The 86965-nt window shown below is 49.3% G+C and carries 72 protein-coding genes and 2 rRNA genes; 27 read left to right on the top strand and 47 right to left on the bottom strand.

From position 1 onward, the window contains the following. Together DXT99_RS21010 and rrf are read left to right on the top strand one after the other, a co-directional pair. A 23S ribosomal RNA gene (locus DXT99_RS21010) occupies positions 1-119 on the top strand; the annotation flags it as partial. Positions 120-230: 111 nt separating this feature from the next. Further along, positions 231-342, top strand: a 5S ribosomal RNA gene (gene rrf, locus DXT99_RS21005). A 302-nt stretch (positions 343-644) separates the two neighbouring features. On the opposite strand, the gene DXT99_RS21000 is transcribed toward rrf, so the two are convergent. The 6 genes from DXT99_RS21000 to DXT99_RS20975 form a co-directional block, all read right to left on the bottom strand. Continuing rightward, the gene (locus DXT99_RS21000; RefSeq protein ID WP_115567552.1) at positions 645-1934 is read right to left on the bottom strand and encodes a M16 family metallopeptidase; all 1290 of its coding nucleotides are present in this window, start codon (positions 1932-1934) and stop codon (positions 645-647) included. Between the two features lie 17 nt (positions 1935-1951). Further along, positions 1952-3067: a type IX secretion system outer membrane channel protein PorV gene (gene porV, locus DXT99_RS20995; RefSeq protein WP_115567551.1), complete on the bottom strand. Its 1116-nt coding sequence runs from the start codon at positions 3065-3067 to the stop codon at positions 1952-1954. Between the two features lie 48 nt (positions 3068-3115). Continuing rightward, entirely contained in the window at positions 3116-7015 is a 3900-nt protein-coding gene (gene porU / locus DXT99_RS20990) for a type IX secretion system sortase PorU (RefSeq protein WP_246000900.1), read from the bottom strand. An 87-nt stretch (positions 7016-7102) separates the two neighbouring features. Beyond that, complete coding sequence (purS, locus tag DXT99_RS20985; RefSeq protein WP_115567550.1) at positions 7103-7354, bottom strand: phosphoribosylformylglycinamidine synthase subunit PurS; 252 nt, start codon at positions 7352-7354, stop codon at positions 7103-7105. Continuing rightward, positions 7351-8058 carry a CDP-diacylglycerol--serine O-phosphatidyltransferase gene (gene pssA, locus DXT99_RS20980; protein ID WP_115567549.1) on the bottom strand — a complete coding sequence of 236 codons (708 nt, stop codon included), beginning with the start codon at positions 8056-8058 and terminating at the stop codon, positions 7351-7353. The genes purS and pssA overlap by 4 nt, the downstream gene beginning before the upstream one ends. 27 nt (positions 8059-8085) lie before the next feature. Then, positions 8086-8721 (bottom strand): MBL fold metallo-hydrolase, encoded by a 636-nt coding sequence (locus DXT99_RS20975; RefSeq protein ID WP_115567548.1) that lies wholly within the window; start codon positions 8719-8721, stop codon positions 8086-8088. Between the two features lie 113 nt (positions 8722-8834). Here DXT99_RS20975 and DXT99_RS20970 point away from each other — a divergent pair, with 113 nt between their 5' ends. From DXT99_RS20970 to DXT99_RS20960, 3 genes are read left to right on the top strand one after another with little or no spacing between them, the layout of a single operon-like run. Continuing rightward, positions 8835-9908: an NAD(P)/FAD-dependent oxidoreductase gene (locus tag DXT99_RS20970; protein ID WP_115567547.1), complete on the top strand. Its 1074-nt coding sequence runs from the start codon at positions 8835-8837 to the stop codon at positions 9906-9908. A gap of 19 nt (positions 9909-9927) precedes the next feature. Continuing rightward, on the top strand, positions 9928-13137 hold the full coding sequence (locus DXT99_RS20965; RefSeq protein ID WP_115567546.1) for a hypothetical protein: 3210 nt from the start codon (positions 9928-9930) through the stop codon (positions 13135-13137). A gap of 10 nt (positions 13138-13147) precedes the next feature. Further along, positions 13148-14311, top strand: coding sequence for a serine hydrolase domain-containing protein (locus DXT99_RS20960; RefSeq protein WP_115567545.1), 1164 nt, complete (start codon positions 13148-13150; stop codon positions 14309-14311). Between the two features lie 110 nt (positions 14312-14421). Here the strand turns inward: DXT99_RS20960 and purQ are convergent, their stop codons facing one another. Continuing rightward, positions 14422-15114, bottom strand: coding sequence for a phosphoribosylformylglycinamidine synthase subunit PurQ (gene purQ / locus DXT99_RS20955; RefSeq protein ID WP_115567544.1), 693 nt, complete (start codon positions 15112-15114; stop codon positions 14422-14424). Between the two features lie 118 nt (positions 15115-15232). Between purQ and DXT99_RS20950 the strand changes: the two genes are divergently transcribed. Then, the gene (locus tag DXT99_RS20950; RefSeq protein ID WP_115567543.1) at positions 15233-16114 is read left to right on the top strand and encodes a YicC/YloC family endoribonuclease; all 882 of its coding nucleotides are present in this window, start codon (positions 15233-15235) and stop codon (positions 16112-16114) included. A gap of 215 nt (positions 16115-16329) precedes the next feature. On the opposite strand, the gene DXT99_RS20945 is transcribed toward DXT99_RS20950, so the two are convergent. The 18 genes from DXT99_RS20945 to DXT99_RS20860 form a co-directional block, all read right to left on the bottom strand. Further along, positions 16330-17601: a M28 family metallopeptidase gene (locus DXT99_RS20945; RefSeq protein WP_220273427.1), complete on the bottom strand. Its 1272-nt coding sequence runs from the start codon at positions 17599-17601 to the stop codon at positions 16330-16332. A 409-nt stretch (positions 17602-18010) separates the two neighbouring features. After that, complete coding sequence (locus tag DXT99_RS20940) at positions 18011-18346, bottom strand: VanZ family protein (protein ID WP_246000896.1); 336 nt, start codon at positions 18344-18346, stop codon at positions 18011-18013. A 61-nt stretch (positions 18347-18407) separates the two neighbouring features. Then, positions 18408-18788, bottom strand: coding sequence for a glycine cleavage system protein GcvH (gene gcvH / locus DXT99_RS20935; RefSeq protein ID WP_115567542.1), 381 nt, complete (start codon positions 18786-18788; stop codon positions 18408-18410). A gap of 58 nt (positions 18789-18846) precedes the next feature. Beyond that, positions 18847-26040, bottom strand: a complete 7194-nt coding sequence (sov, locus tag DXT99_RS20930; protein ID WP_246000894.1) for a T9SS outer membrane translocon Sov/SprA — start codon at positions 26038-26040, stop codon at positions 18847-18849. A gap of 16 nt (positions 26041-26056) precedes the next feature. Continuing rightward, positions 26057-26647 carry a Holliday junction branch migration protein RuvA gene (gene ruvA / locus DXT99_RS20925; protein ID WP_115567541.1) on the bottom strand — a complete coding sequence of 197 codons (591 nt, stop codon included), beginning with the start codon at positions 26645-26647 and terminating at the stop codon, positions 26057-26059. Then, on the bottom strand, positions 26648-28921 hold the full coding sequence (locus DXT99_RS20920) for an NADP-dependent malic enzyme (RefSeq protein WP_181885207.1): 2274 nt from the start codon (positions 28919-28921) through the stop codon (positions 26648-26650). 249 nt (positions 28922-29170) lie between these two features. Continuing rightward, the gene (locus DXT99_RS20915; protein ID WP_115567540.1) at positions 29171-30757 is read right to left on the bottom strand and encodes a lytic transglycosylase domain-containing protein; all 1587 of its coding nucleotides are present in this window, start codon (positions 30755-30757) and stop codon (positions 29171-29173) included. 10 nt (positions 30758-30767) lie between these two features. Continuing rightward, entirely contained in the window at positions 30768-32204 is a 1437-nt protein-coding gene (gene gatA, locus DXT99_RS20910) for an Asp-tRNA(Asn)/Glu-tRNA(Gln) amidotransferase subunit GatA (RefSeq protein ID WP_115567539.1), read from the bottom strand. Beyond that, complete coding sequence (locus DXT99_RS20905; RefSeq protein ID WP_115567538.1) at positions 32201-32419, bottom strand: Sec-independent protein translocase subunit TatA/TatB; 219 nt, start codon at positions 32417-32419, stop codon at positions 32201-32203. Before DXT99_RS20905 ends, gatA begins: the two co-directional genes overlap by 4 nt. Positions 32420-32445: 26 nt before the next feature. Then, positions 32446-32664: a Sec-independent protein translocase subunit TatA/TatB gene (locus DXT99_RS20900; RefSeq protein WP_115567537.1), complete on the bottom strand. Its 219-nt coding sequence runs from the start codon at positions 32662-32664 to the stop codon at positions 32446-32448. A 558-nt stretch (positions 32665-33222) separates the two neighbouring features. Further along, the gene (locus DXT99_RS20895; RefSeq protein WP_115567536.1) at positions 33223-33447 is read right to left on the bottom strand and encodes a hypothetical protein; all 225 of its coding nucleotides are present in this window, start codon (positions 33445-33447) and stop codon (positions 33223-33225) included. 117 nt (positions 33448-33564) lie between these two features. Further along, complete coding sequence (locus DXT99_RS20890) at positions 33565-34803, bottom strand: murein hydrolase activator EnvC family protein (protein ID WP_115567535.1); 1239 nt, start codon at positions 34801-34803, stop codon at positions 33565-33567. Positions 34804-34878: 75 nt separating this feature from the next. After that, positions 34879-35631 carry a DUF4292 domain-containing protein gene (locus tag DXT99_RS20885; RefSeq protein WP_115567534.1) on the bottom strand — a complete coding sequence of 251 codons (753 nt, stop codon included), beginning with the start codon at positions 35629-35631 and terminating at the stop codon, positions 34879-34881. Then, positions 35624-37381 carry a tetratricopeptide repeat protein gene (locus tag DXT99_RS20880; RefSeq protein WP_115567533.1) on the bottom strand — a complete coding sequence of 586 codons (1758 nt, stop codon included), beginning with the start codon at positions 37379-37381 and terminating at the stop codon, positions 35624-35626. Before DXT99_RS20880 ends, DXT99_RS20885 begins: the two co-directional genes overlap by 8 nt. A gap of 6 nt (positions 37382-37387) precedes the next feature. After that, a complete protein-coding gene (locus DXT99_RS20875; RefSeq protein WP_115567532.1) occupies positions 37388-38395 on the bottom strand; it encodes a sugar phosphate nucleotidyltransferase in 1008 nt (335 codons plus the stop codon). A gap of 146 nt (positions 38396-38541) precedes the next feature. Beyond that, on the bottom strand, positions 38542-38991 hold the full coding sequence (dut, locus tag DXT99_RS20870; RefSeq protein ID WP_115567531.1) for a dUTP diphosphatase: 450 nt from the start codon (positions 38989-38991) through the stop codon (positions 38542-38544). A 34-nt stretch (positions 38992-39025) separates the two neighbouring features. Beyond that, a complete protein-coding gene (locus DXT99_RS20865; protein WP_115567530.1) occupies positions 39026-40525 on the bottom strand; it encodes a lipopolysaccharide biosynthesis protein in 1500 nt (499 codons plus the stop codon). Between the two features lie 33 nt (positions 40526-40558). Beyond that, positions 40559-41341 (bottom strand): enoyl-CoA hydratase/isomerase family protein, encoded by a 783-nt coding sequence (locus tag DXT99_RS20860; RefSeq protein WP_115567529.1) that lies wholly within the window; start codon positions 41339-41341, stop codon positions 40559-40561. A 178-nt stretch (positions 41342-41519) separates the two neighbouring features. Between DXT99_RS20860 and mscL the strand changes: the two genes are divergently transcribed. Both mscL and DXT99_RS20850 read left to right on the top strand, forming a co-directional pair. Then, positions 41520-41969 carry a large-conductance mechanosensitive channel protein MscL gene (gene mscL / locus DXT99_RS20855; protein ID WP_115567528.1) on the top strand — a complete coding sequence of 150 codons (450 nt, stop codon included), beginning with the start codon at positions 41520-41522 and terminating at the stop codon, positions 41967-41969. Positions 41970-42095: 126 nt separating this feature from the next. Beyond that, a complete protein-coding gene (locus tag DXT99_RS20850) occupies positions 42096-42428 on the top strand; it encodes a hypothetical protein (protein WP_115567527.1) in 333 nt (110 codons plus the stop codon). 303 nt (positions 42429-42731) lie between these two features. On the opposite strand, the gene infB is transcribed toward DXT99_RS20850, so the two are convergent. The 3 genes from infB to DXT99_RS20835 all read right to left on the bottom strand — a co-directional run bounded on the left by infB (position 42732) and on the right by DXT99_RS20835 (position 47717). Beyond that, positions 42732-45860, bottom strand: coding sequence for a translation initiation factor IF-2 (gene infB / locus DXT99_RS20845; RefSeq protein WP_115567526.1), 3129 nt, complete (start codon positions 45858-45860; stop codon positions 42732-42734). Positions 45861-45979: 119 nt separating this feature from the next. Further along, positions 45980-47233: a transcription termination factor NusA gene (gene nusA, locus DXT99_RS20840; RefSeq protein WP_115567525.1), complete on the bottom strand. Its 1254-nt coding sequence runs from the start codon at positions 47231-47233 to the stop codon at positions 45980-45982. Between the two features lie 7 nt (positions 47234-47240). Then, complete coding sequence (locus tag DXT99_RS20835) at positions 47241-47717, bottom strand: ribosome maturation factor RimP (protein WP_246000892.1); 477 nt, start codon at positions 47715-47717, stop codon at positions 47241-47243. Between the two features lie 259 nt (positions 47718-47976). Between DXT99_RS20835 and DXT99_RS20830 the strand changes: the two genes are divergently transcribed. The 3 genes from DXT99_RS20830 (at position 47977) to DXT99_RS20820 (ending at position 51808) form a co-directional block, all read left to right on the top strand. Next, entirely contained in the window at positions 47977-49203 is a 1227-nt protein-coding gene (locus tag DXT99_RS20830) for an endonuclease/exonuclease/phosphatase family protein (protein WP_246000890.1), read from the top strand. A gap of 111 nt (positions 49204-49314) precedes the next feature. Then, positions 49315-50811, top strand: a complete 1497-nt coding sequence (gene cysS / locus DXT99_RS20825) for a cysteine--tRNA ligase (RefSeq protein ID WP_246000888.1) — start codon at positions 49315-49317, stop codon at positions 50809-50811. Beyond that, positions 50801-51808, top strand: a complete 1008-nt coding sequence (locus DXT99_RS20820; RefSeq protein WP_115567522.1) for a M28 family peptidase — start codon at positions 50801-50803, stop codon at positions 51806-51808. The genes cysS and DXT99_RS20820 overlap by 11 nt, the downstream gene beginning before the upstream one ends. A 134-nt stretch (positions 51809-51942) precedes the next feature. On the opposite strand, the gene DXT99_RS20815 is transcribed toward DXT99_RS20820, so the two are convergent. After that, positions 51943-52608: a hypothetical protein gene (locus DXT99_RS20815; RefSeq protein ID WP_115567521.1), complete on the bottom strand. Its 666-nt coding sequence runs from the start codon at positions 52606-52608 to the stop codon at positions 51943-51945. Positions 52609-52796: 188 nt separating this feature from the next. Between DXT99_RS20815 and DXT99_RS20810 the strand changes: the two genes are divergently transcribed. The 9 genes from DXT99_RS20810 (at position 52797) to DXT99_RS27765 (ending at position 61984) form a co-directional block, all read left to right on the top strand. After that, the gene (locus DXT99_RS20810) at positions 52797-54098 is read left to right on the top strand and encodes an amidohydrolase family protein (protein WP_115567520.1); all 1302 of its coding nucleotides are present in this window, start codon (positions 52797-52799) and stop codon (positions 54096-54098) included. Positions 54099-54232: 134 nt separating this feature from the next. Continuing rightward, entirely contained in the window at positions 54233-55456 is a 1224-nt protein-coding gene (locus tag DXT99_RS20805) for an amidohydrolase family protein (protein ID WP_220273426.1), read from the top strand. 261 nt (positions 55457-55717) lie between these two features. Next, positions 55718-56527, top strand: coding sequence for a helix-turn-helix domain-containing protein (locus DXT99_RS20800; RefSeq protein WP_115567519.1), 810 nt, complete (start codon positions 55718-55720; stop codon positions 56525-56527). An 88-nt stretch (positions 56528-56615) separates the two neighbouring features. Continuing rightward, positions 56616-57005, top strand: coding sequence for an ester cyclase (locus DXT99_RS20795; protein ID WP_115567518.1), 390 nt, complete (start codon positions 56616-56618; stop codon positions 57003-57005). A gap of 494 nt (positions 57006-57499) precedes the next feature. Beyond that, positions 57500-58558: a class I fructose-bisphosphate aldolase gene (locus tag DXT99_RS20790; protein ID WP_115567517.1), complete on the top strand. Its 1059-nt coding sequence runs from the start codon at positions 57500-57502 to the stop codon at positions 58556-58558. Between the two features lie 161 nt (positions 58559-58719). Continuing rightward, positions 58720-59619 carry an acetyl-CoA carboxylase, carboxyltransferase subunit beta gene (accD, locus tag DXT99_RS20785; RefSeq protein WP_115567556.1) on the top strand — a complete coding sequence of 300 codons (900 nt, stop codon included), beginning with the start codon at positions 58720-58722 and terminating at the stop codon, positions 59617-59619. Positions 59620-59858: 239 nt separating this feature from the next. Then, positions 59859-60608: an OmpA family protein gene (locus tag DXT99_RS20780; protein WP_115567516.1), complete on the top strand. Its 750-nt coding sequence runs from the start codon at positions 59859-59861 to the stop codon at positions 60606-60608. A 290-nt stretch (positions 60609-60898) separates the two neighbouring features. After that, positions 60899-61603: an OmpA family protein gene (locus tag DXT99_RS20775; RefSeq protein WP_394851337.1), complete on the top strand. Its 705-nt coding sequence runs from the start codon at positions 60899-60901 to the stop codon at positions 61601-61603. A 246-nt stretch (positions 61604-61849) separates the two neighbouring features. After that, a complete protein-coding gene (locus tag DXT99_RS27765) occupies positions 61850-61984 on the top strand; it encodes a hypothetical protein (RefSeq protein ID WP_262511374.1) in 135 nt (44 codons plus the stop codon). A gap of 59 nt (positions 61985-62043) precedes the next feature. Here the strand turns inward: DXT99_RS27765 and DXT99_RS20770 are convergent, their stop codons facing one another. Both DXT99_RS20770 and DXT99_RS20765 read right to left on the bottom strand, forming a co-directional pair. After that, positions 62044-62676: a DUF2238 domain-containing protein gene (locus tag DXT99_RS20770; RefSeq protein ID WP_115567514.1), complete on the bottom strand. Its 633-nt coding sequence runs from the start codon at positions 62674-62676 to the stop codon at positions 62044-62046. A gap of 219 nt (positions 62677-62895) precedes the next feature. Continuing rightward, on the bottom strand, positions 62896-63585 hold the full coding sequence (locus tag DXT99_RS20765) for an MBL fold metallo-hydrolase (RefSeq protein ID WP_115567513.1): 690 nt from the start codon (positions 63583-63585) through the stop codon (positions 62896-62898). Between the two features lie 247 nt (positions 63586-63832). Here DXT99_RS20765 and DXT99_RS20760 point away from each other — a divergent pair, with 247 nt between their 5' ends. Then, positions 63833-64540: an endonuclease III domain-containing protein gene (locus DXT99_RS20760; RefSeq protein WP_115567512.1), complete on the top strand. Its 708-nt coding sequence runs from the start codon at positions 63833-63835 to the stop codon at positions 64538-64540. A gap of 41 nt (positions 64541-64581) precedes the next feature. Here the strand turns inward: DXT99_RS20760 and DXT99_RS20755 are convergent, their stop codons facing one another. The 3 genes from DXT99_RS20755 to DXT99_RS20745 all read right to left on the bottom strand — a co-directional run bounded on the left by DXT99_RS20755 (position 64582) and on the right by DXT99_RS20745 (position 66127). Then, complete coding sequence (locus DXT99_RS20755; RefSeq protein WP_115567511.1) at positions 64582-64872, bottom strand: type II toxin-antitoxin system RelE/ParE family toxin; 291 nt, start codon at positions 64870-64872, stop codon at positions 64582-64584. Next, complete coding sequence (locus tag DXT99_RS20750; RefSeq protein ID WP_115567510.1) at positions 64862-65095, bottom strand: tRNA pseudouridine synthase A; 234 nt, start codon at positions 65093-65095, stop codon at positions 64862-64864. The genes DXT99_RS20755 and DXT99_RS20750 overlap by 11 nt, the downstream gene beginning before the upstream one ends. A 138-nt stretch (positions 65096-65233) precedes the next feature. Then, positions 65234-66127, bottom strand: a complete 894-nt coding sequence (locus tag DXT99_RS20745; RefSeq protein ID WP_115567509.1) for a S66 peptidase family protein — start codon at positions 66125-66127, stop codon at positions 65234-65236. A 148-nt stretch (positions 66128-66275) separates the two neighbouring features. Here DXT99_RS20745 and DXT99_RS20740 point away from each other — a divergent pair, with 148 nt between their 5' ends. Next, positions 66276-67802 (top strand): AbgT family transporter, encoded by a 1527-nt coding sequence (locus DXT99_RS20740; RefSeq protein ID WP_115567508.1) that lies wholly within the window; start codon positions 66276-66278, stop codon positions 67800-67802. A gap of 172 nt (positions 67803-67974) precedes the next feature. Here the strand turns inward: DXT99_RS20740 and DXT99_RS20735 are convergent, their stop codons facing one another. Continuing rightward, positions 67975-68574: an outer membrane beta-barrel protein gene (locus tag DXT99_RS20735; RefSeq protein WP_246000887.1), complete on the bottom strand. Its 600-nt coding sequence runs from the start codon at positions 68572-68574 to the stop codon at positions 67975-67977. Positions 68575-69024: 450 nt separating this feature from the next. Here DXT99_RS20735 and DXT99_RS20730 point away from each other — a divergent pair, with 450 nt between their 5' ends. Then, positions 69025-70353: an amidohydrolase gene (locus DXT99_RS20730; RefSeq protein WP_115567507.1), complete on the top strand. Its 1329-nt coding sequence runs from the start codon at positions 69025-69027 to the stop codon at positions 70351-70353. 43 nt (positions 70354-70396) lie between these two features. On the opposite strand, the gene DXT99_RS20725 is transcribed toward DXT99_RS20730, so the two are convergent. Further along, complete coding sequence (locus DXT99_RS20725) at positions 70397-71296, bottom strand: CPBP family intramembrane glutamic endopeptidase (RefSeq protein WP_220273425.1); 900 nt, start codon at positions 71294-71296, stop codon at positions 70397-70399. Between the two features lie 122 nt (positions 71297-71418). Beyond that, the gene (locus DXT99_RS20720) at positions 71419-72225 is read right to left on the bottom strand and encodes a hypothetical protein (RefSeq protein ID WP_115567506.1); all 807 of its coding nucleotides are present in this window, start codon (positions 72223-72225) and stop codon (positions 71419-71421) included. Between the two features lie 489 nt (positions 72226-72714). Here DXT99_RS20720 and DXT99_RS20715 point away from each other — a divergent pair, with 489 nt between their 5' ends. Together DXT99_RS20715 and DXT99_RS20710 are read left to right on the top strand one after the other, a co-directional pair. Next, complete coding sequence (locus DXT99_RS20715) at positions 72715-73704, top strand: radical SAM protein (protein ID WP_115567505.1); 990 nt, start codon at positions 72715-72717, stop codon at positions 73702-73704. Positions 73705-73809: 105 nt separating this feature from the next. Further along, on the top strand, positions 73810-74334 hold the full coding sequence (locus tag DXT99_RS20710) for a gamma carbonic anhydrase family protein (RefSeq protein ID WP_115567504.1): 525 nt from the start codon (positions 73810-73812) through the stop codon (positions 74332-74334). Here the strand turns inward: DXT99_RS20710 and DXT99_RS20705 are convergent. From DXT99_RS20705 to DXT99_RS20695, 3 genes are all read right to left on the bottom strand, one after another. Further along, positions 74331-74786 carry a hemerythrin domain-containing protein gene (locus DXT99_RS20705; protein WP_115567503.1) on the bottom strand — a complete coding sequence of 152 codons (456 nt, stop codon included), beginning with the start codon at positions 74784-74786 and terminating at the stop codon, positions 74331-74333. The genes DXT99_RS20710 and DXT99_RS20705 overlap by 4 nt on opposite strands. Before the next feature lie 4 nt (positions 74787-74790). Further along, positions 74791-76110: a hemolysin family protein gene (locus DXT99_RS20700; protein WP_115567502.1), complete on the bottom strand. Its 1320-nt coding sequence runs from the start codon at positions 76108-76110 to the stop codon at positions 74791-74793. 211 nt (positions 76111-76321) lie between these two features. Beyond that, entirely contained in the window at positions 76322-76633 is a 312-nt protein-coding gene (locus tag DXT99_RS20695; RefSeq protein WP_115567501.1) for a hypothetical protein, read from the bottom strand. Positions 76634-77210: 577 nt separating this feature from the next. On the opposite strand from DXT99_RS20695, the gene DXT99_RS20690 reads away from it, so the two are divergent. Beyond that, on the top strand, positions 77211-79430 hold the full coding sequence (locus tag DXT99_RS20690; protein WP_115567500.1) for a protein-disulfide reductase DsbD family protein: 2220 nt from the start codon (positions 77211-77213) through the stop codon (positions 79428-79430). Positions 79431-79497: 67 nt separating this feature from the next. On the opposite strand, the gene DXT99_RS20685 is transcribed toward DXT99_RS20690, so the two are convergent. The 7 genes from DXT99_RS20685 to DXT99_RS20655 form a co-directional block, all read right to left on the bottom strand. After that, positions 79498-80040: a hypothetical protein gene (locus DXT99_RS20685; RefSeq protein WP_115567499.1), complete on the bottom strand. Its 543-nt coding sequence runs from the start codon at positions 80038-80040 to the stop codon at positions 79498-79500. Beyond that, positions 80037-80750, bottom strand: a complete 714-nt coding sequence (locus DXT99_RS20680) for a hypothetical protein (protein ID WP_115567498.1) — start codon at positions 80748-80750, stop codon at positions 80037-80039. Before DXT99_RS20680 ends, DXT99_RS20685 begins: the two co-directional genes overlap by 4 nt. Beyond that, the gene (locus tag DXT99_RS20675; protein WP_115567497.1) at positions 80734-83187 is read right to left on the bottom strand and encodes a DUF2339 domain-containing protein; all 2454 of its coding nucleotides are present in this window, start codon (positions 83185-83187) and stop codon (positions 80734-80736) included. The genes DXT99_RS20680 and DXT99_RS20675 overlap by 17 nt, the downstream gene beginning before the upstream one ends. Positions 83188-83341: 154 nt before the next feature. Beyond that, the gene (locus DXT99_RS20670) at positions 83342-83947 is read right to left on the bottom strand and encodes a superoxide dismutase (protein ID WP_115567496.1); all 606 of its coding nucleotides are present in this window, start codon (positions 83945-83947) and stop codon (positions 83342-83344) included. A 76-nt stretch (positions 83948-84023) separates the two neighbouring features. After that, a complete protein-coding gene (locus DXT99_RS20665; protein WP_237144624.1) occupies positions 84024-84479 on the bottom strand; it encodes a nucleoside deaminase in 456 nt (151 codons plus the stop codon). 196 nt (positions 84480-84675) lie between these two features. Further along, positions 84676-85230: an energy transducer TonB gene (locus tag DXT99_RS20660; protein WP_181885206.1), complete on the bottom strand. Its 555-nt coding sequence runs from the start codon at positions 85228-85230 to the stop codon at positions 84676-84678. A gap of 155 nt (positions 85231-85385) precedes the next feature. Then, positions 85386-85940 (bottom strand): hypothetical protein, encoded by a 555-nt coding sequence (locus tag DXT99_RS20655; RefSeq protein ID WP_115567494.1) that lies wholly within the window; start codon positions 85938-85940, stop codon positions 85386-85388. Positions 85941-86209: 269 nt separating this feature from the next. Here DXT99_RS20655 and DXT99_RS20650 point away from each other — a divergent pair, with 269 nt between their 5' ends. Further along, the gene (locus tag DXT99_RS20650; protein ID WP_115567493.1) at positions 86210-86656 is read left to right on the top strand and encodes a hypothetical protein; all 447 of its coding nucleotides are present in this window, start codon (positions 86210-86212) and stop codon (positions 86654-86656) included. The last annotated feature ends 309 nt before the right edge of the window (positions 86657-86965 follow it).

The raw sequence follows: 86965 nt of genomic DNA, 5'->3' as shown, positions 1-86965 counted from the left end.
CCGCCCCAAGATGAGATCTCCCTTAAGGGCCGTGGGAGACTACCACGTCGATAGGCCGCAGGTGTAAAGTCAGAAATGGCACAGCCGAGCGGTACTAATTGCCCGAGCGCGTTCTCAAACGTGGAAACACAAGCCGTGAAAACCGGCCCGCTGCTTTCATGCTCTCCCTCTTTCCCAACTAGTCAAATAACTAATACAGCATCATTGCGGTCTGCAATCGCAAGAAAGGCAATGGTGGCTATGGCTCCGGTGAGCACCTCTTCCCATCCCGAACAGAGAAGTTAAGCCCGGACGCGCCGATGGTACTGGGGTCACACCCGGGAGAGTAGGTGGCCGCCAACACCACAACAAGACGCCTCACCCCGATAAAGGGTGGGGCGTTCTTGCTTTATACCCATGCCGGGCGCAGTTGTGAATCCATACCGGGGCAAGCTGTCAGAAGCAGGATTCTTAGCCTTCAAGGATAGGCAGGATGAAATTCATGACCAGTATATCAGCCCCGTTTCATACATGGGCCGATGCGGGGACAGTTCGCGACATTTCCGTAGAAGATGTCGGTAACGCATAGAAAAATTACAGGTATACAAACAGAGAAGCCCCGGCTATAAAGCCGGGGCTTCTCTGTTTTAGGTATTTTGAAATTCTTAACTCTTCCGGCCAGCAACAGCAGTATATAAATCTTCTTCCAGCAAGTATTGTTTCGCCAGGTTTAGAAGTTCGGCAGAGGTTGTTGTTCGGATAGTGGTTACGAAGTTGTTATAATGATTCTGTGGGAGGTCATACAATACGATGCGCTTATAGCGGTCGCACTGGTCGAATATCGTGTTGATGTCGTTAAGAAATTTCCCCAGCATGTAATTCTTAACTGTGCTTAATTCCTCTTCCGGTATCTCTTCCTGCTGTAAGGTTTTTATCTCTTTTACTATCTCTTCTATGGTATTATCTGTAACAGCATAGCCCACATCGGTTCCAATATAAAAGAGGCTGTTCTGTTCTTTGGGTGATATCACAGAGTAAATGCCATAGGTATACCCTTTATCCTCCCTGATGTTTCGCATTAATCTTGAACCAAAGTAGCCTCCAAATACCTCATTTAGCACTTTTAGCTGCAAATAATCTTTGTGGCTGATATGCGGGAAGAGCTTGCCCATGCGGATAGATGACTGCAAACTATCTTCCACAAATACCAGATTTGTCTTCTCAGTGGCTTTAGCCGTTTCTTCCTTTTGTGAAGAGGTATAAGAAGCTTTAGAAGGCTGAATGTTCAGGTGCTGAATTTCCCGCTCCAGGTACCGTTGCATCGTATCATCAATAGCGCCGCAGGCAAATACTTCCAGTTCCTGCGTAATGAACCGGCTCTTATAAAACTGCTGCAAGTCTTCCTTTGTCAGGTTTTCCAGGTCTCCTTCATCAAAACCAAATACATAAGGGTGTTGATCTCCGAACAGCTGTTTTGTGAAACTGTGAGTAGCCAGGTAACTGTTCTTCTGGCGCTGTACTTTTATGTTCTGTGTGGTTCGCTTTTTCAGCAGGTTGTACTCCTCTTCCGGAAATACTGGATTCTGTAGCACATCCAGTACAAGTGGCAATAACTCCTCTACATACTTCGCCAGACAATAAAGTGTGAACTCTGTGCGGTCGTAGCCGTGGTTGTTATCAAAAGATGCCCCGTAAAAAGCTACTTTGTCTGCTATCTGCTTGGCGGTGTGGTTCAGGGTACCCTCCAGCAGCATTTTAGCTGCCAGGTCAGAAGCGCCCGTTTTGTTTTCAAACCACTTACCGGCTTTAAAAACAAAATCCAGCCTGATAACAGGCTGGGTTTCGCTTTTAATTACATGCATGCGCGCTCCATTATTTAAGTTGGTAACTTCTGCTACCTGAAGCGTGATGGCATCTATTTCATATGTTTCTGGTGCTTTTGTTCTATCAAGCATTCTTTACTTTTTAAATTTTACTCAAGGTTAAGAACCAGCGTGAACCGCCAGGTATCTGCTAGCGGGTTGCTTTCGTCACCCGGTATTAAATATGCGCCATCTAAACCGAATTTCTGATAGCGTATCCCTATACCGGTAGAGAAGTACTGTCTTCCGCCTTTATCAGGGTTTTCATAAAAGTAACCGACGCGTGCAGCAAACAACTCGTTATACCAGTACTCCAAACCTGTTGAAATGTTTACTTCTTTCAACTCTTCACTTGCGCCTCCCTCGGCATCTGCGAAGGAAGAAAAGATGCCGCTTACTACACTTTGGTCTGTATTAGCCCCGGGTGAGGGAACTAAGAGTTTGTTTGCATCAACAGCCAATGTAAGCGTATTATAAGCATCCAGGTTATAGGTTAACGCTGTACCTACTTTCAGGTTAGTGGGCAGAAAGCTTTTATCTTCATTTTCAGAATAAGCTATTTTACCGCCTATGTTCGCAATGTTGGCAGCCAGTCCAAGGTTCAGGTTCTGGTTGAGATCTCTGTTATAGTATACTCCTACATCTACGGCAGCTGTATTGCCAGGTTGAGACTCCGTGTTGCTTCCGCTCACATTCACATCACCGGCAAGGTTAGAGTGAATGAAACGACCGGTTACACCAACGCTAAAGTATTCGCTCAGGGCCTGTCCGTAACTCACCGCCACAGCATACTCTTTCGGGTTATAATTCTGTAGCGGGTTCTGGTTTGCATCAATAAACTGTATTTCACCCAGGTCGAAGTACATCAGAGACACTGACAGGGCAGATGTTTCGTTCAGCCTCTTATAGCCAGACAGGTAGTTCAGCGACATGTCGTCCACGATGTTGCTTAACCAGGGAGAGTAGGAGAAAGCAACGCTGAGGTCATTCTGTACAAATCCGAGCTTGGCAGGATTCCAATAAGACGCGTTTGCGTCTGGTGACAAAGCTACACCGGCATCTCCTAAGGCTGCAGCCCGTGAATCGGGGCCTACAGTAAGAATAGGTACAGCAGTGGTTACTGCGCTCACATTTCCTCCGGTAGTAATCTGCGCAAAGGCAGCAGGAGCTGTAAACAAGGCAAGCGCAAATGCTGTAGCCTTAAAAATCTGACTTTTGTTATACATATGAAGGGTAAATAGCTACGTCAAATATAGATATTATAGGTTACTATACTAGTTTAAAATTACAAGTTTCTCAATTTTTGAGGCTTTTGAGCCATCCTGCTGTGATCGGACATTTATCCTATATACATAAACGCCGCGTGCCATCATATCATTGTATTCGTCTCTGCCATTCCATGTTAATTCTGACACATGTGCCTTGCTGGCATAGGCAGTGGTCTGTAACGTTTTGACCAATTTACCAGAGATGGTGTAAATCTCTATTTGAATGTCAAGGTTCTCACCGGCTCTGTTATGGTCAAATTGAAAGGTCGTGTTTGTGGAAAACGGGTTTGGGTAATTTAACACATGCTCTAACGCAACACCGGCATCATTAGATACAAAAAACTCTATATATTCTTCTGAAGAATTATTATGAGTGTCCCAGGCCTTGAGGCGAAGGGAATGAGGACCAGGCTCTAAATTCTTCAGGGTATACTTTACTTTCCCCTTCTGATAGCTGTTCTGCTCTGCCGTATAGTAATCATTCAGCACTATCACGTTATCACGGTTCTCATCCAGAACAGCTGTTATCTCGTGCCCAATGCCTATTCCTGCTGTATTAATGCCGTTGTCATCAAACAAGTCAGCCAGTAGCGTAGTAGTTTTGCCGGTAAGGCCACCGTATACAAATGACTCGTCATCCATGAAGAGCTTTACTGTAGGCGGAACATTATCTGTGGGGACATCCTTTGCCGTGCCGCCTATCACAATAGATTGATTTGCGCCCATGGCATCAGAAGAACTATTGCTGGCATACAGCATGATTTTTCCTGCGCCATAGTGATAGGCAATGTCTTTGGGCACCACAAAAGCTGTTTCAAAGGCTCCCTGCTGCACGCTCACTTTCCCGTCATAAATAATATTCTCACGCACCTGCACCGGTACCTTCTGCGAACGCTCATCACCGAGCGTATAGCGGGTGGTAGGCTTCTCATACACTGTTAACCGCAGGTCGCCGTTAAAGTCTGTTGCTATGGTGCCAGCGCTTGTGGTGATCTGTCCTTTCAGCGTGGTTTTGCTTAGCGCCTGGAGTGTATCTGTAGCAGCCTGGCTGCCATTTATGCTGGTGATCTGGGCCTGAAGCTGCGGGTACGCTAGCTGCAGGGACGGGTCGCTGAGAAGTGAGAAGTTGCGGTTATTTACTCCCGTGGAGCCGCTGATGTTATCCGTAATGCTGTTGTTTTTGGTGTGAAGCACCAGGTCTCCGAGGCGCGGCATACGATTGCCTAAGGGCGTGAAAGCATTCTTGAAGAAGTTTCGGTTCAGTACCCGGTTGCCATTGGAGTAAACAGGGCGGGTGGTTGTGACAAGCCCAATGGCGCCGCCCTCTTCATGGAGCAGAACTACTTCTGCTCCCGATGCCCTGGCCGGATCATCATAGCGGCCGAACTCGCAGGTAGCGGTCAGGAAAAAGGTAAGCTTGTTTTTATTCTTCCAACTACTTATCTGCTGCATCGTCAGGATTTGCTCTGCTGTCCAGCTAACTTCGTTTCCGTGGCCGGTATAGTTGATGATGAGGGAGCCTTGTTCTACTGCTTTATCTATGGCAGAAGAGGCTTCCGGCACCCGCTGGCCGTTCGCAACCGCCTGCTGCGGGTACAGGTCTACATATATTTTGTTGGGCTGATAAGCAGGAAATGTGCTCTCCACATAGTTGGCCAAATGCTCGGCATCATTCTGGTGCTCATTGAAGTCCCCGTCATCGGAAACAAACGTAACCTGGCTGCGCCATTTACCAAAGTGGCTAGGGCTGTCGTAAGAGATGATTTTATCTACCATGGTTGCCGCCTCAGCAACTGTTTTAACCGGTAAGCGCCCGATGCCAATGTCCAGCAGGTGGTCGCCTGATGCATTTTCCGCCCACTCGCCTTCCTCCTCATCTAAAAAGCCAAAGTAATCTTCTGAGGAGTAACTGGTGATAGGGTGCAGCGATTCCCGCGACTCATACACCGGCACAAAGTTGGTGTTGTTGCGCATCCTGTTTTTATAGTCGTAGGACGCGTCGCCAAAGAGCAGAAGGTAAAGTACATCGTCGCCGCTTTTGCTGCTGCGGCTGTGCACCATGCGCATAAAATCACGGATAGCTGTTACATCCTGTGCCCCGGAAGAGAACTCGTTGTATATCTGGGCAGGCGTAAACACCTGCACCTGCATATTGCTGTGCTGCGCCCGGTGAGCCGCCAGTCTGTTTGCTTCCTGCAGAAAGGCCGGGTGCGCCACAATCACAAAATCAAGCGCGCCGTCTGCATTTACGCTGTGCAGGTTCTGGTTAGCTACCTTGCCCACCGCTACTGGTTTGGAGCTGATGCCGCTCTCCTGGAACATCACAAACTCCCGCAGCACATCTGTGGGGGCGCTAAAGCTGCCGTTGCTGATTTCCTGCACCACGGGCTGCAACGGATTGGTAACATCCCAGACAGTGATACCAGCAGGTGCTTCGGCTATCGTAAAATTGCTGACAGGTGCCCCCATACTTGCCACAGACCGGAAACTGGTTTGCGCACCGTATAGTTTTAGCTGGCGCTCATAGTTCAGCTCCAGGTAATTGAGATAACCCAGCGAGGTAGAACTGCCACCAGTGCTGAAATTCAGGTTTACTTTATAATCAGTCGCATTGCCCAAGACCTGCTGATTCGTACTATAGGTTTTAATGCTGTTGGAGCCTTCCGGATGATAGTTATAGGTGCCCCGGCTAGCGATGGATTGCGTGCCCAGGTTATGGCCGTTTAACTGTAAGGAGAAGGAGGAACTGGCGGGGGAGTTGGCCATCAGGAAAGCGGTCAGCTTTACCATTGAGTTCGGCACTACATCAGAAACGGCAAAGGAAAACTCACGGGAGGCGTTAAAGCTACTGAACTCTTCGCCATACCATTCCCGGCCCGAGTACACCATATTCTTCAGGTCCTTTTCGTAAAACAGGCGCTCATTATAGGTGCTGATGCTCCGCGTGGCCCCTGTTGTTTGCCCACGGGAACCAACGCGTGCCCCGGCGGTATGATTTACCCGGAGAAAGTAAAAAGCCGTGTCGGAGTAGACGTTGTAGGTATGTTCAAATTGTTCTTCGGTGGCGTTATAGTTCCAGGTGTGAGGCCCCTGGGCATAGAAGAGTACATAATCGCCATCATCAAACTTTCCGTCAGCTTCACCGGCCACCAGAACAGCGTTCTCCTGCAGGTCATCGGGGCGGGCGGTGCTGTTAGGCTGTGGCAGCATACCTCCTCCGTTGCCATACACCTGAATTTTACCGGGGTCGATGCTTTGTGTGCTGATGCCGAGTTCCTGCAGTACACTTTTATCAATCTTATGTATGCCGGATGCCGTGACGGCCAGTCTATACCACTCTCCGGAGCTAAGCACAGAGGAAGCGGCAAAGCTGCCGGTACCGTGATTGCCTGTAGCACGGGCAAGAGGTGTGTTGGTTTCTTCCGGAGTGTAGGTGTAGCTAAAGCTGACCAGCTTCTCCAGTTGGTTGCTGCCGGGGTTGCGGCGGACAGGAAGTATGGAAGCGATGCTTACCGGCTGTTTATTCTGTGTAGCCCGGCTTATCGGCACCTGTGGCTCGGCAGGAAACAGGTAGTTCCCGAAGAGTCTTTGTTCGGCATCAGCAAAAGGCTGGTATGCTGTTTCTGTTAATGTGAGGCTGCGGGTATTGGGGCCCGGCAATTGCAGGCGGTAATAAGGAAGTCCTTTTACGGGGTCGAGGGAGGCCCCTGCAAAAGTAGGTACTTTGCCGGATGTGCTACGGGTGGGGAGTACTGTTGCCTGGCCCTGCCACTGCAGGGTAACCGTAATAGCAGGCGTTTGAGCCTGTGCCGCTACTGTCAGTAAGCTCAGCAATAGAAGCGTGCATACGTAAACCCATCGGGAAGGCCACATCCACATGATAATCTCCGGTATACTTACTTTCATAAAACTCATACAGCCGTACAAGTGTGCGGCTGTATGAGTTATTTTATCAACAAATATACGGCTAATTTATTGTACTTCAGCTATGTGCTACGCCTGCTTCAGCTCATAAGTGAAAGACTCCATGATCAGGTTAGCCAACAGCTTATTGCAAGCTTTCTCCACTTTTTCACGGGCTATCTCTTCTGTTTCCGCTTCTAACTGCAGTGTAATATGCTTGCCAATGCGCACGTCATCCACCTGATCCAAGCCTAAATGCTCCAGGCCCAGTAATACGGCTTTGCCTTGTGGGTCTAACAGTTCCGGACGAGGCATTATATCAATTTCAGCAACAAATTTCATGATGAGTGTGAGGTTTTTTTGATGAAAGACAAAAGTACATACAGCACTATAATTAGTGGTATGGCTGCGAATTTAAGAAGAGCCAGTAAGATAACCGACAAACCTATGAAAATAAACCGCAGGGAATTGTCCTGCCAGCTCAGGTTTGTGAACTTAAGGGCAAACAAAGGCAACTCCGCCACCAGCAGGAACGAGAGCAGCACGGTAAGCACCAGCAGTACCCAGGGGTTCAGGATAACTTCGGAATGCGTTAAGGTGCCGTGCTCCAGAATGAGCGGCAGTGATGCCACAAACAGGGTGCAGGCCGGTGTGGGTAACCCGATAAACGAGGTGGTCTGGCGGGTGTCGATATTAAACTTGGCCAGGCGCAGCGCCGAGAAAACCGTGATCAGAAAACCAAAGAAAGCCACCACGTCCGCCGATATACCAAACAAAGTAGCGTCGGATCTTTGCAACAGAATAAACATAATGGTGCCGGGCACTACACCAAAAGACACCATGTCGGCCAGCGAGTCCAGTTGCTTCCCGATCTCTGAATAAGCCTTCATAACGCGGGCCACCATGCCATCGAGGTAATCGAATACAGCGGCTAAACCTACCAGGTAGGCAGCGGTAACCAGTTCGCCATGAAAAGCAAAATACAGCGCCAGGCAGCCTGAAAACAGGTTAAGGCAGGTAATGGCGTTAGGGATGTGTTTCATCATATAAGGGTGCAAGGGCAGCCACCGGGGCTACCGCAGAAAGGGGTTGTTGTTGCGTTCGTGCCCGATGGTAGTTTCTGGTCCGTGGCCGGGGTAAACAGTTACCTCATCAGGCAGCGCAAAAAGTTTAGATTTTATACTGTTTATCAGTGTTTCATGATTGCCACCAGGCAAATCGGTGCGGCCAATGCTGTTCTGGAACAGCACATCGCCTCCGATGCAGATTTTTTCCGGGCCGTTGTAAAATACCACATGCCCCGGCGCATGACCAGGCGTAAACAGCACCTGCAGTTCTGTTTCGCCGAAGGTCACCACATCGCCTTCCTGCAGGAAGGCAGTTGGCAACACCTCCTCGTACATCTGAAAGCCATAAGAGGGGGCATAGGCCGGTATAGCACGCAGTGTCTGCTCATCGTCAGGGTGAATCTCCAGCCCCACCTTGTAAGTGTCAGCCACAAACTTATTGCCCAGCACGTGGTCTATATGGCAGTGGGTGTTTAAGAGGCGCACCACTTTCAGCCCGTTCTCTTCTATGTAGTTTTTTAGCTGCTCGCGCTCCTGCTTTTCATAGCAGCCCGGGTCAATTACCACGCATTCGTTTTTGTCGTCGTGCAGGATATAAGTGTTTTCCTGGAATGGATTAAAAGTAAGGCAGGTAACTTTCATAGTTTTTAGGTTTGAGAGCTTGTTTAAATTCTGTTTTTGCAAACGCTGACGGGCGAGCGCAAAATCAGCTTCTAAGTTACAAATTTCACCTGTACATCTCGTAACTTGGCCTGATGAAATACGATTTTATCCTTGTAGGGCATGGTTTGGCCGGAGCCATCCTAAGCTATACCTTACGCAAGCGCGGCCATCGGGTGTTGGTAATTGATGAGCCGAGGCCCAGCGGAGCCTCGCGGGTAGCCGCCGGTTTGCTGAACCCTATTGCCGGCAAGCGCTTCGCCAAGTCGTGGCTGGCAGATGAATTTATACCCGCCGCCGATGCTTTTTACGATGAACTGGAGGCGCATTTCGGTCGGGAGCTCTTTATACATAAGCCTATCTATAAAATCTTCTCTTCTATAGAGGAGCAAAACACCTGGATGGCCAAAAGCGCCAGCGAGGGATGGAATGATTTTATCCTGGCCACCCATACACAGAGTATTAATAATCCCTCCATACAGGACCCATACGGCGGCATCATGATTGGCAGGGGCGGCAACCTGCTGGTAGAGGACATGCTGGACCTGCTCACAGAAGAACTACTGGCCCAGGGGCTGCTACGGCCGGAGCGATTTGACATGGAGGAGCTGCAACTTACGGAGCATGGGGTGAGGTATAAGGAAGAAGAAGCTGACCACCTGGTTTTTTGTGAGGGATTTCAGGTCGTAAACAACCCATATTTCAAATGGTTGCCTATTCATCCTACTAAAGGAGAGGTGCTGGAGGTGGAGGCAGAGAATTTTAACCCGGAATGCATCTATAACAAAGGTGTTTACGTTGTTCCGATAGGGGGAAGCCGATTCAAGGTAGGCGCCACCTATAACTGGCGGCAGCCGGACGAGCAGCCAAGCCCGGAAGGGCAGCAGGAGCTTGCAGAGCGCTTTAGCCAGATTACCTCACAGCACTTTAGCATGATACACCACCAGGCGGGCATCAGGCCTGCTGTTCGCGACCGGAAACCGTTGGCTGGCAGGCACCCGCAGTACCCGCAGTTGAGTGTCTTTAACGGCATGGGATCTAAAGGTGTGCAGATGGCGCCTTACCTAGCGCAACAATTTGCGGCAGCGCTGGCCGGAGAGGGAGAGGTGATGCCGGACATACGAATATCACGTTATTTATCGTTATATTACGACTATATAAAACACTAAAACCATCAACTTTAAGCGCATGCGTTTTTCTATAAGGCTTTTGTTGCTGTTTGTGCTCTGCTCATGGATGGGTAATGCCCTGCAGGCGCAGCCAAACCGCGATCCCTTCGGTAAAAGCCGGATCCAATATAAGAATTTCGACTGGAAGCTCTACAGCACCCAGAACTTTAACGTCTACTTTTACCAGGGTGGGCAGGAGACAGCCAAGAATGCTGCGGAGTATGCCGAGAAAGAGTTACGGCGGGTGACCAGCCTCATTGGCTATTACCCTTACTCCAAAATTACGCTCATCCTGTATAACTCCCCTACAGACCTGCTCCAGAGCAACATCGGCCTGAACAGCGACCAGTACCAGACCGGTGGCGAAACGCTCTTTATGAAAAGCAAGATAGAGCTGGCCTATGAAGGAACCCAGACTGAATTCAAAACCGACCTGAGTTATGAGCTGACGGAGCTGCTGATGAACGACATGATGTATGGCGGTAGTCTGAAAGAGGCCCTCCAGAGCAGTTACCTGCTGCGCCTGCCGGAGTGGTTCATCAGCGGAGTGGCCGCTTACACAGCAGAAGGCTGGAGCATTGAGATGGACAATTACATGCGCAACATGCTGCAAAACCAGCAGCAGGAAAGGCGCCGCCCTGAAAAACTCTTCGCCATCAACCCGGAACTTACCGGGCAGTCTGTCTGGAACTACATCGCCGAGCGCTACGGCTATACGGCCATCCAGAACATCCTGAACCTGACCCGCATCACCCGTGATGTGGAAATAGGAATAACCAGCAGCCTTAACATCCCTTACAACCGCTTCCTGCAGGATTGGTACAACTACTATATACAGATAAACACGGGTGCCGGCGGCGAGTTGGTGGCATTGCAGGACGATAAAAAGCTGTTCAAAAAGAACAAAGAAGGCCATTATTACGGGGAGCCGGTGCTGAACCCAAATGGCACCCTGCTGGCTTATGTGAAAAACGACAACGGCATCTTTAAAATATTTGTGCAGGATGTGCGCAGCAAAAAAGACCGTATGGTATGGCGTGCCGGCTACAAGAGCAGAGATCAGAAGGTAGATTACAAGACGCCGGTGCTGGCATGGCGTTCTAACACGCAACTTGGTTTTGTAGAGGCCAGGCGGGGTAAGATGATGCTGCGCCAGGTAGATGCCCGGGATCGCTTCTCTATCATTCCTTTTGTGGAGAACCTGACAACCCAGGGCACTGTGCTGGAGCCATTCTCGCAGGTGCGCAGCATGAGCTATTCCGAGGACGGGCAGAACATTGTGGTAAGTGCTGTCCGCAACGGCCAGACAGACCTGTTTCTGCTACGTGCCAATGGCCGCCTGCAGCAGCAGCTTACAAACGACATTTTTGATGACCTGAGTCCTACTTTCCTCCGGAACAATGCGGGTATAGCCTTCAGCTCCAACCGATGGGTGGATACAACAGGCAATGCAGCTGCTCCCAGCTTCGGCAGCGTGGTAAACAACTACGATATTTTCCTGCTGCAGCAGCAAGGCCCTGATGCCGATATCCGGCAACTGACAACTTCTATTGCCAGTGAACTACAGCCAAAGGCAACTCAGGATGGTAACCTGATTTACCTGAGTGAGCAAAGCGGTATCCGTAGCCTTTATCGCTATGATCTTGCTACAGGTGCCAGTAGCCCGGTTACAAACTTTGTACAGGGTATAGAGGAGTATGATTATGTGCCCTCGACAAACGTGCTGGCTGTGGTTGCCAAAGATGAGTCGCGCAACTTTGTGTACCTGTTGCCGGATTTCTCGCCTACCTCGCTGGCAGAACTGCCTAAAACATCGCGGCAGATCATCCTGGAAACCCGTGCCCGCACAGCTCAGAATGCAACGTCTAATGTGCGTAAGATTGTAGAAGAAGACAATAATACTGTTACCAGGAGAAGTAGCCCAAGTCGCAAGACAGGCGAAGTAGACATTGATAACTACGAGTTTGATAATGAAGCTGCTGAGGAAGAAGTGGAGCCGCAACAGGCGCCAGTACGCAGAGCCACTGCCGCCAGGCCTTTACAGATGCTGGGACCACTGGACTATGACCTGCGCTTTAGCGTGCAGGAAATCGTGACTTCGGTGCACGCCGACCCACTGCTGGGTTTTGGCTTTGTAGGCGGTGTAAACATGAGCGACCTCTTCGAGAACCACCACATCCGGGGTACTGCCTTCCTGCGTACCGATTTGGAAACGAGTAATTTCTGGGCAGAGTACATGAACCTGAAGAACCGTGTAGATATTGGCGTGCAGTTTGAGCGCAAAACCTTGGTCGGAGGCCTTCTGAATTCGCCTGGTTCGGAGGTACGCTTTGCGAAAAACGAAGTATCCCCAGTCATAGAGTACCCGCTCAGCCACAGCACCAGCTTACGTGTTATGCCGAAGCTGGTAAGCACCCGCTTCACCTACTTAACCGACTTTTTTGTGCCGGATACCCTTGAAAATCTCTGGGGCGGTAACGTGGAGATGGTGTACGACAACAGCGTAAGAACCGGTATTAATATGCTGGAGGGCACTCGTCTGAAGATAGGCTTGCTATCGCTGAAGGGTCTTGAAGGCTCACAGGGTAATTTCAGTAAGTTGTATGTTGATTTCAGAAATTACCTTAAAATTCACCGGCAGATTGTTTTTGCCACGCGCATCAGCTATGGGGCTTTCTTCGGTAACTCTACCAAGCAGTTCCTGATTGGAGGAATGGATAACTGGCTGCTGGCAGATGAAGATGAAAGCGCAGAATTGAATGACGTAGAGATCAGCTCTCCTGCAGACTTATTTTACCTGGAGTACATCACACCGTTGCGCGGCTTCAACTTTAATGTGCGCAGTGGTAACCGCCACCTGCTGGCCAATGCAGAGTTGCGGGTGCCTATTGTACAATACCTGTACAACGGGCCAATTGCTTCAGGCTTCTTCCGTAACCTGCAGTTGGTTGGCTTTGCTGATGCTGGCTCTGCCTATGATGGTGATAACCCCTTCTCAGGAAACAACTCTATCAACACCCGAGTGATTGGTGGCGTTATCAGCCCGACAGAGCGTGATAATTTTGAAATTGAAGTTATCAACTACCGAAATCCGTTCCTGGTAGGGTATGGCGTGGGTGCGCGCACTACGGTATTAGGGGTTTATGGAAAGCTCGATGTAGCATGGGGCGAGGCGGAAGATCACCGCACAGGTCCTAAATTCTACATCACCCTGGGCTACGACTTCTAAAACGCATTCTATGAGCCGAAAAGGCAGACGTTATGGTTTCGGGGCCTTACTATTGCTGGTGTTGTTTGCGGCCTGGGTTCACATGGCTGACAAGAACTACGTGTACCGGGCCATCTACTATAACTTAGCGGATATAGACGATAACACCATCTTTGAGCAGCGGGAGATAGAGGCGCCGCCAATGGCGCAGCCATGGCCATTAGCGGTGGACTATAATAAACTCTCGTCTCCTGCAGAATTGGAGCGCCTGCACGAGGAACTGCGCTCCGTGGCTTTCCTGATAGTACAACACGACTCTATTCTTTTCGAGCAATACTGGGATGGCTACTCTGATGAATCGTTGAGTAATTCTTTCTCAATGGCTAAAAGCATCGTGAGCATGCTGGTCGGGATAGCCATAAAAGAAGGAAAAATTGAAAGTGTGGAGCAGCCGGTGGGGGATTTTCTGCCGGAATTCAGAGAAGGAGACAAATCTAAAATCAGAATCAGGCATTTGCTCTGGATGAGTTCCGGCCTCAACTGGGATGAATCATATATCAACCCTTTCTCCATGACCACCGAAAGCTACTACGGCACCAACCTGAGAAAAGTGATTGACAGGCTGGAGGCTGTAGAAGAGCCAGGACGGCAGTATACTTACAAAAGCGGCGATACGCAGGTGTTAGGCTTTGTGCTGCAGGCAGCCACGGGCAAAAGCCTGAGTGCATTTGCAGAAGAAAAGCTGTGGAAACCAATTGGTGCCGCGCATGATGCTGAGTGGAGCGTGGATACACCTGAAGGCATAGAGAAAGCCTACTGCTGCTTCTTCTCCAACGCCCGCGACTTTGCCCGCCTCGGCAGATTGTACCTGCACAATGGCCTCTGGAACGGTGACACGCTCATACCTCCTGCCTATGTAGAGGCTTCGCTTACGCCAAATGGTCTTCCAAAAGCAAAAGACGGCAAAAAAGTAAATTTTTATGGCTACCACTGGTGGCTGATGCCAGACTATAAAGGGCAGGATGTTTTTTATGCGCGCGGTATTTTAGGCCAGTATATTATTGTGATACCTGAAAAGGATCTTGTAATCGTGCGTCTCGGGAAGGAGCGGGATGAAGTAGTCGGCAATCATCCCAATGATGTTAAAGTTATTATTGATGCTGTTAACAAGATGCTGAGCTCAACCCAGGCCTAAGTCTGCTCCTGTTCCGCTACATTGATAACACCGATACTTTAACCTCAAAATAACAAGCCCCGCCTGCGATGCGCAGACGGGGCTTGTTAAATACGGTATCTTGGCGGCGGCTATGCGTTCACCAATTCTAAAATAGATTCGAAAATGGCGCGGCCATCCGTGTTGCCTAACTCTGGGTCTACAGCACGCTCCGGGTGTGGCATCATGCCAAATACATTCTTTTTATCGTTGCTCACACCGGCAATGTTCAGTAAACTGCCGTTGATGTTATAGATTTCACCTGTGTCAGAGGCATTGCTGCAGTACTCAAACATGATCTGGTCATTGTCCTGCAAAGCTTTCAGCGTGTTTTCATCAGCATAGTAGCGGCCTTCGCCGTGTGCCACAGGTATTTTATACGCCTTATTTACATCCAGCAGGCGCGTAGGCAGCAGGTTGGTTGTTACAGGTTTAATGTATACGTTCTCGCAGATAAACTTTTGGTTTATGTTGCGCAGTAAAGCACCTGGAAGCAAACCCGCCTCTGTCAGAATCTGGAAACCGTTGCAGATGCCCATTACGTAGCCTCCACGGTTAGCGTGCTGAATGACCTCCTGCATAATAGGAGAGAAGCGTGAAATTGCACCGGAGCGCAGGTAATCTCCGTAGGAGAAACCACCCGGAAGGAGAATAAAATCACAGCCTTGCAAATCGTGGTCTTTGTGCCACAGTTTTACAACTTCTTGTTGCATGCCCGTACTGATGGCATCTACAAGGTCTTGGTCGCAGTTGGACCCTGGAAAAACGACTACACCAAATTTCATAGTGCAAAGTTAAACAATTTATAATAGGCAACATACATTAAACCACCTTTCGTGGCGCAGGGGAAGCAAGATTGGATAATTTTAGTTAATTTGCGATAGATACTAATACAAGTAGCTTATGTTGCAGTCTATGACAGGCTTTGGGAGTGCACGTCTTGATGCCGACCAATATTCCATTTCTATAGAGATCCGGTCACTGAACTCTAAAAGCATGGACCTCAGTGTGCGCATTCCGAAGGTAATATCAGACCATGAGTATGATATCCGGAATATGGTGCAGAAGGCTTTGGTGCGTGGGAAAGTCGGTGTTAATATCGAACTTTCGAAGAATAAGGCGCAGAAGGCGAAGAACACCATCAACAAAGAGTTGCTACAGACTTACTATAACGAGCTGAGCGAGACAGCCGACATGGTAGGCGCTTCGAAGAACGACTTGTTCCGGCTGGCGCTGCACATGCCGGAGGTATTGCAGCAGGAGCAGGAGGACGAAGAAACAACGGAAGCTGACTGGAGCAAAGTACAACCGCTGCTGGAGGAGGCGCTCCAAAACATTAATGCCTTCCGTAGCGATGAAGGCAAGGCACTGACAGCCGAAATTATGTCTTATATTGATAGGATAAGGATTCTGCTGGCAGAAGTGGATAAGCACGATCCGGTGCGTATGGAAAACATCCGTAGCCGCATTCGTGGGCATATGACGGAGCTTGCCGTTTCAGAGCATTTCGACCAGAACCGCTTTGAGCAGGAAATGGTGTATTACATTGAGAAGCTTGATATTGCCGAGGAAAAGGTGCGACTGGTCAATCACCTGCATTATTTTACTGAAACAGTATACCTGCCGGAGCCAACAGGCAAAAAACTAAACTTCATTGCCCAGGAGATCGGCCGGGAGATTAATACCATCGGTTCTAAAGCCAACGATTCCGTTATACAGCACCACGTGGTGGAGATGAAAGAAGAACTGGAGAAGATTAAAGAGCAGATAAACAATATTCTATAAGTTAGAGTAAAGTGCAAGAGCGCCTGCTGCTGATATGTCCAGCAGCAGGCGCTCTTATTTTATCTCAATGCAGGGAGAGGGAGAGAAGGAATCAGAAAGACAAAGAGGCGAGACGCCTCCATATACCGCACACTCGCCGGAGGCGAGCGAGGGCAGGGATCAAGATTTGGTTATCCTGCCAATCCTGAAATTCTGAGAATCCTGATTCTGACAACTTACTCCTGCAACTCTCCAGCGAAATCTACAAGCAGTTGGAATACATCTTCAAACTCCGTGAGCGGCAGTTGGGAGGCATAATCCCTGGTGTTATGGTAGGCGGCGGTGCCTCCCAGGGTATAGAAGAAAAAGGCTGGAACACCTTTTTCGGAGAAAGGATAATGGTCTGAGTTGGCGGCTTTGCCACGGCTCCTGATCTGTGGAAGATACTGGTGCTGTTCGTTCAGCTGCTGTAACAGGTTGAATTCCTGCTCATGTACCTTGCCGTTTACCACCATCATTCCTTCGGAGCCGGTGCCCAGCAGGTCGAGGTTCACAAGAAAGCGGATCTGGGGCAGCGGAAACAGCGGATTTTCGGTGTAGTAGAACGAGCCTAGCAGGCCTGCTTCCTCTGCAGCAAAGGCAATAAAAGCAATGCTGTAAGCGGGCCTGTTCTGTGGCAGGCTATAATATCCTGCCAGCTCCAGCAGCATAGCCGTGCCGCTGGCATTGTCATTTGCCCCGGGAAAGTATACGTCCTTGCCCTGCCCGCCTAGGTGGTCGTAGTGGGCGGAGAAAACGAGAAAGGAGTCTGGCTGGGTACTGCCTTTTATATAGCCGATTACATTCTGCGCCTCATGCTGTGGCTTTAGCTGCGCTTTCACTTCAAACGTAAGGCTTTTGGCGTTCTTCGGCCATGCCGCTTCCAGCACCTCCAGCACCGGTAGCGGTGCCTGCTGCGAAGCCACCGACGTAAGCAGTGCCTTTGGATGTAGTATAACATGTACTTTGGCCTGCTGCAATTTCTGCAGGTAAGGTGGCGAAAGTTTACTTAGCTGCTGTTGGTCCTGCTGCCTGAACACAACAGCCTTTCCTTTAAAGTTCTGCTTGAAAAACTGACGTGCGGCGGCGGCATCTGTAAAGATGGTGCTGTCCAGTGTCAGCACATCGGCTCTGCCCTTGCCGGAAGCGGAGGCTGCATTGGCTACAAAGTCTATCCCGGGTTTTAACACCTGCGCTGCAACCTGAAGCTGCAGTGTTTCCGCTATGGTGTTTACCGGAAAACGGAATGACTGAAAGTATGACTCTCCCAACGGTTGAAGCCCCATCTGCCTGAACCTGTTCTGGATATAGCTGGCAGCCTTGGCATCGCCTTCCTGTATATAGCCACGGCCGTGCATGGTAGCGGAGCTAAGGGTGTCAATTGTCTGGCGCACGCGAGGCATGTCTTGTGCAAAGACAGCCGTTGCTGCAGGGCACAGCAGCAAGAGCAGAGTGTACAGTCGCTTCATCTCTTAAAGATAAGACTTCAGGAATGGCACACAAAACCTTTGCTTAGGACAAAGGAAGAAGGATGATAGATGTAAGGTTTGATGTTTCGCAGTACCTGCCCGGGTTTTGAGTCCCAGCGGGACGACCTGTTGATAGCCTAATGGTTCCTAAGGACCCTAAGCTCCAGCGGAGCGGCCTGTAAATCTACCTTAAACAGGCCGCTCCGCTGGAGCTTGAATGGATGTAGAATTCATTCTATCAACAGGTCGTCCCGCTGGGACTTATTATTTAGTATTGATTAGGGCTTAAACAGTATGATTCTCTATGTTGCAGGAGGAGGACTGAAGCAGGATGTGCTTTTCTTTTAGGTTCGCATTAACTGTAGCAGAGGGAAAGAAGGGAGGAACTCCTAGACTTAGCGCCAGAAGTTTACCAAACGTAAACCCACTTAAAGAGCACAATACCTATCAGGCAGCCGAGCGTGTTGCATAACACATCAACGATGTCTCCATGTCGGCCGGGAATAAAGAAATGCTGCATCAGCTCCACAAAGATACCAAACAGGGTACTTATAAAAAGGGCATACCGGATGGGGTAGTGCTTCAGCTTTAAGAGCGTAAACTGCTTTGCAAACCCGACAATCATCAGGAAAGTTAGGACGCAGAATAAGAAAACGTGGGCAAAGGAATCGATGGAGAACAAATCCCACCAGACAGAGACAGTGGGCAGGGAAGAAGAGGGCAGCAGTGTTGTTAGCAGTATCACTGCTGCCCACATTATTGTAAAAAGGTTGTATCGGAGTATCAAGTACTGCTACGGGTTGTGCTTACTGACCGATTACTTCACGATAACCTTCTGCGCTGAGCAAGCCGTCAATCTGGCTGGCGTCGTCCACAGACATCCTGATGATCCAGCCGTCGCCGTAAGGGTCAGAGTTTACGAGCTCCGGGCTGTTCTCCAGCTTCTCATTAAACTCAAGCACGGTGCCGCTTAATGGGCTGAACAGGTCAGAAACTGTTTTCACAGCCTCCACTGTACCAAACACGTCTTCCTGGTTTATCTGCTTGTCTACAGTGTCTATGTCTACATATACAATGTCACCTAACTCACTCTGGGCAAAATCAGTGATGCCTACAATGGCTACATCGCCCTCAATGCGGATCCACTCGTGGTCTTTGGTGTACTTTAGGTTATCAGGTAAGTTCATGAATTATGTAAATATTAATTTTTCTCAAAATTACGGTCTTTTTCGCAATGCTAAAATATTATTGCAAATTAACTCGTAGCTGCACACCACCCTCGGTTACGCTGTTGCGGAAAGAGGTTGAAATTTTCGGATCTGAAACGCTGCGCAGCACATAGAACTGCAGGTTCACACGCTGGCTCAGCACGTAATCTACTGTTGGGCGCAGCTGCAGCTGGCGTGTTCCGTTCGTTATCTGGTTCTGGCTGCGCTCTACTCCTTCATTGTCAGTTGTGATAGCCCGCTGCACTGTCTGGTTTTCGCGCACCGATAAATCCAGGCGCATGGTCAGCTCATTCTCCAGTACCCTTCGCTGGCCACCGATTTTGAACGGTATACGGAAGTTGCTGGTGGCATAGCCAAATCCAACCACATAGTCTTTCACATTTGTCTCCGTTACCTGTGCATTTGTCAGGTTCAGCGAGAGGTTGCGCTCAATTTTATACTCCAGGCGGCCTGTAAGGTTTGTCTTTGTCCGGAAGTTAATGCCCAATAGCGGTGCCAGGCGCTCCATTACCGTTAGCTGGCTTACCAGATAATATGGCTCAATCCTGCCAAATTCGTTTAACTGTGTCGGGAACCCGCCTGGCTCCTGGTTATAAGCCAGTGAGGTGGTGAAGTTCGTAATGTTATAGCTGGAGTTATAAGCATGGGAAAGGCTGATCTGGCTGAACCATTGCTGGAAGAGAGGTAGCCGCTCCAAACCGTTATAATCAATGCGCCAGTTCGGGATTGGCAGGCGACCAAACGGGCTTTTTTCTGCCCTGGCCTCGTACCCGCTAATGTCGCGCCCCTGGTAGGCGTAAAGGAATGACTTCATGAGTACCTCCTGCGAGTTAAGCGAATAGGATGAGTCACTGGCTTCTGCATTGGCCATCGTCAGTTTATCGCGCACGTCGTATCGGTTACGCACAAAGCTGTTAAAGGCTTCTGACGTACCGTCTCCCGTTGACTCGAACAAGGTACCCAGCGCCATAAAGGAAGTGCTGAAGGAGCCTGACGTGAACGGGTTCTGGCGCTGGTCTGTCGCGCTGATGTCGCCGAAATCATCTGTCTCCTTTCTGTAAAACACTTCCTCAATCACAGATTTGGTGCGGCGTGCATCCAACTGTACGTTAAAGTTAGGGAACGGCTCCAGGTTGGCGCGTGCCGTAAAGGTTTCTGTATTAACGGCGCTGAATGGCGTGTTCAGGTACTGGCTGCTGTCGGTGTACCAGCCACTCGTATGTGCCCGGTTATACAGCTCATCCAGGTCATACTGCTTGCCGAGTATAAACGGAAGGCCCGGTGCCTCAAAGGCATCATCAAAACCAAAGAACCGGGAGGCAGGCAGGTAGCCTGGCAACATAGAACCACGGTTTTCCAGATAAGCTACATTCAGTGAGCGGGTCATCATCAACACTCTTGCCAGCGACTTGAGTAGCTTCCGGTCCGGCTGCGGCTTCTGGGCTGTTGTGTCGTTGGCAGCCGGTGCTGCTCCCGGTCTGGTCGGGGTCGGTGAATTAACTTCTTTCAGGAACCTGACCTTGTTGTACAGCTTCACCATATCGATTTTACCGTTAACGCTAAGTTCCGTGTTGTTCTCGGCCGTGTTACCCAGCTTGAAGTCAGCAGCCTGGTTTAGCGCTGTGGAGCCAGCCGTCCAGATATAGGTTGCGGCATAGCGGGTCTCAGCATCCACCCAGTCCGTGAGCGGGAACTTATCGAAAGGCAGCTTATAATTCAGCGCTACCATTTGGTTGAAGTTGGTATTACGGCCACCGCGCAAGAGGTTATCCCGGATAATCCTGTTCTTGTACTGCAGGGAATCTATCTCGCCGTCGATACGGGCATCCGGCTCATCCACCACTGCCCGGTTTGTCGCCACATAGTCCAGCGACAGGCTCTTGGTCAGGTCCCAGCGCATGTCATAGATGCGGTTAAAATAAAAGTACTTCTGAAACACCGGGGCAATTCCGCGTGTCGTAACAAAGCGCGTAGCCGGATCAGGGCGCTGCAGGAACCTTTCGTTGTAGAAGCGGTTCAAATCAGCCCGAACGGCAAAACGGCTTGGCACCAGCGAAAAGTTGAAGTCTTTTATCAGGCGCAGGTACGGTGACCTGAGTGCTTCTGTGTTCGCGAATGGCGTGTAGCTTCTTGGCGTGTTGTTATAAGCGTAGGCCACTCCTGCTGTATAGGTCTTGCTAAAGTCACGGTCTGTTTCGATGTTGGTGAACAGGCGTTCTGCATAAGAGTAGGAGAAGGAGAAGTTCTCTATATCATACAGGCGCACTTTTGCCTCCGTGTCTATCCGTTCTTTTCGTACGTTTAGCAGGCTTATACTTTTTCTGGTCTCCCGGGTAGTCACTTCTTTCTTGTAAGCATCCCGCTGTTCGGGTGTTTCCAGTTTTGTCAGCGATTGCTCCAGCGGCACATCTTTATCCAGTGGGTCAAACTGAGGTTCGCTGTTCAGGGCACCGTACTGTAAGGTTAACGGAATCCTTACCCCCCACTTCTCCGGCAGGAATTTATCCATCACCACATTGGCAGTTACATCGAACAGGGCTGTGTTCTCGCGGGCACGCTGGGCAAGCTTTTGCTGCAGGCCACCAAAACCTACGGTGGTATAGGCGCCTGTGGCCGTGATATTGGCAAAGTCTGCCAGCTTCGTGTTCAGTCGCGCATTACCGGCCCAGCCTGACTGGTTACGGAAGTCCGTTACACGCAGTTCATCCGCCCAGATACAAACAGATTGCGGGCGCCCGTCTTCGTTTGGCTGGCGCGGGTTACGCACCCCAATCATAATGCCTTCTACTTCGCTGAAGTCAGGGTTACCGACTACGCGTATCATTTTACCTCCCTCTAAGATCACCTCATACGGCATGTAGATCGGGCGGTCTCCTGCCAGCCTGTTACGCTCTGCTTTGGCATCCACAAACGCCTGAAGGGCTATCTCTATCTGGTTTTCTGCCGGCCAGATGGCACTTTCTGTTTTGCTGCCCGGCGGTGTGATTTTCAACGGCACCACATACTCGTAGTAGTTCTGGGTAAAGTCGGTGCCTATACGGATAAACGCCTGCACGTCACCGTCTCTGGTGGCGGGGTCGCTTGACTCAGCGTGTAGGAACATCTTCAGCTGCTTGTAGATGAGCATATCCAAAGAGATGTTCTTGAAAACTGCCTTCGAGAAAGAATCTTTCAGGTCTTCCACACACAGTTGCAACGACTGTTCATTCTGGCGGCGGTCGTTGGTGGAGGTATAGTCACGAAGGCGGTTAATGCCTGGAGGTACTGTATATGGAATATCCTGGGAACCTTCCACCAACTGCCCGTTCTCTTCAATGTTTACGGTAGACACGGTAAAGTTGCGGGCATCGTCGGTACAGGTAAGGCAAGGGCTCCCGTCTGTAATCGGCTGGTTAAACTTACGCCATTGGTTGGCCACGAACTGGAACTGCGCAAAGCGGAGCACTACCGGGTCAGCAAACTGGGTCAGGTACATGCGCATAAACCGGATAGACTTAAAGCCGCTGATGCCGCCTACTGCGTTTGTTGGCTGTCGCACCGGAATCCGGAACTGGTACCAGGTTACCTGATCCCCATGGATTTCGCGGGTAACACGATCCACAATGAAATTGCGGCCTACTTCCAGTTGCTCAGAATTCAGGTTTATCTTGTATTCGTAGTACTGTTCCAGGTCGTTGATAACATTGTCGCGGTTCAGGTCTTCCTTGTCGGGGAAGGCATAATTTGAGAAACGGCTGTTTTCAGGAGAGTTGTTCTCCATACCGTTGAAGTTCTTGTAGCGGGCCAGGATACCGGCGTTCTGCTGATTATAGCTTTCGTCGAGGTGGTGGAGGAAATTATCTGCCGAAGGGTCGTCCAGCACCATCTGCGGCGGTGCTCCCGGTATCTGATTCAAGAAGCTGTTCTGGAAGTATGCTGCCTCACCTGCATCGCTCAAACCATCTAAACCAATATCCTGAAATTGCCGGCCTCCGGGCACACCTGTAAAGGCATCGGTCAGAAACTGCTGCTGCGTTACAAGGCCCCAGGTGGTTTCCAGCAGGTTCTGTTCATCGGTAGGAGAGGTAGGCAAGCCGTTTTCGAAGGCATACTGGTTGTCCCGCAGGATGTCCTCTGAAACACTTCCAAGGTTCAGTACCAGTTCACCGCCTTCGTTGTTTACTATCTCATTCCCCGCTGCGTCTTTGCGGCCGTTCGGCCCTGTAATGAACGGATCCATGAGCCAGAACTCTACATACTCAATATTGGCATTGTCGAAGTCTGTGTCAAAAGATATTTCCCTGCTGATACCGCCCCAGTTGTTGCGCGGGTCATCTGCTAAGAGACCCTGCGGCGTCAGGTTTGGGTTGTAGTTATACTGTCCCCGCTCCCGTGGGTAGTAGGCCAGGTCAAAGGTGTATTCAAAGGTATTGGAAACCTCCGCATCACGACCCGGGAACACTTCCTGGCGCCGTACGCCGCGTACATAATGGTTTTCCAAGTCTTTATCCGTAATGTTGGATGGCTTCAGGTTGTCTCTGTTGCGGTAGAAGATCTGGTCAATGGTATACCAGGCTAATTTGGCGCGGTTATAGGAATAGGCCAGGCCCGCTCCCGGCACAAGCGGAGCAGGTGTGGCAGCCAGCCGCCAATTGTTATTGCTAAATCCGCCGAGGTTATAAGGTGTCTCGGCTCCCTCGAAGTCATCGATGTAGGAGGCACCGTCTTCGTTGGCGTTAGACTTCGACTTGGCAGGTACCAGTTGGGCGAACTCACCACTAAAGGTAACCAGAGACGGTACTTTGGTGTCGATCAGCGGAATCGCGTCTGTTAGCTTTGTCAGGAACCGGGACTCTTTCTGCAGGTTTACATCAAAGCCATAGATGGTATTGTTGGTAGGCTCGTCGCCAATGCTCACGCGGTTAATGAAGGCCTGCTCGTTTATGCTCAGTACCGTTGCCCCCAGGTTAATGTCGTCGCTCAGGCGGTAATCGAAGCGGGCGCCCAGCATGGTGCGGGGCTGTATGTTCAGGAGTTCAGCTTTCTCATAGGTCACGCGCAGGTCGTTTGCCGAGCTGATGTAGCTGGGGTTGAGAATTTTGATGCGGCCCATATCATAAAACACCTGGTAGTCTGTGCCCTCCTCCAGGCGGGTACCGCCGGAGTATACTGCCACAGAACCCTCTGCAATACGGAAGCCCGGCAGCATGATTTCGTCAGCGGATGAAGCCTGGAAACGGCCATTCAGGTAAAATTTGGCCTTCACGTTATTCTGCTGCGCGTCGGTCTGCGTCTGGTCATACAGTTCCTGGAACACATACCGCTCTATCAACTCGGGGCGGCCCGCCAGCTTTTCTGCCAGGTAATCGCCGAAGGGCTCTACCTGCGGAAAGTAGATACGGCCGGATTCCGGGTCAATGGTAATACCTGGCAGGAAGTCGAAGTTACCGTCGCTTGGCTTGTCGTTGTTCGTGTTGACATTGTCCAGGTTCAGGACCTCCACCAGCGGTATGTTCTGAATAGGGCTTGGTTCTTTCAGGCTGGTGATGTCTACGCCCGTCTCATCGTCTTTATAAACTATCTGCAACTGGAAGTTCTCCCGTGTTATCTGCGTGGCGTCCAGGCTGTAAACGTTTTTCATCATCAGGTCCCAGGTAGGGTATTCGAGGGAGGGGTTAGTAGCCCGCAGCAATTTCATATGGATAACCTGCTCTGCATCCAGGTTCTGGTAATCATCCATCAGTTCTCCCACCTGGTAGGTTTTGCCGTTATAGGTATACTCAAACGCCACCCCCAGCACCTGGTCTGGCAGGAGCACGGTGTTCAGCGAGATATAGCCTAACTGCGGGTTGAACTTATACTCCCGGGCATCCAGCCTGCGGGCGCGCACATGCTCAAAGTCAATTCCTTTCTGGAGGCCGAGGCTGTTCAGGTAAGTATCTACCTGCGAACTGTTACGGGCGGTGTTGTTACGGGCAATCTGGCTGTACAGGGTGTTTACTGCGTTGTCGGCAGGTGCTGTGGGTGGTCTGGTGCCTTCAAACTGATCACGGAAAGGATCAGCCTCGCCCAGGTCCATATAAGCCACCATGTTGCGCAGGTTCTCTGTAGAGCGGTTGCTGTTGGTTACATATAACTCAATGCGGCGGATAACGATGCCGGAGTTCACCAGCGGCAGGTTTCGCAAAGTCTGGTCATAGCGGCCCCTGAAGAACTGCGACAGGAAGAAGTGACGGTTGTTGTCATACTCATCTACCCGGATAGAAAAGGGCCTGTTCTGGGCACCGTTCTGTACTACCACCTCATCGTTTGTGCCCCGCACACTGGACGCAATCGTGGTAACACCCAGGCGGCCGAACTGCAACTGGGTTTTAATACCAAACAGGTTCTGGGCACCCATAATCAGGGAGTTGTTGAGCGGCAGGCTCACGTTACCTGCCTCTACCTTGCGCACAATTTCTTCCTCATAGCCGGTATAATCCAACTTCATGTTATTCTCAAAGTCGAAGTTGGCGTTGTTGTCCCAGTTAAAGTTCAGGCGCATTTTATCCCCTATCTTACCTACCAGGTTCAGGGAGATGTTCTGCTCAAAATCAAAGTCGCCGGTGCGCTGCTGGCTGAGTGGAATAGTCGGGTTCTCGTTGCGGTTAAAGCGTGCGCCAAATTTAAGGGATACGTTACCGTTGGGCTGAATATCCACGTAGTTGCCACCGAAAATCCGGTCGAACACCGGGCTTATATATAGCTTTGGAATGAGGCGACTGCTGCTGACCACGCTCTCGCCATCCAGGCCGGCAGACTTGGCGCGCCAGTAGTTGCGGATGGCCTCGCGTTGCTGCCACTCCGAGTACTCCTTCAGGCTCATTGATGATGGTGGCCGGTAGTTCACATCACCCATAGTTTCGGTGATGTTGTATAGCCCCAGGCTATCGTCCAATTCCACGTTTAACTGCACATTGCCGGGCTGGCCCAGTAGCAGGGGGGAGGAACTGGACCGGGTACTGAACGGATTTCCATACCTGTCGGCAGGCACAAACGTGGGCTTCCGGCTCGGTATGTACTGCACCTTGGAGGTGTCTGTCTTCACCGTGTCCTGGAGCGGGAGGTTATTAAGAATAGTTAATCTGAATCTATTGGTAGAGCGCAACTCTTCTGCCTGTGACCACCAGCCCAGCATAGAAATAGTGGCAACCGCCAGAAGCAGGTTACTTTTTTTACTTTTCCAGATCAAAATTGGATATATGCTCTTATGAAGACTTCAACGCAAACTTAATCAACTCCTCTACGCTCAGATTCCCGCCTTCGCGTTTCACGATAGCGTCAAGCGTTTTCTCAGCCACGTTCTTCGCAAATCCTAAGGTTACTAATGCAGATAACGCTTCGGAACGGTTCATATTGTGTGCCGCAACAGGCACTCCGGCATCCGATATCATGGCCTCTTTCCTGACTTTATCTTTTAGCTCCAGAATGATACGTTGCGCCGTTTTGGCCCCAATCCCCTTCACCTGCTGAATGGTCCGCACATCCTCTCTCGCAATGGCCTGCTGCACTTCCTCCACAGACAAAGAAGACAGGATCATGAGCCCCGTATTGGGGCCCACGCCTGAAATAGATATCAAAAGCAGAAACAATTCCTTTTCGGCCGCTGTGGTAAAACCAAAGAGCGTATGTGCATCTTCCTTTATGTGCAGGTGCGTATGCAGCTTACAGCGCTCACTGGCTGGCAGCGAAGAGTATGTGTTCAGCGAAACTTTTATCTGGTAACCTACGCCCCCTACGTCTATAATGACATAAGTCGGGTCTTTGTGCGTTAGTTTGCCATCAATATAGGCTATCATCTATAGGTGTTGGTTATTGTAGTTCTGGGCATCCACAACGGCGATGGACACAATATTCACGATTTCGCGGATAGAAGAGCCTAACTGTAGAATATGTACCGGTTTGCGCATCCCCATCAGTACCGGACCGATTACCTCAGCGCCCCCAATCTCCTGCAGCACTTTGTAAGCAATATTGCCGGAAGCCAGGTCCGGGAATACCAGGGTATTGGCGCCTTTCTCAGCCAACTCGCTGAACGGGTAATGCTCGCGGAGCAGGTTGCGGTTCAGGGCTGTATTCGCCTGCATTTCACCATCTAGCAGAAGCTCAGGGTAGCGTTGCTTTGCCTTTCGTACAGCCTCTGCTGCTTTGTTTGGCACGTCCCCGCGTACTGATCCAAAGTTAGAGTAAGACAGCATGGCCACGCGCGGCTCTGTGTCGAAAAACTTAACGGTACGGGCTGTTAAACCAATAATGTCAACCAGTTCATCAGCAGTTGGGTTCAGGTTTACAGTGGTATCCGCAAAGAAGAAAGGCTCCCGCTGGCTCAGGATAATGTACATACCTGCCACCTTGTTTACTCCTTCTTCCACACCTACTACCTGCAGTGCCGGTAAAATAGTCTTGGAGTAATCGCGGGTAAGACCGGAGATCAGCGCATCTGCCTCGCCATTGTTCAGCATCATACTACCAAAGTAGTTGCGGTCGCGCATCAGGCGCTTGGCGTCGAACAGGGTCAGGCCCTTTCGTTGACGCTTCTCATATAGTAACTGACCGTATTCCTCCCGTCTGGCATCTTCCTGGTACGTATCCATGATCTTTACCCCTTGCAGGTCCATTTTATGCTCTGCAATGATGGCCTCTATGGTTTCGCGGTTACCCAGCAGTATTGGATTAGCAATGCGCTGCTCTTTTACAATCTGGGCCGCCTTCAGGATCTTGTAGTTGTCGGCCTCCGTAAACACAACTGTCTTCGGGTCTTTCTTCGCCTGGTTTATGATGCGGGTCATCAGCTTCTGATCGATTCCGATGCGTTCCTTTAGCTCCTGCTCATACGCCTCCCAGTCGCTGATAGGGTGCTTGGCCACACCACTGTCCATAGCTGCTTTCGCCACTGCCGGTGATATGGTGGTAATCAGGCGTGTGTCCAGGGGTTTTGGAATAAGGTAAGTGCGACCGAAGTTAATGGTGGTGTCACTGTATGCTTTCAGTACCACATCAGGCACGGGCTCTTTGGCTAAATTGGCCAGCGCATGTACAGCGGCCAGTTTCATTTCCTCGTTTATCTCTGTGGCACGCACATCAAGGGCTCCTCTGAAAATGTAAGGGAAGCCCAGCACGTTGTTTACCTGGTTAGGATGGTCTGAACGGCCTGTGGCCATAATCAAATCATCGCGCGTAGACATTGCCACATTGTAAGGGATCTCCGGATCAGGATTAGCCAGCGCAAAAATAATCGGGTCAGCTGCCATCGTCTTCACCAACTCCGGTGCCAGCACATTGCCCGCTGAAAGTCCTACAAATACATCAGCATCTTTCATGGCTTCTGCAAGTGTTCTTACTTTGCGCGTGGTCACGAACTGTGCCTTGTATATATCCAGGTCATCACGGTCTGGGTGCACGACACCTTCTCTGTCCAACATCACCATGTTGTCCATCTTCATGCCGAGGGCTACATAGAGTTTGGCACAGGCAATAGCGGCGGCGCCGGCGCCATTCATCACCACCTTTATCTCCTCTATTTTCTTTCCTGTCAGCTCAAGGGCATTCAGAAGAGCCGCTGCAGAGATGATGGCCGTGCCATGCTGGTCATCGTGCATCAGCGGAATATTCATCTGCTCTTTCAGGGCTACCTCTATCTTAAAACTCTCCGGCGCCCTGATGTCTTCCAGGTTAATGCCGCCAAACGTTGGCTCCAGTGATTTTACGATGCGGATAAACTCATCTGGGTCGGTACAGTCTATCTCTATATCAAATACATCAATGCCTGCAAACTTCTTGAAGAGTACGCCTTTCCCTTCCATTACCGGCTTAGACGCGTCCGGTCCGATATTGCCCAATCCTAATACTGCCGTTCCATTAGAGATGACACCAACGAGGTTGCCTTTGGCCGTATACTTATATACATTTTCCTTATCTGCATGAATTTCTTTGCATGGTTCCGCAACGCCAGGGGAGTAGGCCAGTGCCAAATCATGCTGGGTGCTTAGCATCTTGGTTGGTACTACCTCAATTTTCCCGGGTTTGCCGTCCATGTGATAGTTGAGTGCGTCCTCTCTGTTTACTTTGATCATAAATGCGTTTGTTGTTTGTATTGTAGGTTTTCTGCCTTGGCAGAATGGCTTTGGCTCTTGTGTGGCTAAAGTCCAATTTTAAAAGAATTTGCCGGTTATACAAGTTGAGCTTCCAAAGATAAGGGGTGCAATAGTTTATAGAGCAGAATTTAACAATTTTTTAGTACAAATTACAATACCTTAACCTGCTGATAAACAAAGAGCACCCTCTTCTGCAGAGGGTGCTCTTTTTAAAGGGAACGGAAGTTGTTAACTCAGGATGAGCTTCTGGCCAGGCTTCAGGTTATCAGACTTAAGCTTGTTCAGCTTCTTGATTTGCTCAATGCTAATGCCGTCATACTTGCGGGAGATGTTCCAAAGTGTATCGCCAGGCTGTACATGGTGAATAACCTGCTCTGCCTGCACGCTTTCTTTTACCTGTTTGGTAGTTGCTTTGGCGGCTGGCTGCACTTCCTCGTTAGAGGCAAGCAAAACGGGTTCTTCTTCTGCGGTAGCCTGCTTGTATATAACCAGTTTCTGGTCTGGCTTAATGCTGCTGCCCTTCAGGTCGTTCCATTCTTTTAGCTGTGCAATTGTAACCTGGTGGCGCAAGGCAATCTGCGTCAGGTTATCGCCACGTTGTACTGTGTACGTTAATTTTTTATCAGCTGCAGGAGTAGCTCCAGCTATTGCTGTTTCATCCTCTTTGTCCACAGCTTTCTCAGTTGCTTTTCCAGCCTTTTTATCTGCCGGCTTCTCCGTTTTAGCAGATGCCAGTAACACCGGGGTTTCGGCTGGCTCGTTTCTCCTGACTGGTTCGCTTACAGGAGCAGCGGCTAACATAATACAGCTCTTATCTTCCACAGAGGCTAGTAAGGGAGCACGCTCTGCCGGTATGCGCAGTTTGTAGTTGCGCAGGTGCTTCGGTATAGTCGTGCTCTTTATCTCCGGGTTCAGGGCCATCAGTTCTGCCGGGGTGACATGCAGTTCAGCAGCGAGCCTGTCTAAATCCAGTTCCTGTGTTACTTCCAGGTAGGCTACCTGTGGCTGATACAGAATGGAGTCGGAGAAAATGTTATGGTCACCGGCATGATGCATGGTATAGATAACAGCCGTCATGGACGGTATATAGCCGCGGGTTTCTTTCGGCAGGTACGGGAATATCTCCCAGAACGTCTTTTTGCCGCCACCAGCTTTGCGGATAGCTTTGTTCACGTTGCCGGGGCCACAGTTATAGGCGGCCATGGCCAGTTCCCAGTCGCCGTAGGTGTTGTGCAGGCGGCGCAGGAACTTAAGGGCTGCTTCGGTCGATTTCTCAGGGTCCAGGCGCTCGTCAATGTACTGGTTGAATTTCAAGCCAAAGTCGCCGGCGGTCGGCTTCATGAACTGCCACAGACCCGCTGCTCCTACCGGTGATTGTGCTTTGGGGTTAAGTCCTGATTCTACGATGGAGAGATACTTTAGCTCCATCGGCATGTTATGCTTTTTGAGATACTTCTCATACATCGGAAAGTATACGTTCTCGCGCGTGAGCATCATGCGGGAATACTTCCTGTTCCTGATGGTAAAGTAGTCAATAAAATTCCTCACATAATTGTTGAACTCAAGCGGAATCTCCGTTTCAATGCAACTCAGCCTGTCGGCAATCAAGTCGTTGGGCACGTTCGGGATATGTTCCACCAGCAGGGCCTCCTCTTCCGGGGATAAGGATGTGGTGGCTGTCTTGCCCTTTAAAGTGTCGCCTACTGCTGTAAACGGCGTTTCAAGCAAACGGCCGTGGCCGAGAGCAGGGGTGTTGTTTCCCCATACGCTACAGACCACAGCCGTGAGCAGTGTAAAGAATTTTGTGTAGGTCATGGCATTTTATCTATGCTTCAACGGTTATCTTGTCCATGATATAATTCGAGAAAGCCAGCAGCTGCGGCTCTTCGAATGAGCGGGTCATTAACTGCAACCCAATGGACAGGCCGTTAGCATCGCGACCAGCCGGAATAGAAATGGCTGGCACACCTGCAAGTGAGGCCTGAACTGTAAAGATATCGGCCAGGTACATGGCCAACGGATTTTCTATATTCTCCCCAATTTTAAAGGCAGTTGTAGGAGCTGTAGGCAAGATAAGAAAATCGTATTCCTGAAGCAACTCGTCCGTCTTCTCTTTAATCAGTCGTCTCACTTTTTGTGCCTTGGTGTAGTAGGCATCATAGTAGTCGGCACTCAGTACAAAAGTACCCAGCATGATGCGGCGCTGCACCTCATGCCCAAAGCCTTCGGCCCGGGTCTTTTTATAGAGTGAGGTCAGATCCGTCACGTTTCCAGACCGGAAGCCATACTTCACACCGTCGTAGCGGCCTAGGTTAGAACTGGCTTCGGCAGTGGTGAGGATGTAGTACGTGGGCACAATGTAGTCGAGGTAGGGGAAATCTACCGCCTCTACCTGGTGTCCATCGTCTTTCAACATCTCTTTTACACCCAGTATAGCCTCTTTCACTTCCGCATCAAGGCCTTCGTTTTCGAAGCAGTCGCGGATGTAGCCGATTTTATATTTCTTGTCAGTAGAAAGTAACTCGCTATAAGCAGGCACGTCGCGCTCGCTGGCGGTACTATCCATACCGTCTTTGCCGGCTACTACCTCCAGCAGCAATGCTGCATCGGCCACGCTCTTCGCTATAAACCCAATCTGGTCGAAAGAAGAGGCGTAGGCGATAAGGCCATAACGTGAAATACGGGAATAGGTAGGTTTAAAACCGACAACACCGCAGAAAGCAGCGGGTTGGCGCACAGAACCACCGGTATCAGAACCAATAGAAACAAGGCACAGGTCGGCCTGCACCGCCACAGCCGAACCACCTGAAGAGCCCCCCGGTACACGGGAGGTGTCGTCTGCGTTGAGCACATTGCCGAAGGCAGATGACTCGTTAGAGGCGCCCATGGCAAACTCGTCACAGTTCTGGCGGCCGATGATAATGGCGTCTTCCTGGATCAGGCGTTCAACAGCCGAAGCATTGTAGAGTGATTTAAAGCCGTCCAGGATTTTGCTGGAGGCTTGCAGACTGTGCCCCTTATAGGCAAGCACATCTTTTATGCCGATGACCATTCCAGCCAGTTTCCCGGCTGTACCATTGGCAATTTTGTGGTCCACGATGTCTGCCTGCGTAATTGCTTCCTGCTCAAATACCTCCAGAAAGGCATTCAGTTCTGCCTTTTCTTTGATGTTCTGTAGATAGTGTTCTACCAGTTGCCGGCACGTAATCTGCCCATTGGCGATATCCGTGCGGATGTCGTGTAGCGAGTTATACTGTCTCAATCTATTTTTGACTTAGGTTCGTCTTTGATGGATTGTTCAAGTTCGTTTTTGATTTGATTGGTCGCATCTTTAAACTCCCGCATGCCACGCCCAAAAGAACGTGCTATACTTGGAATTTTATCAGCACCAAACAATAAGAGCACTGCCATCATAACGACAAGCATCTCTCCTCCTCCAAGGTCCCCCAGGAAAAGGAATACAGTACTAAGATACATACAGCTAATGAAAGCTTATAGGTGAATTACTTAGTAGTAGTGTGGCTGTCGTCTTTTACTGAATTCTCGATATCGCTCTTAATTTCCTTCGTTGCGTCTTTGAACTCACGGATGCCGCGGCCCATGCCTCTGGCTAATTCAGGAATACGCTTAGCACCGAAAAGAAGCAGGATAACGAAGAGGATTAAGAAAATTTCTGTGCCTCCGAGACCTCCAATAAACAAAAGTGTGTTGGTAATTTCCATCTTTTAAATGTTTAAATGATTGCTACAAAATTAGAGCTAATATTTTAATTAAACCCATAACAGCATAGATAAGTTTAATCCCGCTCTTAAACGCTGTAATTAATATGGGATTTGTCTGTTAATCAGCAACCTATGATAGAAAAGATATGGCTGCCCGCTCATTCCTACTATCTTAGAAGAAGCCTCCTCTCTGTACTGCTTGCTAAAATATTGCTGCTTTTGATGCTTCTGAAGCAGTAAGGCAACGAGGAACATCTCTCTGGAAACGACAGCAAACGAATAACACAGGTAAGGTAAAATATAATTCGCTTAAATACCAACAGTTTAGGCAGACTATTAAATCCGGTAAGAACCATCTAAAACAAGAAAAGTGGGAAAGAATGTCTTGATTCCCTTTTTGATGGAAATAGGCAGAGCAAAATGCACTAAAATATCCGCTTCAAAAGCAACTTACCAATGTTTTCATTTGTTTTGAAATAAAAAGAAGGATTTGCAAAACCTTTCAATTAAATATAAGTATATATATAAAAGAATTTAACGATATTATTAGTTAATGCATTAGAGTTGCATTTGTAGCCATATCGTTGTAAATTTGATTTCGATTTTGATGCAGGCGTTCAGAAGCTTGCTTTCATATAAAGTATTAAGTTTGTTTTCATAGCTTGGAAAGGCACCCTGCACTGTAGGGTGTTTTTTTATTTTATAGCCCTGCTGTTGTGGCGCATCTGTCATGCTCTTCATGGAGGCTTCCAAGGCTACTGAAGCAGGCAAAGTAATGATCATTGAGAGGTGAGGCTCTACCGTGTTGATACGAAAAAGCTGGTGCCTCAGGGTGTGTAGCCTATTAAACACATCCTGAGGCACCGGCTTTCCTGTTGAACATGGACCGGTTATGATTTTTTACTGCAAGCGCGCAATCCAGGTCTCCGGGTTCAGGTTCTGCTGGTTCTTCCAGACCTGAAACTGAAGCGCTGTGGTGCCGTCACTATCAGTGTAGACAGTGCCAATCACATCTTTTAACTTAATTGTCTGGCCAGGCTTCACGGTTACAGTTTTCAGCTTTGCATACACGGTAAAGTAGTCGCCATGCTGCACCATCACAATGTTGTTCATACCCGGCACCGAAGCAACTGTGAGCACGGTGCCTTCAAAAATGGCACGTGCAGTGGCTCCCTGAGTAGTCTGTATGTCAACACCATGATTTTCTACCACAACACCTTTTAATACCGGGTGGTTGTGGCGGCCAAATTTCTGGGAGATAAAGCCCCGCTCCACAGGCCAGGCCAGGCGTCCTTTGTTACCTGCAAAAGAAGAGGAGATAAGAGCCAACTCTGGCGTGAGGGTAACTTTGCCTGCACCGGCGCTGGATGCTTTACCAGCCGCACGGGCGGCTCGCGCTGCGCGGGCAATTTCCTCGCGCACAATGTCGGCAATTAGTTTGTCCAGTTTCTTAACAGACTCCTGGCGGCTTGCCACTTCCTGTTTCAGGTTTTTCTCCTGCTTGCTGAGGTTGGTGATAACACTGTCCTGCTGCTGGCGCAGGGTGAGCAGGTTCTTGTTCTCTGATAGTTGCTTACTTAGCAGGCTTTGCTTTTGCTGCTTCTTCGACTCCAATATCGCCAGCTGGCCGGAGAGAACAGCCTGCACCTTGCTTATCTGCTCTACCTGTTTCTTGCGGGATTCTGAATACTGCTGGAGGTAGCGCATGCGCCGTACCAACTGGTTAAAGTTGTCGGAGGCAAACAGGAACATGAGCTTGTTGTAACTATTCGCTGTCTTGGAGGCAGCGTATACCATGGTAGCATACTCCGCTTTCAACTTGTCGAGGTCGTTCTGGAGTGCCCCTACAATGCCCTCCGTCTCCTGTACATCGGACTCTATAAAGTTTATTTCGCGGGATATGTTGCTGATTACACCTTTCTGAACCGTTATTTTTTCTTTGATGGCATTTAGCTGGCCAATAGAAGCCTCCTTCTGCTTCTTGGTCTGCTGCAGAATGCGGTTTGCTTCTTTTATACGGCTAAGGTTTTCTTTCTTCTCTTTTTCCAGCTGCGCTTTGCTTTTCTTTTTCTGGGCCTGGGTAGCCAGGGGAAGGCAAAGCAATAACAGGAAAAAAGTGAATCTGTAAAGGGCGTTCATCACAAGGGTGGTTCTTCTACTCTGAGTTTACAAAGATGGCAAAACTATAAGTGAAGAACCAACAGCCTCAGATATTTAATTGACAGGCGGGCGCTTATAATCAGATGGTACACTGAACGGGAAAGAGAGCGCCTCATCAGAGACTGCTACACGGCTGTAGTTGATTTTAAAGTCAGACACCTCACCTTTCTGAAGTACCTGCGCTGCCAGCGCGTGTGCAAAGGGCTCCTGCCCTATATCCTCAAAGCTGCTGTACAGCACCGTGATGGTGTTGCCTGTGTTTTGGTCCTGCACATTCAGCTGTTGCAGTTTACTGTTCAGGCGGCCAATAAAGTAGTCGAACAGCAGGTTCTCACGCATCTGCTGCACATGCTGCAGGTCGCCCTCATCCATAGCTTTTTCTGTACCCTGCTGCTGGTAATTGCCCAAAAGGATAGCCTGCAGTATCTCAAAGTTTACATCCACCTGAAACCTGTTGCGAAGAAAAGAATAGTCAGTGGCCACATACTCCTTTTGCAGGCGATTCATTATGTATACAGAGTCCTGGGTCAGCATCATGCGGGCCGCTTCAATGCCCAGGCCTGGTTGCACCGATACCCATATCACGCTGTCCTTCTTCATCCGGATAGAGACACCCGACGACAGATTCTCTTTTGCGCTGTTCAGCGAAAGTTGCCCTTTAGAGCTGAAGTAATCAAAATCAAAATTGTTAACGGATACCGTGCCTATGGTTTCTGTAGTGGCAGAGGCTGTGGTGGGTGCTGTTTCTCTTTTGCAGCCTGCCAGCAGGAACACTGCTATCAGGCAGAGCAAAATGTGTTTACTCATACAGCTTTCTGTCTTTTATTTTCCTGTCAATAAAGGCTGAAGCTTCGCCTTTCAGCTTGGCTTTCTGCCACTGGCTCACGGCCTCTTCTTTTTTGCCTAGCTTGAATAGCACATCACCGTAATGCTCTACAATGGTGGCGTCGTCTGAAATAGCTACGGCTTGCTCCAGGTACTTACGTGCCTCCGTGTATTTGCCGCTTTTGTACAGTACCCAGGCATAGGTGTCAAGGTAAGTAGGGTTGGTAGGATGCTGCTTTACAAGTCGCTCTGCCATTTCCATGGCTTTCTCCATGTTCTGGTTGCGCAGCGACAGGAAGTAGCTGTAGTTGTTTAGTACATGCTCATTGTCTTTGTCCTGTGCCAGTACGGCTTCGTATGCCTTGTCCGCCTTTTCATACTCTTTCAGCGAGTTATAGCCATCGCCCAACTGCATGTTAAACTGCACCAGCAGCTCCGGCTCGCCAGCTGACAGACGCTTGCCATGCTCCAGCGATTTTACGGCTCTTTCATAATTTTTCGTAATCAGGTGGCCGGTGCCGTTATAGAACCAAAATACGGCCTGGTTCGGAAATAGCTCCAACGCCTGCTCAGAGTGTTTCACCATGGCACTTGCCTCAGACAGTTCTGCATCCAGCAAAACAATCTGCTGCCAGATCTTGAAATGAGAGTCATCTAGCTTTACAGCCTGAAGGTAGTTATTGCGTGCATTCTCTTTTTTACCAACAATCGTCTGCAAATCGCCTGCTACAGCATAAGCTTTGGCTTCGTCAGGGTGTTTTTCAATGGTCAGGTCAACAAGCTCCAGTGCTACTCCCTCCACTTCAGGGTTAGGTAGCTGGCGTATAAAATCAACCAGGATGCGCACTTTGGTGTCAATATCCAGTTCTGCGCTGCTAAATGCTTCTTTTACTTGTTTCTCAGCCTCCGCTTTATTGCCTTTCTGGCGGTTCAGGTCTGAGAGCATGAGGTGTGCAAAGGGATTGTGCGGCTCTATGCGTAGCGCCTTGTCCAGCACCTGTATCGCTTCATTCGGCTTTTTAGAAGCGTTCAGAAGCTCGGCTTGCGCTAAAAAGTAGCGTATTTCTGTTGGGTTGGTCGCTAACAGTTTCTCACCTTCCTGAATTGCCTTTGGCATATTCTTCTGGCGCAGGTATATCTGCTGGCGGTTTACGAAGAGCTGCTCCATCTCACCGAATTCCTTCTCAATGCGCTCATACGTTTTCAGGGCGTCCTCAAAACGAGACTGCGACAAATAGAGGTCGGCCAGGTTAAAGAGGTACTCTTCTGAGTTAGGCACATTGCGCAGCAGGTCGTTGAAAGCCTGGGCAGCTTCGGTGTACTGTTTGTTTTCTGTGTGGAGCTGCGCTACCAGGAGGTAGTAGTAAGCGTTCTGCTTTTCTAAGGTTACCGCAGCCTTTGCAAAAGGCATTGCCGACTCGGAGTCTTTCAGATGCAGGTATGTTTCGCCAATCTTATAGTTTAAAGCGGCGTTGTCGGGGGTAACGGTGTAGGCTTTTTGAAAAAGCTGGAGGGCTTGTTGATAGTCCTCCAGCATATAATATTTCATTCCATCCAGAAACAGTGCCTCGCTTATTTGCCTGTCGCGCGCTGATGGCTCCTGCTTTTGCGGGGCAGTGGCCGTGTCGGTTGCAGTTCGGGCTCTCTTTTTCGAAGACTGAGCATTGCTTTCACCGGACGCAACAAAGGCCAGGCAGCACGTGGCAAGTATTAGGTTTCTGAATGTTTTCATAAATATCTACTCTGTAAGCGTATTAAAGTCGCCGAGGCTGAGGTCAGACGGGCGCCCTTCATATACAACAAAGTTGCCTAACATAGAGTTTGCAACGTTGCCGTTTTTTAGGGCGGTGTCTTCCTGAATGATCGAGTTGCTCACCACTGAGTTGTATACGCTTGTGTTGTTTCCGATGGAAACGTGCGGGCCGATTACCGAGTTGGTAATGCTGGCGTTTTCACCAATGTATACAGGAGGGATAATCACCGCGTTCTCCAGCTTCGCCGATGAGGCCACCAGGCCTTCCTCATCCTTTATATACTCTAAATAGCGTTGATTAGTATAAACGGTTGCGTTTTTATTTCCGCAATCGAGCCATTCAGAGATAACAGCAGGAATAAAGGTGGTTCCTTTGTTCTTCATGTTCTCTAAAGCGTTGGTTAGCTGGAACTCACCCTTGTCTTTGATGTTGTTGTCCAGCAGGTACTGCAGCTCGCTGCGCAGGTACTCTCCATCGCGGAAATAGTAGATTCCGATGATGGCCAGATCAGATACGAAGTGCTCTGGTTTCTCCACAAAATCTGTGATCTCGTTTTGCTCGTTCAGCTTTATCACGCCAAAAGGACGCGGATCTTCCACGCGCTGTACCCAGATGGTGCCGTCGGCGTTGGTGTCGAGCTGGAAATCGGCTTTGAAAAGTGTGTCTGCGAAGGCTACCACTACTTTGCCTTCCAGAGAAGCCTGTGCGCAAAGGATGGCATGGGCTGTACCCAGAGCTTCTTCCTGGTAATAGATGCTGCCTTTGGCACCAACGGCCGCAGCGATTTTTTTCAGGTCCTGCTCTACCTTGTCTCCAAAGTGGCCGATAATGAAAGCAACCTCTTCAATAGGCTCCTCACAAACTTTTGCAATGTCTTCTACCAGGCGCTGCACAATAGGCTTGCCTGCAATTGGGATAAGTGGTTTAGGAACAGTTAGTGTATGGGGCCGCATGCGCTTGCCCATTCCCGCCATTGGTATGATTATCCTCATAGTTATTTTTGATTGGTTTAAGCTACAGGAGTGTCTGCTGCTGCAGCAATTTTACATTTATTTTAATAATTGGGGTGATATGCTGTTATATGGTATTCGTATTCGCCTTTTATTATTAACGAAAAAAAGCGCCTGGGTTACAAAAATTATTTGGTTCCGGTGCTGCCGTAGCCGCCTGCACCGCGTTCCGTGTCAGTTAGTGCTTCCGCCTCACGCCATGCGATGCGTTCATACCGGGCTACTACCATCTGGGCAATGCGCTCACCATCCTCTACCACAAACTCCTCATCAGACAGGTTTACCAGCAGTACCTTTATCTCGCCCCGGTAATCGGCATCGATAGTACCCGGACTGTTAACGATAGAAATACCGTGTTTATAAGCCAGGCCGCTGCGCGGACGAATCTGCGCCTCGTGCCCTTCCGGCAACTCAATAAACAAGCCCGTCGGGATGAGTGCGCGCTGCAGTGGCTTCAACGTAACCGGCGCTTCGAGGTTTGCCCGCAGGTCCATGCCTGCCGAATGCTGTGTTTGGTAGGAGGGAAGCGTGTGTTTGGATTGGTTAATGAAGTTAACCAGCAAGTTCTTGTTGTTCATCATCTATAAATATAATACGCATGAAGTATAATGCCTAAGCTTTGAGGAGCAAGCGCGGCCGCTCGCGTAACCACACGATGACCAGGAAGGCAGCACAAACGGCTAAATGGTAGGCATGGCGTAGCCAGAAGTTTTCAATATCTACTCCAAGTGCCAACCATACTAAGCCTGTAGCCAGCAAAATGTAGCTTATGATGGTTTTGGTCGGATAAGGGATGGGATAGTGGCGGTTGCCAAGCAGGTAGCTGGCTGTTGCCATACTGAAGTAGCAGATAAAGGTAGCTATAGCCGAGCCCATATACCCCAGCACCGGAATCAGGAGCAGGTTGAATATAATGGTAATGGCAGCACCAGCAAAGCTGATGTAAGTACCAAACCTTGTCTTGTCAGTCAGCTTAAACCACACCGAAAGGTTATAATAAACACCTAAGAACAAATTAGCCAGGAGCAGCACCGGTACCACCATAATGCCTTCGCGGTATTCGGGGCTGCGCAGCAGCAGGGCAAAGTCTTCTAAGTTAGCTGAGATGAACAGAAAAATAAAGGCACAGGCAATCACAAACCACTTCATGATAAGCGCGAATGACTGAGGCGAATCTTTTTCTTCAGCCTGCGAAAAGAAGAACGGTTCGGCTGCGTAACGGAAGGCCTGTATGGCCAGCGTCATAAAGATGGAGAGTTTATAGCAGGCGCTGTATATCCCGACAACTGCCATGTTAGTTTTATTTGGGTAGAAGCTTTCCGGCAGCCACTCCTCCAACAGAATCCTGTCTATGACCTCGTTTACCATGCCTGCCAAACCCATAAACAGGAGCGGGTAAGCATAAAGCAGCATAGGGCGCAGCTGTTCCTTATTCAGTTCAAACCTTAAGCTGGCGAACTCCTTCCACAACATCGGAATCAGCAGAGCATTGGCCACCAAGTTTATCAGAAAGATGTAGCCAACTCCAAAATCAGGATCATAGAGCGGCTCTACCAGCGGGCGAAGCTCCTGCAGGTACTCGCCATGGTAAATATGGCGGAAAACCACCAGGAAGAGAATGTTACCACCTACCGTCAACAGGATGTTGATCAGCTTAATGGAGGCAAACTTGATTGGCTTGTTCTGCAGGCGCAGCTTGGCAAACGGAATAGCCACAATGGCATCTATCGCCAGTATCAGAGCTAACCAGTTGATGTAACTCTGGTATTCTTCCGGGTAACCTTTATAGTCGACAATGGCCCCGGAAGCAAGTAGAAGTATACCTGTAAAAATGGCGCTGCTGCATATAATCAGGCTGAGCACCTCGTTGTAGAGTTTGTCTCTGTCTGCCCCGGGCTTGTTTGCATAACGGAAAAAGGCCGTCTCCATTCCGTAGGTATACAGGATGTTGAAGAAGCCGACAAAAGCGTAGAGATAAGAAACCACACCATACTCCTCAGGGAGGAAAACATCGGTGTAGATAGGTACGAGCAGGTAATTGAGGGCTCTGCCTACAATACTACTTAAGCCATAGGCAGCAGTCTGCCCGACCAATTTCTTGGCTATACTCATGTCATGTGGTTGAGGGCCGGGTGTAGCTCAGTTTTAGTTACCTGTAAAGTTCGGCGTGCGCTTCTCGAGAAATGCGTTCGTGCCTTCTACAAAGTCTTCTGATGCACAGCAGCGGGCAAAGGCATTGGCCTCTGTCTGGTAACCGTTCTCATCTTTGTTGAGCGCCGCATTGATGCAATCAATTACAAGGCCTACTGCCAATGGTGCCTTGATCATAATCTTCTCCATTATCTGCACACATTTAGCCATCAGTTCTTCCTGCGGAACGACATGGTTTATTAATCCAAGCGCTTTCGCCTCTTCTGCAGGAATCATGTCGCCGGTCATTATCAGTTCCATGGCTTTGCCTTTGCCTACCAACTGTGTCAGGCGCTGCGTGCCACCGTACCCAGGCAGTATGCCCAGGCTTACCTCTGGCAGGCCGAGCCGGGCATTATTGCTGGCTACGCGTATGTGGCAGGCCATGGCCAGTTCGCAACCTCCCCCTAAGGCAAAACCGTTCACGGCTGCTATAATGGGTTTGTTGCAACGCTCAATCATGCTGAAAACTTCCTGGCCCCGCTCAGCAAAGCTACGGGCAGTCACTTCGCTCAGTTCAGCAATTTCAGAGATGTCAGCGCCAGCCACAAAAGCCTTTGGACCCGTTCCCGTTATGATGGCTCCTTTCACGGCAGCATCATCATACACTTGCTGAACGGCGCTTCTTATCTCTGTTATGGTAGCTGTGCTCAACGCATTCAGCTTATCTGCCCTATTAATAGTAATTGTTAATATGCCATTGTCCAGGGTAAGCAGCAGGTTCTCGTATGTCGTCATAAGTTGATCCAACTCAGGTTAAAATCAATTTTTTCTTTTACAAAGATAGTGATTTAGTTCAATCCCTAAACAGCTTATCGGGCAAGCTACGGGTAACACTGGTGCAGGGAGGTGTGTGCGATATCTGAATAATGGCTAAATTCACAAATTATTTCTTGTTCATAAATCATTAAAGTGCATGGGTTTCTTTTCAGAGTTTAAAAAATTTGCTGTTAAAGGGAATGTGATAGACCTGGCGGTAGGTGTGGTGATCGGTGCTGCATTCGGAGCCATTACCAAATCGCTGGTAGACGATGTTATTATGCCGCCCCTGGGCCTGCTGGTGAGCAACGTAGACCTGTCCAGGTTACAACTGGTGCTGCGGCAGGCTGTAATAGAAAACGGAGAGGTAGTAGAGGCGGCCGTTACGCTGAGGTATGGCAATTTTCTGCAGACCGTTTTAAACTTCCTTATTATTGCGTTTGCTATTTTCCTGTTGGTGCGCACTGTTAACCGCCTGCGGGAGCAGGAAGCCGCCAAGCCTGCGCCGGCAACAAATAAACAGGAGGTGCTTCTGGCCGAGATCCGGGACTTATTGAAAGGGCAAGATGAGACTTCCGCTACCGAACCGAATAATAAAGTAGTGTAGCCAGAATAGCATAAAATTTTAAATATCAGAACTTTTAGCTTCCTATTTCGTGTTAAAGTAACTAAGTGATACCTTTAGAAGGGGTTTCACGTTATAGACCTGAAAACACAAATAAGTAGCATTAATATGAAGAAACTGACCCTGCTGATATTTACTTTTGGAATTATCCTTTTATACCCTGAAGCGAATGCCCAGACCTCTCAAAGCAGCACGCTGTCTGCGAAAGATGAGTATTGGGGTACCGCAAAGGTAGAGCGCAAAGGTACATCAGTTGATGCCGCCGATCGCCGTGCAGCAGGTTTAGACACTCGTTTTAATGCGTATGAAAATGACCGCCGCAGGAGCTTTGATAAGAAGAAAATAGCGAACAGCAAGCGGATGAAAGAGATTCTGAAGAAAGAGAAGAAAATGATGAAGAAGCATAAGCGGGATAAGCGCCGCCTGCGCCGCTCCCAGTAGTCGATACTTCTCCTGAAGATAAAAAAAGGAAGCCTGCCAGATAATATTCTGGCAGGCTTCCTTTTTTTATCTTCAGGGCCGAAAGTTTCTAAACATTCCTACTGCCATATAATTAACATTATCAGCTGAACGCTGCACATGAAGCAGCTCTTGGAAATATGTACACTTAAAGTGGGCAGTAGGCTCCTATTTGTTATCCTGTAAAGTGCTTGTGACCCGACAGGAGGAGCGACCGTATTCAAAATCAAATCGCCCCAGCCGCGTTAGCAGCTGGGGCGATTTGATTTTAAAGTATATTCTGATTTACAGCGTACGCTTGATTTCTTTTTCTACGTAGGCTTCAATCACGTCTCCCATCTCAATTTCATTGTAGTTTTTCAGGCTGATACCACACTCATAGCCTTGCTTCACTTCTGATACATCATCTTTGAAGCGCTTCAGCGCCAGTATTTCACCGTCGTGGACTACAATGCCATCACGCACCAGGCGAACCTTGGCGTTACGCTGTATGCTGCCATCTGTCACCATACAACCCGCGATAGTACCCACCTTCGTAATCTTGAATACGTCACGCACTTGTGCGTTACCTGTAATCTCTTCCTTCAGTGTTGGTGCAAGCATACCTTCCATGGCGTCTTTCACCTCGTTTATAGCGTCGTAGATGATAGAGTACAGGCGTACATCAATCTGCTCCTGCTCTGCCAGTTTTCGTGCATTCAGTGAAGGACGCACCTGGAAACCAATGATAATAGCGTCAGAGGCAGAAGCCAGCAACACATCAGATTCAGAGATGGCACCCACTCCTTTGTTGATAATACTTACCTGAACTTCAGGCGTCGACAGCTTCAGCAAGGAGTCAGCAAGTGCTTCCACGGAACCATCCACGTCACCTTTCACAATCACGTTAAGCTCCTTGAACGATCCGATTGCCAGACGGCGACCAATCTCATCCAGTGTAATATGCTTACGTGTACGCAAGCTCTGCTCACGCTGTACCTGCGAACGGTTTGTGGCAATTTCACGTGCCTCACGTTCTGATTCCATTACCAGGAATTTATCACCGGCCTGTGGTGCTCCATCCAAACCGAGTAACTGCACCGGTGTAGAAGGGCCTGCTTCTTTCATTTTCTTGCCAAGGTGATTGGTCATGGCTTTTACTCTACCATAATGAGAACCGGCCAGTACCACATCACCAATTTTCAGGTTACCTGTCTGCACCAGAACGGTAGCTACATAGCCACGGCCTTTATCCAGAGAGGCTTCAATCACGGTACCGATTGCTGCACGGTCAGGGTTGGCTTTCAGTTCAAGAATCTCTGCTTCCAATAGCACCTTCTCCAACAGATCAGGAATACCTAATCCTGTTTTAGCAGATACTTCCTGCGACTGGTATTTACCGCCCCATTCTTCCACCAGGATGTTCATCTGAGCAAGCTCTTCTCTTACTTTATCCGGGTTAGCGGTTGGCTTATCTACTTTGTTCAGCGCGATGATGATTGGTACACCAGCTGCCTGCGCGTGGTTAATGGCCTCTTTTGTCTGAGGCATCACCGAGTCGTCAGCGGCAACCACGATAATTACAACGTCTGTTACCTTGGCACCACGGGCACGCATGGCCGTAAAGGCCTCGTGACCCGGTGTATCGAGGAAGGTAATGGTACGGCCGCTTTCGGTTTTCACCTTATAGGCACCAATGTGCTGCGTAATACCACCGGCCTCACCCGCTGTAACGTTTGCGCTTCGGATGTAGTCGAGCAGGGATGTTTTACCGTGGTCCACGTGACCCATGATAGTGACAATCGGTGCACGTTCTTCCAGATCCTCCTCGTTCTCTTCGCCAATATCCTCCAGTCCCTGTTCTTCTTCTGTTGTGATAAAGTCAACATCATAGCCAAACTCATCTGCAATAACAGTGATAGCTTCGGCATCGAGGCGCTGGTTGATGGACACGAACATGCCCATCTGCATACACACTTTAATGATGTCGTTCACGCTCACATCCATCAGCGAGGCCAGGTCGTTGGCCGACACGAACTCTGTTACACGCAGTGTCTTAGACTCTGCCTGCTCTGCCATGCGGCGTTCTTCGTTGGCATCGGCAACGGCAGAACGCTTTTCACGACGGTATTTGGCTCGGTTACCCCCGCCTTTACCACCGCTTAGCTTCGCGAGCGTAGCCTTAATCTGCTCCTGGATTTCCTTATCAGTAACCTCCGCTTTTACAGGTCTGCCTCCAGCTGGAGTAGCAGGCCTCGGCCCACCTTTGCCTCCTCTTGGAGGGCGTGCTCCGGGGGCTCCTCCGCCTGCAGCGCGGTGTTGCGATGGAACGATTGGGCGCTGATTGCCCTGCCCGGGTCCCTGGCCTTGCGCCTGACCCTGCTGGCCACCTTCGCCTACAATAATGCGTTTGCGCTTTTTCTTCTTGCCTTTCTTGTCGTCTGACGACGCCACAGGCTTAGAACCTTTTCTGCGCGATTCTGTCGGCAATTCTATTTTGCCAAGTACAGTGAGACCTTTTAACTGGTCTGCTCTTCCTGAAATCTTTTCTATATCCTTTTTATTTTCTTGGTCATCAGTTGCATCAGGAGTGGCCGGTTGCTGTGGCGCCTTCTCTGGTGCTGGCTGTTGCGGTGCGTTTGCGGCTGGTTGTTCAGCTGCAGGCTTCGCAGGTTGTGGTGCAGGTGCTTCCGGTTCTGTAGGCTTGGCAGGAGTCTCAGGAGCCTTTGCAGCTGGTTGTTCTGGTGCAACAGGAGCCTCCTCAGGAGCTTTTGGTGCTTCTGCCTTTGGAGCTTCTGTTTTATCAGGTGCTGGCACAGCAGGTTGCTCTGGCGCAGGTGCGGCAGCCTGCTGTTCTGGCGCCGGGGTTGCGGCCTGCGGTGCTTCTGCAGCAGGAGCAGGAGCAGGAGCAGGATTTTCTGCGGCCTTTGGCTCAGGTGCTGGCGCTGGCGCCGGTTTCTCTACAGGGGCTGGTGCCGGTGCAGGTGCAGGTGCAGGTTGTTTTGGAACAGGACGGCCTTTGGCATCCAGTTCAATTTTGCCTATTACTTTGATGCCTGGTAGCTGAGAAGCGGGCTCAGCGGGCGCTGCCGGTTTAGGGGCAGGAGCTTCCTGCTTTGGCTGGCTGCTGTTCTTGATCAGGATTTCCTGCTCAGGTTCGCTTTGCTTCTTTGGCTCAGGGTGGTGCTTTTCAGACTCAATCACCTGGTTGCTTTGCGGCTTCTTACCTATATTTATTTCTTCCGCTTCCTGCTTGTCCTGCATAGAGGAAGCGTACTCTTTAGCCAGCATACCGAACTGCTCTGCCGTGATTTTGGTAGTGGGTTTGTTTTCCACGTCAAAACCCTTAGCAGAGAGGTAGTCCACAATGGTAGATGTACCAATGTTCAATGTAGTTGCAACCTGTTTGAGCCTCCTTGTTTTTTCTTCTGCCATTTTGTTCTAATATGCTGTCTTTTAATTCTGTGTAAAAAATATAGTTGCTTTGTCAGAGACCAAAAGCCGCGCTCTGTTGTAATTCTTTCAAAATTAAACGAACAGAGCGCAACTCGCAACTACTGATTATCTTCTTCTTCCAACTCTTCGCGCAGGATAGTGAACACATCATCAATGGTCTCTTCTTCCAGTTCGGTGCGGCGCAGCAAATCTTCTTTGCTCACAGCCAATACACTTTTCGCTGTATCGAGGCCGATGCGTCTCAATTCTGCAATTACCCAATCTTCAATCTCATCTGTAAATTCTTCCAGGCTGATGTCCTCCTCATAGCTTTCAGACTCACGGAATACGTCAATCTCAAGGCCCACCAGGCGGCTTGCCAGCTTAATGTTCTGGCCACCTTTACCGATAGCCAGTGACACCTGGTCCGGCTTCAGGAATACAGATACGCGACCTGACTCCTCATCAATCTTCATGCTGCTGATCTTAGCCGGGCTAAGGGCACGCTGGATGTAAAGCTCAGTGTTCTCTGTGTAGTTGATCACGTCGATATTCTCGTTCTCCAGCTCGCGTACGATGCTGTGGATACGTGAACCTTTCATACCTACGCAGGCTCCCACCGGGTCAATGCGGTCGTCGAAAGACTCTACCGCTACCTTGGCGCGCTCTCCCGGTTCACGAACAATTTTCTTTATCGCGATCAGGCCATCGTAAATTTCCGGTACCTCATTTTCGAACAGGCGCTCCAGAAAGGCTGGCGATGTACGGGAAAGAATGATCTTCGGGTTACCGTTCACTATCTCCACACGCTGTACCACCGCTCTTACTGTATCACCTTTTCGGTAACGGTCTTTCGGTATCTGTTCTACCTTCGGAATAAGTAATTCGTTTTCCTCCTGGTCAAGCAACAGTACCTCACGGTTCCATACCTGGTATACTTCGCCGGAGATAATTTCTCCTACCTGGTCTTTGTACTTCTGAAACACCAACTCTTTCTCCATGTCCTTGATGCGCTGGATCAGGGTCTGGCGTGCTGTCAGTACGGCGCGGCGGCCAAAGTCTTCCAGTTTCACCTCTTCCGATACTTCCTCGCCTACTTCAAAGTCAGGCTCAATTTTGCGGGCATCAGACAGGCTGATTTTATCATGGTCCCAGATATCCTCAGAGTTGTCGTCCACTATCTCGCGGTTGCGCCAAATCTCAAGGTCACCCTTTTCCACGTTTAGAATGATGTCAAAGTTCTCGTCAGTAGACCACTTTTTACGAATCATGGTGCGAAACACATCCTCCAGGATGCGCATCATGGTCGGGCGGTCAATGTTCTTGAATTTCGCGAATTCGGAGAACGACTCGATCAGGACTGAACTATTCATTATTTTATCATTTAAAAGATATCACAACATTTGCTTTTACAATTTCCCCGAAAGGTATTTGCACAGGCACATACGTTGCCTTTTTGCCTTTTTGTTTAACTTCTTCCAACAGGTTAAGGCCGGTTTCAGTAACCTCCTCCAGCTTTCCTGTTTTCTCTGTGTCGTTCTGCAGCCTTAGCTTCAGATTGCGGCCTATATTACGCTTAAACTGCTGCGGCTGTGTCAGCGGGAAGTCCAGACCGGGTGAACTCACCTCCAGTACATAACTTAGCTCTTCTTCGCCGAGCAACTCCTCAATCTGTTTGTTGATGCGGCGGCTGATGGTAGCGCACTGGTCTATCGTAATGCCCTGCTCCCCATCGGCCAGCACTGTAATCTTTGGGCGGACAGCCGAGTCAGACACGGCCACATCCACGATAAACAGGTCTTGCTCCGGCAGGCTCGTCTCCGCCATCTTTCTTATGGTTGTTGCAGTAAGTGCCATAGCAAACGGTTAAGAAATAAAGAAGGGGACTCCGTGTCCCCTCATCTCCTTGGAAATAATGGCACAAATTTACTACAAAATCCTTAGATAAACAACATAGCGTATTGCCAATGCCTGTATTAAATTATCGCAATCACTTAATTACAAGGAAGAGATGGCAAAAGCCGAACTGTGCAGGAGGCCCTTTACGTGTGGCCTTGGTATGTAACAGCAGCAGCTGTAATTTAGTTCGGGTAGTGCCGGGATAGCGTTGTAGTCCATGAAATTTAGGCTGCAGGGCATAATATATACGGACTTCAGGCGTGGGATAGAAATAGATACTATCATAATTCGTAAGTTTGCTTTTGTGTCGGATACCTTCAAAAAAATACGCACCCGGATATGGCTCATTCTCAACATCGCAGTGGTACTGTGGGTGCTGCTGGGGGTGCTGTGTATGCAGGTGCCCCCTTATGATTTCTGGCCTGCGGGCTTTATAGCCTTCTCCCTGCCGGGGGCACTGGTGCTGAATTTCCTGTTTTTGCTCTACTGGGCGCTGCGCCGTTCCTGGTTTTTATTTTTGCCCCTGGCGGTGATGGTGCTGGGCTGGACTTACTATGAGCGGCTGCTGCCGCTGGGCCTGGTAAAAGAACTGCCGCCACAGGATGCTAAAACCCTGCATGTGATGAGCCTGAATACCCACATGTTTACCGCGTACCATGGCAAAGAAAGGCTAACCGCAGGCGTATCTTCCGAGATGGTGGACTGGGTGGCCTCGCATCCGGCAGATGTATATTGCCTGCAGGAGTTCTACAGCAACCCTAACTCAAAAGAATATGATTTCAACATCATCAGCAGGATAGGTGCCCGGTACGGCAAGGAGCACTTCTTTTCCGCAGCCAGTTCCAGCAGCAAACACGGTGACTTAGGGGTGGCCATATTCTCCAAATTTCCTATTGTAGATAAAGGAGTCATCCATTTTTCTGAGAAGCCCAGCGGTAACCGCGCAATATGGGCAGACCTGGACATGGATGGGGATACGGTACGGGTGTATGCCACGCACCTGCAGTCTATGAGCATTAAGGCGGAGGATATTGAGAATACCTATACTGCTATCGGAAGCGACGAGGAGAGTTTTAAGAAGGAAGGCCGTAACGTGGCAAGGCGCCTGCGAAACGGATTCGTGAAGCGTGGCTACCAGGTGGAACTCCTGCTGGAGCATTTTAAAACATGCCCGTACCCCTTTGTTATCAGCGGCGACTACAACGACATTCCTTTTAGCTACACTTACAACGAACTGGCGAAAGAACTGACGAACGCATTTGTAGAGGCTGGTAGCGGGCTGGGAGCTACTTATAACGGACCGTTGCCGTTCTTACGGATCGACAATCAGTTTTACTCTGACGGGCTTCAGGCTTACGAGTTCGAGACACACTACGAGATGGCCCTATCGGACCACTTTCCGATATCGGCAAAGTATATGCTGGAGCCAAAGGAGGAAGAGTAGCGTTAGGAGATCGAAAGCAATATTTATAGTTTTGAACCATTAATCAGCCGGATAATACTGGCCGACGCGCCTGAAAGCGCTTCACCTGAGGGTGTATATACTTGATTTATCATGCAACAGAAACTGAACCTGTACAATACGCTTACGCGAAAAAAAGAGGTGTTTGAGCCGCTGCACGCCCCCTTTGTGGGGATGTATGTCTGCGGGCCAACCGTTTACGGAGAGCCGCACCTGGGCCATGCCCGCAGTGCCGTTACGTTCGATATTCTGTATCGCTACCTCAAAAACCAGGGTTACAAAGTACGCTATGTGCGCAACGTAACCGACGTAGGCCACCTGGAGAATGATGCCGACTCGGGCGAGGACAAAATCCAACAGAAAGCCAAACTGGAGCACCTCGAGCCGATGGAAGTGGTGCAGCATTATACCAATATCTACCACGAGGAACTGCGCAAACTGAATGTGCTGCCGCCGGACATTGAGCCGCGTGCCTCCGGCCATATCATCGAGCAGATAGAGATGATACAGGAGATACTGGACAATGGCTTTGCTTACGAAGTGAACGGGTCGGTTTACTTTGATGTGCAGGCCTACCAGAAAGACCACAATTACGGCAAGCTCTCCGGACGTGTAGTAGAGGACCTGCTGGGCAACACCCGCGACACGGAAGGACAGGGGGAAAAACGATCACCTGTAGATTTCGCGCTCTGGAAAAAAGCATCTCCCACGCACATCATGCGCTGGCCCTCACCGTGGAGCGACGGCTTTCCGGGCTGGCACCTGGAGTGCTCAGCCATGAGCCGCAAATATTTAGGCACAACCTTTGATATACACGGAGGAGGTTTAGACCTGATGTTCCCGCACCATGAGTGCGAGATAGCGCAGAACAAGGCGAGCTGCGACCATGGCGAAGGTGCCCGTTACTGGATTCATAATAACATGATTACCGTGGGCGGGCAGAAGATGGGTAAGTCACTGGGTAACTTCATCAACCTGAGCCAGCTGTTCAGCGGCAACCACGAGATGCTGGAGCAGGCTTACAGCCCCATGACCATCCGTTTCTTTATACTACAGGCACATTACCGCAGCACGCTCGATTTTAGCAACGAGGCACTGCAGGCGGCCCGCAAAGGCTACACCAAACTGATGAACGGTTTGAATATTCTGAAAAAGATAAGGTATACAGAAGACACAGCGGCAGTAGAGCCGGATGCCAAACTGAACGAGGAACTGCTGAAGCTGACAGAGGATTGCTACAGGGGCCTGAATGATGACCTGAACACAGCCCGTACGATTGCCTCGCTTTTTAACCTGCTCAAAAAGATCAACAGCCTGAACCTGGGGCAGATAAAGATGGAGCAGCTTTCGCGGGGCACCTTTGATACCATCCGGGATACTTACCAGGAACTGGTGCTGGAAGTGCTGGGGCTGCAGGAAGAAGCACTGGGAGACGTGGAGGAGATGCTGGACCTTGTACTGCAATTTTATAAAGAGGCCAAAGAGGCCAAACAATATGATAAGGTCGATGTGATCCGTGCCGAACTGAAAAAGCAGGGCATCGTGATCAAAGACCTGAAAACAGGAATTGACTGGGCTTATGAAGAATAAATTGAACATGCTGGCACTGCTACTTTGTGGTTCTCTGGCCTTTTACAGCTGCGACTCTGCCGATAACGGCGCGGCGCGGCAGGTAAGGGTAGAGGAACAGGAAGAAATCGTGCAGGCCCCTGCTTTTAATGCTGACACGGCCTATGCGCTGGTGGAGAAGCAGGTGAACTTTGGCCCGCGTGTACCCAACACGGCGGAGCACTATGCTGCTGGCGAGTGGATTGTGGAAAAGCTGGAGGAATATGGCGCAGAGGTAAAAGAGCAGAAGTTTCAGATGCAGGCCTACGATGGCACGACACTGAACCTGCGCAACATTATTGCCTCCTATAACCCCGGTGCTGCCAACCGTGTGCTGCTGGCCGCCCACTGGGACACCCGGCCTATTGCCGATAAAGACGAGAATGAACCGAACACCCCAATTGCTGGTGCCAACGATGGTGGCAGTGGCGTAGGCGTGCTGCTGGAAATTGCCAGAACCATACATGAGGCACAGCAGAAACCGGATGTAGGCGTAGATATTATCTTTTTTGACGGAGAGGATTACGGGCAGCCCGATGACAGCGGAATGCCCTACAAAGACGATACATGGTGCCTTGGCTCCCAGTATTGGAGTAAGAACAAACACGTGCCTAACTACAGGGCCAACTACGGGATTCTGTTAGACATGGTGGGTGCCGAGAATGCCCGCTTTGCCCGCGAAGGACACTCCATGCAATTTGCCCGCGAAGTTGTAAACAAAGTATGGAAAGCGGGTAACAGGATTGGCTACTCTGATTACTTTAAGTACGAGAATGCCCCCGCTATTATCGACGACCACTACTATGTGAACCGGTTGGGTAACATCCGCATGATTGATATTATAGAGTATAACATGAGTAATCCGGATGACTACTTTGGCCCTTACCATCACCGCCATAGCGACAATATGGACGTGATCAGCAAAAACACCCTGAAAGCCGTAGGGCAGACAGTGCTGCATGTGCTGTACAATGAGTAGAACCAGATGTTTAGAACAGACAAAAAGAAGAAAGGCCTCCCTGTGTAAAGGAGGCCTTTCTTCTTTTAAACAAAGTTGATAAATATTAAGGCAGGAATAAGCTGGTTTAGTACCTGCCCCTGCTAACCGATAACCTACGGAATGATGTTATCCTGTGCCATTTGCCTCACGGTAACCTCAGCAAACTCATCGGCGAAAGAGGTAACAGTGCCTGGGTCATATGACCGGGACTGCGCCGACCAAACAAGGTTCTCTGATTGGGCATCGTAAAGGTTCGCCTCCAAAAAGTATACTTTGTCTTCAGTGTAGTAGCCAGGATCGTATATCATAGGTGACATGTGCCCATAGTAACCTCTAAAAGAACCGTACCAACCGAAGCGGGTCATTGGTGCATAGCCATAATTGCCGGGTACATAACGCGTTTCTGTTTCCTGGTCTACCACGGCTGCTGTAACAATACCGTCATAGCCTTCTCCCTGGATACGCTGTAGCATCATATCAGGGTCTCCTCCCTGCCTGTCTGTGGCAGAGGGCGGGAAAAGTTCGATGCTTTTGATCGCATTTACTCCCCGCTGTGCTAACTCGTTTTGCATCTGCTCTTCTATTATCTGGCGTGCCTGCACATTGTCTGTCATGGCGGCTACCACCACATTGTTATAGTTTTGGGTTGTAGCCTCCGGGCTTCTCCAGGAACCGGTTACCTCCGTGGACGCGGCGCAGCCATAAACACCGGTACCTATTACTAAAATGATGAAGTATGATAAGAGTTTTTGTGAAGATGATTTAATGCTTGTTTTCATGGTTTGTTTTCTGTTAGGTTGTTTTCTGTCCTGTTATTAACGCAGTTTCGGCGCTTAGGATATAGGCAGGCTTTGAAAGGAGCTTTACCAGGAGTATGAACAGGAATCATTTCCTGTTGCTTTCACGGGAAAGATAAAATAGCTAAGTTGGAAGACTAAACTAACCTACATTATCACCTTTATATTTTATGAAAACCAATAAGCGATTGTTGGCCACCCTTGGTTTCGCGTTGTTACTGGGCAGTGGGCCTCTGATAGCACAGGAGCAGCCGCATGTTTTCCGGGGCGCCAGAATTATTCCTATGGCTGGGCAGCCCATTGAGAATGGCGTGCTGGTGGTGCAGCACGGGAAAATAACAGCCGTGGGCACCGCCGATAAAGTACGGGTGCCCAAAGGTGCCGTGGAATTCGACATGACAGGTAAAGTCCTGATGCCCGGCCTGGTAGACACGCACTCGCACCTGGGCGAAGGCTCGGGCGGCGACGCCTCTGCAGCCCTGCACCCCGACGTGCGCATCATTGATGGCATCAACCCCATCAGTGACACGTTTAAGCGCGCCCTGGCAGGAGGTATTACAACGGTGAACGTGATGCCTGGCTCCGGCCACTTAATGAGCGGGCAGACGGTGTACCTGAAAATGCGGGAGGGCAACACCATCAGTGACCTGGCCTTCTGTGAGGATGTGACGAATGGTATTTGCGGGGGCATGAAAATGGCCAATGGCACCAACCCTATGAAAGCCGCTCCCTTTCCGGGTACAAGAGCCAAGTCGGCGGCCATGGTGCGCCAGCTGTTGCTGGATGCGCAGCAGTATGACGGAAAAGTAAAGGCAGCCAAAGGCAAAGCCGACAAAATGCCGGAGCGAAAACCGCAGCTGGAGCCACTGGTGGAGGTGCTGAATGGCCAGCGCATCGTCCACTTCCACACCCACCGCTACGACGACATTCTCACGGCCCTGCGGCTGCAGAAAGAGTTCGGCTTTAAGCTGGTGCTCCACCACGTAAGCGAGGCCTGGAAAGCGGCTGATGAAATTGCAAAAGCCGGTGTGTCGGCTTCTATTATTACGCTCGACTCCCCGGGTGGTAAAACGGAAGCGGTTGAAATCAGCAATACCAACGGGGCAGCACTGGAAAGAGCAGGCGTGCTCACCGCCTTCCACACCGACGATGGCATTACCGACTCCCGCCTGTTTATACGTGGGGCCGCCCTGGGCGTGCGGGCAGGAATGAGTCCGGAGAAAGCATTGGAGGCTCTAACCATTGCAGGCGCTAAAATGCTGGAATTGGATAGCCGCGTTGGCTCATTGGAGGAAGGCAAAGACGCTGATTTTATTGTGCTGAACGGGGAGCCGTTTAGTGTGTACACCCGGGTGGAGCAAACGTGGGTAGAGGGGCAGAAGCGCTTCGACTTCAGCAACCCCGAAGACAAAGCCTTTGCCACCGGCGGATACAATGCCTACGACGGAGAACTCCACTACCACACACATTAGAACCTGACGAAAGGCTCCTTGACAAAGGATGAAAGACTTTTATAATGTATCCAGGATGTGCTACTGATAGGAGTTACTTTATCGGCTGTCTTTCATCAAACAGGCCTTTGTCTTTTATCTAATATAAAATCATCATGAAAAAGAAGATACAACTGGCCGCTGCCCTACTGATGGGGGCGGTTATGTTAAATATGCCACAGGCTCAGGCACAGCAGTTGGCTATAAAAGGGGAAACGGTTTATACCATGGCCGGAGCGCCTATAAAAAACGGGGTGGTGCTGGTAAAAGATGGCAAGATAGAGGCAGTGGGTGCAGCTAATGCCGTGCAGGTGCCTCAGGGCTACGTCACTTACACAGCCAAGGTAGTCACACCCGGTTTTGTAGATGCCCATACTTCCGTAGGCCTGGCAGGTATCTATAACATTCCCGCCGACCAGCAGCAACTGGAGAAAACTGCTCCGATTCAGCCGGAACTCCGTGCCTTGGATGCCTACAACCCGCAGGAGGAGCTGGTGGAGTGGGTGCGCAACCATGGCGTGACAACTATTAACACCGGCCACGGGCCAGGTGCCTTGGTAAGTGGGCAGACCATGACGATTAAAACATCGCCGGATGGTTTTGCTACGCTGATGGATACCACGAAGATGATTGCCTTTACCCTTGGGGCAACAGTAGGAGAGAACTATAACTCTCCCAAGACCTCGGCCAAGGGCATGGCCATGCTGCGGGCCGAGTTGCAAGCAGCACAGGCGTATGCAAGAAAGGCAGCAAATGCGGATGTGAGTAAGCGCCCGGACCGCAACCTGAAACTGGAGTACCTGACTGGTATGCTGGATAAAAAGTACAAGGCGCTCGTTACGGCAAACAGAGCCAATGACATCATGGCTGCCCTGCGCCTGGCAAAGGAGTTTGACCTGGATATGATTCTGGACGGAGGCGCGGAAGCCTATCTTCTGATAGATGAGATAAAGGCTGCAGGCGTGCCTGTTATACTTCACCCCACAATGGCCCGGGCAAATGGAGATAGTAAAAACATGTCGTTTGAAACAGCGGGCGTGTTGGCCAGAGCGGGCGTGCCGATTGCGATACAAAGCGGGTTCGAGCAGTATGTGCCGCGGGCACGTGTGCTGTTATTTGAGGCAGGCGTAGCCGTTGCCAATGGCATGACCCAGGAACAGGCCCTGGCTGCCGTTACCACCACACCGGCCAGGCTTATTGGCCTGGAGCATCGCATCGGCTCACTGGAGAAAGGCAAAGATGCCGATGTGGTTCTGTTCGATGGTGACCCGTTTGAGTATACTACACATGTCTGCGCCGTCATCATCGATGGCAAAGAAGTGAACAAAGAGTGTAAATAAGCAAACAAGCTGATTTAAGAACAGGCTCCCATTCTTCAGATGAAGGATGGGAGTTTTTTTATGCATGCTTCAGGCTTAAATATTCCGTTACCAGCACTTGATTACATAAATAAGCATAGTTATATTTGGTATGTATAAATGAATATTTGAGCTGTGTTTTCGGTTTAGCCTGTAAATGTTCACCCGCTACAGGCTAAAGGTCGTTCAGAATCTCCAGCTCATTTGTTCTCAGGTTTTGTTTATCACCAAAATAGGCAGGTTATGATATATCTTAAATATCAACCCTCTGCTGCCTTACAGCCTTACGTCATGTGCTACTATGTCTGGGAAAACCAGCAGCAATTGGTAGCCCCCCTGGAGATACATTCTCCTCCTAATGGCCTTGGTGGAATGGTGTTCAACTATGGCGACCCTTATCAGGTATCGAATGAAAAAGGCAGCTGGGAAAGCGTGCCCAACTGTTTTGTAGCCGGGCAGTTTACAAAAAACTACACATTGCGCCTGAGCGGGAAGCTCGGTATGGTTGGTGTCGCTTTCTGGCCAGCGGGGCTTACCCACTTGCTAGGCATACCGATGATAGCATTTACTGGCCTGCGCACAGATTTAAACCTGGTGTTAAGGAGAGAAGCAGTTCAATTGGAGCATCAGATACTGGAAAGTAATACAAACCAGCAGCGGATTGCAGTGCTGGAGCAGTTCCTGTTGCATAAGCTTTATAACGCCAACCACACATTAGATGTGGTAGACGGTGCTTTAGCTACCATCATACAACACAAGGGTATTTTGTCTATCAGTCAGTTGTCAGATGAACTCTGCATTAGCCCGCGGCAGTTCAGGAGGCGCTTTTCTGAGAAAATAGGCGTGAGCCCGAAGTTATTTTCCCGGATCAAGCGATTTAACTATGTCTCCCACTTATCCACTACTTCTTCGGGTATCTGGATGGATCTGGTGCATGAAGGTGGCTATTATAACCAGGCACACTTTATCAGGGACTTCTGCGATTTCTCAGGTAAAAAGCCATCTGAGTTTGTGAACTATAATCGTGCGTTGGCAGCACTAGTTGGTGCCTGAGAATGTCCCTTTTTTACAATAAATAAAAAAAGTATAGTTCTAAATTTAGTTCAAATAAAACAGTGTAAAAAAAAAGGAGACCCAAGCCATGATGACCACGGAGCAAAGCAAAAGACTAATGCAGGAGTATTTCCAGGCCATAAGCCAGGACAAATCTGAAGCTACGATTGACAAATACATTGCCGACCCTGAGTTGAAAGGCCATATCATTCTCTTCGAGGCAAGCCTGCCGAACTATCAGGTAATTCCCAAAGACATGATTGTGGAAGGAAACAAAGTGGCTTTACGGGGAACGGTTGAAGCCGAGCATAAAGGGGAACTTTTCGGTATAGCGCCAACCGGTCGGAAAGTAAGCTTTGACCTCTTTGTTATTTACGAATTAGGAAGCAATAAAATTGTCAACCACTGGATGCAAGCTGACACAGTAGCATTGATGCAGCAGATTGGCAGTTCCCCGGTGGCGGCCACTGCACATTGATTGCTGCATCGGTTGGAAAAAACAAAACCCCTCCTTTAAGTAGTGCCATAGATAGAAGGCAGTAATCCCTCCTCTTATGTACTTCATATGGCTGCAAGTACACCACCTACTGCCATAAGACCTTTTTGATTAAGGTTGTTATTTCTTTCTCCTGGCCTGCAAAAAAGTCCTTCACCACAAGAAGGACTTTTTTTGTTGCCCATAGAGAAGGTGGCACCTATGCAGAGCAGGATAATTGCCAGGAAAGCCTCTGTGTCAGGTGCTTTGCATAGGTAATTGGCGTTTTCTTTATGAGCAACTTTTTAAGCTGCTCTTAGTATAAATTTTGAAGGAGCCCTTCAAAACAGGTTTCCTCACAGGCCAGACAAGACAGCTTTGCACCAACCGGAAGTAAAATCTTCCATCAGGAGTCGCTCTTGTATATAAATGCCTCAGCACCTCTTTTATTCGTAATCACTAATCCACATAGTGTCTCCATTTAAAATTTAAAACAGATGACATACGATGATATTGTTTCGACTCTTGGTCAGGATGCGGATAACCTTTTACTGCATGAAAGCAAAACCTTCAGGAAAGAGCAGCTGCATTTGCCTGGGCCTGATTTTGTAGACAGGATTTTTGCCCAGACCAATCGCAGTCCGCAGGTGCTGCGCAACCTGCAGCAACTGTTTGACCATGGCCGCCTCGGGGGCACCGGTTTTATCTCTATTCTGCCCATCGACCAGGGCATCGAGCATACAGCAGGCGCTTCCTTTGCCCCAAATCCTATTTACTTTGACCCGGAAAATATTCTGAAGCTGGCGATAGAAGGTGGCTGTAATGGGGTAGCCACTACTTTTGGTAACCTGGCAATGATGTCGCGGAAGTATGCCCATAAGATTCCGTTTATTGTGAAGATCAACCACAACGAACTGCTGACTTACCCTTCCAAGTACAACCAGATTATGTTTGGCTCTGTGGATGAGGCCTGGAATTTAGGTGCGGCAGCCGTGGGTGCCACTATCTATTTCGGCTCCGAAGAATCGTCGCGGCAAATTATAGAGGTAGCAGAGGCTTTTGAGCGGGCGCACCAGTTAGGCATGGCCACCATTCTGTGGTGCTATACCCGCAACAGTGCTTTTAAAAAAGACGGAACGGATTATCATGTAGCTGCAGACCTTACAGGCCAGGCCAACCACCTCGGGGTAACCATCCAGGCGGATATCATCAAGCAGAAACTGCCGGAAACCAATGGAGGCTTCACCGCTGTCAACTTCTCTAAGTCTGATAAAAGAATGTATACCGAACTGAGCACCGACAACCCCATCGACCTCTGCCGTTACCAGGTGGCAAACTGCTACATGGGCCGCGCCGGCCTTATCAATTCAGGTGGCGAGTCGCAGGGGGAGTCTGATTTGCAGCAGTCGCTGCGAACCGCCGTTATCAACAAGCGGGCGGGCGGTACGGGCCTTATTATGGGCCGAAGGGCTTTCCAGAGAGAATTTACAGAAGGCGTGGAGCTGTTACATGCGGTTCAGGACGTGTATCTGGCAAAAGAGATTACAGTGGCATAATTTGTAGCACAACTGCTGATTATTATATATTTTTGTAGCCTGCCTCTCCTGAAGCCTCTGTGAGGGAAGGATTGGGGCAGGCTATGTTTTTTACACTTTGCTGCCTGGCAAAGAAATAGTACCCAACATTTAAAAGTGCTGCAAGCACGCTTTTGTCTATGATGCCTTGGTTTAAAAGAGTTGAAAAAGGAATTCACACGCCCACAGAGGAGAAGAAGGAGACGCCGGATGGGTTGTGGTACAAATGCTCCGAATGCAAAGCAGTTACCAGCATGGCCGAGCACCGTAAGAACATGCACACCTGCGTGAAGTGCGATTACCATGACCGAATTGGTTCTAAAGAGTACTTTGCCATTCTGTTTGATGACAACGAGTTTACGGAGATGGACGAGAACCTCACTTCTGGTGACCCACTTGATTTTACAGACTCGAAGCCATACCCGCAGCGCATTGCAGCCACAGAAAAGAAAACAGGTTTAAAAGATGCCGTTCGCACAGCCTACGGTAAAATAAACGGCCAGGACATTACCATCGCCAGTATGGACTTTGCCTTTATCGGCGGATCGATGGGCTCGGTGGTAGGTGAGAAAATTGCCCGCGCCATAGACCATGCCCGGCAGAACCGCACCCCGTTCCTGATGATTTCCAAGTCAGGTGGTGCGCGTATGATGGAAGCCGGTTTTTCCTTGATGCAGATGGCGAAAACATCGGCAAAGCTGGCGCTTTTGTCGGAGGAAGGGTTGCCTTACATTTCCCTGCTAACTGATCCGACAACAGGTGGTGTAACGGCCTCCTATGCTATGTTAGGTGATTTCAATATTGCAGAACCCGGTGCGCTGATTGGCTTTGCCGGCCCGCGCGTGATTAAAGAAACAATTGGCAAAGACCTGCCAAAAGGCTTCCAGAGTGCTGAGTTTGTGTTAGAGCACGGCTTCCTTGATTTTATAGTAGACCGTAAGGCAATGAAGCAAAAGCTGACAGACCTGCTGACCATGGTGCTGCCAAAGGAGGCGCCAAAAAGCGAAAAGCCTAAAAAGCGCAAAGCCGCACAGGCATCCTAGTATGTTGGTTTAAAAATAAATCAGCGGGGCCTGCTATACTTTTATAGCAGGCCCCGCTGATTTACAGATAGATATAGCAATTTCATTTATAAGAGCTGAAAAATATATAATCAGGTAAATATTAATAGCCGGGTTTGTTACGTTTTGGCATGAGAGTTGTTCTTAATTGATGAGCATGCTTCATCAATTAAGAACATTTCAACAACTAACATATTAGCCAAAATTTTACAGTACAGACAATGAAACTATTAAATTTATCCCTTAGCTCATTTTTAGCCGCAACCCTGCTGTTTAGCTCGTGCCAGTCTACGGCGCCAGTAGCGGGCTCAGGCGATTACGAAACAACGACACAAGCCAAAACCGCTGAGCAGGAAGCCGACAAGCCCGGCATGAAGAAAACCACAAAAGGCGGTATAATCGGAGCCGGTGGTGGCGCCGTGATTGGTGGTTTGATTGGTAACAGATTAGGTAATACTGCCGCTGGTGCCATTGTAGGTGCGGCCGTAGGTGGTGCCACAGGTGCCGTGATCGGCCGACGTATGGATAAGCAGGCGGAAGAACTGGAGAAGACCATGGAAGGTGCTAAAGTAGAGCGCGTAGGCGAAGCCATCCGTGTGAATTTTGACTCCGGTATCCTTTTCCAGGTGAATTCTGCAGAACTGAGCCCTAATGCAAAGCGAGATATCGATAAACTGGCAAAAACGCTGAAAGACTATAATGGCACGAATGTTATCATTGAGGGACACACAGACAACACCGGTTCTTACGACCTCAACCAGCGGCTGTCGGAGCGCCGTGCGGAGGCAGTGGCCTCTTATGCCCGTAGCTTAGGTGTAGAAAATGGTCGCTTGCAGGCGAAAGGCTACAGCTTTGACCAGCCGATTGCTGATAACACAACGGTAGAAGGCCGCCAGCAGAACCGCCGTGTAGAAATCATCATTGTGGCCAACGAAGAATTAAAGCAAGCCGCCGAGACTGGTGCACTTTAAGAGCAGCTATAACTCCCTGCTTTTATTGAGGAGCGTCCGTTTAGCGCAGGCTGGCGCTGCTTCTTCTGCCCCTCTTGCCTGTGGAGCCATTATTCCCTAAAACCTGACAATACAGGGAACGTTAAATAATGGATACATAAACGTGCGAAACACAAACCTTTGGGCTGCACAGCCGTTTAAGTGCTGATTGACGGGGAGAGGGGACTTGTAGAAACCGAACATTTTAAGAGAGTAAGAGTAATATTTACCACTGGACTTTGCGGTTCATAAAATTTACAAAAATGAAGAACATGAAAAACCTGAGAATTTACCTTTCGATATTTGCCATGCTTGGCTTTTTATCTACCTCCTGTACCTCCAGCCAGCAGGCTGGTACTGCCTCTGATAACGACGGAATGAACAAGACTACAAAAGGCGGTGTGATTGGTGCCGGTTCTGGTGCCGTGGTAGGTGGCGTAATTGGTAGAGTGGCTGGTAACACAGCTGCAGGTGCTATTATTGGTGCCGCAGTGGGTGGAGCCACGGGTGCCGTCATCGGCCGGCGTATGGATAAGCAGGCCGAGGAATTGGAACGCGACCTGGAGAATGCGGAAGTAGAGCGCGTTGGTGAAGGTATCAAGGTTACGTTTGATTCTGGTATCCTGTTCCAGACGAACTCTGCGCAGTTACAGCCAGCTGCCCGAACAGAAATCACAAAGCTTGCCGAAACACTGAAGAAGTATCCGGACACGAACATTGTGATAGAAGGCCATACAGACAATACCGGTTCACGTGAAATTAACCAGCCATTATCTGAGCGCCGTGCCCAGGCTGTAGCAGACTATGCCGCCTCTTTGGGTGTTGATCGTAGCCGTATGACCACGCAGGGATATGCCTTTGACCAGCCGGTTGCCGACAACACTACTGAAGCTGGCCGCCGTGAGAACCGCCGTGTAGAGATAGCTATTTTTGCAAGCGAGGAAATGAAGAAAGCCGCTGAACGAGGCGAGTTGTAATAACAATCTGATATTTGATTTTCTGCCAGCCGCACTTATGTGCGGCTGGCTTTTTTTACAGCCATGAACTTGGCAAAAGTATGGTTGAGATATATATTTTTCCGGCCGTAAGAAATGATTGTAAGCTCTGATGAAGTTATTTTTGTGATGCATTCAGCCTGCTTACCGGAAGCTGATGGAAGCCTGTTGGCAGTAGCACGCGCTGTAGCTTGGCAGAAAAATTAAGTATATAGGCTAACTGAAAGTATGATTAAGAAATTCTTATACATGGCTCTCCTGAGCCTGTTGATCACCGCCTTTTTTAGCGCCTGCGAACGGCTGGTGGACAAAGCCTCTGTAATTACCAGCACAGGAAAAGGTACAGCCGCAGAGATTAAGTAATTGCTTTTTTGAGTGACAGCTGTTAGAATGCTTGCAGCCATTCAGAGCATTTCTTTCAGTTACCGCCGGCGCTTCAGGGCAAATGCTACTCCCATCGCTACTATGCCACCCACAAATGCTAAGGCAATGTCTTTCTGAGCATCCCAGATGTCTCCCTGCATCCCCAGGAAATCCATGCCCTGCTCAGTACCACTAAACGCCACATCGGCAACAAGCCACTCCACTATCTCATAGAGGGCACTCAGAGATAATATAAACTCTACCGGCATCAGGAAAGTCAACCAGTAAGGCTTGATTTTAAAGCCGTAGGCCAGCACCTCATGCATGGGATAAGCCAGCAGGAGGCCAAAACCAAGGTGCACTAACCTGTCATAGTGGTTTCGTTGAAAGCCGAATTGTTCTTTAAGCCACTCACCAAACGGATTCTCAGCATACTGATACTGGCTGCCATACACATGCAGCAACAGGAACAGGAATATAAGCGTGTAGCTGGTATCCGAGAAGCGAAAGATATTGTAAAACGCCACCAGAAAAATGATCAGGGATAGCGTGAGTGTGTTTTCCAGCAACCAGTTTACCAGGTCAGGCGTGGTAAGCCCTGTGTAAACCCAGAACCCGGCAAACAGCAGGCTATAGAGTATATGCAGGGGCTGGCTCAGGTATGGCCTTTTGGCATCTGGTCTTGCGGTCATGGTTACATGGTACTTCAGGCAGAAGATTTTTGTTCTGCAGCGTTAACCTTTAAGCGCAAGATAGGTTTAAGTGTACAAAGCTTTCAAAGCATAACATGCTGTATATCCGGCATTTTAATTTTAACAACACTCCGTAAAGCAGCAACAGCAATTTGTTTTATGCGCCTGAAAAGGGAGAAGGAATGTTGAAGGCAATTAGGAGTTTGATAGTAGCCGTAGTTACGCCATCAGCGCCTTTTCGTAGAATACCAGCCTGATAGGATTGTCTTGGGGGCTTTGGGTGGGATCGCAGTGGTAACCGTACATGTCAATGCCGTTTATGTAAGGCAGCAACTTCTTATAGTAGGTGTGGCCGGTGTTATCGGAGTTAAAGGTAATGTCGTGGAATACGCTTGTCTTTTTCCCCGGTAGCCGCTCTAATTTTTCAAAAAGCACTTCCGGTTTACTTAAGTCTCCGGAGTATACAATGCGGCTCTCATTATCAAAAATATAAGCGTAAGTCTGCAGGCCCTCCGAGTGCTGGCCGTAGGTGTCAATGGATATAATGCCCTCTACCTGATCGAGGGGCACGAATTCTGCATATTTATCCGGATCTTTTACCTGTAGTTCCAAAAATTTGTAAAGCTGCTGCTTAAACTGCTCTGAAGGGTAAAGTATAATGGGGCGTTTGCTCTTCTCCACAATGTGTTTGTAGAGGAGCAGGTTTGCCAGGCTGCCGCAGTGGTCGTTGTGTAAGTGTGTGAGTACGATATGATCTATCTTCTGTGTCAGATTCTTCTCTACCAGCGTTGGGAACACGGTAAACCCACAATCAATCAGTAAGTTGATATCCCGGAATTCCAGCAAAGCAGCCGAGTTGCGATAGTCGGTATCAAATGCTCCGCCTGTCCCTAAAAATTTAATTTGCATACAAGTTTATAAATGTGACAACATAGGCTGCATTGAACAGATTAAAGCATATAGCGGAAAAGGGTGAAAATAGTTGTGTATATAGTTATATTTTTTATGGGGATGTTAAAGACTTTAAGGTAAACCTATAGAATACAGTAGTCACTGTATTCAGCAGTTGCGCATTGCATGATCGTTGACTGCGAAATATCAAAACCAACACAGGCACAGGCACTGTCGTAAATCAAAGTCCGATAAGTATAAGCCTATGGATGCTCACAAACTGCCCCAGGAAGATAAAACGCTGATGACGCACGAGTTGCTGAACGAGGCCTACAAGCGCCTAACACTGAATAGCCGGCGCGACCCAATGCACGAGTTGATATCTACCATGCTCTCGCACCGCACCAACCATGCCGACGAAGAGAAAGCTTACCACACCATGCTGGAACGCTTCGGCGACTGGGAGGGCGTAATGAACGCAGACGTAGACGAACTGGCGGATGCCGTGCAAACAACCCGTTACCCGGGGCAGAAAGCTCCTCAGATACAGCAGACGCTCCGCATGATAAAAGAGGCTCAAGGTGAAATAAATATTGATTTTCTGAAAGAAATGCCTGTGCAGGAGGCGATGGATTGGCTTACAAAACTACCGGGCGTGGGCTTGAAGACGGCTACGTTGCTCCTGCTGTTCAACTTCAAAAAACCTGTGTTGCCTGTTGACACACATGTGTTCCGGGTAAGTCAGCGGGTAGGGCTAATCGGGGCGAAGGTAACGGCCAACAAAGCGCACGACCTGCTCCTCCGGATGCTGCCACAGGATGCCGTAGAACTCTTCAACTTCCACAAGCACCTGTTCTGGCATGGCCAGCGCATCTGCACCTTCTACAGCCCGAAATGTGAGCAATGCGTGCTCAACAGCATCTGCAACTACTATCAGGATGTGCGGGAGAAGGGGATAGATCAGGCGGCGTAGATTACAGGAGGAGTGTTGCTTTGTAAGGGTAGTGCTAACAATTACTCTTTGAAAGGATCTTGTTCATATTTGGTAAATCCGAACACCTGGACTTCCTGTGATTTCAGGTCTACTTTATAAACTGTGATATAACCTCTGAAAACCAGATCTCTTATGTCATCTCTGTCAAAGAAAACTGACTTCCTGTTTTTAAAGGGCATTCCAGGAATCTCTTTGATTTTTAAAATCAGGTCATTTTTGAATTTTCGTGCAGCTGCCGGTTTATCTTTGGCAATATACTCTATCTGAGCATTTAACTTATCTCTGAAGCCTTTCGTGACTTTAAGCTTCATGTTTTCGGATAATAGATTCCAGGTCTTTGTCAAGTTGCGGCAAATCAATGAACTCGGCACTACCTTCTTCGACCCTTGTCAGCTCTTGTTGTAAATCTTGTTGAATGGACACAAACTCTTCGTCCTCCTCAATGATTTGCAGTTCATCTTTACTGAACTTGTTGAGGAACCACATTAAATGCTTGTATACTTTTTCGTTTACCCTTAATCGTATAGTCTGCATAATCTATTTTTTATTTCAATGTATAATTTAAAACGGATAAGTGGACTTGTTGTTATTATCACTAAAAATGCGCCATGAGGTTGTTCTTGCATTCCTGAATGTCTTCTCATATCAGATGCAACAGCAAACTACAACCAACTATACATACTTCAACACCGCCCCCTGCTCACTTACCTCCAGTTTCGCGTCACGGCCACAAACCAGTGCTAAGTTCAGCGGCTCATGCCCCACCGGAAAGCCGTAACAAACCGGATAGTTATACTTGCCCGTGTGTTCCAGAATAATTTCGTAAGCCGTTTTGCCGAACGGAAGGGCAGGATCCTTCATGTCACTCATGTCGCCGATGATAAGGCCGGAGAGCTGCGCTAATTTATCGCTGCGGTCGAGGTGCACCATCATGCGGTCGATGTGGTAGAGATACTCGTCCAGGTCTTCCAGGAAAAGGATTTTGCCTGCGGTGCTGCTATCAGAGCGGGTGCCGGTGAGGGTGCCCAGCATGGAGAGGTTGCCGCCAATGAGTTGCCCCTGTCCGGTGCCGGTGCGGTTAAGTTCATGCGGTGCAATTGTATAGGTCAGCTCCTCCCCAAATAAAACCTTACGCAGCGTCTCGATAGCGTCAGCGGTACCTTCCTTAGGAAACAGCAAGGGCATGATGGCATGTACGCTTTCAATACCGAGGGTATGGATGTGGCTGTGCAGTGCTGTGACATCACTAAAGCCAACGAGCCACTTTGGGTGCCTTTTGAATTGCGTAAAATCCACCTGCTCGATGATGCGGGTGGTGCCGTAGCCGCCACGGGCACAAACAATGGCTTTGATGTTCTCATTGTCAAGCATCTGCTGCAGGTCCTGGAGGCGCAAAGCATCATCGCCGGCAAAGTAGTTGTAACTGGCGCCAATTGTTTGCCCCAGTACCACCTTTAGGCCCCAGCTTTCGAAGGTGCGGATGGCAAGCTCTATTTCAGGGAAGGTGATTTTACGGGCAGTGGCAATAATGGCAATGCTGTCTCCGGGTTGTAAAGCAGGAATCATAGGAAAATGTGTTAGGCGAAAGCTAATATAGGGCTTTTCAGATAAAATTTGCGGGGGTGCCATTTTTTGGCCAAATTCGGAACCTCTTGAGGTGTCTGTTAGCAAATGAAGCTGCTGCGCTACTGAGAAGCAAATTCTAACCTTTCTTATGACTGACGGACAAAAGAAGAAATCAGGAGTAGACAAGTTCCTGTCGGTGGTGGAACGTATCGGCAATGCCCTGCCGCATCCCGCCACACTTTTTGCTGGTTTTGCCCTGTTGGTGGTGATTTTATCATGGGTGGCAAGCTTATTTGACTTGGCCGTGGTGCACCCGGGTACCGGAGAGACCATCACGCCCTTTAACCTGCTCTCCACGGAGGGATTACACATGATCCTGACGCGCATGGTGACCAACTTCACCGGCTTCGCACCGCTGGGTACGGTGCTGGTGTCCTTATTAGGTATCGGTATTGCGGAGGGGACAGGTTTGATTGGGGCGGTGCTGCGCCTGGTGGTGCTGTCGTCGCCGAAGCGCCTGCTTACATTTGTCCTTGTTTTCTCCGGCGTACTTTCAAACACAGCATCAGAGGTGGGTTATGTGCTGCTGGTGCCTTTGGCTGCCGTTATCTTCCTGGCGGCGGGCCGCCATCCGCTGGCTGGCCTGGCGGCGGCGTTTGCCGGGGTATCGGGTGGTTATAGTGCGAACCTCCTGCTGGGCACCGTCGATCCGCTGTTGGCTGGTTTGTCTACAGAGGCGGCCAGGATCATTGACCCGAACTATGCCGTGAACCCGGCGGCGAACTATTATTTCATGTTTGTGTCTACCTTCATTATTGCGGCACTGGGTACCTGGGTAACGGAGAAGGTGGTAATTCCGCGGCTGGGGGAGTATGAGGGAGATGAGAAACCGCAAAGCATAGACATGCTGAATGCACAGGAAAAGCGCGGTCTGCTGTATGCCACCATTGCCATTCTGCTGATGACGGCGTTTATCCTGGGGGGCCTTATACCAGAGAACGGCTACCTGCGCGACCCGGATACAAACGAGATCCTGCACTCGCCCTTTATGTCGGGCATTGTGGCCTTCATCTTTTTGCTGGCGGGTATAGCGGGTATCGCGTATGGCGTGGGCGCGAAAACCATCAAGAACGACAGCGATGTGATGCGGGGCATGGCCAAGTCGATGGAAACTCTGGGATCATACATTGTGCTGGTGTTCTTTGCGGCGCAGTTTGTCGCCTACTTTAACTGGACTAACCTGGGGCTGATCCTGGCTATTAACGGGGCTGATGTGTTGAAAACACTCGGGCTGAGCGATATCCCGCTCATGATCACGTTCATCATTGTAGCTGCCCTCATCAACCTCGTAATGGGTTCTGCATCGGCCAAATGGGCGATTATGGCGCCGGTGTTTATCCCAATGTTCATGCTGCTGGGCTATACGCCGGAGTTTACGCAGGTGGCTTACCGCATCGGCGACAGCGTCACCAATATCATTTCCCCAATGATGTCGTATTTCGCCCTTATTGTTGCGTTCATACAACGCTATGATAAAAATGCGGGTATCGGTACGGTCATTTCAACGATGCTGCCTTACTCTGTGGTGTTCTTCATCGGCTGGGTTATCCTGCTCATTTTCTGGATTCTGCTGGGGCTCCCGGTTGGGCCAGGGGCAGAAATGTATATGCCTTGATAGTTGGACAAAAGTACCAGGACAAGCGACAAGACTCTCCGGGCAACATAGTTGGCCTTGCAAACCTGAAGGGTAAACTACGCGAGTGAGTACGCAAGGTGACATTGTCTCTTTACTTAAAAGCGAAAGCCACAGGTGGTGTCTCATCTGTGGCTTTCGCTTTTAAACTACCCTACCTGATGAGCTTATAGCCGAGACTGACGATAAACTGCTGGTTGCTCACCTGCATGCCGGTCTGCTGAGCTGTGTTGGTGAGCTGGCGGTTTACCAGTTCATACCTGACGTCGGCCGTAATACTACCAATATCGAGCCCGACGCCTGCCTGAAAGCCCCAGTCTGCTTGCCGCATGTACTGTTTAATGTCCTGCCCTTCCTGCCTGGCGCTGAGGAGGGTGGAGGAGACCGGCCCAGCCTGCACACGCACTACATCAAAGAAGGTATAACCGACCATAATAGGCACATCGAGGCGGTTAAACCTGAAGTCTTCTACCCGAACACCCATAATGTCGGTGCCCGATACTTTAATTTGACCACCTGTGGTGGTTAAGACAGCCTCCGGCTGCACAAAGAAGCCGGCCACCTGAAGGCGGGCAAACGCGCCGGCATGGTATCCGGTCACATTTTCTGCTTTGGTGTATTGCCACGGGTCGTTGCGGACTTTTTGTATGTCTACATTTGCGGTGCTCAGTCCTGCCTTCACACCTGCCTGTAACTGCGCCTTTGCTGCCACACTGGTAGCCAGCAAAGCCAGTAGCATAATTACTTTCTTCATAGTTCCAACGTTTAATCCAGGTGCTGTTTTACAGGGTATAACGTTGGGTGAATAAAAATGGTATGAAACGACAGAAGCCACACCCAAGAGGGCGCGGCTTCTGAACTTAGACGGTAGAAAACTTACTTACATCTCACCTTAAACAAGTATACCGTAGCAATTAAGCTAATCAAATGTAACAATTAAGCGGCACTGCGAATGTTAAATTAGACGAAGGGATTGCTTTCATGGGCCATTAGCTGGAATAAATAGACGAACAGTATAAAAGCGACACGAAAACAGTGAGAAATATACTCCTTTCGCTATTGCTATGAACTTTGCTTCGAGGCTATCAGCTACTACAGGATGTATTGCCACAATACCTGTACCCTTACTTTTATGCCTGCATGGGGGAGATGGGTATTTTCAGGTTAAAGCTGTAAATTACGCTGCATTAAAATTTTATCACCTGTGAAGAAAATTTCCTTACTCCTTGCCCTGGCCCTTTCCGCTGGCTTTAGCTATGCACAATCTCCTGTACTAAAAGAAGTCAGCGCCTATACAGACAAAAATTATCCGGCGCTTGACAAGCTCTATAAGCAACTCCACCAGAACCCGGAGCTATCGCTGCAGGAGGAGAAAACAGCCCAGGTGATGGCCAGCGAACTGAAGAGTCTTGGCTTTGAGGTGATGGAGAAGATGGGTGCCCATGGGGTAGTAGGGGTACTAAAGAACGGCAAAGGACCAACTGTCCTCATACGGACGGATATGGATGCTCTGCCACTGGAAGAGAAAACCGGCCTCCCTTACGCCAGCACAGCCAGGGGTGTGAACGCAGCAGGAAATGAGGTAAACGTGATGCATGCCTGCGGGCACGATATCCACATGACTGTGTTTACCGGAACGGCACGGGCACTGGTACACACAAAAAACCAATGGAAAGGCACATTGGTCATGGTGGCGCAGTCGGCGGAGGAGAACGGATTTGGCGCAGACCTGATGTTTAAGGCTGGCTTATACGATAAAATTCCTACCCCTGATTATGCCATTGCCATGCATGACAATGCGTCGCTGCCTGCCGGCAAAATCGGTTACCGTGAAGGGGCTTTTATGGCCAGTGTGGACATGATGGACATCACCGTGTTCGGGCAGGGTGGCCATGGCGCCGCGCCGCACACCACTATAGATCCGGTGGTGCTCAGTTCCCAAATGGTGCTGGCGTTCCAGACTGTTGTCAGCCGAACAATAAACCCGATAGAACCTGCAGTAGTCACGGTAGGTTCTATACATGGCGGCACAGTGCACAACATTATTCCGGACGAGGTGAAGCTGCAACTCACGCTGCGTTCTTACTCTGACGAGGTGCGGGAGCAGATTATCTCCTCCATCCGCCGAATCAGTAAGAACTTAGCCGAGTCCGCCGGCTTGCCAGAAAATAAAATGCCCGTTATCAGCATCCGCGACCCACAGACACCGGCTACTATCAACGATCCTGCATTAACTAACAGGCTCGTAAGCGTGCTACGTAAGAATTTTGGAGAGGAGAACCTGGTAGAGATGCCGCCTAATATGGTAGGAGAGGACTTCAGCCGGTTTGGCAGGCAGGAAAAGGAGGTGCCTATCTGTATGTTCTGGCTTGGTGCCGTGGATCCGGCCAAAGTGCGGGAGGCAGAGCAAAAGGGAGAAGCCTTGCCTTCGCTGCACTCCCCTTTGTTTGCACCATTACCGGAGCCAACCATCAAAACAGGTGTAAAAGCGATGAGCGCTGCCGCCTTGGAGCTGTTCGGGAAAAGTAAATAATTTAGAATTTTATTTGTACCTGGTATAACCTGCAGGCGCTGCCTTAACCGTTCTTTAGTGCAGCATCAGGCAGAGGCAAGCCTGGCAGTGTAGCATCTATAGCTACTGTGCTTCGCTTCTCCTCCGGTTTCGGCTTCTGAATCCATGGGATAATGATAGCCAGAACTATGAGAAGGCGAACTGCTGTAAAAATAGCCTCACCAAGCGGATCGAGGTTGGTAGGATAAGCCATGTTGGCCATTAAGTGGAGCAGCACTGCTGCTAAAATGCTTCTCCTGGTGTTGTTATACACCCAGGTAAAGATGATGGAAATCGCAACTATCTGGAAAGACCAGGACCAGAACGCAACGCCGAAGCCTTTCGCATGTTGCGATGTGCCTTCTATGAAAAAGAGCGGCAAATGCCAAGCGACCCATATAATTCCCAATACAATACTGGCTTTTATCGGTCCCCACTTTTGCTGTAGCGGATCTAAGGCATAGCCGCGCCATCCGAGTTCTTCCGCAAGAGGCCCTCCCAGAAGCATGATGCTCAGAAGAAAAATAAAATCTGTTGGTGTTTCAATGCCACCTGTAAAAGCGTCTGCTGAAGGAACCTCTCCTCCTAACAGAGAATAGACAGGATAACCAATGAAGAGGATAGCCGGGAAAATAAGCAGGATAAACAGATACCACTTCCAGTTGATGCGTGTAAAGCTGCCGACGCGCTTCCAAAAATCAAGCTTTTCTGCAGAGCTGCCATAGCGCTGCACCAGGTATATCGCCACAAAGGTAGGCCCAAAAGCACCAAGGAAAATCAAAGGCAGTATCAGGTCTTCAGCAGGTTTAAAAAGGATAATCGCTCCCCATACCAGCCATGAAAAGATAAAGGTCAGGGAGAAAAACGTCCGGATATGTTTCCGTTTTGAGACAGGTGCTGCTGCCTGATTTTCCATGGTTACCATGATATAGTTTTTTGAATTAGATCAAGTTTTACTGGTGTTTGGTCATGTGGGTAGTGTAAGTTAGTGTTTAGTACAGCCGATGTGCGAAACGCAGCTTATGTACTGGGTTATAGGATTTTTTCTTAAACACACACTTCATCCAGTTTTACATGTTTGCTCTCCCACTTACCATCAACGTTGAGATAAAGTCTACTGTAGGTAGTCGTCTCATCTATCTCTTCATCATAGAGGAATACATCAATAATTCCATCGCTATTTATATCATAAGCTTTGCCGTTTAACAATATTCCGTTCTTGATCTTCATTGATACATTGGAAACTTTAATTTTCTTGAATTCGCTATTGAACGGTATTATTGCTAGGCCTTCAAGGTTATTACTTATAGCATTAGGCACCTCAAACTGTTTTTCAAAGGAGAGAGTTGGAAATGTGATGTTGCCCGGGCATTCTGATTTTTTGATTATCCACCAGTGTTTTACAGGTGCTTCATAAGCCGTGTTATCAAACCATATTAAACCGGATAAACCTTGCTTCCAGGTTATTTTTATTCCTTCATAGTTTGGGTCTGCTGCAGTACCTCTTAGTACTTCAATACTGTCATCCTTTGATATCAGAAACCTTAAAATTGATAAATTACTATCCCAGGCAAAAGGGGTACTGTACCCGCTTATCTGAATTGGAGCGACAAAATATTTTTCAGCTCTTTCTTTATTAAAGTATGAGACTTCTGTTTCCGTTAATTCAGGATTTTCTCTAACCCAATCAGTAGCTAAGGAATCCTTAAGATAGGAGTAAATATCTGTTTGAGCATTGGCAGTAGCAGTCAACCCCACTTGGCTTTCTCCCTCAGTTGAAGTGACTTTTGTCTGCTCGCAAGCTACTAAGCCAGCTATAAGAAAGATTGCCACCAAAGTTGATAATTGCCTCATATTTTAATTTTAAAATGTTCCATAATGCACCGGGCTTTGCGGTGGTGTAGCTACGGTAAAAGCATGATTGACAAACGGCTTTTTACTTTCTTTCAAAGTGTATCTTCATTCCTTCGTTTGCCAGCATCTGAACAATAAATGGAACATCACTTCGAACTGCTTTTCTAAATTTCATTCTATCATTTAGCTTTTTGGCAACTAACAATGTAAAGCAGGAACAGTGCTATCTGCACTATATATGGAGAAGCTGAGGTTAGTTCTTAGAGCTAAGTTGTCCTGCATCAACAGCCTTATATTATACTTCTTAAATATAAATAGATTAATAAGATTAAGCGCATACTACCGCTATAAAATCCAAGTATATACTAAAATGTCAGCATACCTCAAGAAGTGCTATAAAAGCAACAGTGTAAACCCCTAATGCCTTGATAGCAGTAGAAAAGAAGGGTAAACTGGCTGATTGTGCCTGCTGCCTCTTATCTTTGTTTTATGCGTCTGACCTCTAAACCCGTGCTTTGCAACTACTACGTTACCTACCGCTGTAACGCAAAGTGCTCGTTCTGCGACATTTGGGAAAAACCGTCCCCATACATTACGCTGGAGGACGTGCACCAAAACCTGCAGGACCTGAAGCGGCTGGGGGTGCAGGTGATAGACTTTACCGGGGGAGAGCCGCTGCTGCACCGCCAGATAGACGAGATGCTGGGAATGGCGCACGACATGGGCTTTATCACCACCCTCACCACCAACGGTATGCTGTATCCGAAGCTGGCCAAACGGTTAAAAGGCAAAGTAGACATGCTACACTTCTCCCTCGATTCATCAGAAAAAGAGGTGCATGATAAAGGCCGCGGCGTAGCCTGTTATGATTTCGTGATGGAGTCTATTGCCATAGCAAAACAACTGGGCGAGCGCCCCGACATACTCTTTACCGTGTTCAGAAGCAACCTACACCAGTTGGAGGAGGTGTATCAGAAGATAGTACTCCCAAACAAGCTGCTGCTCGTTATTAACCCGGCTTTTGAGTATAATGCCGTGGACACCGGGGAGCAACTCACAGCAGAAGAGCTAAATTACCTGGCTGCCTTTGGCAAGCGTAAAAGCGTGTACCTGAACGATGGTTTCGTGCAGCTCCGCCGTGACGGGGGCAATCATGTAGCAGATCCGGTTTGCAAGGCTGCCAGTACCACGCTGGTTATTTCTCCGGAAAACGAACTGGTGCTGCCCTGTTATCACCTCGGCTCTAAAAGTTACCCTATCAACGGGAAACTGTACGAACTGTATAAGTCCAGGGAAGTGGAGGAACTGAAGCGGCAGGAGGGAAGGCTGCCGGAGTGCGAGGGCTGCACCATTAACTGCTATATGCAGCCCAGCTTTGCCGTAGAGGTAAACAAGTACTTCTGGAAAGCCCTGCCCAGCACCCTCAAGTACAACTACATGAAAGGCACCTGGAAAAGACTGCTTCCATTTAACAATTAACAGGTATCATTTATCAAATTGCGAGTAGGGAGCAAACTTTCTTATCTGGTTCTAAGGCCAAATCCATAGTCAGTCATTCAAAATTCAGTTATTCAAATCAAGATTATGCCAGTTATACTTCCGGTTAAAGGTGTGAAGCCACAAATGGGCAATGGTTGTTTTATAGCCGAAAATGCCACTCTGGTAGGCGATGTAATCCTGGGCCATGAGTGCTCCGTCTGGTTTAATGCTGTGATTCGGGGCGATGTGAACAGCATCCGCATCGGAGACAAATCTAATATACAGGATGGGGCCGTTATCCACTGCACCTACCAAAAGGCTGCCACAACGATAGGCAGTAACGTGTCTATTGGCCACAATGCGATTGTGCATGGCTGCACCGTGGAAGACAATGTGCTGATAGGAATGGGGTCTATTGTGATGGATAATGCGGTGGTGCAGCAGAACTGTATTGTGGCGGCAGGGGCTATTGTGCTCGAAAACACCGTGTGCGAATCAGGGTGGATATATGCGGGCATTCCGGCTAAAAAAGTAAAGCAGCTGAGCCCGGAGCAGATTGAAGGCCTGGACAAGGTAGCCAACAATTATGTGATGTACAGCGGCTGGTTCACAGGACGTGACCTGGTTTAAGCCGAGTGCTGTAGCACCTGCTCCTCCAGTAGGCGAAGTTTATCTGCAGGCAACTCTTGCTGCAACTGCTCAAAAAACACGCGTTCTTCCTGCCGGATGTGCCGCTCTAAAAGCTGCCCCACCTCGTGTAGCTTATCCGGCAGTGCTGTGTCGGTAGTTTGCGGCAAAGCTTTAATCAGCTCTTCCAGTTGCCGGTGCTCTGCCTGCAGCTGTTCGGCCTGTTGCTTTAGATTAGCAGAGAAAGCACCCGCAAGCGCAAAAACAGTAGCCTCTTCTAAGGCAAAATGAGGCTGCAGGTGCTCTTTATAAAACTGCAGCACATACTCCCTTTTGGCAGCGTGTGTGGTGGGCATTCCTTTGTAAGGTGGGGCGCCATGTTGCAGGAGCCTGGCTGTTAGCAGGCCTCCGTGGTGCTGGCGCGAGATAGGTTGCAGGCTCTGGTGTCGTTTCATACTTCTACTTTTCTTCCTCTCCCTTCAGCATTTCTTCGCGCACTTTAAAGAGTACCCACTCCACACGCCTTTCCGATTTTTCCAGTACCCGCACCTCATACTCGTTGAAGCTGGTGATCTCGTTCAGGTTTTCCGGTATCTGCCCGTAGATCACGTTCAGCAGGCCACCAACTGTTTCATAGTCTTCGCCTTCGGGTAGCGGGTATGGCAGGTAATCATTGGCATCGGAGATAGTGGCAGAACCGCTTACTTTATAATCGAAGTCACCGACCTTCTGTACAATAGGCACCTCCTCGTCGTACTCGTCCTGTATCTCTCCTACCAGCTCCTCTATAATGTCTTCTATCGTCACAATACCCGATACGCCGCCAAACTCATCTGTGGCAACGGCCATGTGCATGTGGCGGCGCTGAAACTGCTTCAGCAGCAGGTTTATCTTCTTGGTTTCCGGCACAAAGTAAGCGGGGCGCATCAGCTCCTCCACATGAATGGCTTCGCCACGGCGCACAATGCTCAGAATGTCCTTTACATATAGTATGCCCACAATATTGTCGATGTTGCCGCTGTATACGGGCAGGCGTGAATAGCCTTCGTTAAAGATGAGCTCCATCAGTTCCTGCTCCGAAATAGTCACATCAACAGCCACCACTTTGGTGCGCGGCACCAGTATCTGCTTTACCATGCGCTCGTTAAACTCGAAAACGTTCTCAATCAGCTCGTGGTGCGCATCCAGAATGGCTCCGCTCTCCACGCTCTGCTCAAACAGCAGGCGGAGCTCCTCTGCTGAGTGCACCTCCGCGCCATGCGTAGGCTGTATGCCCATGCCGCGCAGCACAAGATTGGCCAATCCGTTCAACATCCAGATAAACGGGCTGAACAAAACGTAAAAGAAGCGAAGCGGAAAAGCCACTGCCAGCGCAGTAGACTCAGATCGTTGTATAGCCAGCGATTTAGGGGCAAGCTCACCGAACACAATGTGCAGCACGGTGATAATGGCAAAGGAAATGGGCAGCGCAATCTGGTGGGCCAGTACTTCACTACCCCTAAAGCCAAAAAACTCCATTACGTTAATTACGATCTGTGACACCACGCTTTCGCCTATCCAACCCAAGCCTAGCGAGGCAAGTGTAATCCCCAACTGCGTGGCCGAGAGGTAGGCATCGAGGTGCGTGAGCATGTTCTGGGTTAGTTTCGCCATGCTGTGGCCTGCCAGCGCCCGTAGCTCAATTTGTGAGGAGCGCACCTTCACGAGTGCAAATTCAGCCGCAACAAAAAAACCGTTTAGAAGAACCAGGAATATTGTTAACAGTATATCAAAAGCCATAGAGAGTTCTTGCCGTTGTGTAGCAGCAAAGCTGTAAAATTAATCAAAATACGTGCTTTTACTACCAAGGGAGGTACTGCTATTGCCAAAACCTACTCATATCAGCCTGTGCAGGCAGTATAGGGGCTTTTTATATATACATCTTATAGATAGCCACAAAAACAAAAAGGTGCCGCGAAGCACCTTTTTGTTCTCAGACATTTGAAAATGGTCAGGAGCGCAACTGCGCAGGGGTCGCCTTGGCGGTGCTGAATAACTCGCTGGCGTTTTCCTGAGACAGGCGGGGTAGAAAAATATTCCGGGCCTCTGACTCAGATATGATTGTATAAGTATGTGTGGCAGCTTCATCCTGAAACGGATTACAAAAGGAGTAAATATACTCATCAGAAAAAGTTTTGTAAACTATATGGAAGTTGTGCTTCTCATCGCGCACCAACTTAATAGCCTTGAAAACATTCTCGAACGTCTTGCCACACTCGGTTCGCAAAGTGAAATCAACATAGCTTTGTAAAGTTTCTTCCATATCTGATGTGTTCTATTTTATATTGCCTGATGTAAATATTACAAGATAATTTGATATATAATTCACAGGGTTACAGAGAAAGCTCCTTTAGTTAGTGAGTAAGCTTAATTTAGTGGTTAAGCTGTCTTTATAACATGTGAATGTCTTTGTTATGGTACCCTATACGGAATGTATTTGACTATGTTTATTTTTTAATATATAAATTGTTAAATATTTATTTTTAATTGTATTGATGTGGTGGCATGTTATGGAGAAAATACTGTAAAATATGTGTTTAAACGTAGTAGGGGGTGTTTGAGCTGAAGCAGGCTAATACAGAGTTGTACTGAATGTGAGATGATTTTTTTTCGAAAGAAAAAAGAGAGAGCAGACTCCTGACTTATAAAAAGGCGCCTGCACCCACTGCGGCAGTTTTATATGCCGAAGCAGGTAACGTTAAGGGCTGTTTAGTTGTTGTTTATCCGACACCCAAGGCATCGGGCACCGGATCAGTACAAAAATGCCTATTTTTGCAGGAGTAAAATGCTGATATTTTCGAAGTACCCTTTACCTGAATATTTGCGAACCAACCCAAACGATGAATAGAAATAAGTTTGTAAAGCAGCTGCTGGCTACCTGGCTCCTTATGATGGTGGCCGTGATGGCACAGGCGCAGGTACTCAAGCCTGCTACCTGGAGCTATGACGTCTCTAAAGAACAGGTGGCTGTAGGTGAGGAGGTGGAATTAATCTTTAACGTTAAAATTGACAAAGATTGGTACCTCTACTCTTCTGACTTTGACCCCGACCTGGGGCCGATGGTAACGGAGTTTGATTTTCAGAAACATCCGTCTTATGAGCTGGTGGGGGAAATTAAACCCGTCAACCCGAAAAAGAAGTACGACGACATCTGGGAGGGAGAGTACACCTACTTTACCGGCACGGCACAGTTCCGCCAGAAAATACGCGTGCTGCAGCCCGACCTGCAGGTAAAAGGCGAATATGAGTACCAGGTATGCACAGATGTGGACGGGCGCTGTATACCGTTTGACGACACATTCACCTTTACAAACAAACAAATAGCCGTAACGGCCGCTGCAAGTCCTGCTGCCCAGCCAGCGAATAAAGTGCCTGTTAAAGTAGAGCAGGATGCACCGGAGCAAAGGCCTGCACCACCTGCGCAAGAGCCTGCCAATACGCAGGCAGCTGCCACCGAAGATACTGCTGCTTCCCAAAGCAGTACGGAGGCACTGGCCGTAATTCCGGAGCTTGATGCAGCTCATGGTGAGGCAACAGCCAGTGAAGTTCCTGCTGCTATCTCTGAGCCTGCGCCTGAAGTTGGCACCGATAGCCTGTGGGCTTTTATGCTGATTGCCTTTGGCTCCGGGCTGGTTGCGCTGCTAACGCCCTGTGTGTTCCCGATGGTGCCCATGACCGTAAGCTTCTTTACAGGAAGCAGTGGCAGCAGAGGGCAGGCTATTCTGAAAGCTTTAGTGTATGGCGTGTCGATTATCGCTATTTATACTATCATCGGTACGGTGGTGGCCAAACTCTTTGGAGCCGATGGCGCTAATTTTCTCAGTACACACTGGTTCCCTAACCTGCTGTTCTTCGCGGTGTTCCTGCTGTTTGCCATGTCTTTCTTTGGCATGTTCGAGATAACGCTGCCGAGTTCCTGGCTTACCAAAGTAGATGCCCAGGCCGATAGAGGCGGCTGGGTTGGCGTGTTCTTTATGGCTTTTACATTGGCCCTGGTGTCCTTTTCCTGCACAGGCCCTATTGTTGGTAGTATCCTGGTAGCCTCGGCAGGCGGCGAAACTATACGCCCGGTTGTCGGTATGTTTGGCTTCTCGCTGGCTTTTGCGCTGCCTTTTACCTTGTTTGCGGTTTTCCCGTCGTGGCTGAGCGGCCTGCCAAAGTCTGGCGGCTGGCTGAATTCTGTAAAAGTGGTGCTTGGTTTCATAGAGCTGGCGCTGGCGCTTAAATTCCTGAGTGTAGCCGACCAGGTATACCACTGGGGAATCCTGGACAGGGAAGTGTACCTGGCCCTCTGGATAATCATTTTCACGCTGATGGGCTTTTACCTGCTGGGTAAACTCAAATTCTCACACGACTCTGAACTGAAGTACATCAGTGTGCCGCGCCTGTTCCTCGCCATCGTCACTTTTGCTTTTGTGATATACCTGGTGCCGGGCATGTTCGGTGCGCCACTTAAGGCCCTGGCCGGTTACCTGCCGCCACAAACCACCCAGGACTTCAATCTAAACCTCATCGCGCAACAAGGAGGGGGAGGAGCAAGTGCAGCCTCGGATGCAAACCAGCTGTGTGAGCCTCCGAAATATGCCGATTTCCTGCACCTGCCACATGGCCTGAAAGGCTATTTTGACCTGGAGCAGGCAAAGCGTTGCGCTGCCGAGCAGAACAAGCCCATCTTCATCGACTTTACAGGCCACGGCTGTGTGAACTGCCGTGAGATGGAAGCCAATGTGTGGTCAGACCCGGCGGTGCTGCAACGCCTGCGTGAGGATTATGTGATTTTGGCGCTCTATGTGGATGACAAAACAGAGCTGCCCGAGGCGGATTGGTACACCAGCAGCTATGATAACAAAGTGAAAAAGACCATCGGGAAACAGTACGCTGATTACCAGATATCTAAATTCAACGTAAACGCGCAGCCTTACTACGTGCTGATGGATGAGAACGAGAATGTGCTGGTAAAGCCTATTTCCTACGACCTGAATGTAGAGAACTTCGTGAACTTCCTGGATGCCGGTGTTGCGTCTTACAAAGCAAGGCAGCAGCAGGTAGCACAGCAGTAAGTCTAAGAAGTCTGTCATCATCATCCCCTGCCATTTAATTAAGTGGCAGGGGATTTTTTTGCCCCTTTCATTGCCCTTTCTCCCGGTCCATCTCTCTTAATAAGCGCACCGTCATGTAACCTAAACCTGCCACTACTACACCTATAGCTGCCCAGAGCAGGAGTTTAGAGGCATTCCAGCCAGTCTCCTGTTTGCGCCCCGTTGCTGCATGTATGTTTGTGGTCATAAGCACAGGCAAGTCAGGCGGAATACTGTCGCTGAAGAATTTCAGGTCATATACGGGCGCTGCAGCGTCTTCATCACCAAAATAAAGGGTATAAGTTTCGTTCGCCTCCAGGTTCGCCACCAGGTAGCGGTTGAACTGTAGCGGCGTAATGTCTGCTATTTGCAGTGGCTGGTTATCGGCATTGTCAATGACAATGGTGAGTTCCTGCACCCGGCGGCGTGGTAGTGCAATGCGGGTAGGCTCGTTTGCGCTGAGCGTAAAGGGCACGCGCACAGGCTCTGTTTCGCTTTGCCTCCTGCGGCGCTTCCTTTTCCTGCTAGCGGTTGCTTTGCCGGCAATCACGTAGCCCTCGCGCAGGTATAGCGCTGGAGAGGTGATGTTCATTTCCAGTTGCTCAGGGTAAGCAGGCCCGGCAAATTGCAGCCTGATATAGGTGTATCTGGCGCTGTCGGTGCGGGTGATTTGTTGCACAAGAATGGCGGTGTACTGACCGGTCTCTGCCTGAGTGTCGTAGTAGCCGGCCTGCAGGATGTTGAGAGGGCACTGCTGGAGTCGTTGAGCTGCAGGCGCAGGTAGCGGTAATCGTTGAGCGGGAACTCCAGCAACCTAAGCCTGGCGGTGCTTTCTGTGCTGTTGAGTGTGTGCAGCACATCCTGCGCCTTTAGTACAAACCAGTTCTCGCGGTCATCGCTGCCGCTGAGGTGCACCTGTTTCCGCACATCTGCGTTTTTAATGAGCAGGCTGATATTGTCGATTTTCCGCTTATTTGTGTTCTCGATGAGCAGTTCAGAACAGCAGTCTTTTTTGCGGTTATAATGCAGGATAGTATAAGGCTTGAAAAGCTTCTTGTACTGCACAGGCTGCTCGCTGCGCAGGAGGTAAGGCACTTCCTGTTGCTGCTCATTCATCAGCCTGACATCCGAGAGATCAGCCTGTAAATTGCCTCTTACCTCCGGAGAAAGCAGTATGCGGTAATAGCCCTTTTCAGGTGCTGGCGCAACAGGAGCCTTCCAGTTGTATTCCTGTGCTCTTGTAAGTGTGCTTCCACTCAGCAGAAGCAGGATGCTAAACAGAAGCCTATGCCTGATACCCATCGGTAGAAGGTTCTTGTGGGGTTGCATTCGTGTCATCTTCCAAAATTAGCACCTTCAGCTTCTGGTACATAAAAGAAACCACCAGCAGCAGCATGCCCAGGCAAATGAAAGCAGCAATCTTACCGCCCTCCGATATGCCCCTGATATCGAACAGAAAAAGTTTGGCCAGCGTCAGGAAGAACAGCGACAGGGAAATAATGCGCAGTGTCTTCAGCTTGTGCTGCATTCCGATCATCATCAGCACAAAAGAACTAATGCCCCAGAGAATAGGAAACCCGATTTTACGGATCTGCACGAGCAGTGGTGCAATGCTGGCATTTGGTTCATGCAGCGAGAGGAGGGCAATATGTTCCAGCTCCGCACTGGCTATAAAAACAGCGACAAAGCTCAGTGCCCAAAGGGCTGCTTTACCCGCTTTGTTTCGGAAGCCTGTCTCTTGCCGCACCAGTACCGCCAGCATCGCCAGAACAAGCACCAGCGGGAGGTAGTGCAGTAGAAAGCTGCCAAAGGTTTCGCCCTGCCCCAGAAGGTACAGGTTACGGGTTTCGATGGTGATCGGGTGGAGCACCGCCAGGTATGTTATGATACCAATAGTGGCCAGGATTCCTGCAGCCAGTCTGAACCTGGCGTTGTGCATCCGCTTGCTTCCCAGCAACAGCCCAAGCAGGTAGAGGTAATTATACAGCCCGAAGATAAAGGACTGGGTGCCAAAGCTCAAGCCGAAACGGTCTAGCTGGTAATGAAGCTCCAGTAGCAGCACCACGTAGAAGGTCAGGGCAAACACGACGGCCACCAGTGTCCGGTACAGGCGTACCGGTAGAAAGGAAAAGAGCACCGGAGCCTCTTCGTCGTCCTCACGGCGCAGCAACCAAAAGGTAGCCGCCATGGCCATCACCGCTACAATGCCGGTTATAAACACTTTATTGAAGACAATATTAAGCGGTGCTTGCAGTGGTATGCTGTAGATGCTCCAGTCTATTATCAGGCTGAAGAGCATCAGTGCCAATACTACCACAGAAGCTGTTCTAATCAGCTTTATACCTGATTTCTGTGAGAGCCACAGAAGCAGGACAGCCTCCAGCGCCCAAAACAAGGTGATGAAATTGCCCTCCAGCTGCACAGGAGCTGTTAAGCTGAGGAACGTAAGCACCACGCCGATGAGCAGGTATACCAGGTTGCGGTCGGTGCTCTGCCGCTGGTATAGCAGGTAGGCAAACACAAAATTAAACACGGCTATAGCGGCAGTAAACAAGCCTTGATAAGCGCCTCCTGCCACATTCGCCAACGCATACATGCCTGCAGAGTAGTAGAGGAAGGTGTTGCTCAGCAGCATCATGATTTCAGGAGCTGTAAAGCGGCGGCTTTCTTTGATGTTGTTGATAATGTTCATGCCAAAGAAGACCAGGTAGAACAGCGTAGCAAATACCAGGGCTCCAATATAAGGCGGGTCCGGTTCCCCAATTACGCGGGTAGAGAGCCAGCCGCCGTAAAGGATAATGGTGAAAACATAAGCAATGATATGGAGCAGGTTCCACTTTTTAAAGTAAGCCAGCACCAGAATGCCCAGGTTCAGAATGAGTATAAAAATGAACAGCACCACATAATTGCCCTCGCCTGTGCTGACCATGAACGGACTGGCAAAGCCGCCCACCAAAGCCAGTACTGCCAGTTCGATGCGGTTATAGGCAATAGACATGAAAATAGTGAAGCCCGTAATGCCCACCATTAGCAGAAAAGTGACGGTTTGGCTGAACAACTGGTACTCGTGAAAGGCAATAGCAACTGTGAAGTATAAAACGGCCATGCCACCGCCCACCAACACAGAACTGAAGGCCTGGTAGTCCTTTCGCAGGCGGTGTGCTACTCCCAGCAAAGCGCCTCCTGCCAGAATACCAATTGCCACTCGGCCTACTTCGTTTATCCATTCCTGGTCAATGGCATACTTCACGAAGAAGCCGATGCCCAGTACCAGTATGGCTATACCAAGCTTGTTGATAAGGTTTTCGCCAATGAATTTCTCCCAATCCAGGTTATCTCTGAAAGAAGAAAAAATGCCTTTTGACTCTACTGGTTCCGCTGTAGGAGTAAAAGCCGCTATATACTGCGGTTCTGGGGCAGGCACTGGTATACGCTGTGGCGCAGGTTCCCGCAATGGCGTAGGAGCAGGGGCAACAGGAGGTTTCGGCTCTGGTCCGGGAACTGGTGGCGCAAGGGGGACTTTTGTCTCCTGCTGCTGCGGTGGTGCAGGCGCCACTGTAGCAGCAGGTGGGCCAACAGGCGTACTGGTCCGGGCTTGTTTTTCCAGCTGCTCCCGCAGTCGCTGCACCTCGTCGCTGAGTTGGCGGATATCAATTGAGCTCTGCTTTAGCTTTTCAGAAAGCAGGTTCGACAGCCATAACACCAGTACAATAAGCAACAGCAGCAACGCTAATTCCATAGGGTAATCATAATTCTGAACTTCTATATTAGTGATTTTCCTTTGGATTAGGAAGTATAGCGCTCCTGGATTGCCTGTACAAACAAAAAGCCCCACCGTTTCCGGCAGGGCTTTTTGTTGATAGTTATTTAGACGTTAAACGTCTGAAAGAAGATTACTTCGCTTCGTTGTAGCGACGCGTTACCTCGTCCCAGTTCACTACGTTCCAGAAAGCACTAATATAGTCCGGACGACGGTTCTGGTAGTTCAGGTAGTAAGCGTGCTCCCATACGTCCAGGCCAAGGATTGGCTGCCCGTCGCAATCTGCGAATGACATCAGCGGGTTGTCCTGGTTAGGAGTAGAGCATACTTCCAGCTTGCCGCCTTTCACGCAAAGCCAGGCCCAGCCTGAACCAAAACGGGTAGCAGCAGCATTGTTGAATTTCTCTTTAAACTGGTCAAAAGAACCAAAAGCAGAGTTAATGGCATCAGCCAGCTCGCCGGATGGCTGTCCGCCGCCGTTCGGAGACAGTATTGTCCAGAAGAGGTTGTGGTTGTAGTAACCACCGCCATTGTTACGCACCGCGCCGTTGTCTGCTTTCACGTTGCGCATGATTTCCTCGATGGATTTTCCTTCCATGTCAGAGCCCTGTATGGCTTCGTTTAGCTTGCTTGTATAAGCCTGGTGGTGCTTGGTATGATGGATTTCCATGGTGCGCGCATCGATGTGCGGCTCCAGTGCGTTGTAATCGTAAGGTAGGTTCGGAAGTTCGAAAGCCATAGTTTTATATAGGTTTTGGTTGAAAAATAATTGTTCGTACAACTGTTATAGGTGTACGGCTTGGTTTCAAAGTTAGTTAATTTCTTTTAGCCGCAAAGAAGGAGGCCATCAGCCCGGCACACTCCTGTGCCATAATCCCGCTGACCATCTCTGTTTTGGGGTGCAGCAGGTTGCCCACCCGCCTGTAACCACGCTTAGGCTCGGGGGCCCCGAACACCACCCGCTTCAGCTGTGCCCAGTAGCTGGCGCCGGCACACATGATGCAGGGCTCTACCGTTACATACAAGGTGCAGTCGTGGAGGTACTTGTTGCCCAGGTATTCAGAGGCAGCCGTAAAAGCCAGCATCTCGGCATGTGCGGTTACATCGTTCAGCTTCTCGGTCTGGTTATAGGCTTTGGCGATAACGCGGTTATTGGAGACAATCACAGCGCCAATCGGAACTTCGCCTTCGGCAAAGGCCTGTTGTGCCTGCACATACGCCTGCTGCATGAAATTCTCGTCGCTGTAGATGGATAAAAAGTCTGTTGCCATTGGTTATGGTTTAGGTGGAGCCGGGTCTGTAGCCGGCTGCTTTATGTAAGGAGGGCGTATACCTGTGCCTTTGCTTTCACAGTGGCGCATACAGAAAGAAGTAGCTGCCCCCTTTGCTGTAAATTTAAGGCATAGGGAGTACGAATCAAAAAGGAGGAGCCGTGGTGAACTTTTGCTCTTATACGCTCACCGCAATTTACTTCACTACACCGTAACCGGTAACGGTAACTTCTTCAGCTATAAAAAGAGGCTGATCAGGAGTACTTGTCGGAATGCTCTGGGTGAAATTGATGCATTTTGACATTAGTGTGTCTTTGTTGCTTCCTTCTTTTCCAGGCATATGGAACATGAAAGGGAACAGGTACGTGGAAGCAACAGGCACGGTATTATTTTTTGCAGGCTTCCATGTTGTCATTTGTTTGAGCACCCTCAAAGGCTCCGTTTCAAGGAGAGGGCTATCGGAGTATGCCGCCTTTATGTCTGTTAGCTTACCTGCTTTATCTATTGTCACCTGCATCATCACGAGTCCTTCTGTTTTGGTTAATTGTGCGCGGGTAGGATACTTCGTGTTCTTTGCCAGAAACTGTAACATGGCCTCCCGTCCTCCCTGGAATTCAGGCGCTGTGCTTTCATCCGCAGCAGCAACAGCCTTTGTCTTTGTTGTGGATGCCTTAGTGCTTTGTGCATGTAGAACAGACGGTGTGCCAGCCAACAGAAGAAGCAGGAGGGGAATCAAAGGTAGCTTTGTCATTTTATGCAGCATGTTGTTTTAGAAGCCCTTCTCTGTTAATGAGCCAAGCATAAATATAAAGATTTTTTGTTCCTGCGCTGTGATCTTTTGCGGGCATACAAAAAAAGCCTCACCGTAAAAGGAGAGGCTTTTGAAAATAAGGGTGAAGTGACTTGTTATTTGATGTTAATGGAGCCCATTATCTCACGGGCAGGTTGTTGCCAGTCGTTCTTTAGCATGAAGGGCACATGGAACGTGAAGATCATCATCTGGTTTCCTGAAATAGTGTACTGCACAATGCTGTATTTCTGCACTGGTGCCAGGTTGCTTGCGCCACGATCATCCTCTACCGAGGACACATACTCAAAAACGATATGGTCTTTGCCATTGATCTGCGTCACTTCATCGCGGATAAAATCGATTTTAGAATGCCTCTCCATCAAAGCAGCTTTGTAAAACTCACGCATCATGCCCAGGTCCTGTGCTCTGAACTGAGATATTTTCTGCGTCACGCTAAAATCTACCTGGCCATTCGGGCTGGTGTAAACGGCGAGCGGCTTGGTGGTAGCAGGATACTGGCGGGCGATTCCATCATCTGGCATCGGTGTAAAATCCCGCGGCAGCAAGATGCTTAGCTCCTTACTGATGTTTACTTTTTTCAGTTTGGGCTGGGCGAAAGCAACGCCGGCTATTAAAAGGATTGCTAAAAAAGCTAAGTATCGCATATTCATAGTGGTCGGTTGGCAAAGGTATTGAAATTATAGGCACAATGGTCCTGAACTGCTTTTTAGAAGCAATTACTTTGCCAAAGTCACTAACGATGTACACCTGCTTTCATTGTGTTGAATATCTTCTGCAGGTAATTATCGTTAAATATAAAGTCAGGTGCTTCTTCCTATGTGTGGCTACGCAGGCAAGTAGTGCATTGGCATGAAGCGTATAAGAATGTTGCATCTAAAATTAATAACCAACGAAACAGTCATCAAACACACATTAAGCTATGTTTACAGATATTATCAACAATATGAAAGGGCAGCTGACAGGTGAGCTGCAGAGCAAGTATAATTTAGAGCCGGAGAAAGCGAATAAATCAGTAGATCTTGCAAAGGATAATCTGATGGATGAGATGAAAAACCGCGCCAGCAGCGGCGATTTTGGCGGCATTATGGATGTGCTGAAGGGCAACAAAGGAGCCACTGAAAGCACTGCCGTAAACAGCGCCATCCAACGTTATGTCGGAGACCTTACTACCAAATTAGGAATTCCAACATCGATAGCCAACCAGGTAGGGCCATTTGTGATGACGTTTATCATGAACAGGTTCTCCAGCAAAGTAACCTCAGAAGGAATGGGGCAATCTGATATTATGAGCAGCTTGATAGGCGGTGGTATCAAAGACTCTGTTACCAAAGGATTAGGGGGTAAGTTGGGAGGTATGTTTAAGTAAAGCAGGTCATGGTTTCCTCTTAGCCCATTACTGAGGTAAGTTTGCAGTTGTTAGCCCGGTAATTATGTGGTCTCGTTTTGTCTAAGCTGCCGTAGTGGTAGCTTATCCAGCGACTCATGAACAGCCTTTTTCATAGCTTGCTACTTGCGCTCCACTCCCGCGAGGGCGCGTTTTCCCGTTCGGCGCTGTGTAAATTTCCTGCCTAACCTTTAGATTAGCAGTATATCATTTTTCCAATAGCTATACTTTCATATTACCAGGCATAGATGTAACTTTTACCTATACCTGAAGAGCAGTCAGGGCACTACC

Source organism: Pontibacter diazotrophicus (assembly GCF_003367245.1).
In the GTDB taxonomy this organism is placed as follows: domain Bacteria; phylum Bacteroidota; class Bacteroidia; order Cytophagales; family Hymenobacteraceae; genus Pontibacter; species Pontibacter diazotrophicus.
Note: the sequence above shows the minus strand (reverse complement) of the source record. Positions and strands in the feature narration are given on the sequence as shown.

What these genes read in the sequence shown, in the direction of transcription:
- DXT99_RS21000 (WP_115567552.1), bottom strand. Translation starts at nt 1,934, where the DNA reads ATGCTTGATAGAACAAAAGCACCAGAAACATATGAAATAGATGCCATC.
- porV (WP_115567551.1), bottom strand. Translation starts at nt 3,067, where the DNA reads ATGTATAACAAAAGTCAGATTTTTAAGGCTACAGCATTTGCGCTTGCC.
- porU (WP_246000900.1), bottom strand. Translation starts at nt 7,015, where the DNA reads ATGAAAGTAAGTATACCGGAGATTATCATGTGGATGTGGCCTTCCCGA.
- purS (WP_115567550.1), bottom strand. Translation starts at nt 7,354, where the DNA reads ATGAAATTTGTTGCTGAAATTGATATAATGCCTCGTCCGGAACTGTTA.
- pssA (WP_115567549.1), bottom strand. Translation starts at nt 8,058, where the DNA reads ATGATGAAACACATCCCTAACGCCATTACCTGCCTTAACCTGTTTTCA.
- DXT99_RS20975 (WP_115567548.1), bottom strand. Translation starts at nt 8,721, where the DNA reads ATGAAAGTTACCTGCCTTACTTTTAATCCATTCCAGGAAAACACTTAT.
- DXT99_RS20970 (WP_115567547.1), top strand. Translation starts at nt 8,835, where the DNA reads ATGAAATACGATTTTATCCTTGTAGGGCATGGTTTGGCCGGAGCCATC.
- DXT99_RS20965 (WP_115567546.1), top strand. Translation starts at nt 9,928, where the DNA reads ATGCGTTTTTCTATAAGGCTTTTGTTGCTGTTTGTGCTCTGCTCATGG.
- DXT99_RS20960 (WP_115567545.1), top strand. Translation starts at nt 13,148, where the DNA reads ATGAGCCGAAAAGGCAGACGTTATGGTTTCGGGGCCTTACTATTGCTG.
- purQ (WP_115567544.1), bottom strand. Translation starts at nt 15,114, where the DNA reads ATGAAATTTGGTGTAGTCGTTTTTCCAGGGTCCAACTGCGACCAAGAC.
- DXT99_RS20950 (WP_115567543.1), top strand. Translation starts at nt 15,233, where the DNA reads ATGTTGCAGTCTATGACAGGCTTTGGGAGTGCACGTCTTGATGCCGAC.
- DXT99_RS20945 (WP_220273427.1), bottom strand. Translation starts at nt 17,601, where the DNA reads ATGAAGCGACTGTACACTCTGCTCTTGCTGCTGTGCCCTGCAGCAACG.
- gcvH (WP_115567542.1), bottom strand. Translation starts at nt 18,788, where the DNA reads ATGAACTTACCTGATAACCTAAAGTACACCAAAGACCACGAGTGGATC.
- ruvA (WP_115567541.1), bottom strand. Translation starts at nt 26,647, where the DNA reads ATGATAGCCTATATTGATGGCAAACTAACGCACAAAGACCCGACTTAT.
- DXT99_RS20920 (WP_181885207.1), bottom strand. Translation starts at nt 28,921, where the DNA reads ATGATCAAAGTAAACAGAGAGGACGCACTCAACTATCACATGGACGGC.
- DXT99_RS20915 (WP_115567540.1), bottom strand. Translation starts at nt 30,757, where the DNA reads ATGACCTACACAAAATTCTTTACACTGCTCACGGCTGTGGTCTGTAGC.
- DXT99_RS20905 (WP_115567538.1), bottom strand. Translation starts at nt 32,419, where the DNA reads ATGTATCTTAGTACTGTATTCCTTTTCCTGGGGGACCTTGGAGGAGGA.
- DXT99_RS20900 (WP_115567537.1), bottom strand. Translation starts at nt 32,664, where the DNA reads ATGGAAATTACCAACACACTTTTGTTTATTGGAGGTCTCGGAGGCACA.
- DXT99_RS20895 (WP_115567536.1), bottom strand. Translation starts at nt 33,447, where the DNA reads ATGATCATTACTTTGCCTGCTTCAGTAGCCTTGGAAGCCTCCATGAAG.
- DXT99_RS20890 (WP_115567535.1), bottom strand. Translation starts at nt 34,803, where the DNA reads ATGAACGCCCTTTACAGATTCACTTTTTTCCTGTTATTGCTTTGCCTT.
- DXT99_RS20885 (WP_115567534.1), bottom strand. Translation starts at nt 35,631, where the DNA reads ATGAGTAAACACATTTTGCTCTGCCTGATAGCAGTGTTCCTGCTGGCA.
- DXT99_RS20880 (WP_115567533.1), bottom strand. Translation starts at nt 37,381, where the DNA reads ATGAAAACATTCAGAAACCTAATACTTGCCACGTGCTGCCTGGCCTTT.
- DXT99_RS20875 (WP_115567532.1), bottom strand. Translation starts at nt 38,395, where the DNA reads ATGAGGATAATCATACCAATGGCGGGAATGGGCAAGCGCATGCGGCCC.
- dut (WP_115567531.1), bottom strand. Translation starts at nt 38,991, where the DNA reads ATGAACAACAAGAACTTGCTGGTTAACTTCATTAACCAATCCAAACAC.
- DXT99_RS20865 (WP_115567530.1), bottom strand. Translation starts at nt 40,525, where the DNA reads ATGAGTATAGCCAAGAAATTGGTCGGGCAGACTGCTGCCTATGGCTTA.
- DXT99_RS20860 (WP_115567529.1), bottom strand. Translation starts at nt 41,341, where the DNA reads ATGACGACATACGAGAACCTGCTGCTTACCCTGGACAATGGCATATTA.
- mscL (WP_115567528.1), top strand. Translation starts at nt 41,520, where the DNA reads ATGGGTTTCTTTTCAGAGTTTAAAAAATTTGCTGTTAAAGGGAATGTG.
- DXT99_RS20850 (WP_115567527.1), top strand. Translation starts at nt 42,096, where the DNA reads ATGAAGAAACTGACCCTGCTGATATTTACTTTTGGAATTATCCTTTTA.
- infB (WP_115567526.1), bottom strand. Translation starts at nt 45,860, where the DNA reads ATGGCAGAAGAAAAAACAAGGAGGCTCAAACAGGTTGCAACTACATTG.
- nusA (WP_115567525.1), bottom strand. Translation starts at nt 47,233, where the DNA reads ATGAATAGTTCAGTCCTGATCGAGTCGTTCTCCGAATTCGCGAAATTC.
- DXT99_RS20835 (WP_246000892.1), bottom strand. Translation starts at nt 47,717, where the DNA reads ATGGCACTTACTGCAACAACCATAAGAAAGATGGCGGAGACGAGCCTG.
- DXT99_RS20830 (WP_246000890.1), top strand. Translation starts at nt 47,977, where the DNA reads ATGAAATTTAGGCTGCAGGGCATAATATATACGGACTTCAGGCGTGGG.
- cysS (WP_246000888.1), top strand. Translation starts at nt 49,315, where the DNA reads ATGCAACAGAAACTGAACCTGTACAATACGCTTACGCGAAAAAAAGAG.
- DXT99_RS20820 (WP_115567522.1), top strand. Translation starts at nt 50,801, where the DNA reads ATGAAGAATAAATTGAACATGCTGGCACTGCTACTTTGTGGTTCTCTG.
- DXT99_RS20815 (WP_115567521.1), bottom strand. Translation starts at nt 52,608, where the DNA reads ATGAAAACAAGCATTAAATCATCTTCACAAAAACTCTTATCATACTTC.
- DXT99_RS20810 (WP_115567520.1), top strand. Translation starts at nt 52,797, where the DNA reads ATGAAAACCAATAAGCGATTGTTGGCCACCCTTGGTTTCGCGTTGTTA.
- DXT99_RS20805 (WP_220273426.1), top strand. Translation starts at nt 54,233, where the DNA reads ATGAAAAAGAAGATACAACTGGCCGCTGCCCTACTGATGGGGGCGGTT.
- DXT99_RS20800 (WP_115567519.1), top strand. Translation starts at nt 55,718, where the DNA reads ATGATATATCTTAAATATCAACCCTCTGCTGCCTTACAGCCTTACGTC.
- DXT99_RS20795 (WP_115567518.1), top strand. Translation starts at nt 56,616, where the DNA reads ATGATGACCACGGAGCAAAGCAAAAGACTAATGCAGGAGTATTTCCAG.
- DXT99_RS20790 (WP_115567517.1), top strand. Translation starts at nt 57,500, where the DNA reads ATGACATACGATGATATTGTTTCGACTCTTGGTCAGGATGCGGATAAC.
- accD (WP_115567556.1), top strand. Translation starts at nt 58,720, where the DNA reads ATGCCTTGGTTTAAAAGAGTTGAAAAAGGAATTCACACGCCCACAGAG.
- DXT99_RS20780 (WP_115567516.1), top strand. Translation starts at nt 59,859, where the DNA reads ATGAAACTATTAAATTTATCCCTTAGCTCATTTTTAGCCGCAACCCTG.
- DXT99_RS20775 (WP_394851337.1), top strand. Translation starts at nt 60,899, where the DNA reads ATGAAAAACCTGAGAATTTACCTTTCGATATTTGCCATGCTTGGCTTT.
- DXT99_RS27765 (WP_262511374.1), top strand. Translation starts at nt 61,850, where the DNA reads ATGATTAAGAAATTCTTATACATGGCTCTCCTGAGCCTGTTGATCACC.
- DXT99_RS20770 (WP_115567514.1), bottom strand. Translation starts at nt 62,676, where the DNA reads ATGACCGCAAGACCAGATGCCAAAAGGCCATACCTGAGCCAGCCCCTG.
- DXT99_RS20765 (WP_115567513.1), bottom strand. Translation starts at nt 63,585, where the DNA reads ATGCAAATTAAATTTTTAGGGACAGGCGGAGCATTTGATACCGACTAT.
- DXT99_RS20760 (WP_115567512.1), top strand. Translation starts at nt 63,833, where the DNA reads ATGGATGCTCACAAACTGCCCCAGGAAGATAAAACGCTGATGACGCAC.
- DXT99_RS20755 (WP_115567511.1), bottom strand. Translation starts at nt 64,872, where the DNA reads ATGAAGCTTAAAGTCACGAAAGGCTTCAGAGATAAGTTAAATGCTCAG.
- DXT99_RS20750 (WP_115567510.1), bottom strand. Translation starts at nt 65,095, where the DNA reads ATGCAGACTATACGATTAAGGGTAAACGAAAAAGTATACAAGCATTTA.
- DXT99_RS20745 (WP_115567509.1), bottom strand. Translation starts at nt 66,127, where the DNA reads ATGATTCCTGCTTTACAACCCGGAGACAGCATTGCCATTATTGCCACT.
- DXT99_RS20740 (WP_115567508.1), top strand. Translation starts at nt 66,276, where the DNA reads ATGACTGACGGACAAAAGAAGAAATCAGGAGTAGACAAGTTCCTGTCG.
- DXT99_RS20735 (WP_246000887.1), bottom strand. Translation starts at nt 68,574, where the DNA reads ATGAAGAAAGTAATTATGCTACTGGCTTTGCTGGCTACCAGTGTGGCA.
- DXT99_RS20725 (WP_220273425.1), bottom strand. Translation starts at nt 71,296, where the DNA reads ATGGTAACCATGGAAAATCAGGCAGCAGCACCTGTCTCAAAACGGAAA.
- DXT99_RS20720 (WP_115567506.1), bottom strand. Translation starts at nt 72,225, where the DNA reads ATGAGGCAATTATCAACTTTGGTGGCAATCTTTCTTATAGCTGGCTTA.
- DXT99_RS20715 (WP_115567505.1), top strand. Translation starts at nt 72,715, where the DNA reads ATGCGTCTGACCTCTAAACCCGTGCTTTGCAACTACTACGTTACCTAC.
- DXT99_RS20710 (WP_115567504.1), top strand. Translation starts at nt 73,810, where the DNA reads ATGCCAGTTATACTTCCGGTTAAAGGTGTGAAGCCACAAATGGGCAAT.
- DXT99_RS20705 (WP_115567503.1), bottom strand. Translation starts at nt 74,786, where the DNA reads ATGAAACGACACCAGAGCCTGCAACCTATCTCGCGCCAGCACCACGGA.
- DXT99_RS20700 (WP_115567502.1), bottom strand. Translation starts at nt 76,110, where the DNA reads ATGGCTTTTGATATACTGTTAACAATATTCCTGGTTCTTCTAAACGGT.
- DXT99_RS20695 (WP_115567501.1), bottom strand. Translation starts at nt 76,633, where the DNA reads ATGGAAGAAACTTTACAAAGCTATGTTGATTTCACTTTGCGAACCGAG.
- DXT99_RS20690 (WP_115567500.1), top strand. Translation starts at nt 77,211, where the DNA reads ATGAATAGAAATAAGTTTGTAAAGCAGCTGCTGGCTACCTGGCTCCTT.
- DXT99_RS20685 (WP_115567499.1), bottom strand. Translation starts at nt 80,040, where the DNA reads ATGAACATCACCTCTCCAGCGCTATACCTGCGCGAGGGCTACGTGATT.
- DXT99_RS20680 (WP_115567498.1), bottom strand. Translation starts at nt 80,750, where the DNA reads ATGGGTATCAGGCATAGGCTTCTGTTTAGCATCCTGCTTCTGCTGAGT.
- DXT99_RS20675 (WP_115567497.1), bottom strand. Translation starts at nt 83,187, where the DNA reads ATGGAATTAGCGTTGCTGCTGTTGCTTATTGTACTGGTGTTATGGCTG.
- DXT99_RS20670 (WP_115567496.1), bottom strand. Translation starts at nt 83,947, where the DNA reads ATGGCTTTCGAACTTCCGAACCTACCTTACGATTACAACGCACTGGAG.
- DXT99_RS20665 (WP_237144624.1), bottom strand. Translation starts at nt 84,479, where the DNA reads ATGGCAACAGACTTTTTATCCATCTACAGCGACGAGAATTTCATGCAG.
- DXT99_RS20660 (WP_181885206.1), bottom strand. Translation starts at nt 85,230, where the DNA reads ATGACAAAGCTACCTTTGATTCCCCTCCTGCTTCTTCTGTTGGCTGGC.
- DXT99_RS20655 (WP_115567494.1), bottom strand. Translation starts at nt 85,940, where the DNA reads ATGAATATGCGATACTTAGCTTTTTTAGCAATCCTTTTAATAGCCGGC.
- DXT99_RS20650 (WP_115567493.1), top strand. Translation starts at nt 86,210, where the DNA reads ATGTTTACAGATATTATCAACAATATGAAAGGGCAGCTGACAGGTGAG.